At 60.2% G+C, this 115,343-nt stretch carries 97 protein-coding genes, 2 tRNA genes and 2 pseudogenes (1 of these 101 cut by a window edge); 45 read left to right on the top strand and 56 right to left on the bottom strand.

From position 1 onward, the window contains the following. Positions 1–166 precede the first annotated feature (166 nt). The 3 genes from AC3IQ7_RS07130 to AC3IQ7_RS07120 form a co-directional block, all read right to left on the bottom strand. Positions 167–436 carry a hypothetical protein gene (locus AC3IQ7_RS07130; protein ID WP_489208720.1) on the bottom strand — a complete coding sequence of 90 codons (270 nt, stop codon included), beginning with the start codon at positions 434–436 and terminating at the stop codon, positions 167–169. Between the two features lie 189 nt (positions 437–625). Next, positions 626–886, bottom strand: a complete 261-nt coding sequence (locus AC3IQ7_RS07125) for a hypothetical protein (RefSeq protein ID WP_035825355.1) — start codon at positions 884–886, stop codon at positions 626–628. 83 nt (positions 887–969) lie between these two features. After that, a complete protein-coding gene (locus tag AC3IQ7_RS07120) occupies positions 970–1,887 on the bottom strand; it encodes an SDR family oxidoreductase (RefSeq protein ID WP_489208719.1) in 918 nt (305 codons plus the stop codon). A 12-nt stretch (positions 1,888–1,899) separates the two neighbouring features. On the opposite strand from AC3IQ7_RS07120, the gene AC3IQ7_RS07115 reads away from it, so the two are divergent. From AC3IQ7_RS07115 to AC3IQ7_RS07095, 5 genes are all read left to right on the top strand, one after another. After that, complete coding sequence (locus AC3IQ7_RS07115; RefSeq protein WP_489208718.1) at positions 1,900–2,925, top strand: CDP-6-deoxy-delta-3,4-glucoseen reductase; 1,026 nt, start codon at positions 1,900–1,902, stop codon at positions 2,923–2,925. Positions 2,926–3,005: 80 nt separating this feature from the next. Continuing rightward, a complete protein-coding gene (locus tag AC3IQ7_RS07110) occupies positions 3,006–4,277 on the top strand; it encodes an MFS transporter (RefSeq protein ID WP_489208717.1) in 1,272 nt (423 codons plus the stop codon). Between the two features lie 38 nt (positions 4,278–4,315). After that, entirely contained in the window at positions 4,316–4,981 is a 666-nt protein-coding gene (locus AC3IQ7_RS07105; protein ID WP_099379478.1) for a DUF1345 domain-containing protein, read from the top strand. Between the two features lie 187 nt (positions 4,982–5,168). After that, a complete protein-coding gene (locus AC3IQ7_RS07100; RefSeq protein WP_034781728.1) occupies positions 5,169–5,546 on the top strand; it encodes an HPF/RaiA family ribosome-associated protein in 378 nt (125 codons plus the stop codon). A gap of 259 nt (positions 5,547–5,805) precedes the next feature. After that, the gene (locus AC3IQ7_RS07095; RefSeq protein WP_099379550.1) at positions 5,806–6,771 is read left to right on the top strand and encodes a GGDEF domain-containing protein; all 966 of its coding nucleotides are present in this window, start codon (positions 5,806–5,808) and stop codon (positions 6,769–6,771) included. Between the two features lies 1 nt (position 6,772). Here AC3IQ7_RS07095 and AC3IQ7_RS07090 read toward each other — a convergent pair whose 3' ends face one another. Further along, positions 6,773–7,402: a DUF5610 domain-containing protein gene (locus AC3IQ7_RS07090; RefSeq protein WP_489208716.1), complete on the bottom strand. Its 630-nt coding sequence runs from the start codon at positions 7,400–7,402 to the stop codon at positions 6,773–6,775. 147 nt (positions 7,403–7,549) lie between these two features. On the opposite strand from AC3IQ7_RS07090, the gene sbcB reads away from it, so the two are divergent. Then, on the top strand, positions 7,550–8,998 hold the full coding sequence (gene sbcB, locus AC3IQ7_RS07085; RefSeq protein ID WP_322427457.1) for an exodeoxyribonuclease I: 1,449 nt from the start codon (positions 7,550–7,552) through the stop codon (positions 8,996–8,998). A 144-nt stretch (positions 8,999–9,142) separates the two neighbouring features. Here the strand turns inward: sbcB and pyrF are convergent, their stop codons facing one another. After that, positions 9,143–9,967 (bottom strand): orotidine-5'-phosphate decarboxylase, encoded by an 825-nt coding sequence (gene pyrF / locus AC3IQ7_RS07080; RefSeq protein ID WP_099379480.1) that lies wholly within the window; start codon positions 9,965–9,967, stop codon positions 9,143–9,145. A 156-nt stretch (positions 9,968–10,123) separates the two neighbouring features. Here pyrF and AC3IQ7_RS07075 point away from each other — a divergent pair, with 156 nt between their 5' ends. The 5 genes from AC3IQ7_RS07075 to AC3IQ7_RS07055 all read left to right on the top strand — a co-directional run bounded on the left by AC3IQ7_RS07075 (position 10,124) and on the right by AC3IQ7_RS07055 (position 13,919). Further along, positions 10,124–10,738 carry a LemA family protein gene (locus AC3IQ7_RS07075; protein ID WP_099379481.1) on the top strand — a complete coding sequence of 205 codons (615 nt, stop codon included), beginning with the start codon at positions 10,124–10,126 and terminating at the stop codon, positions 10,736–10,738. 1 nt (position 10,739) lies between these two features. Beyond that, positions 10,740–11,573 (top strand): TPM domain-containing protein, encoded by an 834-nt coding sequence (locus AC3IQ7_RS07070; protein WP_489208715.1) that lies wholly within the window; start codon positions 10,740–10,742, stop codon positions 11,571–11,573. Next, positions 11,573–12,094, top strand: a complete 522-nt coding sequence (locus tag AC3IQ7_RS07065; RefSeq protein ID WP_099379483.1) for a TPM domain-containing protein — start codon at positions 11,573–11,575, stop codon at positions 12,092–12,094. The genes AC3IQ7_RS07070 and AC3IQ7_RS07065 overlap by 1 nt, the downstream gene beginning before the upstream one ends. Positions 12,095–12,180: 86 nt before the next feature. Continuing rightward, on the top strand, positions 12,181–12,945 hold the full coding sequence (locus tag AC3IQ7_RS07060; RefSeq protein WP_099379484.1) for an SDR family NAD(P)-dependent oxidoreductase: 765 nt from the start codon (positions 12,181–12,183) through the stop codon (positions 12,943–12,945). A gap of 548 nt (positions 12,946–13,493) precedes the next feature. Continuing rightward, positions 13,494–13,919, top strand: a complete 426-nt coding sequence (locus AC3IQ7_RS07055; protein ID WP_233516266.1) for a VanZ family protein — start codon at positions 13,494–13,496, stop codon at positions 13,917–13,919. A 19-nt stretch (positions 13,920–13,938) separates the two neighbouring features. Here the strand turns inward: AC3IQ7_RS07055 and AC3IQ7_RS07050 are convergent, their stop codons facing one another. After that, on the bottom strand, positions 13,939–14,217 hold the full coding sequence (locus AC3IQ7_RS07050; protein ID WP_158301289.1) for a hypothetical protein: 279 nt from the start codon (positions 14,215–14,217) through the stop codon (positions 13,939–13,941). Between the two features lie 221 nt (positions 14,218–14,438). Between AC3IQ7_RS07050 and AC3IQ7_RS07045 the strand changes: the two genes are divergently transcribed. Next, positions 14,439–14,921: a hypothetical protein gene (locus AC3IQ7_RS07045; protein WP_489208714.1), complete on the top strand. Its 483-nt coding sequence runs from the start codon at positions 14,439–14,441 to the stop codon at positions 14,919–14,921. A gap of 41 nt (positions 14,922–14,962) precedes the next feature. Here the strand turns inward: AC3IQ7_RS07045 and AC3IQ7_RS07040 are convergent, their stop codons facing one another. Beyond that, the gene (locus tag AC3IQ7_RS07040; RefSeq protein ID WP_489208713.1) at positions 14,963–16,090 is read right to left on the bottom strand and encodes a M24 family metallopeptidase; all 1,128 of its coding nucleotides are present in this window, start codon (positions 16,088–16,090) and stop codon (positions 14,963–14,965) included. 194 nt (positions 16,091–16,284) lie between these two features. Then, complete coding sequence (locus AC3IQ7_RS07035) at positions 16,285–17,790, bottom strand: dipeptidase (RefSeq protein ID WP_489208712.1); 1,506 nt, start codon at positions 17,788–17,790, stop codon at positions 16,285–16,287. Positions 17,791–18,004: 214 nt separating this feature from the next. On the opposite strand from AC3IQ7_RS07035, the gene AC3IQ7_RS07030 reads away from it, so the two are divergent. Next, a complete protein-coding gene (locus AC3IQ7_RS07030) occupies positions 18,005–19,015 on the top strand; it encodes an LLM class flavin-dependent oxidoreductase (RefSeq protein ID WP_322427451.1) in 1,011 nt (336 codons plus the stop codon). Positions 19,016–19,331: 316 nt separating this feature from the next. Next, the gene (locus AC3IQ7_RS07025; RefSeq protein WP_489208711.1) at positions 19,332–20,552 is read left to right on the top strand and encodes an MFS transporter; all 1,221 of its coding nucleotides are present in this window, start codon (positions 19,332–19,334) and stop codon (positions 20,550–20,552) included. 46 nt (positions 20,553–20,598) lie between these two features. Here AC3IQ7_RS07025 and AC3IQ7_RS07020 read toward each other — a convergent pair whose 3' ends face one another. The 6 genes from AC3IQ7_RS07020 to AC3IQ7_RS06995 all read right to left on the bottom strand — a co-directional run bounded on the left by AC3IQ7_RS07020 (position 20,599) and on the right by AC3IQ7_RS06995 (position 27,935). Next, entirely contained in the window at positions 20,599–22,227 is a 1,629-nt protein-coding gene (locus AC3IQ7_RS07020) for a M28 family peptidase (protein WP_489208710.1), read from the bottom strand. A 137-nt stretch (positions 22,228–22,364) separates the two neighbouring features. Next, a complete protein-coding gene (locus tag AC3IQ7_RS07015) occupies positions 22,365–23,201 on the bottom strand; it encodes an HDOD domain-containing protein (RefSeq protein ID WP_489208709.1) in 837 nt (278 codons plus the stop codon). A 121-nt stretch (positions 23,202–23,322) separates the two neighbouring features. Next, positions 23,323–24,408, bottom strand: coding sequence for a BMP family ABC transporter substrate-binding protein (locus AC3IQ7_RS07010; protein ID WP_489208708.1), 1,086 nt, complete (start codon positions 24,406–24,408; stop codon positions 23,323–23,325). A gap of 21 nt (positions 24,409–24,429) precedes the next feature. Beyond that, positions 24,430–25,359: an ABC transporter permease gene (locus tag AC3IQ7_RS07005; RefSeq protein WP_099379495.1), complete on the bottom strand. Its 930-nt coding sequence runs from the start codon at positions 25,357–25,359 to the stop codon at positions 24,430–24,432. Then, on the bottom strand, positions 25,352–26,428 hold the full coding sequence (locus tag AC3IQ7_RS07000; protein WP_099379496.1) for an ABC transporter permease: 1,077 nt from the start codon (positions 26,426–26,428) through the stop codon (positions 25,352–25,354). Before AC3IQ7_RS07000 ends, AC3IQ7_RS07005 begins: the two co-directional genes overlap by 8 nt. Continuing rightward, positions 26,421–27,935, bottom strand: coding sequence for an ABC transporter ATP-binding protein (locus AC3IQ7_RS06995; RefSeq protein ID WP_489208707.1), 1,515 nt, complete (start codon positions 27,933–27,935; stop codon positions 26,421–26,423). Before AC3IQ7_RS06995 ends, AC3IQ7_RS07000 begins: the two co-directional genes overlap by 8 nt. 440 nt (positions 27,936–28,375) lie before the next feature. Between AC3IQ7_RS06995 and AC3IQ7_RS06990 the strand changes: the two genes are divergently transcribed. The 15 genes and pseudogenes from AC3IQ7_RS06990 (at position 28,376) to gluQRS (ending at position 44,649) form a co-directional block, all read left to right on the top strand. Beyond that, positions 28,376–29,188, top strand: a complete 813-nt coding sequence (locus tag AC3IQ7_RS06990; RefSeq protein WP_489210405.1) for an outer envelope protein — start codon at positions 28,376–28,378, stop codon at positions 29,186–29,188. Between the two features lie 78 nt (positions 29,189–29,266). After that, entirely contained in the window at positions 29,267–31,120 is a 1,854-nt protein-coding gene (gene tssF / locus AC3IQ7_RS06985) for a type VI secretion system baseplate subunit TssF (RefSeq protein WP_489208706.1), read from the top strand. Further along, a complete protein-coding gene (gene tssG / locus AC3IQ7_RS06980) occupies positions 31,084–32,130 on the top strand; it encodes a type VI secretion system baseplate subunit TssG (protein WP_489208705.1) in 1,047 nt (348 codons plus the stop codon). The genes tssF and tssG overlap by 37 nt, the downstream gene beginning before the upstream one ends. Positions 32,131–32,207: 77 nt before the next feature. Then, a complete protein-coding gene (locus tag AC3IQ7_RS06975; protein ID WP_489208704.1) occupies positions 32,208–33,686 on the top strand; it encodes a type VI secretion system Vgr family protein in 1,479 nt (492 codons plus the stop codon). Then, positions 33,680–34,351 carry a bacteriophage T4 gp5 trimerization domain-containing protein gene (locus AC3IQ7_RS06970; RefSeq protein WP_489208703.1) on the top strand — a complete coding sequence of 224 codons (672 nt, stop codon included), beginning with the start codon at positions 33,680–33,682 and terminating at the stop codon, positions 34,349–34,351. The genes AC3IQ7_RS06975 and AC3IQ7_RS06970 overlap by 7 nt, the downstream gene beginning before the upstream one ends. Positions 34,352–34,353: 2 nt before the next feature. Further along, entirely contained in the window at positions 34,354–35,652 is a 1,299-nt protein-coding gene (locus tag AC3IQ7_RS06965; protein WP_489208702.1) for a DUF2169 family type VI secretion system accessory protein, read from the top strand. Then, positions 35,649–36,836 carry a PAAR-like domain-containing protein gene (locus AC3IQ7_RS06960; protein WP_489208701.1) on the top strand — a complete coding sequence of 396 codons (1,188 nt, stop codon included), beginning with the start codon at positions 35,649–35,651 and terminating at the stop codon, positions 36,834–36,836. Before AC3IQ7_RS06965 ends, AC3IQ7_RS06960 begins: the two co-directional genes overlap by 4 nt. A 150-nt stretch (positions 36,837–36,986) precedes the next feature. Further along, entirely contained in the window at positions 36,987–37,895 is a 909-nt protein-coding gene (locus tag AC3IQ7_RS06955; RefSeq protein WP_489208700.1) for an RHS repeat domain-containing protein, read from the top strand. Positions 37,896–37,926: 31 nt separating this feature from the next. Further along, positions 37,927–38,139 (top strand): annotated as a pseudogene (locus AC3IQ7_RS06950) (hypothetical protein); the annotation flags it as partial. Between the two features lie 156 nt (positions 38,140–38,295). Then, entirely contained in the window at positions 38,296–40,656 is a 2,361-nt protein-coding gene (locus AC3IQ7_RS06945) for an RHS repeat-associated core domain-containing protein (protein WP_489210403.1), read from the top strand. Then, a complete protein-coding gene (locus tag AC3IQ7_RS06940) occupies positions 40,653–41,132 on the top strand; it encodes a hypothetical protein (RefSeq protein ID WP_489208699.1) in 480 nt (159 codons plus the stop codon). Before AC3IQ7_RS06945 ends, AC3IQ7_RS06940 begins: the two co-directional genes overlap by 4 nt. A 403-nt stretch (positions 41,133–41,535) precedes the next feature. Next, positions 41,536–41,961, top strand: coding sequence for a hypothetical protein (locus tag AC3IQ7_RS06935; protein ID WP_489208698.1), 426 nt, complete (start codon positions 41,536–41,538; stop codon positions 41,959–41,961). Between the two features lie 337 nt (positions 41,962–42,298). Beyond that, positions 42,299–42,688, top strand: coding sequence for a VOC family protein (locus tag AC3IQ7_RS06930; protein WP_489208697.1), 390 nt, complete (start codon positions 42,299–42,301; stop codon positions 42,686–42,688). Positions 42,689–42,740: 52 nt separating this feature from the next. Next, entirely contained in the window at positions 42,741–43,592 is an 852-nt protein-coding gene (locus AC3IQ7_RS06925; RefSeq protein ID WP_489208696.1) for a hypothetical protein, read from the top strand. A gap of 127 nt (positions 43,593–43,719) precedes the next feature. Further along, positions 43,720–44,649 (top strand): tRNA glutamyl-Q(34) synthetase GluQRS, encoded by a 930-nt coding sequence (gluQRS, locus tag AC3IQ7_RS06920; protein ID WP_489208695.1) that lies wholly within the window; start codon positions 43,720–43,722, stop codon positions 44,647–44,649. Positions 44,650–44,855: 206 nt separating this feature from the next. On the opposite strand, the gene AC3IQ7_RS06915 is transcribed toward gluQRS, so the two are convergent. Further along, complete coding sequence (locus tag AC3IQ7_RS06915) at positions 44,856–47,081, bottom strand: TonB-dependent receptor (RefSeq protein ID WP_099379506.1); 2,226 nt, start codon at positions 47,079–47,081, stop codon at positions 44,856–44,858. 517 nt (positions 47,082–47,598) lie between these two features. Between AC3IQ7_RS06915 and AC3IQ7_RS06910 the strand changes: the two genes are divergently transcribed. Both AC3IQ7_RS06910 and bla read left to right on the top strand, forming a co-directional pair. Continuing rightward, positions 47,599–50,274, top strand: a complete 2,676-nt coding sequence (locus AC3IQ7_RS06910; protein ID WP_489208694.1) for a hybrid sensor histidine kinase/response regulator — start codon at positions 47,599–47,601, stop codon at positions 50,272–50,274. Continuing rightward, entirely contained in the window at positions 50,267–51,160 is an 894-nt protein-coding gene (bla, locus tag AC3IQ7_RS06905; protein WP_489208693.1) for a class A beta-lactamase, read from the top strand. The genes AC3IQ7_RS06910 and bla overlap by 8 nt, the downstream gene beginning before the upstream one ends. Here bla and AC3IQ7_RS06900 read toward each other — a convergent pair whose 3' ends face one another. The 13 genes and pseudogenes from AC3IQ7_RS06900 to AC3IQ7_RS06840 form a co-directional block, all read right to left on the bottom strand. Beyond that, positions 51,161–51,595, bottom strand: coding sequence for a DUF695 domain-containing protein (locus AC3IQ7_RS06900; RefSeq protein WP_099379509.1), 435 nt, complete (start codon positions 51,593–51,595; stop codon positions 51,161–51,163). Between the two features lie 44 nt (positions 51,596–51,639). Beyond that, positions 51,640–52,299, bottom strand: coding sequence for a hypothetical protein (locus AC3IQ7_RS06895; RefSeq protein WP_489208692.1), 660 nt, complete (start codon positions 52,297–52,299; stop codon positions 51,640–51,642). Positions 52,300–52,383: 84 nt separating this feature from the next. Continuing rightward, a complete protein-coding gene (locus AC3IQ7_RS06890) occupies positions 52,384–52,650 on the bottom strand; it encodes a PAAR domain-containing protein (protein WP_489208691.1) in 267 nt (88 codons plus the stop codon). Positions 52,651–52,663: 13 nt separating this feature from the next. Continuing rightward, positions 52,664–54,256 (bottom strand): annotated as a pseudogene (locus tag AC3IQ7_RS06885) (type VI lipase adapter Tla3 domain-containing protein). An 81-nt stretch (positions 54,257–54,337) separates the two neighbouring features. Next, entirely contained in the window at positions 54,338–56,638 is a 2,301-nt protein-coding gene (locus AC3IQ7_RS06880) for a T6SS effector phospholipase Tle3 domain-containing protein (protein WP_489208690.1), read from the bottom strand. Positions 56,639–56,656: 18 nt separating this feature from the next. Continuing rightward, positions 56,657–59,452 (bottom strand): type VI secretion system Vgr family protein, encoded by a 2,796-nt coding sequence (locus AC3IQ7_RS06875; RefSeq protein ID WP_489208689.1) that lies wholly within the window; start codon positions 59,450–59,452, stop codon positions 56,657–56,659. 199 nt (positions 59,453–59,651) lie between these two features. Next, the gene (locus AC3IQ7_RS06870; protein ID WP_489208688.1) at positions 59,652–60,647 is read right to left on the bottom strand and encodes an extracellular catalytic domain type 1 short-chain-length polyhydroxyalkanoate depolymerase; all 996 of its coding nucleotides are present in this window, start codon (positions 60,645–60,647) and stop codon (positions 59,652–59,654) included. A gap of 84 nt (positions 60,648–60,731) precedes the next feature. Beyond that, positions 60,732–62,942 carry a TonB-dependent receptor gene (locus AC3IQ7_RS06865; RefSeq protein WP_199534460.1) on the bottom strand — a complete coding sequence of 737 codons (2,211 nt, stop codon included), beginning with the start codon at positions 62,940–62,942 and terminating at the stop codon, positions 60,732–60,734. Between the two features lie 148 nt (positions 62,943–63,090). Beyond that, the gene (locus AC3IQ7_RS06860; RefSeq protein WP_489208687.1) at positions 63,091–63,897 is read right to left on the bottom strand and encodes an alpha/beta fold hydrolase; all 807 of its coding nucleotides are present in this window, start codon (positions 63,895–63,897) and stop codon (positions 63,091–63,093) included. A gap of 116 nt (positions 63,898–64,013) precedes the next feature. Further along, the gene (locus tag AC3IQ7_RS06855) at positions 64,014–64,652 is read right to left on the bottom strand and encodes a TetR/AcrR family transcriptional regulator (RefSeq protein WP_199534461.1); all 639 of its coding nucleotides are present in this window, start codon (positions 64,650–64,652) and stop codon (positions 64,014–64,016) included. A 107-nt stretch (positions 64,653–64,759) separates the two neighbouring features. Beyond that, complete coding sequence (locus AC3IQ7_RS06850; RefSeq protein WP_489208686.1) at positions 64,760–65,716, bottom strand: bifunctional helix-turn-helix transcriptional regulator/GNAT family N-acetyltransferase; 957 nt, start codon at positions 65,714–65,716, stop codon at positions 64,760–64,762. Positions 65,717–65,814: 98 nt separating this feature from the next. Next, positions 65,815–66,240, bottom strand: coding sequence for a hypothetical protein (locus tag AC3IQ7_RS06845; RefSeq protein WP_489208685.1), 426 nt, complete (start codon positions 66,238–66,240; stop codon positions 65,815–65,817). A 27-nt stretch (positions 66,241–66,267) separates the two neighbouring features. Next, on the bottom strand, positions 66,268–66,693 hold the full coding sequence (locus tag AC3IQ7_RS06840) for a hypothetical protein (RefSeq protein WP_489208684.1): 426 nt from the start codon (positions 66,691–66,693) through the stop codon (positions 66,268–66,270). 134 nt (positions 66,694–66,827) lie between these two features. On the opposite strand from AC3IQ7_RS06840, the gene AC3IQ7_RS06835 reads away from it, so the two are divergent. After that, complete coding sequence (locus AC3IQ7_RS06835) at positions 66,828–67,349, top strand: DUF1993 domain-containing protein (RefSeq protein WP_489208683.1); 522 nt, start codon at positions 66,828–66,830, stop codon at positions 67,347–67,349. Continuing rightward, complete coding sequence (locus tag AC3IQ7_RS06830) at positions 67,333–68,064, top strand: Lcl C-terminal domain-containing protein (protein ID WP_489208682.1); 732 nt, start codon at positions 67,333–67,335, stop codon at positions 68,062–68,064. The genes AC3IQ7_RS06835 and AC3IQ7_RS06830 overlap by 17 nt, the downstream gene beginning before the upstream one ends. A gap of 36 nt (positions 68,065–68,100) precedes the next feature. Here AC3IQ7_RS06830 and AC3IQ7_RS06825 read toward each other — a convergent pair whose 3' ends face one another. Continuing rightward, complete coding sequence (locus AC3IQ7_RS06825; protein WP_489208681.1) at positions 68,101–68,817, bottom strand: SDR family oxidoreductase; 717 nt, start codon at positions 68,815–68,817, stop codon at positions 68,101–68,103. 151 nt (positions 68,818–68,968) lie between these two features. On the opposite strand from AC3IQ7_RS06825, the gene AC3IQ7_RS06820 reads away from it, so the two are divergent. Both AC3IQ7_RS06820 and AC3IQ7_RS06815 read left to right on the top strand, forming a co-directional pair. Continuing rightward, positions 68,969–70,273, top strand: coding sequence for an MFS transporter (locus AC3IQ7_RS06820; protein WP_489208680.1), 1,305 nt, complete (start codon positions 68,969–68,971; stop codon positions 70,271–70,273). A 336-nt stretch (positions 70,274–70,609) separates the two neighbouring features. After that, the gene (locus tag AC3IQ7_RS06815; protein ID WP_489208679.1) at positions 70,610–72,190 is read left to right on the top strand and encodes an isocitrate lyase; all 1,581 of its coding nucleotides are present in this window, start codon (positions 70,610–70,612) and stop codon (positions 72,188–72,190) included. A gap of 236 nt (positions 72,191–72,426) precedes the next feature. Here AC3IQ7_RS06815 and AC3IQ7_RS06810 read toward each other — a convergent pair whose 3' ends face one another. From AC3IQ7_RS06810 to acs, 8 genes are all read right to left on the bottom strand, one after another. Then, entirely contained in the window at positions 72,427–74,334 is a 1,908-nt protein-coding gene (locus tag AC3IQ7_RS06810; protein ID WP_489208678.1) for a UvrD-helicase domain-containing protein, read from the bottom strand. Further along, the gene (locus AC3IQ7_RS06805; protein WP_489208677.1) at positions 74,331–76,775 is read right to left on the bottom strand and encodes an AAA family ATPase; all 2,445 of its coding nucleotides are present in this window, start codon (positions 76,773–76,775) and stop codon (positions 74,331–74,333) included. Before AC3IQ7_RS06805 ends, AC3IQ7_RS06810 begins: the two co-directional genes overlap by 4 nt. Positions 76,776–77,608: 833 nt before the next feature. Beyond that, a complete protein-coding gene (locus AC3IQ7_RS06800) occupies positions 77,609–77,809 on the bottom strand; it encodes a helix-turn-helix transcriptional regulator (RefSeq protein ID WP_034760447.1) in 201 nt (66 codons plus the stop codon). A gap of 137 nt (positions 77,810–77,946) precedes the next feature. Then, positions 77,947–78,813 (bottom strand): phage integrase N-terminal domain-containing protein, encoded by an 867-nt coding sequence (locus tag AC3IQ7_RS06795; protein WP_489208676.1) that lies wholly within the window; start codon positions 78,811–78,813, stop codon positions 77,947–77,949. A 998-nt stretch (positions 78,814–79,811) separates the two neighbouring features. After that, positions 79,812–80,450: a DUF4102 domain-containing protein gene (locus AC3IQ7_RS06790; RefSeq protein WP_489208675.1), complete on the bottom strand. Its 639-nt coding sequence runs from the start codon at positions 80,448–80,450 to the stop codon at positions 79,812–79,814. After that, positions 80,443–81,753 (bottom strand): tyrosine-type recombinase/integrase, encoded by a 1,311-nt coding sequence (locus AC3IQ7_RS06785; RefSeq protein ID WP_489208674.1) that lies wholly within the window; start codon positions 81,751–81,753, stop codon positions 80,443–80,445. Before AC3IQ7_RS06785 ends, AC3IQ7_RS06790 begins: the two co-directional genes overlap by 8 nt. A 231-nt stretch (positions 81,754–81,984) precedes the next feature. Beyond that, positions 81,985–82,075 (bottom strand) — tRNA-Ser (locus AC3IQ7_RS06780). Positions 82,076–82,263: 188 nt separating this feature from the next. After that, positions 82,264–84,270, bottom strand: coding sequence for an acetate--CoA ligase (gene acs, locus AC3IQ7_RS06775; protein ID WP_489208673.1), 2,007 nt, complete (start codon positions 84,268–84,270; stop codon positions 82,264–82,266). A gap of 308 nt (positions 84,271–84,578) precedes the next feature. On the opposite strand from acs, the gene AC3IQ7_RS06770 reads away from it, so the two are divergent. From AC3IQ7_RS06770 to AC3IQ7_RS06745, 6 genes are all read left to right on the top strand, one after another. Then, positions 84,579–85,196 (top strand): YqhA family protein, encoded by a 618-nt coding sequence (locus AC3IQ7_RS06770; protein WP_035825234.1) that lies wholly within the window; start codon positions 84,579–84,581, stop codon positions 85,194–85,196. 77 nt (positions 85,197–85,273) lie between these two features. Further along, positions 85,274–86,815, top strand: coding sequence for a fumarate hydratase (locus AC3IQ7_RS06765; protein ID WP_086144995.1), 1,542 nt, complete (start codon positions 85,274–85,276; stop codon positions 86,813–86,815). A gap of 67 nt (positions 86,816–86,882) precedes the next feature. Then, on the top strand, positions 86,883–87,728 hold the full coding sequence (gene murI, locus AC3IQ7_RS06760) for a glutamate racemase (RefSeq protein WP_489208672.1): 846 nt from the start codon (positions 86,883–86,885) through the stop codon (positions 87,726–87,728). A gap of 142 nt (positions 87,729–87,870) precedes the next feature. Next, a tRNA-His gene (locus AC3IQ7_RS06755) sits at positions 87,871–87,946 on the top strand. A 205-nt stretch (positions 87,947–88,151) separates the two neighbouring features. Further along, the gene (locus AC3IQ7_RS06750) at positions 88,152–88,454 is read left to right on the top strand and encodes a type II toxin-antitoxin system RelE/ParE family toxin (RefSeq protein WP_489208671.1); all 303 of its coding nucleotides are present in this window, start codon (positions 88,152–88,154) and stop codon (positions 88,452–88,454) included. Then, positions 88,451–88,747, top strand: coding sequence for an addiction module antidote protein (locus AC3IQ7_RS06745; protein ID WP_489208670.1), 297 nt, complete (start codon positions 88,451–88,453; stop codon positions 88,745–88,747). The genes AC3IQ7_RS06750 and AC3IQ7_RS06745 overlap by 4 nt, the downstream gene beginning before the upstream one ends. A 28-nt stretch (positions 88,748–88,775) precedes the next feature. On the opposite strand, the gene AC3IQ7_RS06740 is transcribed toward AC3IQ7_RS06745, so the two are convergent. Beyond that, positions 88,776–89,222, bottom strand: a complete 447-nt coding sequence (locus tag AC3IQ7_RS06740) for a response regulator (protein ID WP_099379542.1) — start codon at positions 89,220–89,222, stop codon at positions 88,776–88,778. A gap of 288 nt (positions 89,223–89,510) precedes the next feature. On the opposite strand from AC3IQ7_RS06740, the gene AC3IQ7_RS06735 reads away from it, so the two are divergent. The 4 genes from AC3IQ7_RS06735 (at position 89,511) to AC3IQ7_RS06720 (ending at position 93,544) form a co-directional block, all read left to right on the top strand. Beyond that, positions 89,511–91,622, top strand: coding sequence for a TonB-dependent receptor family protein (locus AC3IQ7_RS06735; RefSeq protein ID WP_489208669.1), 2,112 nt, complete (start codon positions 89,511–89,513; stop codon positions 91,620–91,622). A 300-nt stretch (positions 91,623–91,922) separates the two neighbouring features. Then, the gene (locus AC3IQ7_RS06730) at positions 91,923–92,582 is read left to right on the top strand and encodes an FxDxF family PEP-CTERM protein (protein WP_099379544.1); all 660 of its coding nucleotides are present in this window, start codon (positions 91,923–91,925) and stop codon (positions 92,580–92,582) included. Between the two features lie 259 nt (positions 92,583–92,841). Then, positions 92,842–93,291: a hypothetical protein gene (locus tag AC3IQ7_RS06725; RefSeq protein WP_322427417.1), complete on the top strand. Its 450-nt coding sequence runs from the start codon at positions 92,842–92,844 to the stop codon at positions 93,289–93,291. Positions 93,292–93,328: 37 nt separating this feature from the next. Then, on the top strand, positions 93,329–93,544 hold the full coding sequence (locus AC3IQ7_RS06720) for a hypothetical protein (RefSeq protein WP_035825217.1): 216 nt from the start codon (positions 93,329–93,331) through the stop codon (positions 93,542–93,544). A gap of 63 nt (positions 93,545–93,607) precedes the next feature. On the opposite strand, the gene AC3IQ7_RS06715 is transcribed toward AC3IQ7_RS06720, so the two are convergent. The 18 genes from AC3IQ7_RS06715 to AC3IQ7_RS06630 form a co-directional block, all read right to left on the bottom strand. Next, complete coding sequence (locus tag AC3IQ7_RS06715) at positions 93,608–93,970, bottom strand: hypothetical protein (protein WP_099379408.1); 363 nt, start codon at positions 93,968–93,970, stop codon at positions 93,608–93,610. 150 nt (positions 93,971–94,120) lie between these two features. After that, entirely contained in the window at positions 94,121–94,693 is a 573-nt protein-coding gene (locus tag AC3IQ7_RS06710) for a hypothetical protein (protein ID WP_099379407.1), read from the bottom strand. Positions 94,694–94,861: 168 nt separating this feature from the next. After that, the gene (locus tag AC3IQ7_RS06705; RefSeq protein ID WP_233516259.1) at positions 94,862–95,209 is read right to left on the bottom strand and encodes an energy transducer TonB; all 348 of its coding nucleotides are present in this window, start codon (positions 95,207–95,209) and stop codon (positions 94,862–94,864) included. A gap of 60 nt (positions 95,210–95,269) precedes the next feature. Further along, entirely contained in the window at positions 95,270–97,009 is a 1,740-nt protein-coding gene (locus AC3IQ7_RS06700) for a methyl-accepting chemotaxis protein (RefSeq protein ID WP_416208748.1), read from the bottom strand. A 534-nt stretch (positions 97,010–97,543) separates the two neighbouring features. Continuing rightward, positions 97,544–98,008, bottom strand: a complete 465-nt coding sequence (locus AC3IQ7_RS06695; RefSeq protein WP_489208668.1) for a hypothetical protein — start codon at positions 98,006–98,008, stop codon at positions 97,544–97,546. Beyond that, positions 98,008–98,958, bottom strand: coding sequence for a tRNA dihydrouridine(20/20a) synthase DusA (gene dusA, locus AC3IQ7_RS06690; protein ID WP_489210401.1), 951 nt, complete (start codon positions 98,956–98,958; stop codon positions 98,008–98,010). The genes AC3IQ7_RS06695 and dusA overlap by 1 nt, the downstream gene beginning before the upstream one ends. Before the next feature lie 164 nt (positions 98,959–99,122). Further along, entirely contained in the window at positions 99,123–100,955 is a 1,833-nt protein-coding gene (gene typA, locus AC3IQ7_RS06685; protein ID WP_035825203.1) for a translational GTPase TypA, read from the bottom strand. 207 nt (positions 100,956–101,162) lie between these two features. Next, a complete protein-coding gene (gene truB, locus AC3IQ7_RS06680) occupies positions 101,163–102,098 on the bottom strand; it encodes a tRNA pseudouridine(55) synthase TruB (protein ID WP_322427411.1) in 936 nt (311 codons plus the stop codon). 2 nt (positions 102,099–102,100) lie between these two features. Continuing rightward, positions 102,101–102,517 carry a 30S ribosome-binding factor RbfA gene (gene rbfA / locus AC3IQ7_RS06675; protein ID WP_035825200.1) on the bottom strand — a complete coding sequence of 139 codons (417 nt, stop codon included), beginning with the start codon at positions 102,515–102,517 and terminating at the stop codon, positions 102,101–102,103. Between the two features lie 114 nt (positions 102,518–102,631). Further along, positions 102,632–105,490: a translation initiation factor IF-2 gene (infB, locus tag AC3IQ7_RS06670; protein ID WP_034760145.1), complete on the bottom strand. Its 2,859-nt coding sequence runs from the start codon at positions 105,488–105,490 to the stop codon at positions 102,632–102,634. A 46-nt stretch (positions 105,491–105,536) separates the two neighbouring features. Next, positions 105,537–107,102, bottom strand: a complete 1,566-nt coding sequence (gene nusA / locus AC3IQ7_RS06665; protein ID WP_035825194.1) for a transcription termination factor NusA — start codon at positions 107,100–107,102, stop codon at positions 105,537–105,539. Beyond that, the gene (rimP, locus tag AC3IQ7_RS06660; RefSeq protein WP_034782527.1) at positions 107,099–107,587 is read right to left on the bottom strand and encodes a ribosome maturation factor RimP; all 489 of its coding nucleotides are present in this window, start codon (positions 107,585–107,587) and stop codon (positions 107,099–107,101) included. Before rimP ends, nusA begins: the two co-directional genes overlap by 4 nt. Before the next feature lie 343 nt (positions 107,588–107,930). Further along, complete coding sequence (rluB, locus tag AC3IQ7_RS06655; RefSeq protein ID WP_489208667.1) at positions 107,931–110,033, bottom strand: 23S rRNA pseudouridine(2605) synthase RluB; 2,103 nt, start codon at positions 110,031–110,033, stop codon at positions 107,931–107,933. After that, positions 110,026–110,820: an SMC-Scp complex subunit ScpB gene (gene scpB / locus AC3IQ7_RS06650; protein ID WP_099379401.1), complete on the bottom strand. Its 795-nt coding sequence runs from the start codon at positions 110,818–110,820 to the stop codon at positions 110,026–110,028. Before scpB ends, rluB begins: the two co-directional genes overlap by 8 nt. Positions 110,821–111,218: 398 nt before the next feature. Then, a complete protein-coding gene (locus tag AC3IQ7_RS06645) occupies positions 111,219–112,238 on the bottom strand; it encodes a glucokinase (RefSeq protein ID WP_035825187.1) in 1,020 nt (339 codons plus the stop codon). Between the two features lie 384 nt (positions 112,239–112,622). Further along, positions 112,623–113,585: a VTT domain-containing protein gene (locus AC3IQ7_RS06640; protein ID WP_035825185.1), complete on the bottom strand. Its 963-nt coding sequence runs from the start codon at positions 113,583–113,585 to the stop codon at positions 112,623–112,625. 27 nt (positions 113,586–113,612) lie between these two features. Continuing rightward, positions 113,613–115,304: an ABC transporter ATP-binding protein gene (locus tag AC3IQ7_RS06635; RefSeq protein ID WP_489208666.1), complete on the bottom strand. Its 1,692-nt coding sequence runs from the start codon at positions 115,302–115,304 to the stop codon at positions 113,613–113,615. Positions 115,305–115,313: 9 nt separating this feature from the next. Next, positions 115,314–115,343: the end of an ABC transporter permease gene (locus AC3IQ7_RS06630; RefSeq protein ID WP_035825181.1), read on the bottom strand. It continues 1,080 nt past the right edge of the window; 30 of the gene's 1,110 nt are visible here — the last part of the coding sequence; the start codon falls outside the window, past its right edge; it ends in the stop codon at positions 115,314–115,316.

Raw genomic sequence — 115,343 nt, 5'->3', positions numbered from 1 at the left:
ACTAAAAAGCGCCATCACTTATGCGGCTTTTACGCCGCAAACAATATAATACACGCTATTGTTGATTTTTGCGTAACTTAAAGCAAAATTGTGATAATTGAAGAGAATTGACGCACTTGGAATGTGCTAGAGGATAACTCAAATCGGAAAAATTTGCTGCAAGTCATCAATTTTTACGATGAGCAACACCGCTATGCATGAGCCAGACTATGGCCATGAGGGTGCTGAGGCGGGCCATTTCCGCAGATAAATGCCAGCCTTGCGCGGCCACGCCGGCCGGGGTGGCAAGCGGGCAAGTGCCCGGGAGGGCATCTACGCGGCACCAGGCCAGTTGCCGGCGGATTTCATCGGGCGGCGGCGGCTGCAGCAGCGCGCGTTCGCGCCGGCGCATGTAGGCGCGTACCTGTTCCTTGCTGGGGTGATTCGTAGCTCGCATGGCTTGCTCCTGCTGACGGGAAACAGCGTCACGCTGTTCAGAGCCCGCCACAAGAGCCCAGACGCGTGACGACATTGCTCACCATATCGCCAGCGCGCCATGACGCGTTTGCGCTGCGTCAAAGGCACGGCCCCGGCGTTGCGCCGAAGCCCGTACTGCGCCATGACTCCAGCGGCCTGGCTTTCGTCCTTATTTCTTTTGCTGGCGCACGCGCTGCTGCTGTTTTTCCTGCGTTTGCTGGCGATTCTGTTTGCGCTCGAACAGGGTGACCGCATCTTTCTTGGCTTGCTCGGCGGTACGCATTTCCTCATGCGCATCGTGCGGGACAAAAAATTCGGCGTCCTGCGCCGCCACGACCAGCTTGATGGCGGCCTCGTCGTCGAGGTCGTACAGTTCCGTCAGGACGGTGGTGACCTCGTCCAGGTATTCTTCGTAAGTGAGGGTGCTCATGCTGTAGTCCTTAAGTGAGTGGCGCAACGCGGGAACGGCGCGCTGCGCGCCGGCCCAGCAAAGTGCGCAGATAACCGGCCATTTTACCCGATGCCGGCGCCATCGGCAGACAGCACCTGCAAGGCATCGGCCACGCGCGCGTAGCGCAGACGCACGCCCAGCTCGCGCTTGAGGCGCGTATTGTGCAGGCGGCGCGATTCGGACATGAACGACAACAGCATCGGCGTGACCACTTGCTGCAACTCGGCACGCGGCAGGCGCGGCGGGCGTGGCAAGCCGAACGTGTCGGCCACGGCGTCGAAATACTCGGCCATCTTGAGTTCGCTGTCATCGCTGGCGTGATACACGCGTCCCGGCTTGCCCCGCCACAGGGCCCGCTCGATGATGCGCGCCAGGTCATCGGCATGGATATGGTTGGTGTACACATCGTCGCCCGCGGCCAGGGCTGGCGTGCCCTCGCGCAAGCGTTTCAACGGTAAACGGTCCTCCGCATAAATGCCGGGCACGCGCAGGATGGCCACCTTGGCGCCGCGGCGCGCGCCCCAGCCGCGCAAGACCTGTTCGGCGTCGACGCGCCGCTTCGCGCGCGCATTGCCCGGTGCCGTCGGCCGCGTTTCATCGACCCAGGCGCCGGCGCAATCGCCATACACGCCGCTGGTGCTCACATACACCATGCGTGCATGCTCGGGTAAAATGGCGGCCAGATTGCGCGTGCGCCGGTCCAGCAAGCCCGACGACAAGGGCGGCGCCAGGTGCACGATCATCGACGCCAGTCCCGCCAGCCGTTTCAGGCTGGCGCGGTCGTCGAGGTTGGCCACGATGGGCACGGCGCCGGCCGCCCGCAACTGCGCGCAGCGCGCCGGCTGGCTGGTGACGGCAAAGACGCGGAAGCGCGCCGCTAGCTGCGGCAACAGACGCAGGCCGACGTCGCCGCAGCCCAGGATCAGCAAGCGCGGCAAGCCCACCGGCTTGCGCAAAGAGTGCATTAACATATTTTTCATCTCAAGGATTGTATGACTTTTCAAATTACTGTTCAGCCCAGCGGCCACCAATTCAGCTGCGAAGCGGACGAAACCGTCCTGTCGGCGGCGATACGCGCCGGCGTCGGCTTGCCGTACAGCTGCAAGAGCGGCGCCTGCAGTTCCTGCAAGGGCAAGATCGTCTCCGGCAACGTACAGCATAAGCCATACCAGGCCCGCTCCCTGACGGAAGATGAAGCGGCCGCCGGCTACTCGCTGCTGTGCTGCGCCGTCCCCCAGGGCGACCTCGTGGTGCAGGCACGCGAAGTGGCGGGCAGCAGCGACTACCCGATCAAGAAAATGCCGTCGCGCGTGACCACTATCGAAAAAGTCGCTCCCGACGTCGTCGTGCTGACCCTGCAGTTGCCGGCCAGCGAGCGCCTGCACTACCGCGCCGGACAGTATATCGAAATCATGCTGCGCGACAACAAACGCCGCAGCTACAGCATGGCCAGCGCGCCCGTCGAAGGCGGCCCCGTGAGCCTGCACATCCGCCACATGCCGGGCGGCCTGTTCACCGACCAGGTGTTCGGCAGCATGAAGGAGCGCGACATCCTGCGCTTCGAAGGCCCGATGGGCACCTTCTTCCTGCGCGAAGATTCCGACAAGCCCGTCGTGCTGCTGGCCTCGGGCACGGGCTTTGCCCCCTTGAAAGCCATCGTCGAGCACATGATCAACGAGCAATCGCCGCGCCCGATCACCCTGTACTGGGGCGGCCGCCGTCCGCACGACCTGTACATGGACGCGCTGTGCCGCCAGTGGGCCGCCGACTTGCCGCAGTTCACCTATGTGCCCGTCGTGTCGGACGCCTTGCCGGAAGACGCGTGGGAAGGCCGCACGGGCTTCGTGCACCAGGCCGTCATCGCCGACTTGCCGGACATGTCCGCGTATCAGGTGTATGCCTGCGGCGCACCCATCGTCGTCGAATCGGCCAACCGCGATTTCGTGCAACTGTGTCAACTTCCAGCCGACGAGTTCTACGCGGACGCCTTCACCACGGAAGCCGACCTGGCCAAGTAAGCATCCAGACAGCGGGGTGCTGCTGGCGCGGCATCCGCTGCCGCCACCCGCCTCACCCCGTCGTGCCCTGGAAAGTATTCATGTCTCTCGCCTCTGCCGGCAACGGCTTCAGTATCCTGCGTCACCGCAATTTCGCCTTTTACCTGTCCGCCCGCGTGCTGGGCACCGTGGCCGTGCAGATGCAAAGCGTGGCCATCGGCTGGCAGGTGTACCAGATCACGGGCAGCCTGTTCGACCTGGGCCTGATCGGCCTGGCGCAATTCGCGCCTTTCCTCGTCTTGATTTTGCCGGCCGGCCACGTGGCCGACCGCTATAACCGCCGCAATATCATCGCCTGGTGTCTGGCGGCACAACTGGCTTGCGCGCTGGCCCTGCTGGCGTTTACGTTAAGCAATATTTCCATCGTCTGGCCCGTGTTTGCCGTGCTGGTGCTGTTCGGCAGCGCGCGCGCCTTCATGATGCCGGCCACGCAAGCCGTGCTGGTCAACATGGTGCCCACGCAACACTTCAGCCGGGCCGTCGCACTCAGTTCATCGAGTTCGCACGTCGCCATCATCCTCGGCCCCACCCTGGGCGGCTTGCTGTATTACTTCGGCCCCAAGGTCGTGTACCTGATCTCGTCCGCGCTGCTGGTCGTGTCCGTCCTGCTGATGCGCGCCACCACGCCCGCGCCGCAAGTGGTGAAGCGCGAACCCGTCAGCTGGCATACCCTGCTCGAAGGCTTGCGCTTCGTCTGGTCGAAACCCATCGTGCTGGGCGCCATTTCGCTCGACCTGTTTGCCGTGCTGTTCGGCGGCGCCACGGCCCTGCTGCCGGCGCTCGCGCACGACGTGCTGCATATCGGCCCCAGCGGCCTGGGCTTGCTGCGCACGGCGCCGGGCGCGGGCGCCGCCCTGTGCTCGATCGCGCTGGCCATCTTTCCCATCACGCGCCGCGTGGGCGCGTGGATGTTCGGCGGCGTGGCCGTCTTCGGCCTGGGTACTCTGGTGCTGGGCAGCACCAGTTATTTCCCGCTGGCCCTGGCGGCCCTGTTCCTGATGGGCGCCGGCGACATGGTCAGCGTCTACATCCGCCACTTGCTGGTGCAGTTCGAGACACCGGACGAGATCCGCGGACGGGTCAGCGCCGTCAACGCCGTCTTCATCGGCGCCTCGAACGAGCTGGGCGAGTTCGAATCGGGCTTGACGGCCGGCTGGTTCGGCCTCGTACGCGCCGTGCTCTTCGGCGGCGCCGCCACCCTGGCCGTGACGGGCATCTGGGCCGTGCTGTTCCCCGTGCTGTCGCGCATGGACCGCTTCCCCCACCACGAGAAGGAAGCGGCTGCCAGGACGTCCACCGCGACCGCAAACTAAGGGCTAAGATGCGCTATCGCCACTGACCAAGCCGCACCATGAAAATCACGCTTCCATTCCACAGCTTCATCCGCAGCCGCCCCCACCTGAGCATGGCCACGGCCATCGGCGTGGCAGCCGGCCTGTTGCTGCCCTCGTCCTGGCAACAGATGACGCGCTTGCTGACGGCGTGGAATGTCGCCGTCTGGTTCTACCTGGCGACGATGGCCTGGATGATGATGCGCGCCAACCACCACAAGGTCAAAGCCATGGCGGCGCGCCAGGACGAGCGGGCGGCCACCGTCCTGTCGGCCCTGTCCGTCGCATCCGTAATGAGCCTGGTGGCCATCGTCTCGCAGCTGTCCTCGATGAAAGACATGGCGCCGGACGAGCGCGCGCTGCACTACGGCCTGACGATACTCACCCTGGTCGGTTCCTGGTTCCTCGTCGGCACCCTGTTCTGCTTCCACTATGCCCACCTGTATTACCAGGCCGACCCCGCACTGCGCCCCCTGAAGTTTCCCGACGACGAGCAAGAGCCCGATTACTGGGATTTCCTGTATTTCGCCTTCACCATCGCCGTCGCCGTGCAAACGTCGGACGTTTCCGTGCAGACGCGCATGATGCGGCAGATCGTGCTGGGGCAATCCGTGCTGAGCTTTTTCTTCAACCTGGTCGTGCTGGGGCTGTCGATCAATATCGCGGCTGGACTCATCAATGGCTGAAAAATAATTTCGTAGCGGAAACTTGACCTGGCTGAAGGGTTAAGCGCATCTTAATCGTGCGCACCCTCTTGAAATACTGGAAAGAGGAGTAAGATAAGTTCCATGCACAGAGGTCGTGTGCATGAGGCAGCAACCAGGCCGCAGCACGCCTGAGATGGGTTTTTTTTGAATTGACAGGAGTAAGCATATGCAAATCAATATTCATACCGACAGCACCATCGCCAACACCGCTGGACTGAACGAACATGTGCAATCCGTACTTGAAAGCGCACTGAACCGCTTCCGCGACAACCTGACCCGCATCGAAGTCCACATCAGCGACACGAATGGCCCGAAAGGCGGCGCCGACGATATCCGCTGCGTCATGGAAGCACGCGTTGCTGGCTATCAACCGATCGCCGTGACCGAACAGAACGCCACCGTGCATCAATCCGTTGCCGGCGCCACTGATAAACTGAAACGCGCCATCGATAGCGCCCTGGGCCGCCTGCAAGACAGCAAGCGCCATGCCACCGGCAAGAATGCCGTGATCGATACGGCCGAAGCGGAAGAAACCGCCGAGTAACTCCCCACCCGCAGGATTTCCAGAGACTGAGGCAGCCGTTCAAGGCTGCCTTTGCACATCTGCCCCGCCTTTCGCGCGCGCCAACATCCATAACAAAACCGCAAGCATTCCAGCGTATTAACGCGGCAATGAAATAATTGTCGTATTTCTCACAGTAAGTGACCTCAAGCAAGCCTTTGCCGTTACAGCCAAGGCTGCTTTACGCTATCATGAAGCTACCGGCCCCCTGCTCGCGCGCCGGCTTTTTGAAAGTGTGATTGTGGAACAGATCGGCAACTTCGGCGCTTCAGGCTGCAACATCGGCGATTTACAGCTATTTCGCGATGGGGCGGATAGCCAGACGGCCGCCATGCTGGCGCCCTGCCCCGTCATGCGCCTCGAAGCGGGCGAAGCTATTTCCGACACGCAAGGCGCCAGCCTGTACATCGTCCTGCGCGGTTCGCTGGCCGTGGCCGCCGACACCCACACGGGCATGGATGACGGCACCGTCAGCAAGGTCTTGCCCGGCGAAAGCGTGGGCGAACAGTCGGTGCTCGATGAAGCGAGCAACCTGGCCGCCATTTCCGCCCTGGAAGAAACCGATTTGCTGGTGATCGACGCGGCCATCGTCTGGGAATTGATCGAACAGTCGAACGGCCTGGCGCGCAACCTGCTGCGGCTGCTGTCCTTCCGCATCCGCGCCGCCAATGCCCTGCTGCGCCGCCGGCAAAAGCTAGGCGAATTCTACCGCCAGCTGTCGATGGTCGACAGCCTGACGGGCTTGTACAACCGCGCCTGGCTGACGGATCTGCTGCCAAACATGATCGTCACGGCCCACGCCAGCGGCTCGCCGCTGTCGCTGGTGATGATCGACCTCGACCATTTCAAGCGCTTCAACGACACGCACGGCCACCAGGCGGGCGACCAGGCACTGCGCATCGCCGCACAAGTGCTGGGCGCGGCCCTGCGGCCCACGGATTTTGCCGTGCGTTATGGTGGCGAGGAAATGATGGTGATCTTGCCCGATACCAACGAACACGTGGCCCTGCGGGTGGCCGAGCGCCTGTGCGAGCGCATGCAGCTCGCCGTCATCTTTGCAGACATGCGCAGCGCGCTGCCACACATCACGGGTTCCTTCGGCGTGGCCAGCCTGGCGGCAGAACAGGACGACCATGCGCTGATCGCGGCCGCCGACGCGGCGCTCTACCGCGCCAAAGCATCGGGCCGCAACAGGGTCATGCTATAGATCAGGCGGCCTTGCTGTCGGCCGGCTTGGTCGCATCCGGCTTGGCAGCATCATCCTTCTTGCTGCTGTGCGCGGCGATGAAGTCGGCGTAGCCCTTCTGCACCAGTTCATACGTCTTGTCGATATTGCCGGCGATATCGCCATTCAGTACTTTCAAGCCGCCCAGGATGTCGCGCGCTTCCTTGAAGCCTTTTTCCATGCCGCCGCTGATGGTGTCCATGAACTTGGTCAGGGCCGTATCGTCGTCCATGCCGGGATTCTGTTTCTTGAACGCATCAAAAAATCCCGTCGACAGCGATACAATGCGGCTCGCCGTCGCTTCGGCGCTGTTATCCTGCGAAGCCGCGTTCTGGATTGCGTCCTCGCCGTACTGGCTCTTCAGCGCTTCATTGATGTTGGTGATGGCCGTCTTGTACAGCAGCGCCAGCGGCTCGTTCTCGGAACCGATCGACACGTTCAGCGAGGCCTGCATGATGGAAGCGTTCAACTGCAGCTTGGTGCGGTCATTCACGCTCATTTCAGCGTTGATACCGTCCTTTTGCTGGACTTTATCGTCCTTGCCGGCAACACCCGTACTGACGGAAGTCACGGAAGGGTTGGAATTGCCGCTTGCGGCGATGGGAATTGACACGATAGACCTCCTTGAACGGGCAATGTATGCCACCATGCGGAAAACGCGATGATGACCATCCTCTCGTGTAGTATCGGCAGGTTTTCAGAAAACTGTAGCAGTGGCTGCTTTTAGCGGCCCGGATAACCAATCAAGCAACGACCATCAATGACTAACCAGACCTTTCTTTGGCACGACTACGAAACCTTTGGCGCCCAGCCGCGCCGCGACCGCCCGGCCCAGTTCGCCGCCATCCGCACGGATGCGGACCTCAACGAGATCGGCGAGCCGATCATGCTGTATTGCCAGCCTGCCAATGATTTCCTGCCCGACCCGCAATCGTGCCTGATCACGGGCATCACGCCGCAGCAGTGTCTGCAGCTGGGCGTGCCCGAGCACCAGTTCGCCGCCACCATCGAAGCGGCCTTTTCGGAGCCGGGCACCATCGGCGTGGGCTACAACACCATCCGTTTCGACGATGAAGTCACGCGTTTCCTGTTCTGGCGCAACCTGATCGACCCGTATGCGCGCGAATGGAAGAACCATTGCGGCCGCTGGGACATCCTCGACGTGGTGCGCATGACGCACGCGCTGCGCCCGGAAGGCATGCAATGGCCGAAACGCGACGATGGCCAGACCAGTTTTAAACTGGAACACTTGAGCAAGGCCAATGGCCTGGCCCACGAAGCGGCGCATGATGCGCTGTCCGACGTGCGCGCCACCATCGCCCTGGCGCGCCTGATCAAGGAAAAGCAGCCGAAACTGTTCGAATTCTGCCTGGCGCTGCACAAGAAGGACAGGGTCGCCAGCGAAATGGGCATGCACCTGGCAGCCGCCGAGCGCCAGCCTTTCCTGCACGTGTCGGGCATGTTCCCCGCCGAGCGGGGCTGCCTGGGCGTCGTCTGGCCGCTGGCCACGCATCCGAGCAATAAAAACGAGATCCTCGTCTGGGATTGCGCCTACGACCCGCGCGAACTGTTCGCGCTGGACGCCGACACCATCCGCACGCGTTTATTTACACGCAAGGATGCCATGCCGGAAGGCATGACGCGCCTGCCCGTGAAAAGCGTACACCTGAACAAATCGCCCATGCTGGTCGGCAATCTGAAAACTTTGTCGCCGGCCATGGCCGCGCAATGGGGCATCGATCTGGACGCGGCGAAGGTCAACGCGCAACTGGCCGCGACGGCGCCGAACATGGATGCCATCTGGGCCGAAGTCTTCCAGCGCCCGGGCGCAAATGTCGCGCTGGACGTGGATGAGGATTTGTACAATGGTTTCGTCAGCAACGACGACCGCCGCCTGCTCGAATCCTTGCGCCGCGACACACCGGCCAAGCTGGCCACGGCCCGCCCCTCGTTTGCCGACGAGCGCCTGCAGGAATTGCTGTTCCGCTACCGCGCCCGCAATTTCCCGCAAACCCTGAGCGAAGCGGAAAGCCTGCGCTGGGAACAGCACCGCGCCGCCCGCCTGTTCGACGGCGACGCCGGCGCCCGCACCATCGAAATGCTGTTTACGGAGATCGATGTGCTGTCGGAATCGGTCGATGAGCGGGGAGAGGAAATTCTGGGAGAACTGTACGATTACGCGGAGATTGTCGCCCCCCAGCGCGATTAGTAGCACCTAAGCAAACCTACTGCGCGTCGGTATAGGTGGCCTGCGATGCTCACCGTACGCTAGTACGGTTGCGCTTCTCGACCACCTCTCCCTTCCGCTCGCTACGGTTTGGTTAGGCGCTGTGCGGCTAACTGTAGATAGTTTTTATACAGAACGATGCGCATTGATCGCATCGCGCGTTTCAATGGCCACGCGGCGCGCCGCGGCGGCGAAGTCTTCGCCAGCCTGCGGCGTGGCGTAGATGATGGCGCGCGACGAGCTGATCATCATGCCCATGCCGTTCGCCGTCTGGCCCGCGCCGACGGTGGCGGCAATATCTCCGCCCTGGGCGCCGATGCCGGGCACCAGCAGCGGCATGTCGCCGACGATGGCGCGCACTTGCGCCAGCTCTTCAGGGAAGGTGGCGCCGACGACGAGCGCGCACTGGCCATTCTTGTTCCATTTCTCGGCCACCAGGCGCGCCACGCGCTGGTACAGCGGTTCGCCGTCCGTATTCAGGAATTGCAGATCGGAGCCGCCCGGGTTCGAGGTGCGGCACAGGATGATTACGCCGCGGTCTTGCCACGCCAGGTAGGGGTCGAGCGAATCCTCGCCCATGTACGGGTTCACGGTGACGGCGTCGGCGCCGTAGCGCTCGAACGCTTCGCGCGCATATTGCGTGGCCGTCGCGCCGATGTCGCCCCGTTTCGCGTCGAGGATCAGCGGGATGTGCGGATAGTTTTCGCGCACGTAGCGGCAGATGTCTTCCAGCTGCTTTTCCGCACCCAGCGCGCCAAAATACGCGATCTGCGGCTTGAAGGCGCAAGCCAAGTCGGCCGTGGCGTCGATGATGCGCGTGCAAAAGGTGGTGATTCCATCAGGCAAATCGCGCAGTTCGGCCGGCAGTTTCGCCAGGTCGGGGTCCAGGCCCACGCACAGCAGGGAATTATTGGCCGTCCATGCGGCGGATAATTTATTGATGAAATTCACGGCACACCTTCTCTATATTCAGTTGCAAACCCCGTATTGTAACGCGGCGCGGCCCTATCAAGTCAGCCGGTGGTGGCGGCCAACGCTTATTAAACCGACATGGCGGGCCGTTTCAGGTATATTTGCCTCACCTCCCTTACTCGCACGGAACCCATCATGCAAATCACCAATCAATTCACCAAATGGCTGCGCCTGGCCTTGAGCGTCACCGTCCTGGCCGGCATCCTGACGGGCTGCGGCTACAACGACTTCCAGAGCAAGGACGAAGCCACCAAGGCCGCCTGGGGCGAAGTGGTCAACCAGTACCAGCGCCGCGCCGACCTGATCCCCAACCTGGTGAACACCGTGAAGGGCTATGCCACGCACGAGCGCGAAACCCTGGAAGCGGTGACCAAGGCGCGCGCCGCCGCCACCAGTTTCCAGATCACGCCCGAAGTGCTGAACGACCCGGCCGCGTTCGAAAAATTCCAGCAAGTGCAGGGCCAGCTGTCGTCGGCCCTGTCGCGCCTGATGGTGGTGTCCGAGAAATACCCGGACCTGAAAGCCGACACCAGCTTCCGCGACCTGCAGTCGCAACTGGAAGGCACGGAAAACCGCATCACCGTGGCGCGCCAGCGTTACATCGTGGCCGTGCAGGATTACAACGTGCATGCGCGCAGCTTCCCGAACAACCTGACGGCCATGGTCTTCGGTTACAAGGTCAAGCCATCGTTCACGGTGGAAAATGAAAAAGCCATCTCGACCGCGCCGAGCGTCAACTTTGGCAAATAAGATGAAAGCCTGGTCCTACCTCGCGGCGCTGGCGACGGCGCTGCTGCTGTGGACGATGGCGCCAGCCGGCGCACAGGGCTTGCAGCCCGTGCCGCCGCTGGCCGCGCGTGTGACGGATGACGCCGGCATGCTGGACGCCAAGCAGAAAGCGGCGCTGGAAGGCGTGCTGGCCGATTACGAAGCCAAGACGGGCAGCCAGATCGCCGTGCTGCTGGTCAAGAGCACGGAACCGGAAGCCATCGAGCAATACAGCATCCGCGTGACGGATGCCTGGAAGCTGGGCCGCAAGGGCGTCGATGACGGCGTGCTGCTGATGGTGGCGAAGGACAATCCCTCATCCCTGCGCCGCCTGCGCATCGAAGCGGGCCGTGGCGTGCAGGGCGTGCTGACAGATGCGCAATCGAAACGCATCCTGCAAGACGTGATCGCCCCCCATTTCAAGCAGAATGACTATTACGGCGGCCTGGTGGCCGGCGTGGGGTCGATTGCCACTTTGCTGAACCAGGAGCAATTCCCCGCTCCGGCACAGCAGAAGGCGCCAGCCACCGTGGAAGCGGGCGGCATGACCTTCTGGCTGCCGCTGCTGTTCTTCGGCTTCCTCGTCGTGCTGACCCTGTTCCGCTCGCGCGGCGGCCCCACGCGGCTGCAGCGCGGCAGCAACTGGTCCAGCGGCGCCACCGGCGTCGTGCTGGGCAGCATCCTCAGCCAGGCGCTGAACAATCGCGGTGGCGGAGGAGGCTTCGGTGGCGGCGGTGGTTTTGGCGGTGGTGGCGGTGGTGGTTTCGGTGGCGGCGGCGGCGGTTTTGACGGCGGCGGCGCCTCGGGAGATTGGTAATGACGAAACAACTGACATTCGGACAACGCTGCGGACGGGCCTTGAAACATTTACGGGGCACGCCGGCGACGGCGCGCCAGGCCTTTCCGGAACGGACACTGAAAGCCATCGAGACGGCGATTGCCGACGGTGAAGCGATGCACCAGGCGGAAGTGCGCCTGATCGTCGAAGCGGCCCTGACGCCGGGCATGGCTTACCAGGGCGTGAGCAACCGCGAGCGGGCGCGCGAACTGTTCGCCCAGTATGGCGTGTGGGATACGGAAGACAACGTAGGCGTGCTGATCTACATCAACCTGGCCGAACATCAGGTCGATATCGTCGCCGACCGCAACGTGGGCCGGCGCGTCACGCCGGAACAGTGGCAAGCCGTGTGCCGCACCATGACGAAAGGGTTCAAGGATGGCAATTACCACGACAGTACGCTTGATGCCTTGCAGCAGCTGAATACCTTGCTGCAGAGCCACTTCCCCGCCAACGGCACGCGCGGCAACCAGTTGCCGAACGAACCGATCCTCCTCTGATTCCTGCCCAGGGATTAAAATCTGCCCATTGCCGCGCGGGCCGGTGACCTGGGCAGCGCGGCCCCTATTACCGCCGAGGAGTACACATGAAACTGATCAATAAAACCGCCATCGTGACGGGCGCCACGCAGGGCATCGGCCTGGCTTGCGCCACCCGCCTGATCGCCGAAGGGGCGCAAGTGATGCTGGTCGACATCAAGGAAGAAGGCGCGCAGGCGGCCGCCGCCCTCGGCCCGCAGGCGCGCTTCTTTTGCGCCGACGTCAGCCAGAAGGCGGACGTGGACGCCATGCTGAAGGAAACCCTGGCGCAGTTCGGCCACATCGATATTCTCGTCAACAATGCGGGCGTGACACACGCGGCCGATTTCCTCGACGTCTGCGAAGACGATTTCGACCGGGTCATGCGCATCAACCTGAAATCGATGTTCCTGTGCGGCCAGGCCGTGGCGCGCGAGATGGTCAAGCGCAACAGCGGCTGCATCATCAATATGTCCAGCGTGAATGCGGAACTGGCGATCCCTAACCAGGTGCCGTACGTGGTGTCGAAGGGCGCCATCAATCAGCTGACCAAGGTCATGGCCTTGAACCTGGCACCGCATGGCGTGCGCGTGAACGGCATCGGTCCCGGCACCATCCTGACGGAACTGGCCAAGCAGGCGGTGCTGTCGAGCCCGGAAGCGCGCCACACGATATTGTCGCGCACGCCGCTGGGCCGCTGCGGCGAGCCGGAGGAAGTGGCCGGCATCGCCGCCTTCCTGGCCAGCGACGACGCCACCTACATGACGGGCCAGACCATCTATGTCGACGGCGGGCGCATGGCGCTCAACTACACGGTGGCCGTGAAGGAATGAAGACAGATGCAGATAGTTATATCAAAAAATAATAATGGTTATCTAAAAAGACCATTAGACACATATCGTGCGACGCAGCATAATGCACCTGTCTCCACTATTCTCCTCCAAGAAAATAGTTTTAAGCCCGCTTTCACCAGCGGGCTTTTTTTTCGCTGTCACTGCTGAAACATGGCTATTCTTGCCATGATGCACAATCTTCCCGCTCCTTCTGCCTGCCGCAAAAAAATGTTGCGGCGTGTCATCAGCACGTCATCTTCGCCCCCTATACTTGCTTCATCTGCTGTACAGGCAACCGATATGCCTGACTACAGACAGGTGTGCCGCGATGGCACACCACTCCCCTTTCATGACCGTGGCGGGCGCCCGCAAGGCGCGCGACACGGTGAGTACCGAGCAACTCTCAACTCTTGACCCATTTCATTTGGGTTTTTGGCCCGCGTCCCCGCGGGCCTTTTTTTGCCTGCACGGCAAGCTCTTGCGCAAAAACACGGTGGCCCGCCCTGCCCATGATATTGTGACGGCCTTTCCACCTGTCCTGACGCCTCATGCCTGCACCCTTGCCCGAACTGTGTTTTGCCGACCGCTACGAACGCCTGCGCTACCGCACGGCGCTGGTGCTCTATGCTCTGGTGATCCTGATCGGCGACATTCCCGGTGTGCGCGCGGACGTGGGTCAATATGCGTCGGGCGGCGTGCTGCATTCCGTCGGCTATGGCGTGCTGGCCCTGATCCTGTTCAGCGGCACGAAAGGCAGCATGGCGCGCCGCGCGCTGCTGTCGGTGCTGATGGTGGCGGCCATGGGTGCGCTGGACGAATTCATCCAGAGTTTCCTGCCTTACCGCCGTGGCGCCGTCAGCGATTGGGTCGTCGATATCACGGCCGCCGCGGCGGTCTGCCTGCCACTGTATTTCCTCTGGCCGAAAATGGTCGCCGCCGCCCTGGTCAAGGACGCGCCGCTGCCCGAAGCCTGAACGGGGGATGGCGCGCGCGTCAGGCGCGATCCGCTTCGCCATCCTGCAATGCCAGCCGCAACTGCCCCTGGCTGCGCTTGCCCAGGCGCCGCATCAGAGCGCGCGTTTCGCGCCGGCTGCCGGCCCCCATGGCGCGTGCCGCGTCGCGCTGCATGTCCAGCAACTGTTCCGAGCGCGCCAGCCGCACCAGGCCGTGCAAGGCCTGGGCCAGCACATGGCGCGCACGGGCATCGCGCGCAGTGCCGCCGATGGCCAGCACCAACTCATCGATCAGTTTTGCTGTAGGGCCAGATGACATTTTTTCTCCCGATTCAACAGTGAGGAAACGTGCAGCCGCACGAAGTGGTAATTGCCAGCATCTTTTATACCAAGCACGGCAATTGGACACTTGATCTAGCTCAATCGGCAACGATGGCCGCCGAACATCCCTGTTCCGCCATGCTCTTACATGCAGCAATCGCCGCTATCCGCAATCACCGCGGGTGCCGATCCTGAGTGTGCGACCATGAGGAGACCAAGATGAGATCGAAAACAACCCTACTGCTGACCGGCCTGACATGCGCCTTGCTGGCAGCTTGCCATTCCACAGACCAAACCAGCCTGGCGCGCAGCAATAGCGGCGAAACCTATGCCGCGCCGGCCGGCACGACGCCGCAAAGCAGCGTGCCGGCCAGCAGCACGGCCAGTACAGCCGCCGATACCAGCAACGACATGAGCAGCGACGTGAGCAGCGAACTGAGCCAGTCCACCATGAACATCCGTTCAGCCACGGTGCAATCGATCGTAACCGTGCCGCGCAGCATGGACCAAGGTAGTGGCGACATGCAGGCGGGCACGTCGGGCACCGCCGGCAGCACCTCGGGGGCGGCGGGCAACCTGCTGTACCGCGTCACCTTGCGCCTGGACGACGGCACGACGCGCACCTTTGTACAAAACACCCAGCCCGCCTTCCAGATCGGCGACCGGGTCAGCGTACAAAAAGGCGTGCTGCAGCGCTATTGATATTTACCGACACTGGCCGAGGCTGGTCGCAACTGACCGCATCAGGCCAGCGCCAGGGTCAGCGGCCGGCGGCGCCCCTGCACCACGGCCGAAGGCCAGGCCGGGTCGTGCGTCAGGTTGTGCAATTGGCTGCCGTCGAGCAGAAACGTGTCTTCCACCGTACTACCGGGCAGGCTGGGGTGGAAGGCCAGCGCCATGCCCCGCTTAAGGATGATTTCCGTGTGCGCGCCGGCCGCCACTTCGGGTGCCAGGTAGCCATGGATGCCACCCTGCCGGCTGGTGCGCACCGTATCGGGCTGGCCTGCATACGCGTAGGCGCTGTCGAGCGCGTGATATACCATGCTCAGCGCATGGCCCGTTTCGCAAGCGTCGAGCGCCACCGCTTCCAGCGCCAGCATGGCCGCATCGGCATCGTCCATGACCAACGCCGCGCCATCGGCACGATGCTGCGCCGGGCCGAAGCGCCGTTGACGGCTGAGGCTGGCGCACAGGCCGAAACGCCGTCCGCACAGGGCCAGTACGGCTTGCGTGCCCAGCACCGCCTGCGCTGGCGGTGCGCGCCGATAGCGCTGTTGGCGCTCCGCCCCGCTGACCAGCACGTACACGGCCTGCAAGCCCCGCAACCAGAGCGCGCGCGCGCACGCGGCAGCCAGTTCCAGCTCGCTCCAGTCGGGGCGGGCCTGGCGCAGCGCATCCGCAGCCGCGCTGGCTGCCAGCTGCCCCACCTGCCGGTAGCGCAACTGCTCCGATTCCAGCAGCACCAGACGCTCTTCGCGCAGGGCCACGGGCAGGCTGCGTTCGTGCAAGCCGGGCCGGTCCGACAGGACAGGCGCGCCGCCGGCCACATGCCGCACGAAATGCTCGCGCAATTCATACAGTTGCGGCTGCATCCAGGGCGACACTTGCCACGTCCATGGCCCGCGCACTTCTTCCTCGCGCATGCGCATGGCTTCGGCTTCGTCCGTCAAGATGTAGGCGGCGTCGCGCGTCACCAGCACTTCCGCGCAGCCGCACTCGGTCGTATGGTAGTGGCTGTTCGACGCGCCCGCCGTGGCCCACGCAAACCAGTCCACGCCGCGCAGACGCACGGCGCCCGCCCGCTCCTGTTCCAGCCAGCCCCGCATCTGCGCCAGCTTGTGCGCCACTTCCAGTTCCAGCGGCCAGTTCATGTCTTCCCCTCGTGCGGAATCCGGCGCGGCGCTACCCCGCCTGCCCTGCCTGGCGCCAGCCGGGCCTCGTGCTGTTCATGCATAGCTGCTCCCTTCCTACATGGAAACATAAGACTGGCGCGCGCATAAAAAGTTCAGTGCCCGGCTTCGTCTCAGGCTTGCAGTCTATGACTTCCGTCCATTTTTACAAGCCGCTATTTCGCCAGCTCGATCAGCACGGCCGTGTACATCTGCAAGTTCAACAGCAGCTGCTTTTCCGTGATGAACTCGTGTTCGGAATGCCCCGTGTACACGGTGTGCGGCATGGCCGGACCGAAACTGACGGCATTCGGGAACAGGCGCGAATTGGTGCCGCCGCCGATGGAGACCGGCTGCGGATTGATGACGCCCGTGTAGTGTTCAAAGACGGACAGCAAGGTGGGAATCTGCGGCGCCGCCGTCTGCAGCCACGGCTCGCCGATCTGCACCTGCAGGGTAGCCGGCACGTGGCGCCGCGCCTTCCAGCCGTCGAAGGCAGCCGTCATCTGCTGCTGCAACACGGCCGCCGTCTTGCCTTGCGGACGGCGCACATTGATATTCAGTTCCAGCGCGCCGCCGTTCTGTTTCAGTACCGTCGGCGCTACCGTCATCGGCCCCATGAAGCCGTCGCGGTAAGCGATCTGGCCAAAGCGTTCGCCGTAGATTCCAGTACCCACCAGTTCATTCAGGAATGACAACATGTCAGCTGCCTGCGTGCCCTGCCACGGCCGCACGGCCAGCGCGTCGGCCAGCATGCTGATGGCGTTGAAGCCGTCTTCCGGTTTCGACGAGTGGGCCGACACGCCCAGCGCCGTCACCGTCAAGGTGCCGCCATCGCGCGCATACGTGTAGCGCATGCCCTGTTGCTGCTGCGCGCGGGCGCGGATGACCGCTTCCAGCGCGGCCGGCGCGCGCTCAATGACGGCTTGGGCGTCTTCCGGAATCTGACTGCCGAAAAAGCCGCCCGTCAGCCTCGTCAGCACGGGGCCGCCATCGGCCGGCAAGGCTGTGCGCGGCGGCAAGGTCAGCTTGATGGAACCATAGCCCTTCTCGGCCGTCACCACCGGGTATTCCGCATCGATGGTGATGTTCACTTGCGGCGGCGTATGGTTTTTCAGGAACTGTTTCAGCGGTTCCCAGTCCGATTCCTCGGCCATGTAGACGTACAACTCGATGCGCTTGCTCAGCGGCACCTTTTGATCCTGGATGGCTTTCATCGCGTACAGGGCCGTGGCAATCGGTCCCTTGTCGTCTTCCGTGCCCCGTCCCAGCAGTTTTCCAGGTTCGCTGGTGCGGTCCAGCTCGAATGGCGAACGGGCCCATTTGACGGGGTTCACAGGCTGCACGTCGCCATGCGTGATCACGCCCACCCGTTCGCTGCCACTGCCCATGCCGATGATCAGCACGTGGCCATGATCCTGGAAGTCGAAGCCCAGGCGCTGCGCCTCGGCCGCCAGGTAGCGCTTGAAACCCGTGTGCTGGGGATTGTCGGCAAACGGCACGGCCGGGTCGGCCACCGTGTTGTAGCTGACCATCTTTGCCAGGCTGGCGATCAGCGGTTCGGGATAGGTGGCCAGCGCGTAGCGGGCCGTCTCCTGCGCCTGCAGGTTGACGGGCGCAGCGTGAACGGAGGGCTGCAGCAGCAGGCCAATCAGGGTCAGCAGGACGGGTTTCTTGAACATGGCGGGACGCATAAAGTAGGGAAGCCAACTCTAGCATCGCCCGCATCGATTTCCAATCGATACGAGTTTTTTACCGATCAGTACGCAAATTCCCGATTCGCATTATCATGTGCACAGCCTGTCATCCCTGCCGCTTCCAAGGCCGACCCTGTTGTCGTCAGGGGATAGACAAATCGTCCATTGTGATTTTCCACCACGTCCCGATATCGCTACCATGATTCCATTTTCCATACTCGACCTGGCCCCCATCGCCGAAGGCAGCGATGCCAGCCAGTCGTTCAAGAACACGCTCGACCTGGCGCAGCACGGCGAACGCTGGGGCTTTAACCGCTACTGGCTGGCCGAACACCACGGCATGCCGGGCATCGCCAGCGCCGCCACGGCCGTCGTCATCGCCCATGTGGCGGCCGGTACGAAAACCATCCGTGTGGGGGCCGGCGGCGTGATGCTGCCGAACCACTCGCCGCTCGTCATCGCGGAACAGTTCGGCACCCTGGAAGCGCTGCATCCGGGCCGCATCGACCTGGGCCTGGGCCGCGCGCCCGGCTCCGACCAGACGACGGCGCGCGCCCTGCGCCGTGACCTGCAGTCCGATGCGGAACAGTTCCCGCAAGACGTGCTGGAATTGATCGACTATATGTCCGACGAGCCGCGCCAGCGCGTGCTGGCCGTGCCCGGCAAGGGCGCGAAAGTGCCCGTGTGGATACTCGGATCCAGCCTGTTCGGCGCCCAGCTGGCCGCCCACCTGGGTTTGCCGTATGCGTTTGCCTCGCACTTCGCGCCGCAAATGATGATGCAAGCCGTGGCCTATTACCGCGAACACTTCAAGCCTTCGAAACAATTGGAGAAACCGTATGTGATGCTGGGCTTTAACGTCTTTGCCGCCGACACGGATGGGGAAGCGCACTTGCGCGCCACGTCGATGCAGCAGGCCTTCGTCAACCTGCGCACGGGTCGCCCGTCGCGTTTGCAGCCGCCCGTGCCCGGTTACCTGGAGCAACTGGGTCCGCAGGAACGCGCCATGCTCGATTCCGTCCTGTCCTGCACGGCCATCGGTGCGCCGGACACCGTCAAGGCAAAAATGGCTGCCTTCATTGCCGAAACGGGCGCCGACGAACTGATGATCACGTCGCAGATCTTCGACCACCAGCACCGGCTGCGCTCGTATGAAATCACGGCGCAGGTGCATGCGGAGCTGGCACGCGGTCATAAAAACGTTTTCTAAACTGTCGCGAGCGGAAGTGAGTTGTGGACGAGACGCGGAACTGTGCGGATGCACGGGGCCACCGAGGCAGTGAGCATCGCAGGCCGAGACTAACGACGCGCAGTAAGTTTAGAACACGTTTTAACTTCCTCCCTCGGTATATCTCCTTATACCCTTTTCCCGGCCGTCGGCAACGATCGCCGGGATTTTTTTGCCTGGCGTTTTTACCTGCAGGGTTTCCTTCCACCCCGCCGCAAAATCGGCCCTGCCCGGCAAGAAAAGCGCAGCCCCGCTATCATGCTCATCCAAAAGCGTCATTCCAAGAAAGTTGCATCGCATGAAATCTGCACCATCCAATATCGACGCCGGCGCCCTGCTGACGTCGACCCGCATCCTGCTGTTTGCCCTGTCCGCCGGCGTGCTCGTCGCCAGCCTTTACTATGTGCAACCGCTCACTTCCATGCTGGCCGCCTCGTTTGGCGTCAGCGTGCCGCAAGCCGGCTACCTGGTCACGGCCACGCAGATCGGCTATGTGCTGGGCATCGTGTTTCTGGTGCCGCTCAGCGATGTGCTGAACCGCCGCCAGTTGCTGACGTGGATGCTGATCGCCAAGATCGGCGCCCTGCTGCTGGCCGCTACCAGCCAGAATATTATCGTCTTTGCCATCGCCAGCGTCTTGATGGGGATCACATCCAGCGCATTAATGGTTGTCACGGCCATGGTGGCCTCATATGCGCCGGATCACAGCCGGGGCCGCATGGTGGGCACCGTCATGACGGGCTTGTTGTTGGGTATCTTGCTGGCGCGTACCGTGTCCGGCACGGTGTCGCAGATCAGCGGCGGCTGGCGCAGCGTCTACGTGCTGGCCGCCATCGTCGTCGCGGCCCTGCTCGTCATGCTGCGCCGCATCCTGCCAAACGAAGCGCCACGCGGCAAGCTGCAATACGGCAAGCTGTTGGCTTCCTTGGCCGACATCATCCGCCAGGAACCGTTGCTGCGCCAGCGCGCCCTGTTCTCGGGCCTGGGCCTGGGCACCTTCAGCGTGTTCTGGACGGGCCTGACCTTCTTGCTCAGCGGCGCGCCGTATCACTATTCGGAAATGCAGATCGGCCTGTTCGGCCTGGCCGGCGCCACGGGCGCGTTTGCAGCGAATACGGCGGGCCGCATGGCCGACCGCGGCTATGCGCGCCAGGCCACCTGGCTGCTGGCCGTCGCCTCGATCGCGGGCTGGGCCTTGATCGGCTTTGGCGCCCATTCGCTGGTGCTGCTGTTGATCGGCATCGTCCTGCTGGACATGGGCGTGATGGGCTTGCAAGTGACGCACCAGTCGATCATCTATAAACTGGCGCCGCATGCGCGGGCAAGGGTCACCACGGTTTTTATCGCGGGCGGCTTCATCGGCGCCTCCGCTGGCTCGGCCCTGGCCAGCGCCAGCTTTGCCGCCGGCGGCTGGCCCGCCCTGTGCATGGTCGGTGGCGCCATGCCGCTGTTGCTGCTGCTGGTGTGGAGCAAGTACCGGCACACGCAGCGCAGACTGGAACGGGCAAGCTCAACCTGAACCACTGCGAAAAAAAACCGCTCGGCCGAGCGGTTTTTTTTCATCCCTACTTCGCCTGCTCGCGCGCCTTGCCAAACGCATCACCCGCCTTCCAGGCCGGCATCTTCGCCGCGTTGGCCACGGCTTGCCCCAGGTTCAGGGTAAATTGCGCCTGCTGCGTCATGCCGGACAAATCCCAGCTGGCATCGTACTCATCGGTGACTTGATGGTAGCGGGGGCCGTAGGCCGCCGCCTTGGCTTTCGACGCGGCCACGTCCTTGATGTACTCGCGTCCGCCATTGATGGAAAACGCGGGCACGCCCGCCTTGGCAAAGCTGAAATGGTCGCTGCGGAAATAGCCGCCCGCCAGGTCGGGACGCGCCTGCGCGATATGCATGCCCATGGCTTTGGCCACCGTGGCTGCCATGGCGCCCAGCTCCGTGCGCTCGCTGCCCTGCGCGCCGATGTCGTGCGTGGCACCGACAAAGTTCAAGCTATCGAGGTTCAGCGCGGCAGCCGTCTTGTTCAGGGGCCACAGCGGGTCGGCCGCATACGCGGCGCTGCCCAGCAAGCCTTGTTCCTCGGCCGCTAACCACAGGAAGATCTGCGTGCGCTTCGCCGGTTTTTTCACGGCTTCCTGCGCCATGGCCAGCAAGCCAGCCGTGCCGGAAGCATTGTCGACGGCGCCGTTGTAGATTGTATCGCCACTATCCCCTTGCTTGCCCAGGTGGTCCCAGTGGCCGCTGTAGATGACGGCTTCCTCTTTCAGTGTCGGGTCGGTGCCCGGCACCATGCCGGCGATATTGAACTGTTCAACCTTGCGCACGGCCGATTTCATTTCGCCGCTCAGCTTGGCGTTCAATGCAACGGCCTTGAAGTCCTTGCTTTCCGCTTGCGCGCGCAAGGCGTCCAGGTCCTGCCCACCCGCAGCGAACAGGCGGCGCGCCGCGTCTTCCGCGATCCAGCCCTGCAGCGGCGTGCCGGCAGTGCGGTCAGCCAATTGAAAGCGCTCGCTGCCGCTCCAGCTGTTCTGCACCACGCTCCAGTCGTACGATGCGGACGGTTTCGTGTGGATCAGCAACACGCCAGCCGCGCCCTGGCGTTTGGCTTCCTCGAATTTGTAGGTCCAGCGGCCGTAATAAGTCAGCGCCTTGCCAGCGAAACGGTTTGGTTCGGCAGCAGTCGGCTGCGGGTCGTTGACCATCATGACGACGATCTTGTTTTTGACATCGACACCCTTGAAATCGTTCCAGCCTTCTTCCGGGGCCGTGATGCCGTAGCCGACAAATACCAGTGGCGCATCGAAGGTGTGCGCGACAACGGAGTCGCCCGTGGCCCAGACCCAGTCCGGGCCGAACGCCAGCGGTACGGGCTTGCCGCCCGCCACGGCCTGCAGGCTGCTCTCGGCTGGCAAGGATTTCACGCCGGCGATCTGCACGCTCTGGCGGTAGCTGTTGCCGCGCACGGGTTTCAAGCCGGCCATCTGCGCCTGGGTTTCCAGGTAGGCCACCGTCAGGTCAGCCCCCCGTTGGCCCGTGCCGCGGCCTTCCAGCAAATCGTTGGACAGGAAGGCCAGGTGGGCGCGCAAGGGCGCTTCCTGCACCACGGGCATGCCGGTCGTGGCGTGGGCGGAAAACGCCAGCGTCAGGCTGGAAGCGAGCGCCGTGACGGCCAGGGAAGAAAACAGCTTCTGCATAAGATCCTTTGGGTAAGAGGAGGAAAGCGGTCCGGCGGATGGCCGAGCCGGCGATTGTATGCCATGGGGAAAGATGGATCAAAATGCGGACGAAAAAAATCCCCGCGGCAAGGGCGGGGATTTGGCAGGGAGAACGTTCAGACCAGCAGTGCGGCCGCCAGGGATTCGATCTCTTCGGCCGATTCCTCGAGGATGGTGTGCAAGGTGCTGCCGCCGATGCCGAAGTCGATCTTCGCCGCCGCCTGGCGCCGCGCGGCGCTTTCCGGCGGGTGCAGGGGCGAACCGACGGGCGACAGATCGTTGGCCAGCACCAGGGTCGCGCCCAGGGTGCGGGGCGGGAACGGGCTGCCGCCATGCCACATGCCTTCCACGGCTTGCAAGACCATGTCCGGCACTTGCAGCTGGCGCAGCACGCCGCGGCCGATCAGCTTTTCGCCGTATTCGATCCAGTCTTCGGTATTGTCGTCCAGCAAACCCGGATACTCCTCGGCGCGCGACAGCAGATAAAAGCCGCCCACTTCGTGCACGATGGCGGCAAACATGGCCGTTTCCACATCCACGTGCGTGACTTTCCGCGCGATCACCTGGCTCAGCGCGGCCACGTGGGCCGTGTGTTCCCACAGCCTGGCCGCCTTGGCGCGCAATTGCGGATCCGTAATCTGGCTGCCCAGCTGGCGCACGATGACGGACGCCACCATCGACTTTAATGTGGCAAAACCCAGGCGCGAGACAGCCGCGCGCACATTGGCGATTTCATTGCCGGAACGGTTGTAGGCGGCCGAGTTGGCCAAGGCCACCACCCGGGCCGACAGCAGCGGCTCGGCCATGACCATGCGGGCGGCCGCTTCGATATGGCAATCGGGGTCGTCCAGCGCTTCCTGCAGCTTCAAGGTGGCCTTGACGTTGGCGGGGAACGTCAGCTCGCCCTTGCTCGCTTGCAGCGCGATAATCTTGAATACTTCCAGTCTATCCATGGGTCAATCTCCGGTACGGGCCTGTTCAGGCTCTGCTGTGTGGATGGGCCGGGAATGCGCATGTATCCCCGGCCTGGCTCCCGTTTCCGGCAATATTACAGCAAGTTCAAACTCAAACCTATTACTTTCCGGAAACTTTCCCTGCCACGCCTTCGACAAAATAATCCATCTTCGTCAGCGCCGCATCGTCCAGCACGCCTTTGTCCAGGCGCACCTTGCCGTCGTTATCCTTGATCGGCGCGCTGAAAGGATTGAGCTTGCCAGCAACCAAGTCTTTCTCGCGCGCCAATACAAACTGTTTCACGTCGGCCGGCACGGCGGCGTTGATGCCTTCCAGCTTGACCATGCCATCCTTGATGCCGCCCCAGGTGCTGCTGGTTTTCCACGTGCCGTCCAGCACGGCCTGCGCCTGCTTCGTATAGTAGTCGCCCCAATGGTGGGTGACGGCGGCCAGCTGCGCCTTCGGACCGTACTTTTTCATGTCCGAGTGGTAGGCGATCGCATACTTGCCCTTCTCTTCGGCCGCCTGCACCACTGCGGTCGAGTCCGTGTGGTGGGTGACCACGTCGGCGCCCTGGCCGATCAGGGTAATGGCCGCGTCGCGCTCCTTGCCCGGATCGAACCAGCTATTCACCCACACCACTTTCACTTCCGCCTTGGGGTCGACGCTGCGCATGCCGCGCGTGAAGGCGTTAACGCCCTGCAACACTTCCGGGATGGGAAACGCCGCCACATAACCGGCCACATGCGTCTTGCTCATCTTGCCTGCCAACACGCCGGCCAGGTAGCGGCCCTCGTAGAAACGCGCGTTGGTATTGGCCACGTTGACGGCCGTCTTGTATCCCGTCAAATGAATGAACTTCACATTAGGAAATTGTTTCGCCACTTTCAAGGTGGGATTCATGTAGCCGAACGAGGTCGTGATGACCAGCTTGCTGCCCGTTTGCGCCAGGTCACGGATCACCCTTTCCGCATCGGCGCTTTCCGGCACGTTTTCCACATACTTGGTGGTGATCTTGTTGCCCAGCGCCTTTTCCATTTCCTTGCGGGCCAGATCATGCTGCGTGGTCCAGCCCGCGTCGCCGATAGGGCTGATGTAAACAAAGCCGACATTCAGCGGCGCAGTGGCGGGAGCGGCGGCCATGACGGGCATGGCGGGCATCAGCGCCGCACTGCAAACGGCGGCGCACAACAGTTTCTTGGACATGGTTTTCCTTGTGGTGAGTGATTAATTTCCGGGATTGAAATTTTTCCCCAACGAAGCGGGCATGTTGAGCTTGATGTAATTGGCATTGCTGGAGATCAGCACCAGCACGACGATGGCCGCCACATACGGCAGCATCGACAGCAGTTGCGACGCGATGGGTACGCCCAGCGCCTGCGCGTGAAACGTCAAAATGGTGATGCCGCCAAACAGGTAGGCGCCACCCACCACGCGCGCGGGGCGCCAGGTGGCAAACGTCGTCAACGCCAGCGCGATCCATCCACGTCCCGCCACCATGCCCTCGACCCACAGGGGCGTGTACACGAGCGATAAAAACGCACCGGCCAGGCCGCAGCAGGCGCCGCCGAACAGCACGGCCGCCAGGCGGATGGGGCGCACGGGATAGCCGAGCGCATGCGCGGATGCGGGCGATTCGCCCACGGCGCGTAGCACGAGTCCCGCCCGCGTGCGGTACAGAAACCAGGCGATGGCCAGGCACAGCAGCAAGGACAAGTACACCATCGGATGCTGGCGGAACAGGGCCGGCCCCAGCACGGGAATATCTTCCAGCAAAGGGATGCCGAAGCGGCCATTCTGCAAGCTGTTGCCCACATACTTCAAGCCGATATACGTCGAGGCACCGGCGCCGAACAGAGATAAAGCCAGGCCCGTCGCGTACTGGTTCGTGCCCAGCCACACGGTCAGCCAGGCAAAGAAACCGGACAGCACCATGCTGGCGCCCGCCCCCGCCAGAAAGCCCAGGGTAGCACTGCCCGTGTTGACGGCCACGGCAAAGCCCGTGATGGCCGACACCAGCATCATGCCTTCCGCGCCCAGGTTGACCACGCCCGCCTTTTCATTCACCAATAAACCGAGGGCGGCCAGCATCAGCGGCGTGCCCGCATTGATGCTGGCGGCGATCAAGGGCGCGATGGTGAGCAGCAGGTTATCCATGTTTCCTCCAGCGCAGTTTGTATTGGATCAGCACGTCGCAAGCGAGCAAGGCAAACAGCAAGATGCCCTGGAATACGCCCGTGATGGCGCTGGGCAGGCCAAGGCGCGACTGCGCCAGTTCACCTCCGATATAAAACAGGGCCATGACGAAGCTGGAAAAAATCACGCCCACGGGATGCAAGCGCCCGACGAAGGCGACGATGATGGCGGCAAAGCCGTAGCCGGGCGAGACCGTGGGCGTCAGCTGCCCCATCGGCCCCAGCACTTCGCATGCGCCCGCCAGGCCGGACAGGGCGCCGCAAATCAGCAGCGACGACCATAGAGTCTTGCGCGAGGAAAAGCCCGCATAGCGGGCGGCGGCGGGCGCCATACCGCCCACGCGCAGGCGGAAACCGGCAATGCTTCTGGATAAGTACAGCCAGCCGCCCAGCGAGGCCAGCAAAGCAAACACGATGCCCACGTGCAAGCGCGTATCGCTGATCACCATCGGCAACAGCAAGCCGTCCGACAGCAGTTTCGACTGGGGAAAGTTAAACCCTTCCGGATCGCGCAGCACGCCATACACGAGATAGCTGAGCAGCAATTGGGCGATGTAGACGAGCATCAGCGAGACGAGGATTTCGCTGGCGTTGTAGCGGTCGCGCAGCCACGCCACCAGTCCCGCCCACGCCATGCCGCCCGCCATGCCGGCCAGCAGGGACACGCCGATGATGGCCGCGCCACCGACGCCATCATCGAGGTACAGGGCGGCCGCGCCGCCGCAGATGGCGCCCAGGGTCAGCTGCCCTTCCGCGCCGATGTTATAGATGTTGGCGCGAAAGCAGATGGCCAGGCCCACGGCGATCAACAGCAGCGGTGCCACCTTGAGGCCCAGCTCGGACCAGCCGTGCGCGTCGCGCAAGGGTTCGACAAAGAAGACGGCCAGTCCCGCCAGCGGATCGTGTCCCAGCGCAATAAACAGCAAAGCGCCGCACAGCACGGTCAGCAGCACGGCCAGCACGGGCGACAGCCACGACATCAGCCGCGACGGAGTCGGCCGGGCTTCCAGGCGCAAGGCAAACTTAGCCATAGGCAGCCTCCTGCGGCCACAGGCCGCTCATCCATTGCCCAACGAGATCTACGCTGGCCTCGCCCACGTCCAGGGACGGCGAGATTTTTCCCTTCGCCATCACCAGCAAGCGGTCGCTGATGTCGAACAATTCATCGAGCTCTTCCGACACGACCAGCAGCGCGCAACCGGCGTCGCGCAGCGCCAGCAATTCCGCGCGGATTTGCGCGGCCGCGCCCACGTCCACGCCCCAGGTCGGCTGCGCCACCACCAGCACGCTGGGCTCGCGCATGACTTCGCGTCCGACTATGTATTTCTGCAAGTTGCCGCCCGAGAGGCTGCGCGCCAGCGCCTGCGGCCCGCCCGCCTTCACCTGGAAGCGGGCGATGATGGCGGCCGCCCGCTGCGCGATGACGTTATGCCGCACGAAGCCGTGGCGGATGGTGGCCGGTGTCTGCAAACTGAGCAGCACGTTGTCGGCCAGCCCCATGTCGGGCACGGCGCCGCGTCCCAGCCTTTCTTCCGGCACGAAGCCGAAGCCCAGGGCGCGGCGGCGGCCTGGCGGCAAGCGTCCCGCCGGCGTGCCATTGAGCACGATGCTGGCGGGGGTCGCGCGCATGTCCTCGCCCGACAGGGCGGCCAGCAATTCCTGCTGGCCATTGCCGGACACGCCCGCGATGCCGACGATCTCGCCAGCGCGCACGTCGAAATTGATATCGATCAATTGCGTGGCGAACGGGTGGCTCTTCGGCAAGTTCAAATTCTTGACGCTCAGCATGGCCGCACCGGGCGTGCGCGCCACGCGCGTGACGGCAGGCGGCTCGGCGCCGATCATCATGCGCGACAGGCTGGCCGCCGACTCTTGCGAGGGGTCGCACACGCCCGCATTCTTGCCGGCGCGCACCACCGTGCACGTATGGCACAGGGCGCGGATTTCGTCGAGCTTGTGGCTGATGTACAGGATACTGCAGCCTTCGGCCGCCAGCTGGCGCAAGGTGGTAAACAGTTTCTCCACGGCACCCGGCGTCAGCACGGACGTCGGTTCATCGAGAATCAGCAGTTGCGGCTTGGCCAGCAAGGCGCGCACGATTTCCACGCGCTGGCATTCACCGACGGAAAGCGTGTGCACGTGGCGCTGCGGTTCCAGGTCCAGGCCGTACTGGCGCGCCGTCGCTTCGATGCGCTGCGCCAGCTCCGCCATGTTGGTGCCGGCGGGCAAACCGAGGGCGATGTTTTCCGTCACGGTCAAGGTGTCGAACAGGGAAAAGTGCTGGAACACCATGGCAATGCCCAGCGCCCGCGCGGCCGACGGGTTGGCGATCTCGACTTCGCGGCCATTCCACCGGATGCGGCCGCCGTCGGGTTGCACGGCGCCGTAGATGATTTTCATCAAGGTCGATTTGCCGGCGCCGTTTTCACCGAGCACGGCGTGGATTTGTCCGGGCGCGACGGTGAGACAGATGCCGTCATTGGCCACCACGGCCGGATAGCGCTTGCTGATATCGAGTAATTCCAGGCGTGCCGTCATTGTTTCTTTCGTGCCTCGCTGCAGGGTCGCCGGCGTTGGCGCCGGTGGAGAAATTCAAGCTCTTGTCTCTATCGTATCGGCATCCGCAGCGCTTGGGGGATGGCGTGGCGGCGCGCATTTCTATTTCCGCAAAAAAACAACACCTGTATACAATTTTGAAAAAAATTATCAGCTTTACAGCGGCCGCCTTGCCCCGCAAGGGCGAGAAGGTGCGATGATTATATGCAAGAACTGATAGTAAGTATGCAGATAAAACATATCGCCCAACGCGGCGCTTCTCGCATCATGGATTGAACGGCGCGCAAGTTGCCTCATCGCAGCGCATCGTGCGGGTTACGCCCCCTGCTATTTCATTTCACGTTTCCCAACACCGCCATCAGGAGCCGAAAGTGCCAAAAACCATACCGTGTCTGTTGCTCTGCCTCACTACCACCCTCGGCGTGGGCGCAACCGCCCAGGCTGCCGAATGGAGCGATACCGCGCTGAGCTGGCGCGCCGGCAATGACTACCGCGAGCCGTTCAATCCCGACGACATCAAGAAAAACATCTTCGCCATCACGCACGCCAGCGGCTACAAATACGGCAGCAACTTCGTCAACCTGGATTTCCTGATCTCCGACAGCAAGGACCCTGGCGCGCTGGGCAAGACGTCCGGCGCGCAGGAAGCGTACCTGGTGTACCGCAACACCATCGACATCGGCAAGGTGCGCGGCAGCGACATCAAGTTCGGCCCCGTGCGCGGCGTCGGCGTCACCCTGGGTTTCGACGTCAACACGAAAAATGACGTCGGCTACAACTCGCGCAAGCGCATGCTGGTGGCCGGCCCGACACTGATGTGGGACGTGCCCGGCTTCTTCAACACCAGCCTGCTGTTGCTGCGCGAAAGCAACGCTCCCAGCGGCGCCTTCCCGCCCATCTCGCAAGTGACGGGCCGCTACACGTATAAGACGCACGCCATGCTGACGGGCGCCTGGGGCATCCCCCTGTCGCCGCTATTCTCGTTCGAAGGTTTCTTTAACCTCATCGATTCAAAAGGCAATGATGAAGTGGGCCGCAAGACGGCCGTGGAAACGAATATCGACATGCAAGTGATGTTCGACGTGGGGGCGGCCCTGGGCAGCCCAAAAAACACTTTCCGCGTGGGCCTGGAATACCAGTACTGGAAGAACAAGTTCGGCAACTCGCCTGCCACCACGGGCAACGTGGGGCAAACGGCGAAGACGCCGATGATACGCGCGGAGTACCATTTCTAAAATTCATTGTTACGCATCAACACCCACCTTCGCGCCTGATGCCAGCATGAAGCTTTCCTGCTGGCGGAGAGCGCGACCGTGGAACAACTACTGCCGTATTACGAGCGTGAGCTGGGCCTGTTCCGCCAGTACACGCGCGAATTTTCCAGCCGCTATCCGAAGGCGGCCGGGCGCCTGCTAATCGCCGGCGAGACGTGCGAAGACCCGCACGTCGAGCGCCTGATCCAGTCTGTTGCCCTGCTCACGGCGCGCGTGTCAAAACGCCTCGACGACGCCTATCCGCAATTTACCAACTCCTTGCTGGAAACCCTGTACCCGCACTACCTGCGGCCCTTTCCCTCGTGCTCCATCGTGCGCATCGCCGCCGATGAAGCGCCGAGCGGCGGCCAGCTGGCCCAGCCTGTGCACATTGCGCGCGGCACGGTGCTGCGCTCGCATCCGGTGCAGGGCGTGGCCTGCAAGTTCACCAGCGCGTACGACGTGACCCTGGCGCCGCTGGCCATTACGCGTCTGCATTTCTCGCCGCTCATCGACGCGCCGCCCGGCCTGCGCCTGCCCGCCGGCGCCAGCGCCTTGCTCAGCATGCAGTTCACCAGCAGCAGCGAGCAGTACCACCTGGACCAGTCCGGCTTTGCCAGCCTGCGCATGTTTGCCGATGGCGAACCGTCGGTGCGCGCGGCCCTGCTTGACGCCCTGTTCCTGCACGGCGCGGGAGCGTACGTGGCGCTGGACGAACACGGCCCGTGGCTGGCCGTCGACGGCACCGTGCTGGCGCCGGCCGGCTATGTGGAGGACGAGGCGCTGATCCCCATTTCCGCCCGCTCGCACCCGGCCCTGCGCCTGCTGACCGAGTACTTTGCGTTTCCGGAAAAATTCCATTTCATCGATATCGCGTGGTCCCTGCTGGCCGCCCTGCTGCCAAAACAGTGCCGCCAGTTCACCTTGCACCTGCCGCTCATGGGCGTGCGCAGCGACAGCCACGAGGCGCGGCTCTTGTCCGGCGTCAGCCCCGATAATCTCTTGCTCGGCTGCACGCCCGTCGTCAACCTGTTCGCCAAGTCCGGCGTGCCGATCCGTCTCACGCATACCGAGCCCGACTACGCGCTGGTGGCCGATGCCACGCATGCGTTTGCCTACGACATCCACAACATCGAGAGCGTCACCGTGGTGCGCAAGGACCAGGCCGGCGAGCGCCTCAGCACTTTCTTGCCGCTGTATGCCTCGCTGCAGGGTTCTCAGGTAGAACAGGGCCAGGAGCATGGTCAATACTGGCTGGCGCGCCGCGACGAAGCCGTGGCGGCCATCAGCCCCGGCCATGAAATGCGGCTGAGCCTGATCGACCCGCAGTTTTCACCAGGCAGCGCGGCCTGCGCCACCGTCTCGACGCAGCTGCTGTGCAGCAACCGCGACTTGCCCACGCAGTTGCATTACGGCTTGCCCCGTGGCGACCTGCTGGCCGAAGACGTGCCCGACGGCATCCCCGCGCGCTTCCTGCGCAAGCCCACGCCCAGCCTGAGTTTCCTGGCGGACACGCACTGGCGCCTGATTGCGCACCTGTCGCTCAATTACTCCAGCCTGACGCAAGCGGGCCTGGCCGAATTCCAGAAAATGCTCAGCCTGTACGACCTGCCCCGCTCGCCCACCACGCAGCGCCTGATCCACGGCATCGTCACGCTCGAACACGGCAGCACGCGCGCGTGGATGCCCACCGTGCCGTTTCCCACCCTGATGCCCGGCATCGCCATCCGACTGGGCATTGACGAACAAGCCTTCGTCGGCTGCAGCATCCATATTTTCGCCCAGGTGCTGCAGCGCTATTTCGCCCTGAACAGCCAACTCAACTGTTTTAGCCAACTGACGCTGCTGTCGCACCGCAGCGGCGAGGAACTCCTGCGATGCCCGGAACGCAGCGCCGACGCCACCCCAGCGTGATCCAGCAATTGCTCGACGCGCCGCAGCGCTTCGAGTGCTTCCAGGCGCTGCGCCTGCTGCTGGCGTGGCTGGCCGAACACGGCATCGACGAGCACACGGCGTTGGCAAAGCACATACGCTTCGACAATAGCGTCTCGCTGCGCTTTCCCGCCAGCCAGGTCGAAGCACTCGCGACCGGCGGCATCGAGGATGCCGATGCCCTGCGGCTGGCGCTGCTGTCCGGCCACGGCCAGCACATCCACCTCACGCCCACCTTCATGGGTCTGCTGGGTTGCCAGGGCAGCTTGCCCAGCCACTATTCGGAGCGCATCGCCGCGCACCAGCACAGCGCACGCGACACCGGCCCGCGCGCCTTTCTCGACCTGTTTTCCAGCCGCGCCGTGGCCCTGTTTTATCAGGCCTGGCAAAAATACCGCGTCGAGCAAGCCGGCCACAGCGGGGACTTCCTGTCGCGCCTGCTGGCTCTGGCCGCATGCCAGCCGGGCCAGGGCCAGGACGAGGCCGCCGCCGGCCTGTACAGCGGCTTGCTGCAGCAGCGCAACCTCTCGTCCATCGTCATGGCGCGCATCCTTGCCGACCACTTCGGCGTGCCCTGCCATATCGACGAGGCGACGGGAGCCATGGACGTGCTGGCGCCGCGCGAACAGACGGCGCTGGGCATGGCCAATGCCGTGCTGGGCCAGCGCGCCACCGTCGGCGAGCGCTGCCGCCGCCCCGACCTGGCCGTGCGCCTGCGCCTCGGTCCGCTCACTGCCAAGCAGCACGCCAGCTTCCTGCCGCGCGCCGCTGGCAGCCAGGCGCTGCGGCACATGCTGATGCTGTTCGGCCAGCCGCTCGTGCGCTACGACATCGTGCTGGTGCTGCGCGCCAGCGATGTGCAAGGGACGACGTTGACGGCAGCGCCACAAGGCGGCCTCGGCTGCAACAGTTTCCTTGGCGATGCTGCAACGCCGCGCCACCGCGATGACAAACATTACGAAATGCACTTGATGCCCTCATTCAACGATTGATCCTTGCGGCTGCGCAAAACGCTTGTGTTCGCTATTGCTACAGTCGGCCAACGATCCCTACCGTGAAGCGATGCGCGATGAGCGAGTTCCCCGATACGACGACGGCATGGGCGGCATTGACGGGCGACATGCAGGGTCAGCGCCTGCTGCGCCTGCGCTTTCCGCATGGCGACGGCCCCGCCGGCATCCGCTTCCTCGCCAACAGCCTGTCCGCCAGCGAAAGCCTGTCGCGCGACTTTTCCTATGTGGTGGAAATGCTGTCCGACGATGCCAGCATCGCCCTCGACAACGTGATGGGCAAGATGGTGAGCATCGAACTGGTGCGCGAAGACGGCACCTTGCGCTACTTCAATGGCTATGTCTTCGAGTTCCGCTTCCTGCGCACGGATGGCGGTTTCGCGTTCTATGAAATGGTGCTGGAACCGTGGCTGTCGCACCTGCACTTGCGGCAAAACAATGTCGCCTTCCACGGCTTGACGGTGGCGGCGCTGACGGACAAGGTCTTCGATGATTACCTGATGCGCGACTACAAGCTGGCCGCCAGCGGAGCCGATCCCGCCATCACCTACACGTGCCAGCACAACGAGAGTGACCACAACCTGCTGCACCGCCACTGGGAGCAACTGGGCTGGCACTACCGCTACGAACACCGCCTTGACGGCCACACCTTGTGGCTGTCCGACGACAGCACCACCGGCAAGCCCATCGATGGCGATCTGAGCGAAATCCCCTTCCAGCACCAGGCCGGCTCCCGGGAAGACGATGGCGTGCACCAGTGGAGCATGGTGCGGCGCATGGCGCCAAGCCAGATGACGGTGGCCAGCTTCAACTTTAAAAATCCACGCAGCGCCCGCGCCAGCCGCGATTCCTTGAACAAACAGGGAGCCGTACCCTCGCTGGAAATTTATGAAAACACGGGCAGCTACGGTTTCAAGAACATCGACGATGGCGAAGCGCTGGCCCAGCGCCGCATGGAAGAACGCGACGCTCAGGGGCAGCTGTTCGAAGCGCAAGGCAATGACCGCACGGCGCAACCAGGGCGCTGGTTCACCCTGGGCGGACATTTCGACAACGCCGCCGGCGAATACCTGATCCTGTCCGTGCACCACTACGCCAGCAACAACTACCAGCAAGGACACGGCGCCACCTCGCACTACAGCAACACGTTTACCTGCATCTCCCGCGCCATCCCCTGGCGTCCGGGACGCAATTTTCATAGCCGCGAACCGAAGATCTATGGCGTGCAGACGGCCACCGTCGTCGGGCCGCCCGGCGAGGAAATTCACACGGACGGTTATGGACGAGTGAAAGTGCAATTCCACTGGGACCGCCTGGGCACCTTCGACGACAGGAGTTCGCCGTGGATACGTGTGATATCGAATTGGGCCGGCCCGAATTTCGGCCACATCAGCCTGCCCCGGGTGGGCATGGAAGTGGCCGTCCAATTTCTCGACGGCAACGTCGCCTTGCCCCTCATCATCGGCTGCGTCTACAAAACGCGCGCAATATGCCGCCGTGGGATTTACCGGCCAACAAGACGCAGAGCGGGATGCTGAGCCGCTCCTCAAAAAAAGGTTCCGCCGCACACGCCAACGCCTTGCGCTTCGAAGACCGAAAGGACGCGGAAGAGCTGTGGCTGCATGCAGAAAAAGACCAGCGCATCGAAGTCGAGCATGACGAATCGCACTGGGTCGGCAACGACCGGCGCAAAACCATCGACCGCGATGAAATCGTGCACGTCAAGCGAGACCGCACGGAAACGGTGGATCACGATGAAGACATCACCGTGCACAACAACCGCTGCGAGCGCGTCGACCATGACGAACACATCGACATCGGCGACAACCGCCGCGAACACGTGGGCGGCAACGAGCAGGTGCAGATCGACGGCCACCGTTCGGAACGGGTGACACTGGCCAAGGACGAAACGATCGGCCTGGCCAAGGTGCTGACCATCGGCGCCGCCTATCAGACCACCGTCATCGGCGCCATGAACACCACCGTGGTGCTGGCGCAGGCCGAGCAAGTCGGACTGACGAAAAGCGTCATCGTCGGCGCCGACAGCACGCTCACGGCCACCGATTCGCACACGATGACGGTAGGCACGTCCAGCATCACCATCACGCCGGGACGCATCGAACTGGTTGCCGATGAAATCATCATCCGCGGCAGGTCGAAGGTGCAGATCCATGGCGACGACATCGACAACAATCCGGGCTGACGATGAACGACGCCGGCTCAGCCCATTTCAACATCCCCAACCTGCTGTTCGACAACCGCACGCCGCACGCGGCCAGCCAGTTCGACATGGTCGACCAGTTTGGCCAGGCCTTTCATGTGGTGGTGGCGCGCATGGGCTACACGCTCGGCCCCTGCGGCGCGGACGGCCTGGCCAGCCTGCTGCCCATGGCACGGCAATCTCCGCTGGCCACGGAAGACCGGTACCTGGACGGCGACACGCAGGCGGGCACGCTACAGGAGAGTGACTTCGCGCCCTACAAACCGCGCTGCGACGTGATCGTCAATGGCGTGGCGCACGCGCCGCGCGGGCAGGTGATGCCGCAATTTCTCGTCAACCTGAAGGTGCGATCGGAAAAGAAGACCCTGATCGACAAGACCCTGCAAGTGAGTGGCGAGCGCGCCTTCCGCAAGAAAGCCGTCCTCACGCACCTGGCGCAAGGCTGTGCCCGCATCGCCACCGTGGGCCTGCTGCGGCCCAACCCCTGGCAGTTGTCGGCGCCGGAAGCGTTCCTGCAATTGCCGCTGCACTATGCCCACGCATATGGCGGGCAATGCCGCATCGAGGCCGATGACTGCAACGCGGCGGCGCACGACTCTTGCCAGGCCAATCCCTTGGGACGCGGTTTTGCGCGCCACTGGTACCTGGATGCGCAACACATCAATGAGGTGCCCGCGCCCCGCATTGCGCAGCCGTCGCAGCCATGCACGGCCGACCAGTTCTGGCAAGGCGCGGGCGGCAAGGAACTTCCCGCGCCGGCGGGGCTGGCCGCTGTCGGCCGTGGCTGGCTGCCGCGCCGCGCGCTGGCCGGCAGCATCGTCGTCAAGGATAAATGGGATGCCGACGAGATCCCGGCCCTGCCGGAAGACTTCGATTTCGCGTACTGGAACAGCACGCCACCCGACCAGCAATGCCCGTACCTGGCGGGACTGGAACAATTCACCTTGACCAATCTGTGTCGCCACGACCACCCGTCGGCCCGCATCGACCCGCGCGGCAACACCGTGCTGCGCTTCGCCCTGCCGCGACAAGTGCTGTGCCTGCTGCTGGCGGACAAGAACGACCAGTTGCTCGTCTGGCGCCTGGCCATCGATACGGTGCTGCTCGATCCCGAGACGGCCACTGTGGAACTGGTGTGGCGCGCCATCGTGCCGGCCGACGCGGGCCAGGTCGCGTCGCGCCTGCTGCACCTGATGGAACCGGCGCAAATCGCCCGCATCGAACTGCTGGAACAGGCGCAGGAAGCGCTCAGCGAAGCCGCCGGGCAAGGCAAGAAACCATGACGAATGAAACCGTCACCAAATCGGCGCGTTTCTATTGCGTCAGCCTCAGCCCCGACATTTGCAAGACGCCCGTCGGCTCCAGCACGCCCCCTATTCCCTACAGCATCACCGGCGAATTTGCGGAAGCGCAGAATGCCTCGCCCAACGTCAAATCACACAGCGAGCCCGTCATCCTGCACCAGCGCAGCATCATTCCCACCGTCAAAGGCGACGCGGCCGGCAAGGCGGGCGGCGTCAAGAGCGGCACCGTCGGCAAGCAGGTCGACACCAAGGTCGCCAGCAGCATCCACCGCGCCAACGGCGCCAGCCTGGTGCAGATGGGGCGCGAAGTATGGATGAATTCACGCAATACCGTGGGCAAGATTTATGAACGGGGCGGAGAAGCGGCCAAGCCCTTGCTCAAGGAACTGAAGGCGGCGATACGGGAAGCGGCACAGGATTACAAGGATCATGGGTCGAAGAAAATGCATGGCGCCGCCGAAGATCTGGTGGACGCGGGCGGCACCGTCTTGACAGGCAGCGCTGTGCTGGGAGTCGCCGGGGTGGGCGTTGCGGCAACGGGAGTCGGCGCCCCCGTTGCCGCCGCGATGGAAGCGGGGGCGGCAACGGGCGCTGTGGCCGGCACGGCGACCGTTGCAACAGGCACGGCAATGGAAGCATCGGCCACGGTGCTCGACCAGGCGGCCGACTACATCTTGACAGGCAAGACACCTGATTTGCTCAACACTGCCGCCGACATCGGCATGAATATCGTAGGCAACTTATTGCAAGCGGCGGCCTTCAGCAAGGTTCCTGGCGGGAAAATACTGAGCAAGTTCCTCGGCAAGAAAACGGCGCCAACCATCAACAAGGTCAAGGAAAAGCTGGTCGGCAAAAAACCGGACCAGCTGCCCCCAAAACTCGACAAACCACCCCCGAAAAACGGCGGCGACGACGGCAAGAGCCGCGGCAAGAAAGAGCCGAAATCGGAAGCACCGTCCGACTGCTGCCCCAAGGATAGCGGCCCCGCGAAAAAACCCGTCAAGGGCCGCAAGCCCGTGCATTTCGGCACGGGCCAGGAAATCCTGTACCAGACGGATTTCGCGCTCGAACGCAGCATCCCCATCGCCTGGACGCGCTGCTACCGCTCCGGCGCCGAATGCGAAGACTGGGGCTTGCTGGGCGCCCGCTGGTCCACGCCCTAAACCACCAGCCTGTCGCTATGCGATGCCGGCATCGTCTACCACGACGACAGCGGCCGCGCCCTGCGCCTGCCTGGCCTGGAACCGGGCCAGCAGCACGACAACCGCAAGGAAGGTTTTACGCTCACGCGCGACGGCGCCGACACCTTCACTTTGCTGTGGCGCGACGGCAGCAGCGACCGCTACGCGCGCGCTGAGGGCGGCTGGCTGCCGCACGGCTACGACGGCGTCAACGCCATGTTGGCCCCGTCCGCGCCCGTCGCCATGCGGCGCTTTGCACTCGTGCGTAGCGAAGCGCGCGATGGACGCGGCGTCAGCATCGAGCGCTTGATCGATGCCAGGCCGGGCGAAGTGCTGTTGCGCCTGCGCAGCGACGATGGCAGCGTGCTCGAAGCCATGCGCGCGGAGGCAGAACAGTCCTTCAGCATCGGCCGGGTTGACGAAGTGCTGGCGGACGGCAGCCGACTCTGCCACGTCCGCTACCAATACGCGGCCGAAACAAACGAAACGCAGCCGCCGTTCGCGCCCCGCTACAACCTGGTCAGCCAGTCGAATGCGCTGGGCAACACGCGCCACTACACCTATCGTCACCAGCTCCTCACCTCATGCAGCAGCTACACGGGTTTTAGCTACGAACTGGAATGGATCAGCCTGGACGCCCTGCGCGCCCGCTGGAGCGGATCACCGTTGAGCCAGCAGGAACTGGCGCAGCACTATCCAATCACCGTGGCCAACAGCTACCAGGCGCGTGGCACCGCTACCCGGGCGTGCGATGGCAGCGAGCACACGCGCATCGATTACGTGGACAACGACACCAGCCGCGTCATGGAAAACGGCGGCGTCCTCGAATACACATTTGACGCCAACTGGCTGGTCACCGAAGTGCGCCGCGTGATCAACGGCAAGGCCGCCTCGCTGGGCCGGCGCGTATGGGACCGCGATGGCATGCTGCTGGCCGATATCGATGCCAACGGCGCCGCCACGCGCTATGCCTACGATGCGGCCGGCAACCTGACGCAGCACCGATGCCAAGGGACACAGCAGCAGCGTCGCATACGATAGCCAGAACCAGCCCGTCGCCTTCACGGATGCGCTGGGCAACACCACCTTGCGCGACTACGATGCGGCTGACCGCCCCGTCAGCATCACGGATGCCTTGGGCCATGTCACGCGCTACCGCTACGACCAGCGCGGCCAGCTCGTGGAACTGATCGACGCCAGGGGCGGCAGCAAACATTTCCAGTACAACCGCCAGGGCTGGCTGACCAGCTACACGGATTGCTCCGGCCACACCAGCGAATACCAATACGATGCACTGGGGCGGCTGGAGGCAACCCGCGATGCGCTGGGCCATGCCACCCGCTACGAGTATGACGCGCTGGGCCGGCTGATCCGCCTCACGGCGCCCGATCAAACACGGGAGCAATACGCCTACGATGGGGATGGCAATCTGGTCTTGCACGTGGATGGCGCCGGCCAGCAGACGCGCTATCGCTACAACGGCCAGGGCTTGCCCGTGGAGCGCACGGACGCCATCGGCCAGACCTTGCAGTATCGCTACGATGGCGCGCTGCAACTGACGGAATTGATCAACGCCAAGGGCGAAAGCTACCGGCTCGCGTATCATGCGGAAGGCTGGCTGGCGTCGGAAACGGGATTCGACGGCAAACGCACGCAATACAGTTATGACCAGACCGGCAACCTGAGCGCCACCGAGTGCGGCAGCCAGCGCACGCAGTTGCTGCGCGACGCGCTCGGCTTGCTGAGCGCCAAGACCACGGCGGATGGCGTGGTGCGCTACGCCTACGATGCGCTGGGCCGGCTGACAGCCGTATCCGCGCCGCAAGCCGAACAGCGTTTCTTCCACGATGCCGTGGGCCAGCTGATCGAGGAACGCAGCGCCTGCTTTTTGCAAGCGCTGCCCGAAGCGGCCAGACTGCCAAACGCCCCGCGCGCGCCGGACGCCAGCTTCGTCATGACGCACTCTTATGACGAACTGGGCAACCGCATCCAGACCATCTTGCCGAACGGGCGCCGCATCGACACCTTGCGCTACGGCTCCGGCCACTGGCATGGCGTGCTGTGGCAAGGCAAGGCCGTGGTCGATGTCGAGCGCGACAAGCTGCACCGCGAAAAACAGCGGCAGCTGGGCAACAGCGGCTTGCTGGCCACGCGCCAATACGACCCGCAATCGCGCCTCATCCAACTGACCCTGGCACGCGGCGCCGATGCGCCCGCCACCGTGCGCGAGCGATGCTTCGACTACGATGCGCAGGGCAACTTGTGCACCATCGTGCAAACGGGAGCTTCCGCTGCCGGCCCGCTCGGCAAACTGAGTTACGCCTATGACCCGGTCGGCCAGCTGCTGTCCGCCGTGCAACCGGGCCTGGCCGAACACTTCGCCTTCGATCCGGCGGGCAATCTGGTCGACAAGGCTCCCGCCTCCGGCAACGTACTGAAACGCTACGGCAATACCGAATACGACTACGACGAACAAGGCAATGCCACCGCCAAGCGCTTCCATCCGCCGGGCAGGGAGTCGAGCTGGAGCGACCTGGCGCTTGAATACGACGCCGAAAACCGCCTCAGCCATGCCACCCGAACGGAGCGCCAATCGCGCCACCGCACCCGCTATTTTTATGACGCCTTCAGCCGCCGCATCGCCAAACGCGTCGAGGAAGCACGCTGGAGCAAGCAGCAGGACATCACCAAAGACCAGCCCGCCCACTGCGGTAGCAGCAGCACGTTCTTCGTCTGGGATGGCGACACGCTGGCGCAGGAACTTGGGCGCGACGAGACGGTCACATACCTGTACGAGCCGGACAGCTTCGTGCCGCTAGCCAGGATCGGTTCGCCAGCCTGTCGCCAGGCAAGCGCCGTCCACCTGCCGCGCGTCGCGCAATGGGATTTACCTGCCACCCGGCACGATACCGAACTCCAGGCAGCCATTACGCAAGAACAGGCGGACACCGAAGCGCTGCAGGTATCGGTATGGCAAGGTACCCAAGCGGCAGCCGATGACGCGGCTGCAGACGACCGCATCACCCACTGCCACTGCGACCACCTGGGCACGCCGCGCGAACTGACGGATGCGCAAGGGAACGTGGTCTGGAGCGGGCGCTACAAGGCCTGGGGGCGTTTGCTGCACGTCGAGGGAGAAATTGAGCAGCCGCTGCGGTTTCAGGGGCAGTATGAGAATCAAGAGACTGGACTGTTTTACAACCGGTATCGCTACTATGATCCGGATGTAGCTAGGTACGTGACGCAAGATCCGGTTGGCTTGCTTGGTGGACTGAACAGCTATCAATACGCGCCAAGCCCGATTTTGTGGATTGATCCATTAGGACTGGCGAAAAATGCCAAAAATTGTCCTAAAAATCTGATTTGTAACGCATGTACAGGTCGTGATCCGGCTAGTGAAGCAAAAAACTGGCAAGGTCCTCTTAATTTTCCATATTTAGGTCAAGATATATATAGTAATGTTGTCGTAAAAAAGGGAACTGTGTTATTTACTTTGTATCCACATGGACCTGCACCGGGAAATTACTTCTCCAAGGCGGATGCAGTTTTAGCAAATGCTGAGGCGAGAAAATTCAACGATGCGGTACAGGTAGCACATGCTGATAATTCCAAGCATAAAGGGGTTCGTCCCATGCGTACAAAACTTCATGTCTACATATTAAAAGAAGATACTTGCATGGCAGAGGGAATATCAAGAAATAACCCAAATTTTGGAGCGGGAGGTGCGCAACAATTATTTTTAGAAAATAGAGACAAAAAAAAATTAATTGACACTGGGAAAATAATTTCTCTAAAAAAATGAAAAAAATATCCTTTGACAAAAAAAACGGTTACCTCCTATTAAGCGGCGTCATAATTGCACCACTTAACGAATATGAATTCACCAAAACTGCGGAAGAAAATACCATTGAAATAGAAAAAAATCAAACAAACACCTATGTACATAGCTTATCAACGTGCGGAAAATTAAATGAATTTGAATTTGGAATAAATTTTATTTTTGAAAATTATTGCATGACGAGTGTTTGGCTATCGTGGGATGGAGGAAACACAAAAAAATATGGATATGACACAACAGAAAACCAATTAATAGCCGACAAAAAAAGTCTGACCAAATTACTTGCTGAAGTCTTGGGAAAAGATCCTGATGAGATAAAAAAGACGTTCTCCGCATTTAATTTCCCATGGGGAAATATCTCGGCTTCAGCATCAATTCAATCAGCTACGACGTCAATTGGAATATCCTGGAATTGTGGCATTCAGACCAACAAAGATTAATTGAGTTAAAATTCTCCATTATAGAAAATTCAAAATTCGTAAATATTTCCATTGTGCAATATGCATTATTTTCATCCTCCAAGAAATCAGACGAATAAAATGAAAATTCTTATTTATCCACATAAGAAATTTTTGTCAAGTATGAATTTTGAAATTAAAAATGGAAATGATATTAAAATTAAGCTATCGGAGGTTTGGAATACCAAACTAATAACGCCAGAAATAATAAATCTACTGATCAATGAAAATTCAGAGGAAAAGAGTTGGAAATATGTTTTTTGCATTTTTATAAATCCAAGTTTCTTCTCCGCTTACTTTTATGCCCAATCAGAAAACTATAAGATAAACCTGATTGATGAAAATAAGAAACTGATAAAATTTCACAAAATTAAAATTATTGACAATGGATATAATTCGTGATATTAAATTTAAAGATGGATATTTTTCTGCAAACGAATCGATCATTCTATTTAGAGGAATGAAAAGAAAAAATCTACACTCGATGGATCAAGGCTGGGAAGTATGGATAAAGTATGAGGCGGAGGTAATCGCCTACAAAACAAGTTTCAAACGAAAAAAATTGAAAATAATCGTTATTTGTTTTTTTGAGAAAGATGATGGACCCATAAAATACTGGGATTTTGGTCCGGAAAATTGCATGGATGGTTTTCAGTCTAAACCCGAAGGAAAATATACAAGAAGATTGAGACGATGGTTTTTAGATGAGTTTGGTATCACGCTGCCGCAATCAGGGCCTTTGGGGGGGGAAATAGATGCATGTCATGACCCGCACAATCACACCACATCAGTTTTTTGTGCCTATCAATAACACCACTGTTAAATTCGGCTAACTTTCAGCTAACTATGTGCATGAATATTTCAGATACGGCACAAGAGATGTTAACTTCAAAAATTCCATCAAATGCATTCTCGATTGGCGATCCGGCTCAGGATGAGAGTCTGTGCATCAGAGAAAAAAATGGACATTGGGAAGTTTTTTACTATGAAAGAGGAATAAAGACAAGGCTTCGCGTTTTCAAAGAGGAACATGAAGCGTGTGAAAATTTTTTACTCATAATAAAATCCTGGTTTATGTAATTTGAAAATAATTTTTTCGTATTTATCCTCTCTTCCAAGAAACAACCATGAAGTCCAGAAAAAATCACATGTTAAACACAATCAATATAGGAATACTTTGCCTTAATTTTGACGAAGCAAAAGAATTTTACATTGACAATCTCGGATTCTTTATTACGATGGATAGCATCATTCAGTGTGATTCAGGCACCAGTCGCCGCCTGACAATGGCGCACGAGTCCAACATAAAATTCTCAATAGAATTCATGCCTCCTTCAAACATTGAGCAAGCACATCGCGTAGGTAGCAAAGGTGGCACGCTCAATCTATTCACTTTACCAACGAAAAATATTGACACGCTCAAGGAGCGACTGGACAAAACTGCTTTTTTCATCAGTTACGTAGAGACTCCCTACGCAAGTTTTCTGAACGTCGAAGATCCGATGGGGAACAATATTTGCCTCTACGAACCGTGCTGAATCATTGCAATAATTCGTACGAGATACCTCATTCAAAATTTCGCATAACAGAATGAAAAAAATTGAAATCCCAAGCTATATTTTTGATTTCATTGATGGAGTACTGCTCGTCAATGGAGAAATTGCATTATCGAAAAAAACTCCAGCAAACGATTTCATAAATAGCATTATCAATACATTCCAGACAAAACCCACAACAACAGGGACTGGACTTTATATTTTTGATATCAATGGATGGGTAGACGATTACGTTGTCGAGTTGATTATTGCAAAAGAAAATTTCCCAGAAATAGATTACATAATAATGCACTACTTTGAAAATAATTCTGTAGGCAACGGCGTGAGTGAATCATCGCTAGTCAAACAAATTCAAAGAAAGTCTGACATTCCTGGCCAAATGAAAGGACTATCAAAAATAGCATTTCAATTTTCGTGGGGAAGCGTTATCGTACAGCATGACATAAAAATATCCTCCTCATGCATAATATTGCAGTATAAAATAGCCAGAAAATCACCCATCAGATTGAAAATGAATGATCATTGTGTATCGTATATCAATATAGATAAATCTGTAGAAGTGCAGCAAAGAATAATAGAATTCATAAAAAATAGTGATATTTTTTTCCCAAAAGCAAGTGAGATACGATGGCTGAATTTATTGAAGAAGCTACCTCGAAAATTAAAAATCTGTCTTCTCGATGAAATTGCTTTTGAAAATGCATTGATAGCATTGCATTCTTCAGGCTGGCCAGATGAGGGAAGCGTTGTAGCACTGCTCAGTAACAAGTTCAGAACGAAGGAATTCGACAAGGATTTACATTTCAGAGCGCTGAATGACGCACATTACTGCAGAGAAGAAATTTCATATGTTGAAGATAACATTGCGCATTTGATGATCAATTAGGCAATTCCGGGAGCAGCCCAGGATTTGACTTGCCCATCACCCTGCACGATACTTGCCGCTGTCGCCAAAGCTCCCCACCCGGAGCAATAAACCATCAGCGCCTGTCACCACTGCCTACACTCACAGCATGTCGTCTCCGAACTCTCCCACCGCCCCCTACATCGGCCGCTTCGCCCCCTCCCCCTCCGGTCCCCTGCACATGGGCTCGCTCGTTGCCGCCATGGCCAGTTATCTTGACGCGAAGGTGCATCAGGGCACGTGGCTGCTGCGTATCGAGGATCTGGACTATGACCGCAATGTCGAGGGCGCCGATCTCGGCATCCTGGCCAGCCTGCAGCGCTGCGGCATGCACTGGGATGGCGAGGCGACGTGGCAGAGCCGGAGGCTGCCGCTGTACCAGGCGGCGCTCAAGCAATTGCAGGACGATGGCCTCGTGTATGCGTGCGGCTGTTCGCGCAAGGAGATCCAGGATTCGAACTTGCAGGCAGGCGCGCCGAAGAATGGGGCTGCCGTGTATCCGGGCACCTGCCGTCACGGCTTGGCGCCGGGCAAGGCGGCGCGGGCCTTGCGGCTGCGGGTGCCGCAGGGGGCCGATGCGGTGTACGCTTTTGCCGACCGCTGGGCCGGTCCGCAGCGGCAGGATCTGGCCAGCGACGTAGGCGACTTCATCGTGCTGCGCGGCGATGGTTACTGGGCGTATCAGCTGGCCGTCGTGGTCGACGATGGCGCGCAGGGGATCACGCAAGTGGTGCGCGGCGCGGACTTGCTCGATTCCACGCCGCGCCAGCTGTATCTGCAGGATGTGCTGGGCTTGCCGCATCCCGGCTTCCTGCACGTGCCTGTCGTCATGAACGACAGCGGCGAAAAGCTGTCCAAGCAGACGGGCGCCCTCGCCTTCGATACAGGAACACAAACCACCGAACTGCTGGCGTCGGCGCTGTTGCCGGCGGCCCGCTTCCTCGGCCTCGACGTGCGCGCCGAGAACGTCGAAGACTTCTGGCGGCAAGCGATTCCCGCTTGGGCGCAGCGCTTGTGGCAACTTCCGATACACGCATAAAAAAACCCGCCGCGGCGAACCGTTGGCGGGTTGGAATGCAAGCGCCAGCCGCTAGGGCCGGCCCTGGAACCGAACACTTAAGAAAACCGTAGCGAGCGGCAGTGAGTTGCGGCTGAGAAGCGCAGCTGTGCTTGGCACGGGGCCGCCGAGGCAGTGAGCATCGCAGGCCGCAAATCACGACGCGCAGTAGGTTTGCTTATGTGTTCTTAGAAGTTGCCTTTGAACTGCACCCCAAACTGACGTGGCTCATTGATGAAGCCCGTGCGGTTGTTGAAGTCGATGGCGCCCGTGATACGCTGGGTGTCGGTGATGTTGCGGCCAAAAACGGCCATTTCATACTTGCCAGCATCCCAGGTGTAGCCCACGCGCAAGCCACCTTCGACCATCGGCTTGCCGGTGAACTCGGTGGACTCGTACAGGAAGAAGTTGATCTTGCTGCGGTAAGCCCAGTCCGTGAAGACGAAGAATTCACCGTTTTCCATCGGGATCGAATAGCGGCCCGTGGCGGTGACCGTCCACTTCGGCGCTTGCGGCAGCGCATTGCCATTGATGATGGCGAAGCCAGCGGCGTTTTTCGGATCGGTCACGGTGCAGCTGCGGCATGTGGCCACCGACAGGGATGGATCCTTGATTTCCGTGAAGTTGTAGCTGCCACCCAACGACATCTTCAGGCTAGGCGTGACAAAACCTTCCAGTTCCAGTTCCGCGCCGCGGCCATTCGTCTTGGCTGCATTGATCAAACGCGTCACGTTCGAGGTGCCGCCAACGACCGTCAATTGCTGGTTTTTCACCTGGTAGTTGTACAGGCTGAAAGCGACGCGGGCACGGCGCTCGAACAGGTCGGCCTTGATGCCCGCTTCGAACGAGGTGATCGTTTCCGCATCGGCCACAGTCACGGACACATCCTTGCTGGCTGGCGCGATACTTGGCGCGCGGAAACCGGTGGCGATACGGCCGTAGAAGTTCACGTCCTTGTTGTACTTGTAGGTACCGCTCAGATCCCAGTTGACCTTGGCTTTGCTGACATCGGCGCTGGTCGGGTTGATTTGCGGGACGTTGTTCGCTACTACCGTGTTGAAATCCTTCTTGTCCTTGGTGTAGCGCAAGCCGGCACGCAGCATGAAGTCATCGTTGACGGCATAGTTGACCGAACCAAAGGTGGCCCAGGCCGTGTTTTTCTGGCGGCTGGCCAGGTGCGAAACGAGCGCATGGTCGCTACCGCCGAAGTTATCCGTATAACCGTTGGCATCTTCATTGAAGTAGTACACGCCAGCCTGCCAATTCAGCGGACCGGCACTTTTCGATTCAGCGCGGAATTCTTGCGAGTACTGTTTCACGCTGCTGATGCCGCCAGCAGTTTCCACCGGGAATGGAATCGCTGGCACCATGCCTGGTGCGCCACCGTCGATGTCGCCATGCGACACATACTTGCCCACGCGTTCGAAACCGGTGATCGAGTACAGCTTGACGCCGTCGAGTTCCCAGCTCAGGCGAGCGCTGGCGCCATTGGTGCGCAGCTCCTGGAAGTTCAAGGCATCGGTGTAGGATTTGGTCGGATTGAAACCGTCGACCAGGTCATTCGTGCCAAGCTTGATGGCGTTGGCGAAGAACACGCGCGCGCTGCCCGTGGTGCTGCGCTGATGCACATTGAACAGGGCGTTGAACGTGCCGTTCGGCGCATACATCAGCTGCACGCGTTCGGCGTGTTCGTTGTAGCCGTCCAGCGCGTTTTTCTTGCCCGTAAACGTGTTGTCGACGTAGTCGTCGCGGTGCTGGCGCAAGGTCGAGACACGCATGGCCCATTCTTTGCTCAGCGGTACGTTGACGGCGCCATCGAAATTGGTCGTGTTGTGCGTGGCGGCGGAGACGTTGTAATAGCCTTCAACCTTGTCCAGGTTCGGCTTGACGGATTCAAACTTGACCACGCCAGCAGGCGTGTTGCGGCCGAACAAGGTGCCTTGCGGGCCGCGCAGCACTTCCACGCCAGCCACGTCGAAAATCGGATAGCCCTTGAGGATCGGATTTTCTTGCACGACATCGTCGTAAATCAGGGAAACAGGTTGCGATGCAAAGATATTGAAATCGGTATTGCCATAGCCGCGGATGTAGAAGCGGGGGAAGGTGCGGCCGTTCGACGACTCCACGTTCAGGCTCGGCACTTTGCCGGCCAGCACGCGAATGTCTTGTCCGCCGGATACCAGCACGTCGAGCTTTTCGTCGCGCAGCAGCGACACGGAGACGGGCACGTCGCGGATATTTTCCTTGCGGCGCTGCGCCGTCACGGTCACGGTTTCCAGCTGGCTGGCGGCAGGGGTCGTATCAGCAGCGACTTCATCAGCATAAGCCGAGCCGATAGGCAAGGCAGCGGAAAGTGCCAGCATAGCAGCGCTTTTGGCGCACAAACGCTTGTGCATCTTGGACATCTTGATCATGTTGTTTCCCAGAAGTTTAAAAAAGAATTGCGAAACCTGTCTCCGGGTTATGTACGGCGCTGGATGATCGTCTGCACCATCTCGGTGCAGCAGCGCGAGCGGATGTCTCTCCGCTCCTGGCGTCACTGGCTCTGCCCTGGCTGTCGTCCAAGCTGACAGCGGTCTGGCCGCATCTCTGGGATGTCTGATGAACACCAACTTTCAAGTAAGGCGCCAATTTAATTCAAGCGCCTTATGCGCTGCAAGAATATTGTTCTGTAAAATATTCATTCATCAACATAAAGGGCCGACTAGTGGTTATTCAGCCACAATAGCGCCCCAGTCTTGCTATTTCCTTGCTATTTCATCCGATCACCTGCCGTAGGGCGCGACTTTTTCGCCAGACCCGGGAAAGCGGAATGGGCATCCTGCAAGACAGCCCAGAGGGCAAAAATAGTTGTAATATCGCCAGAATTAAGTTGCCAGGCCGCCCCATTCCAGTGCGGCGAGGCCCCCTGCACCATCGTCGATCGCCTCCATGCCAGAACCCAGCCAGCCCAGCAACGCCGTCCCGTCCTCCACCGTCGCCGCCCAGGCGGCGCATCTGTTGCTGAGCGCCCATTGCGACATCGTCTGGAGCACGAAAACCTTCGGCCAGTTCGATGCCGACCAGCCATCCTGGCGCGCCTTCACGGGCCAGACGGAGGCCGAACTGCTGGGCCGCGGCTGGGTCAATGCCCTGCATCCGGACGACCGCAACTTGCCTTACGTCATGCCATCGCACCTGACCAGCGTGTTCGAAGCGGAATACCGGCTGCGCCACGTCAGCGGCGCCTACCGCAACATGCTCGTGCGCATGCTGCCCGTGCTGGCGCCCGACGGCAGCATCGTTGAATGGCTGGGCTCGCATTGCGACGTGACGCAGCAACGGCAGACGGAACAGCGGCTGCGCCTGGCCATGCAGGGCGGCCGCATGGGCACGTGGGAAATCGACCTGGGCAGCGGCAGCATGGCCGGCTCCGATGCCTTCAAGGCCAATCTGGGCCTGCCGCCTGACAGCCACATCGATTACGCGCGGTTGACGGGCGCCATGCTCGACGGCGACCTGCAGCACTGGCAGACGGTGGTGCACGCGGCCATCGCCAGCGCCAGCGATTTCGAAGTCGATATCCGCGTGCGCTGGCCCGATGGGTCACTGCACTGGGCGCACATGCGCGGTACTTGCGCCAGCGACGGCGCAAGCAATGTGATCGGCCTGTCCGGCATCTCGCTCGACCTGACGACCAGCAAGCAGAACGAGGAAACCCTGCGCCTGACCCTGGCGGCCGGCGAAGTGGCCACCTGGAACTGGGATATCGTGGCCGACCGGGTCACGGCCGACAGCAATATGGCGCGCTTGTTCCCCGTCAATGCCGATGCGGCCACGGCGGCGCCGCTGGCGCGCTACCTGGAGATCATCCATCCCGATGACCGCGAGCAAGTCAGCGCGCAGATTGCCCAGGCGCTGCAGGCGCACGCGCCGTTCGAGGCCAGCTACCGCGTCGGTGCCGGCGATGGCCAGTACCGCTCGGTCATCGCGCGGGGCCGCGCGGAATACGCGCCCGACGGCACGCCCTTGCAATTGCCCGGCGTCCTGCTCGACATCACGCGCCAGAAACAAGTGGAAGATGCGCTGCGCCGCAGCGAGGAACGCTACCGCACCCTGATCGAGCTGATGGACCAGGCCTTTTGCGTCATCGAAATGCTGTACGACGAGCAAGGCCGCCCCATCGATTTCCGCTACCTGGAAGGCAATCCCGCCTTCGTCAAGCAGTCAGGCCTCGACAATGCCATCGGCAAGACCATCCGCAGCTTCGTGCCCGACCACGACCAGCACTGGTTCGATATGTACGACCAGGTCGTCAAGACCGGCGAGCCTGTGCGCTACGAAAACGAAGCCGTGGCCATGGAGCGCTGGTTCGAAGTCTTCGCCGCGCGCCTGGGCGGCCCCGGCAGCCGCCTGCTGACGGTATTGTTCAGCGACATCAGCGAGCGCAAGCGCTCCGAGCAGCAATTGCGCCAGCTGGCCGACAACCTGTCAGAAATGGACCGGCGCAAGACGGAATTCCTCGCCACCCTGGCGCACGAACTGCGCAACCCGCTGGCGCCCATCCGCAACGGCTTGCAGATCATGCGCCTGGCCGCCGACAAGCCCGCCACCGTGGCACGGGTGCGCGACGTGATGGAACGGCAAGTCAATCAGATGGTGCACCTGGTCAATGATTTGCTGGACGTGGCCCGCATCACGCGGGGCCAGATCGAACTCAAGCTTGAACGCGCGGACCTGAAAACCATCATTGCCAGCGCCGTGGAAACGAGCATGCCGCTGATCGAGTCCAGCCGCCATCAATTGCAGGTGCAACTCGATGAGCAAGCGCTGCCGCTCGAAGCCGATCCCACGCGCCTGGCGCAAGTGCTGGGAAATTTGCTCAACAATGCCGCCAAGTACACGCCGGCCGGCGGGCGGATCAGCTTGCGCGCATTACGCGATGGCAACGAGGCATTGATCGAAGTCAAGGACAGCGGCGTGGGCATACCCGCCGAGTCGATCAGCACCGTGTTTGACATGTTCACGCAGGTGGGGCAAAACATGGGCAGGGCGCAAGGCGGCCTGGGCATTGGCCTGTCACTGGTGCGGCGCCTGGCCGAGTTGCATGGCGGCAGCGCCACGGCGGCCAGTCCCGGCGCCGGCCTGGGCAGCACCTTCAGCGTGCGCCTGCCGCTGCTGGAGGAGGAAATGACAGCGTCCGCCGCACCGGCCGCGCCTGCCAGCGCCAACGGCGGCCCGCATTTCCGCGTGCTGGTGGTCGACGACAATATCGATGCGGCCGACACCCTCGCCGCCGTGCTCGACATGATGGGCCATGCCACGCAAGTGGCCCACGACGGCGCGCAAGCCCTGGCCGTGGCGCCGCAATTCTTGCCGGACGTCATCTTTCTCGACATCGGCTTGCCCGGCATGAACGGCTACGAAGTGGCGCGCGCGCTGCGCCGGATACCGGCCGGCGCCAACGTCGTGCTCGTTGCCTTGACGGGTTGGGGCGCCGAAAACGACCGCAGCCAGTCGAGCGCGGCCGGCTTCGACCACCATCTGACCAAACCGGCCAACCTGCTCGCCATCGGCGAACTGCTGGCTACCCTTTCCACCCCAAAAACACTGACAGACCATGACTGAATCCCTGAACCACGTCCGCCGCAACCTCGTGCTGGTCGGCAGCGCCGCCCTGCTGTGCCCGACACCGCTGCTGTTTGCCGCACCCACCACCAGCATCGCCGCCGCCCAGACGCAACTGGCCGCGCTGGAACAAGCCGCAGGCGGACGCCTCGGCGTTGCCGCCTGGCGCCAGGGCAGCGAGCTGCGCGTTGCCTATCGCGCCGACGAACGCTTCCCTCTGGCCAGCACCTTCAAGGCCATGCTGGCGGCCGCCGTGCTGGCACGCAGCGTCAGCCAGCCGGGCTTGCTGGATCAGCACGTGCGTTACGAGAAAAAGGAATTGGTCACCTATTCGCCCATCACGGAAAAGCATCTGGCCGACGGCATGAACGTGGCCGACCTGTGCGCCGCCACCTTGCAGTACAGCGACAATAGCGCGGCCAATTTCTTGATGACATTATTAGGCGGGCCGCAAGCCGTGACGGCGTTTGCGCGCAGCATCGGCAATACGTCATTCCAGCTGGAACGCTGGGAAACGGAATTGAATAGCGCCATCCCGGGCGAAGTGCGCGACACGGCCAGCCCCGCGTCGATGGCGCACAGCTTGCAGCAATTGTTACTGGGAAATAGCTTGCCGGCATCGCAGCGCCAGCAACTGGACACCTGGATGCGCGGCAACACGACGGGCGACAAGCGTATCCGCGCCAGCGTGCCTGCCGGCTGGCAAGTGGCCGATAAAACGGGCTCGGGCGCGTATGGCAGCGTCAACGACATCGGCGTGGCCTACCCTGCCAGCGGCGCGCCGCTGGTCATCGCCGTGTACTACACGCGCGAACAGAAAAAAGCGGACACGAATCAGGACATCATCACGGCCGCCACGCGCATCGTGACGGCTGCATTGGTGTAATTATTTCGGCAGTGCGGCCATGAAGCCGGCGTATGTCGACCAAGCGGGGTCGGCCGCGCTGCGGATTTCAATCGGGAATTTGGGACGCGGCGCCAGCGCCGTGTTGAGGCGATTGAAAAATTCTTCGCCCGACTGCGTGTAATAAATCCATTCGCGCAAGTTCTCACCGGTGGACACCAGCGCCAGCGTGGCGAAGCCATCCGCTTCCACCACGGGTTCCAGCGCCGCTTCCAGCTCTTCCATGTGCTCGCGCTCGTTCGGCGCGGGCATGCCCGTCTCGTCCTCATAACGCCAGGCGATGATGATGCGGTCCGGCTGCGACGACAGGTCCCAGTCGTCATGGAAAGTGTCGACATAGCGGTAGATGATGGCCATCTCGTCGCTATGCGTGACGATGGTGCCCCAGCTGCGGGCGGAAGTGGAATTTTCGTTCATGGTTGCAACAGTCAAAAAGTAAAATCGGGCAAAGGGCGAGCAGTCTACAGCACTGGCGGGCAAGTCACATTCCACGCGTCATACTGGGCGCCGCTCTTGCGCAGCCAGACGCGGGCGTAGCTGTCGCGGTCACTCTTGAACACCAGCGCATAGCGCTCTTCGGCACGCGGTGCGGCCGTGCCCACGTCGACGGCCGCCAGCGAAAATTTCAGCGCCCGCAAGGGGGCGCAGGCAGTATTGCCCGCCATCAATAAACGCGCCCGCTCCAGCAACGGCTTCTGGTACAACAACACGCCTTCCAGTTCCGCATCGGGAATGCGCTGCAGCATGCGCACGGGTTCGGCCACCGCGCGGCAGGTGCCACGGTCGAGCCAGGCGTAATACTCCATGCCCGCCTCTTGCCAGCGCGCCTGCTTGCCCTCGCCGTGCAGCACGAACTTGGTGCGCTGCGTCCGGCACAGCGCGCCATGGCCGCGATACGGCGACGTTTCCACGCTGCCCACCACTTCGCTGCCGCGTCCACCCACCACGGGCACGCTCTCGAACACGGTGCGCGCAGCCGGCTCGCCCGGATATTGCTGTGCATAAAACTCCAGCAAGGACGCGCGCTGCTGCGCATCCACCACCGCCTCGGCGGCACTGGCAGACAGGCACACAGCAGACACGACACACAGCGCCAAGGGGCGCACGAAATAAGCTGGCATGGCATTCCTTCAATCGGAGTCAAGGGCGGATATCGCCCAAGCGCAGATTATATAGTTACCAGGAAATGGCAGGCGGACGCGGCGTCAGGAGGTGCGGAAGTTGACGCCGCCAGCGAGCAACTTGGCGCCACAGGTGGTAGTATCGCCTTCAAAGGCGATGGAGATGCCGTTGATGGTGTGCCGCGACGAGCCGCTGGCGATCTTGCAGCCTTGATGCCCCTTGACGGGGCAGCTGCACAAGTCCCCGACGCAGGCCACGGCAATGCCATTGACCGTAAAATGCGTGGCGGCACAACTGAGCACCTTGCCGCCATGCGACGTGGCGTCGCCCAAACGGATGACTTTACGCATGCTGCCTCCCGTTCTACTTGCCCACCGAGCTTTCCAGGATGGCTTCCACCGATGGGGCCGCATAGTTGGCCGGATCGACGGCGGGCGTGACGCGGCTGCGGAAGATATCGCCATTGGCATCCTGCTGCTGGCGTTTGGCGTCCGATGGCGGCGTGATGAAGATGATGCTGGCCTCATTGCCGTCGCGCAAATTAATCGCGGCAGTGGCGCCGCCATCGCGATAGCTGCCCATCACGCCAATGGCCATCTGCATGAACCAGGTGGCCGCACCGGTATTGCCCAGCCGATGATCGGTATTGATGAACTGTGCGCTCTTGCTGCTGTCGATTTTCGGCCCGCCTTGTGAGGCATAGTCATGCAACATGCCTTCGAGCATCAGCAACTGTTCCGGCTGATTTCCCGTGCCGGCCACGATGCGCGCCGGCCCCTTGCCGCGCTCGGCTACCGGCAAGGTCTGCAACGCCTATTGCCAGCCCGCATTGAACATCTTCTGGCGCTGGTCACGCCGCGTGACGGGCTTGCCCTCCTCATCCGCAAATTTGACGAATACGGGCCGGTGCACGAAACCGAACGAAGGCAAGCGGTCGAAGGTTTCCATCTGGTCCCGGTTCCAGGGAATGGGAAACCACGGCGTCGGCTTCCAGTCACGCGGAGGGCGATTTTCCCAAGGATTGAGTTTATCGAACGTATGCAAGCCCACGCCGCGGATATCGGGCCGCTGGGCGAAGGCGGCGGCGGCGGCGAGCCATTCGGCGACGGTGGGTTGACGTTCGCTGAAGGCTTCAGGTCGCTGCTGTTTCGCGCGCGAAGGAAGCGATTGCATGACCTCGTAATACATCCCCCGCAGTTTTTCCTGGACAAAGTTATTCTCCGGGTCGTCCCAGACAAAAGGGCGCAACGGTTCTACTCGTTCGCGGCGCGCCAGGATGAATACTGCCGTGGCATCAGGCATATCCGGAATGAAATATCCGTTTACCAATTTCCTTGCAGTGCCTGGCTTCCGGTTGCCATCCCGTGTACCAACGCTGTCCTCGGAGTGCAAGGCGACGTAGGGTACGTCAGGATGCTTATCGAAAAAATCAAAAACATCAATAAGCAATTGGTCAGGATGTTCATCCAGTTTCCATGAAGCCAAGGAAAATAGATGCAAGGGCATGCCCCCCGTACCAGCGCCAGCCACGAGTCCTGCCATCGGCTCAATCAAGCTCGGTTGTGCCGCCGGGTCAAGAATGGGTGTACCCGCATAAAATGACGGCAGGTTCCAATACATCGGAGTAAAATTAATGCCATTTTCCAGCGCATCGTAGGCCCTGCTGCCGCCTTCCCCATCCTTATCATCACCCGTCCACGGATATTTCCTGGGGTTTTGTTCGCGTATGCTGGTGTAAGGACTGCCTTTTTGTAAGACATCCCACAGCTTTCCTTGCCGATACTTATCCAGGGTAACGCCAAGTCCAATCACCTCCAGCACGTACTCTTGCCGTGGCCCCACAGGCACCTTTGGCTGTTTCGCCTGCAACTGTAACGCTATTTCACGCGCCTGACTCTTCGATAAGGCATTGAGCCACAACAAACCAAAAAATATAATTAAAACAACTATCGACATTCCCAACCAACGAAGCGTCATCTTGGCCATCACCTTTTGGTCTGCAATCCCGGAGAAACGATAATCAATCAAAGCAAGTTGCTACCGACGAGGCTTCGACAATTCATTTATTTTGCTTTTTCGCTCACTACTCACTACCTTTATATTTTTGGTTTGTGACACTACAATTTTCCACAACGGCCCTGATAGCAAGGGCAATCCTACAGGCAAGATTCCTGTGTTGTAATAGTCAATGCTGCCATTGATTGCAGTACTTCTCCATCCGGGTTCTACGGATAAATATGGCGCGAACTCCAATATGAACTTTTCTTTTATCCGTATTCCCTTACGCCCTTTATCGCCGTTCTTCAGGTCCTTCACCCGCCAATCTGCCACCGCACATAGATACGCATAGAACAGTGGATCGGATGACGCCTTGCCGCTGCCAATCGCCACGTCATACGCGGTCACCTGGCTATGATTTTTCGCGCTACCGATAATCGAACTGTGGAAAGATCTGGCACTGACTTCCCGCTGCCAGCGCAAGCGCGCCTCGTTCGGGCTTTCCTGAATTTTCGCCACGACATTGCTGTCAGGGTAGCGTTGCGCCGAGACAATTTCGCGTTGATCGAGCTTGTCTTTCACGTCCAGTCCTTTTTCCTTGTTGTAGCTTGCCGTCATCAATGCCAACTCTCGTAGACTCAGGTATTCCACCCGTTCGGGAAACTTTTGATAACCGCCCGGATCAGGGCGATACTCGCTGCGTAGCTGCATGCCGCTCCCGCTGGTCGGTGCCACCGACGCATCGCAGGGATCGACTTCCTCTGCGGGTCCCTGATCTGCCACGGTACGGTTTCTCATCATGGACGTTGCTGGAATATTGGCGGGATCAATTTGCGAGGTGCCCCGCAAGTCGGCCGGTACCGGTTGTTTCAACGCTTCGCCAGTGATGGTGCGTACGCCATTACGCTGTTCCACTTTGCTCAACTTGGTATTGACAGGCCAGGCCACCGCTTGATGTTGTGCGCGGTGTTTTCGCAGAGCAACCTCCACATGCGACTGCTCGGTTTCCGTCGGCAGGCGCAACGGGAAGTCAAAAGGTGGCGGCTTGCCTACCAACGACACCGTAGTCTTTCCCGTGGCCGGATCCAGCCGGGTCTTGTTGCTGAATACCCGCTGATAAAATCTGCCACCCAGTTCTGCCAGCGCTCCGCGAACCTGCTTGTGTTCCACCATCTTGGTATGTCCGGAGGAAATACTGTACCCATCCAGACTGGATGTCTCCTCTTCTTCCACCAATTCACTTCCCAATGCATGATCGGGCACGCCATCCCATCCTATTCCCTGGATGTTATCGAGCGCCACCGTCATGTCTTCAGGGCAAAAATACAGATAAACCTTGCGGCGGTTGTCGCGGTCTTCGGCGCCCTGCCAACGGCTGCCAACCATGCCGCGATGCTCATCCTTTTTCAAGTCGGCAAACGGCGGCTGGCAAGCCTGGCCGTTGCCTTTCGCCACACCGGCCACGATATTCACCAAGGTCTTCAGGCGCGCACCCAGCGTCTGCGCGCCACTGAGCAAATGGTAATAGGGCTTCATCGCTGCATCTTCGCCGCCATCGAACCAGGCGGCTCCTCGCATCAACAGAGGCAGGCTGTCCACCAGGCTGTATGGCGGATGCGTGAGTATCAAATTGTCGGCCGGTGCCAGCCCTTTTTCCATCAACATGGCCTGCGCCAGCAACGACAACAGACAGCCCTGACTGTGCGCAACGATGCTGACGGTGTCCTGGGCATCATAATCGCGGATCATGGAAATGAGCGCGGCCAGCCGCTGCGCCGCCAGTACCATATACATGCGCCCGGGCGCCGTCTTCAGCGGACGCAAGGCATCGCCCATGGGGTCCGCAGGCGCATACATGCCCGGACGCCACATGTCGGGCAAGCTGCTGGTGGCGTTGCCAAACGGCCCGCCTTCCTTGGATAAATCCTTGTCCAAGCGATTACCGTAGCGATCGACAAACTGACCATTGATGGTGCTACTCTTACCTCCCACTTCACGGTAGCCCCAGTAAAACGGAATCACGGGGCTATCGGTGTCCTTGGCTATCGTGCGCTTGAAAAAGACAGCGTCGGGATCGTCTTCCAGCCTGTCCTTGTCCGCCGCCACGGGCATGCGGTAAGTGGCCGGTGTAAATGGCCGCCCCAGCCTGGCGGCCAGGCCGGCGCACAAGCCATCTTCCACCGCCTTGTAGCTGACGCCCACATCGTTGACGCCATGGATGACGATGATATTGCCCGGCAGATTGCGGCGTACCTTCACCTTTTTGCACACGCTGCGTTCGCAATGCAGGATCGCAACATCCTCGCCCACGACGTACGGTACTTTCGGATAGCTGCCCATCGCACTCTCCTGGCGTCATCAATCCTTGTTATTGAATACTTCGATGGCGGCCAGGTGCATCGCGGCGCGCTCGAGCACGTCCGTCTTGCCGCTCCCATCACTGCGCCCATCGGCCGCTGAACCATCGCCCAGTTTCACGGCAAAGTGCGCTTGCGGCGCCAGCTGTGGTGTTGGCGACACGCCATCAACGAGACTGTCATCGCCTTCGTACTGAAAGATGAATTGCTGGTCGGCCTTGCCCTCGGCAAAGCTTGGCAATTGCACCTCCATGCTCTGCGGGTCGTTGAATACAAAGTTGGGCGCATTGAAGTTCAGCGGCGACTTGCTGCCAAAGGTGATGCCATCGGCGATGCGGATGAAAGCGCCATGTTTGGAAATCAACACGATTTCATCGGCCATGCCCGTCAGCTTGCCGTCGCTGGCCGTGAGCTTCAGGTTTTTTGCCGCGCTGAGGTCCATGTCGTCATGCTGGCTTTGCAGCAAAAACTTGCCATGGTGGGCGATGGCGCGGATGCCATCCGCATGGGCAAACAGCGAAATGCCCTTACCCGCGTTCACGCTGTAGCGCTGGCCTGCCACGGCTTGCAAGTGCTGCTGCGCCACCGTATCGATATTGCTGACGGCATAACTGACGATGGCTTTCGAACTGGCAAAGCTGATGCCGGCGGGCGCCGTGACGGCAATCGCCGCCGCACCACCCAGCTCGGCACGGGGCTGCGTATTGCTGCCGCCCTCCCAGCCTTTCAAGCTGTGCTGCAATTCCTGCTGCGCCTGGTCTTCCTGCTCCAGCGCCTGATGCGTCGCCGCATAGCTGCCCAGCGAGCGAAACAAGTCCAGGCAGTTTTCCATCAGACCCAGATATTCGCTGCGCGCCATATGGCCGCTATCGCCATTCAGGCGCTTCCAGGCCGAAATCAGCATGCCCTTGCCCGCCCGCATGGCCAACTGCTCGTCGGTGCGCAGCTCGGCGCCCTCGCCGCGCGCCGTACCCTGGCCGTTACGCCGGTCCTGCGTCAGCCAGCCCAGGTTAAGCTGGGCGGAACCATGATCGCTGGCAAGCTGGGCGTTGATTTGCCCATGGACATCGTCAAAACGCAACTGGTTGCCACGCGTACCGTTGATTTCGCGGCTCTTGATGCCGGACAAATAACGGTTGCCGGGCAAGTCGCCTGCCTTGCTCAGGGCGACCGGCTGCGCGTTGTCGTTATACAACTGGCCCACGATGATGGGCCGGTCCGGGTCACCTCCAAGAAAGGCCAGCAGAACTTCGCTGCCCACGCGGGGCAAGCCCAGATAGCCGCATTGCTGCATGCTGCCGTGACCGTTTCCCGCCCAGCTCGACGCGACCCGCACCCAGGCCGAATCGGCATCCGTGTCGGAGGCGCCCGTGCCGCCTGCATGCTCGTGGTCCAGCTTGCGCGTGGCGGGAAAGCGGACCTTGACCCGACCCATCGCGTCGCAATGGACTTCCTCATTCGCCGGCCCCACCACCACGGCGCTTTGCATGGTGACTGGCGGCAGGTCGATGCGCGTGTCATAGGCTGGAACGATGGGCACGCCGCGCCGCACGGCAGTCAGTGCAATATGCATGCGCAAGGGGCCGTCGTCCACCGTCGCCGCCAGCTCGCGCTGCGGCAGCGATGCGTCATCGGCCAGCCAGCGGTTACGCGCAAACAGGCGGGCCACCCTGGCGGCAAGCTCCCTGGGTAAATTATTCTGCGCCGCCACCTGCAGCGATGTGACGACAAAGTCGCGCTCGGCCACTGGCAGGGCGCCGATGTCCGGGTGCTCGGCCAGGCTGAAGTACTCGCCCGGGCACAGGTCGCGCACGCTGCCTTCGGCGTGAAAGCAATGGCTCTCGTAATCATGCTGCTGCATGGCCAGCATGCCCAGCTGGCACAAGGCCTCATGATCGTTGCCCGCGCGCGGCGGCAGCACGCGGTAATCATCAAGCGTGGAGGCAATCGCATTGCCATGCATGCCCTGCTGCCCCCGTCCCAAGGCATCGGCGGTCATGAACGGCCGCGCGCGCGGGTGTTCTTCATTCCAGCTATGGCGCGTCACCTTGCCCGCCTGCAGTTTGCGCACTTCGCTCCACGACGTCAAGGTGTCGCGCTGTTCCGTCGCGCGGTCCGCGTGATAACGCACGGTATCAGCCATGTTTTTCCGCAAGCCATCGGCATGGTTGAATAGCACCAGGGTATGCGCCGGCTCGGCATGTGCATCCGTATTGCCCTCGGCACGAAAAAACCAGGCGACGCCGCTACGCTTGAGCAGGCGCCGTACGAAGGCTGCATCGGACTCATTGTGCTGCATGACAAATTCACGCTGCGGATACGTTTGCGCCTCGAAGAAATCGGCAAACGCATACTGGAAAGCATGTGCCAGCACGGTATTGCTGCGTATCCATTCATCAAGCAAGGTCTTGACGATCTCGATATCGGACAAACGCCGGAAGATACGCGTATTGCAGCGCTTTTCCATGATGGCGAAAGCGTCCGTCAGCACCAGCTGATAGCTGGCCAGCGCGCCATCGCTGTCGCCGGCACTTGCTTGCGTGACCAGGCCGCAGATACTGCGCAGCTGGCCCTGGTCGGTGACAATATCGATAGCGGCAGGCAAGGCAATCAAACTACTGAGCGGCAAGTCGGCATGCGTCGAGACACACAAGATGCGGTATTCGATGCCGCCACAGATGGCCTCGCTGCCGGCGATACGCTGCGGTATCAGCACGCCGGCAGGCACCTTGGGCGAAACACCCAGGCGCAGGCGCAGCGGTCGCTCGGCACCCGATATCGACTCGTCACCTTCCATGGCGTTCTCCTCATTCGCACTTGCATCGAATCAAGCTGGAGAACCGACAATGCCATGGGATGGCAGGGAAATACTTGATATTTAGTAAGAACCCGCCAAGGTTCCCACTACTTGCATCAACCTTTGCCGCCTGGCCAGCAGGGCGGGGGCTTGAGCAGCACAATGGGTGCATTGTCCAAGCTGCAAATTCCTCACGCCATCAGCGCTGGTAATTCTTGAAGAAATTCCAGCTGATCACGGTGGCGTCCGGGCCCAGCTCATCGCTGAATGGCCAGCCGGGAGGGCCGCCGCTCCATGCGTGGTTCATGCCCTCGACCGTGTACTTTTGCGCGATGACGGCGCCGTTGTACAGGTAGGTGTCGATGGAGTAACTGCGGCCGTACGGCACCGTCTGGCGCACGATGCTGTCGGCACGGTAACGCACGCTGTCATTGTCGAGGCCATCATCGCCATAGTCGCTGGTCTGCAGGAATTGCTCGATGGTTTGCTCGCCGTTGACGGGGTTGACGACGATGTCGGAAGTGCCGTGGAACACCATCGTCGGCATCAGCCGGCGCGGCGAACCGGAGCAGCGCCAGGCATCCTTGCCCCGTACTTTCGGGTCGAACGAGCTGCCGTTGAACAGCGAATCGGCGGCCGTGAGCATGCCGATGGCGCCCTTGTACATGCCGCCCGAATGCACCATCACGGCGGCAAACACGTCGGAATAACAGGCGGCCATGATGGAGGCCATGGCGCCGCCGGCCGAGATGCCCGTCACGTACACGCGGCTGTCCTGCACCGCATACTTGCTCTTGACCTTGTTCAAGATGCCCATCAGCACGGCAGGTTCGCCCGTGCCCCGTTCCTGGTTCAGCGGCAACATGAAATTCCAGCAGCGCATGGGGTTGGCCGTGGCGTTCTGGCGCGGATAGACGACGATGAAGTTTTCGCTGTCGGCCAGCTGGTTGTAGCGGCTGACGGCGGCCATGCTGTTGGGCTCGGAACCGCAGCCGTGCAGCATCAGCACGACGGGCAGCGGTGTATTCGGACTGTAATTACTCGGTAGCCAGACCTGGTATTCGCGCGTGCCCCACAGGCTCGCGTACAGGCCGAAGTCCCATTGGCCGGCGGCGGCCGGCAGCGCGGCCAGCAAGCCGCAGGCGGCGATGATTGCAGATAACAAGTGACGCAGTTGCTGATTCAGATGTGCCATGCCAGTCTCCTGATTATTATTAACGACGAAAACAGCGACAACGAACCGGCTTGACGCCCGTCAAGCCGGCACTTCTACAACCCCTTAAAATTTGTAGCCTGCCTTGGCGATGATCTGGCGCGGCGGGCCATAGAAACCGTCGAGGATGAACACGGCCGGAATGTTGTAGCCATCCGTGCGATAGCGCTTATTACCCAGATTGCTGCCATGCAGGCTGAAGGTCCAGTTCTTCGGCGCTTCCCACACGACGCCTGCCGTCCAGATGCTGTAGCCGCCCTGCGCCAGCGTTTCGCTCAAGTCCGTGGTCGGGTAAACCTTGCTGCGGTAGCCATAGCCGACCATGCTGCGCAAGGCGCCGCCGAACACGTCGCGGTCCGTGCGCGTCAGGTTCAAGCCCACTTGCCGGGCTGGCGTATTGCTGAACTTTTGCGTATCCGCAATGTTCTTGCCGCCGCTCATGAACTCGTCATAATGGGCATTGAGCAGCGCGAGGAAGCCGTTGACTTCCCACTGGCGATTCGGCCGCCACGAAAATTCGAACTCGGCGCCTTTCACGGTCGCCTTGCCCGCGTTCGTGAAGTCGCCATAGAAGCCCGGCACGCCGCCCGGCTGCACATAGCTGGTGAATACCGACAACTGGATATCCTTGTAGCGGTTGTAGAACAGGGCCACGTTGGCGTCAAACGTGTCGTCTGGCGCCGCGTACTTCATGCCCACTTCCAGCGCGTCGAGTTTTTCATCCTTGTATGGCCGAGCCGAGTCCGGCACCACCAGGTTGTTGGCACGTACGTTGTAGCCGCCCGACTTGAAGCCGCGCGACAGGTTGCTGTAGAAATTCGTCGTCTTCGACGCTTCGTAGCGCACGGACAATTTCGGCGAGGTATTGCTGACCGACAAGGACTTGTCGAAGTCGGCCGCCGTCTGGATGGGCCGCGTAAAGCCCACGTCGGCAAAGGCGCGGTTCAGCACGATGGCGCGTTTCTCCTCGCGCGTATGGCGCAAGCCCGCATTAATGCTCCACACCTTGCCCAGCGGCCAGGTCCAGTCCGTGTACAGCGCCGTGCTGTCCGTTTCCACCGTGCTGACGGCGGCCGTGAACTGGCGCCCCAGGAAGTTGTTGTAGATGCCGCCGCCCGCCGTGCCTTCGAAGCGGTACAGGCCGATCACGCCGGCGCCATAGTCGCCGCTGTATGACGCCTGCAATTCCAGGCTTTTCTGCTCGTCGCGCGAGTCGCCGAACACGTCGGCGATGGGCTGCGGCAAGCCGTCAAAGTCGATGGTTTGCTCGGACGTGCTGCGCCGCTTGGCGCCGATCACTTTGACAGACCAGTCATTCGACAAGGTGTAATTGGCCACCAGCGAGCCGCCCCGGTTGTGCGTGAAATTGTTGCCCGGCATGCCGCTCTGGATATCATACGCATCCTTGCTGGCCGGCCGCTTGAGCGGATCGAAGGCGCTCACGCCCATGCGCTGGAAACCGCGCACGCCCGACTTGTCGTCCGTGGCGTCCAGGCTCAGCACGACGGTCAAAGGGATATCCTGCGGAAAGTAACCGACGGACAGGCGCGCGGCCGTGCTGTCCTGGTCGCTGACCTGTTCGCCATTAAACGTGTTGCGGCCGAAACCGTCGCGGTCCAGCTTGGCGGCGGCCAGGCGCGCGCGCCAGGTGCCGCTTTCGTTGGCCAGGTTGAAGGCGGCCTTGAAGTTGCGCTGGTTATAGTTACCGATGCCCACTTCCGCCGACGCGCCGTTTTCCTTCGCCAGCGGACGCGAAATGTATTTGATGGCGCCGCCGATGGTGTTCTTGCCGTACAGGGTGCCTTGCGGACCGCGCAGCACTTCGATGCGCTGCACGTCGAACACGTCGAGCAGCGCGCCTTGCGGCCTGGCCATGTAGACGTCGTCAAAATAAATGCCCACACCCGGGTCCACGCCCCAGACAGGGTCGGCCTGGCCCACGCCGCGAATGAAGGCCGTCAATGTCGTATTCGTGCCGCGCGAGGCGTACACGGTCAGGTTCGGCACGCGCTCCTGCAAGTCGGCCAGGTTCTGGATATTCGCCCGTTCCAGGGCCTTGGCGGAAAACGCCGTGACGGCCAGCGGCACGTCCTGCAAGCGCTCTTCGCGGCGGCGGGCAGAGACCGTTACGGTTTCCATGCGTTCTTTCGCATCGCTGGCTTCCTGGGCGCTGACAGCATTGGCAGCAGCGGGGCTGGTTTCCTGCGCCTGGGCCTGGGTGGCAAACGCGCCGGCAACGGCGAGGGCGGCGGGCATCAATTTCAAAGCAAGTTTCATAGCGTCTCCAATGTCAGGCTTGCTTACCGCCAGGGAAGACGGCCGGATTCCAGAATCGCAAGACGTAACGGTACCCGCGCGCGCAATGCGAGCACCTGCCCTGCGATGACTGTTTCCCGGCCCCCGGCCCGTGCGGCGAGTGGCCTGTTTATTTTGAATTTATGGTAAGGAAGGACTGCAACAAGGTATTCACACGCTGCGCCTGGTCCAGGGGCGTGGCGTGGCGCGAGTTCGCGATGATCTCGATCTCGCACTGCTGAAACTGTGCGGCAAAGGCCCGCTTGCTGGCGACGGGCGTGTAATCCTGGTCGGCCGCCATGATGAGGACGGGCATGGCCAGGGCCTGGAAGTGAATATCGATATCCCAGTGGAAAATGGCGTCCAGCGCGGCCAGGTAGGCGCGCTTGTCCATGCCCGCCATCTGCGTGGCGAAGCGCTCGACGAGCGCTTGCTGTGCAGGATCGGGAAACAGTTTCTTGCCGATGATCTTGCCCATGGCTTTCAGACCAAAGGTGGCGATCACCGTGCGGCGCAGCCAGTAGGCAAACAGCAGCGCGGCCGGTTTGCTGCCCTGGAACGGCTGGGAATTGATCAGGCACAAACTGGCCACCCTGCCCGGCGCGCGGTTGGCCATTTCCAGGCCCACCATGCCGCCCAGGGAAAAGCCGACGATGTGCGCGCGCGGCACGTCGAGCTGGTCCATCAAATTGAAAAGGTCATTGGCGAAGTCGCCGATCTGCCAGTCGCCGTTGGGCGCCGGACTGGCGCCATGGCCGCGCAGGTCGGGCACGATCAGGCGATAGCAGCTGCCGAGAGCGTCGATCTGCGGACGCCAGTCTTCGGCGCAGGAGCCGAGGCCGTGCAACAGAAACACGGGCTCGCCCTGCCCCGTCTCTGTGCCGGAACCCAGGTCGAGGTAATGCAATGGAACATCGGATGTCGTGTGACGCCGCATTCTGTCTCCTTGCTGTTGAACATGCTTTGTGTTCAGGTGCAGGAATATATTTTCCTGCTGTTGGAAAACATAATACGGAATCCGAATTCCGATTTCAAGTTAAATCGCTAAATAGTTCAAGTCAGGTAATTTAATGCAACACGCACCAGCTCATCCTCGAGTGCGGCCGCCGACAGGAAGGACAGCGAGCCCGACAACACGTGCTGGTTCAGGATGCCCAGCAGCACGGGCGGCACCACCATCATCGCCTGCGTGGGGTTCGGGTGGCGGATGCTGGACGACTTGCTGGCCAGCACGGCAACCGTGCGTTGCGAGATCAGATGATTGATCTGGTGTACCTTGTCGCGGAATTGCGCATCCTGCGAGCAACGCGTGATCAGGGCGCGCAGCACGCCGCGCCGGCCAGTGTTGACGGCCACGAACATGGCCACCATGGCGCGGATGAACTCTTCCAGGCTACGCCCTTCCCACTGACGCAGCTCCGTCAGAGTCTCGACCTTCTCCACCATGTCGGAAAAAAAGCGCTGCAGCAGCAAGCGGCTCAACGTATCCTTGTCGCCCAACAAACGGTAAAACGTGCCCACCGAGGTTTCCGCCAGCCTGGCCAGGTCGGCCACGCCGATTTCATCGAAACGGTTTTCCGCCAGCAACTGCTCACCCACCAGCAGCAAGCGCTCGAAGGCCAGCTTGCTGCGCGCCTGGGTGGGCTCCGGTGGAACGATCAACTGCGGGAAGGGCATCGGGAAGGAAGGCATGCGGCGTCGGCGTCTCGAAATAGTGGAACCTGGGTTCCGTTATGGGTGCGCGTATTGTAACGCGGGAGACGGCCGATGGGGAGCACCGCGTGGCGCCCTGGCGTGCGCTACCTGCCCTGCCACTCCATGTAGACGTCGGCGCGCTGGTAATGCGCATCGCCGGCCGGCCGCGCCACGTGCTTGAAACCGCTGCTTTCATACAGGCGGATGGCGGGCGCCAGCTTGCTGTTCGACTCCAGGAACAGCAGTTGCGCACCGCTGGCCTTGAAAGCATCGAAAGCGCGTTCGATCAGCCGGCGCGCAATGCCCAGGCCCTGGCACTCAGGCGTGACGGCCATCTTCGACAACTCGATGCTGGCGTCGCCGGCGCGGATCAGGGCGCAGGTACCAACGATCTTGCCATCGAGGCGCGCGAGGAAAATCTGCCCGCCGTCATCGAGAATCGAGCGTTGCGGATCGGACAGCACCTTGTCGTCCAGCGCCTCGACATAGAAATAGCGTTCCAGCCATTCGATATTCAGGCGCTTGAAATCGGCCGCGTAGTGCGCGGCGTAATCGATGATCTCCACGGCGGCCTGCTCGCGCTGGCGCCGGCAGGCGGCGATCGTTTCGCCAAAGCCTTGCAATTGCAAACGCGCTTCGGCCCAGTCCAGGCTGGCCATCAGTTGCGGCGTGCCGTGCTCGAACACGCTATCGACGGCCGCGCGCACGTCGTCCCACAGGGGCGCCATGTCGCGCAGCAACGCTTGCCCCGCGTCGGACAGCGCCAGCAGGCGGCGACGCTCATCCTTGGCGTCCGGCATCTCCACCACCACGCCAGCATCCAGCAGCTTGCGCCCCAGCTGCACCACCACCGGATGCGTCTGCCCGATCTGCGCGGCCAGGGCCGTGATCGCCGTCGGGCCGTTGTCGCGCAGCAGCAATAACAAGGGGAAGCAGCGCGACGTCAGTTCGACACCGGCGGCCAGATAGCTGGTATCGACGCCGGCATACAGTTGATCGGAAAGACGGCGCAGGCGGCTGGCCAGCATCAGGGAGCCGTAGGTTTGCAGGGTGGAGGACATGTTTGGAAGGATATATGTAAGTAGTTACGTATACCCTAACGCAAAACCGCATTCCAGGTCAAGAGCCAGCGACCGCCCTGCAACAGGCCACGCCGATATCAGAACACGCCAGCCTTGCCCGCATCAAACGCTTCCTTCCACAGATGGTAGCCCTCCAGCTCGCTTTCATGAACGGATTCATGGCCAATCAATGACTGCCCCTCCGCCGCGCCCGGACTGCGATTTGGAGCGTGGCCTATCCTGACCGTCCAGTTGCCAACCAGCGCAGCGGCCTGCGCCTCCTCGGCCGTGTCGAACTCGTATTCGCCGTATGCACAGCCGATGATCAGCAGGTAATCGTCCTCCGTTGCTACGATATCCTTGCCGCCCAAGTAAATCGCCTCGCCGCGTCCAACTTCCATCGCATCGATCATCAATACCTTGGAAACAGAAAATTTGCCGCCCTCGTCTTGGGAAAGCAACAGATCTCCTTGCTTGAAAGGAAAAGTTTTATAGTCGGGCGGGAAGAAATTTCCTGCAATCATGAGTACACCTTTCAGTTTATATTTACATCAATCTTCATCGGCAAGCGCCGCTTGCAAGCTGGCCTGAAACACGGCCCCGGCCATCTCCCCCAGTCCCGGCCACACCTGCGTCAGCCAGCGCTTGCCCTCTGCGCTTACCTCCACATACGGCGCGTCGCGCGTGGCGCAGGCCAGGCCAATCGCGATGACTTGTCCCGCATCCTCCAGCCCGCCCGCGATCATGGCGGCTATGGGCATGGCGATCAGCTCGGCGGTCAAATGCGGACGCAGCAGACAGGCGGGCGCGATGATGGCGAACGATGCTTCCGCATAACTCCAGCAATTGGTGGGCCAGTGGGCGTTTTTCACATTTTCCAGGAAGACAGCATCACTGAGCGTTTCCGGATGGGCTTGCGCTTGCGCATAGAAGGCGGCCAGGGCGACGAGCTGGGGCGGGGAAGTCCAGGTGGGCATCAATCTTGATCCAGGGAGCGCCGCAATGGGCTTGCGGCAATGGCGGACTGTAGCATGTTCAAGCGGCACGCTGAAACACGGCTGGCATAGGCATAATGCCGGTATTGCTCTCGCCTTTTTACTTGAGGAAATCCATGTCGGTCTACGCCATCACCATCCCCTGCTTTGCGCAGATGCTGCGCTCCCTGACGACGCTGTTAATTAAAGGCGAAGAACGCGCCCAGGCGCTGGGTTTCGATCCGCAAAACCTGCTCGATGCGCGCCTGGCGCCCGACATGCACACCCTGGCGCGGCAGGTGGAATTCACGTGCACCCAGGCGCAGGAAGCACTGTGCCGGCTGACGCAGCAGGCGCTGCCCCGGCTCGCCACGCCCGCCAGCATGCGAGAAGCCAAGGTGCTGATCGAGAACACCCTGGAACTGCTCGCTGCGGCGGACCGCGCAGCCATCGACGCGGGTGCAGAGCAGCCAGTGTCGATCACCCTGGCCGGCGGCTTGACCTTCGACATGACGGGCCAGGAATACGCGGTCAACTGGGCCACGCCGCAATTCTATTTTCACTTGGTGACGGCCTATAACATCCTGCGTCATAACGGCGTGCCGCTCGGCAAGGCCGAGTATGTACAACATATGTTTGCCTATGCACGCCAGGCATAAGGACCAGGACGCCGTTGCCGGCGAACTCTACGCGGGCACCATGCCTGGCCACGATGGCGGCGCCAGCTACCAGCTGTTCCTGCTGCCCGGCGAGGCCGGCGCCCTGCCCTGGCAAGACGCACTAGCCTGGGCCGCGGTGCGCGACGCCTGCCTGCCGACGCGCAGCGAACTGGCATTGCTGCACACCAACTTGCGCCACGCCTTCCCGGATGCCTGGTACTGGTCGTCAGAGGCGGACGCCATCCTGCCCCGCATGGCCTGGAGCCACGATTTCGACAACGGCACCCAGTACAACTTTCGCAAGACTTACCCAGGCCGTGCCTGCGCCGTGCGCCGGGTCAACTTGGCGCCAGCGGCCGCGGCGCCCGTCCCCCTGCAGCCGGGCGAACGCTACGCCGGCCTGATCCTCGGCACGGATGGCGCGCCCGATTACCACCTGCTGCTGCAACCGGACGAGTGCGAGCTGGAGAACCATTCCTGGCAAGCCGCATCAAACTGGGCTGCAAGCCTCGGCCACAGCCTGCCGGATCGGCGCGAGCAGACCTTGCTGTATGCGACATTGAAAGACGCATTCCGACCCAACTGGCACTGGTCGAGCGAGCCGGGCGACATCGAGGGCGAAACCTGGTGCAAGGATTTTGACACGGGCGTTGCCTATCAGAATGCGCGCGAATTTGACGGTTATGCGCGCTGCGTGCGCAGAGTGTTTGCCTGAAGCCTACGGCAAAGATGCGTAAAGCTTGGAAATAAGCTAGAAACGCTCGTCGCGCAGCGCCGGCATCACCAGTTCGCGCACGAACGAGGCATTCGACAGGCTCAGCAGCATGCGCACGACGGCAACGACGTCATGCACGGGAATCAGCTCGCCCTCGCCCCGCGCGGCGGCGTCCGCCAGCGGCACGGACAAGCCATCGTAGGTATTCAGGTAGCCCAGCTGCAGCGCCGTCACGGCCAGCCCCTGTACACGGAAACCTTCGCGCAAGGCGTCGGCGATGCCGTTCAAGGCGAATTTCGAGGCGCTGAACGTCACTTCCGGACGGCCGCTCTGGCGCAGACCGGACGTCGAACCCGTGAGTATCAGCTGCGGCTTGCTGCTGGCCAGCAAGCGGGGCACCAGGCGCTTGAGCAGCAATATCGTCGCCGTGATGTTGGTATTGACCATGTCGATGATGGCCTCGTCCGCATCGCAGAGGAAAGCGTAGTCGTCGCTGAAGGCCTTTTCTTCCCACACGCCCAGGTTGTAGATCACGACGTCCAGCGCGGCGGGTGCTTCGCGCGCGATGCGTTCGACGGCCTCGGCCGGTGCAGCCAGGTCCGCCGCGATCCATTGCAGCTGGGTACCCTGGCCGGCAGGCAAGTCGGCAGGTTGCTGGCGCGATACGCCGATGACGGCATGACCGTCAGCGAGCAAACCGTCCACCAGCGCGCGTCCCAGGCCCCGGCTGGCGCCCACGATCATGATGTGCATACTGTGTCCTTTCCAATGAAGTCAACGCTGATGATAGCGGCGTTGTATTAAGCACAGCTGAGGCGACTGCCCATCCCCCCGCATTTACTCACGCGGCGGAAATGCGTATGCTAGGTCTGGCAATCTCCGATAACACACAAGAACGAGACACATGCCTACTTCCGACACCGCCGCAAGCAACGCTGCAACACGCCCCCTCACCCAACAAGACTATAAAACCCTGTCGCTGGCCGCCCTCGGCGGCGCGCTGGAATTCTACGATTTCATCATCTTCGTCTTCTTTGCCAACGCCATCGGCCAGTTGTTCTTCCCGCCGGAAATGCCGGAATGGCTGCGCTTGCTGCAAACCTTCGGCATCTTTGCCGCCGGTTACGTGGTGCGTCCGTTGGGCGGCATCGTCATGGCCCACTTCGGCGATTTGCTCGGCCGCAAGCGCATGTTCACGCTGTCCATCCTGATGATGGCCGTGCCGACCTTGCTGATCGGCCTGCTGCCGACGTATGCCACCATCGGCCTGGCCGCCCCGCTGCTGCTGTTGTTGATGCGCATCTTCCAGGGCGCGGCCGTGGGCGGCGAAGTGCCGGGCGCGTGGGTGTTTGTGTCCGAACACGTACCGAGCCGTTTCACGGGCTTTGCCTGCGGCGTGCTGACGGCCGGCCTGACCGTGGGTATTTTGCTCGGTTCCCTCGTCGCGACGGGCTTGAACACCGTCTACACGCCAGCAGAAATCACCGATGGCGCCTGGCGCTACCCGTTCCTGCTGGGCGGTATCTTCGGCTTTGGCGCCATGTATCTGCGCCGCTGGCTGCATGAAACCCCGGTGTTTGCGGAAATGCAGCAGCGCAAGGCGCTGGCGACGGAAATGCCTTTGAAATCCGTGCTGCGCAGCCACCGCGGCGCCGTCGTCGTATCGATGCTGCTGACGTGGATGCTGTCGGCAGGCATCGTCGTCGTCATCCTGATGACGCCGGCCCTGCTGCAAAAGATCCACCACATCGCGCCGCGCACGACCCTGGTCGCCAATACCGTGGCCACGCTTTGCCTGGCCTTCGGCTGCATCATCGCCGGCATGCTGGCCGACCGCCTGGGCGGCAAGCGTGTGATCTTCGTCGGTTCCGTGCTGCTGGCCATCAGTACGTATATTTTCTACACCACCGTCGGCACCCGCCCCGACCTGCTGCTGCCCCTGTACGCGATGACGGGCCTGTTCGTCGGCGTCGTCGGCGCCGTGCCCTACGTGCTGGTGCAAGCGTTCCCGGCGCAGGTGCGCTTCTCGGGACTGTCGTTTTCCTACAACTTGTCGTACGCGATTTTCGGCGGCCTGACACCCGTGGTCGTGACCCTGATGCTGAAAAACAACGTGCTGGGCCCCGCCTATTACGTGATCGGCGTGTGCGTGGTGGGCATGCTGACGGCGCTGTTTATCAAGGATCAGCGGCAAACCGTAGGCCGTTAAATCAACCACCTGCCTACTAAGCCACCTTCGGGTGGCTTTTTTTTTCGCCCCGATTTGTCGCGCTGCACCAAATTCTGAAAAGACGTTTCACATCGCGGAATTTCAAGCGACGGACTCAGCAATTACTTCTCTCACTTTTTGAAAATTCATTTCATATCATGAAAAATATAAATTAATACCTTGCAAAACAAAGACTTAATTTAAGTTATATGTCTTATATAAGACTTGAACATCAGCGCCAATCGGCCTACTATTTAGTCATGCAGTTTGCTTCGACAAGACGTGGCGGCGCACTCGACGATTTTCTCAAACTTAGTTTTTCTTTAGGAGATACACATGTCCCAATATCAAGACGACATCAAGGCTGTTGCCGGTTTGAAAGACCAACAAGGTAGCGCCTGGAACGCCATCAATCCCGAGTCCGCCGCCCGCATGCGCGCCCAGAACAAGTTCAAGACGGGCCTGGACATCGCCCGCTACACGGCGAAGATCATGCGCAACGACATGGCCGCCTACGATGCGGACCCATCCAAGTACACCCAGTCGCTGGGCTGCTGGCACGGTTTCATCGGTCAACAGAAGATGATCTCGATCAAGAAACACTTCAACAGCACCGACCGCCGCTACCTCTACCTTTCCGGCTGGATGGTCGCCGCCCTGCGCTCCGAGTTCGGCCCGCTGCCAGACCAGTCGATGCACGAAAAAACCGCCGTCACCAGCCTGATCCGCGAGCTGTACACCTTCCTGCGCCAGGCCGATGCACGCGAACTGGGCGGCCTGTTCCGCCAGCTGGACGCGGCCCAAGGTGATGCCAAGCAAGCCATCCAGGCCAAGATCGACGGCCACGTCACCCACGTCGTGCCCATCATCGCCGACATCGACGCCGGTTTCGGCAATGCAGAAGCCACCTATTTGCTGGCGAAACAGTTCATCGAAGCGGGCGCCTGCTGCATCCAGATCGAAAACCAGGTATCCGACGAGAAACAATGCGGCCACCAGGACGGTAAAGTCACGGTGCCGCACGAAGACTTCCTCGCCAAGATCCGCGCCATCCGCTACGCCTTCCTGGAGCTGGGCGTGGACGACGGCATCATCGTCGCCCGCACGGACTCCTTGGGCGCCGGCCTGACCAAGCAGATCGCCGTCACCAATGAACCAGGCGACCTGGGCGACCAATACAACTCCTTCCTCGACTGCGAAGAAGTGTCGGCCGATGCGCTGGGCAATGGCGACGTCATCCTCAAGCGCGAAGGCAAGCTGCTGCGTCCAAAACGCCTGCCGAGCAACCTGTTCCAGTTCCGCGCCGGTTCCGGCGAAGAGCGTTGCGTGCTCGACTGCATCACCTCGCTGCAAAACGGCGCCGACCTGCTGTGGATCGAAACGGAAAAACCGCATATCGCGCAAATCGGCGGCATGGTCAGCGAAATCCGCAAGGTCATCCCGAACGCCAAGCTGGTGTACAACAACAGCCCATCGTTCAACTGGACCCTGAACTTCCGCCAGCAAATTTTCGATGGCATGAAAGCGGCAGGCAAGGACGTGTCCGCCTACGACCGCGCCCAGCTGATGAGCATGGAATACGACCAGACGGAACTGGCGATCGCCGCCGACGAGAAGATCCGCACCTTCCAGGCCGACTCGGCCCGTGAAGCCGGCATCTTCCACCACCTGATCACCCTGCCGACTTACCACACGGCAGCCTTGTCGACCGACAACCTGGCCAAGGAATACTTCGGCGACCAGGGCATGCTGGGCTACGTGGCTGGCGTACAGCGCAAGGAAATCCGCCAGGGCATCGCCTGCGTGAAACATCAAAACATGTCCGGCTCGGACATCGGCGACGATCACAAGGATTACTTCAGCGGCGAAGCGGCGCTGAAGGCAGCGGGCAAAGACAACACCATGAACCAGTTCTGAGATTTTGGCTTGGCTGTAGAGTGAGAAAGCCCGCTTCGGCGGGCTTTTTTGCGAGAGGGGGATTCCATCAATGAGACTGCCCGCATAAATCCACAGGTGTCTAATTTATCACGGCGTGAATGCCCCCAAAACTGCCCCAGCATTTTTAAACCTGTAATATATTTTTTATCCCAAGCAAGAAGATGTACGTGATTGACGAAGTGAGTTAAGAAGTCGTCACAGAAATTGCTTCAGCGTCAGTCCTCCTGCAATTCCTTCTCTGTGAGCACTGAAAGCTCGGGGAAAATGCCGCTGGCAATAACGTTTGCCTTCACTGTTTCAGGAGCGTTGACAAAGAAAACCAGCACAAGTCCCCGCTTTGCGCGGGTGCAGCAGACATAAAGAAGGCGTAGGGTTCTACTCCAAGTATTTTCGCCTTCGGCTTCGAATGAAACACGGTCAGCCGTTCGTGATGGCTCGTCTGCAAAAACCCGTTCGTAGTCGTAGCTGTTATACGTGTTCTCTTCCTCGTCGAGTACTACAAGGACGCGGTCAAACTGAGCACCTTTCACCCCATGCTGGGTAGAGTATGGTGAACCTTCAGAGATATATCGCTGATAGGGCCAGAGTTCTAGCACAGGACAGGCAAGCATCTTCATCACTGCGAGATCAGCAGGTTTAAAAGCAGTGACTTCCGCAGCGTTCTCCGATGAGCTAGTGTAAAACTGAAGCGCTATCTCGAATCTTTCGTCGAATGTCCACAGGCCTGTATCCCGAAGATGGACTGCCACGGCGCCAATTGTCATCTCGCCGTCACTCAACATTTCGCCAAGCGTCAACACTGAGGCTCGCACCTCTTGCAACACTTTTACAGCGTCACAACCAGTTAGAGCGTTCGGTACTAAGCGAGGACAGTGCTGCCGCAAAAGTGTCATCGCTGCGAACTCGTTACCAGCGCGCATGTTGATAACCAGTGGCAGGGCGAAGGTGATAAATGGTCGGACAGGCCATCCGGTACCATCTTGCATCCCCTCCTTTATCGCATCGGGAGCTCTATCATTCAATGCTGCGTAGATACCTTCAAACCCGAGTCTTTTAGCTGCAATCCTGTGGACGATAACTAACACCTTAGTTGCAAGTTCGGGCGTAGTCCACCCATCGTCTCCGTCCGCAGTGGCGCTCCAGGTTCGCACTTTCGCCAACGCCTCGGCACGATTCATAGTCTTCGGCAACACGAACATTCTTGCAGATCCTTGCACCAACTGAGTCTCGCCATCAACATCTTCATGAAGTCCACGAATCTGTTGCATGCCATCAGCTTGGGCACGGATGGCATTTGCGACTTCTAACACTTTCTTGGCACTACGAAAGTTTTCTGGCTTCGTGATTTCCCGCCAATGCTCTTCTAAAGGAATGTCGCCAATCCCTCTCATGAAGATCTTTTGCATCGGATCGCCAAAGAACCCCAAACAAAACTGTCCTCGCATCTGCGTTTCGACATGCCGAAAAGACTTTACAACCCCCTCAAACGTATCCTGGCTCTCATCAATGAAAACAAAAGGAAATTTAAGTGCCACCAACTTACGAAACAGCGGACGCTCTTCGAACAGAAACTCGGCAAGCTGTAAGATATCCTCATGACCTAAGACGCCCTTCGAGTAGTCGCTACCGACACTGTAAGTAAACGTTGTCACCTTGCTTAACGCATTAAGATGGCTTGAATATCTATCACGTTCTTTTTGGTTGTTTTCCCGAGTAGCCGCTCGGACCCTTGAGCCAAAGTTATCCGCCGTCTCGATTAGCTTATCAAGCTTCAGTTGTATAGATCCCTGTAACCAAATTTTAATGTCGGACTGAAAGGTCCTGACGATTTTCCAGTAAAAACTATGGATAGTTGACACATGAACAAGTGGATTTTCTTCGACGTCAGTCAGAATTTCGTTAGCGGCTAGCTCCGTATAAGTAATACAAGCGACCTTCTGCTTGCGCATCCGCATGCTTGCACCATGCGCCGAAATCACCCACTCAATAGCTTTAAGAAGTGAGGTGGTCTTCCCAGAACCAGCGCCCGCACGAACCACAAACGATTGAGGTGGCGATGCAGTGATACAGGTTTTAATTTCGACGTCTGCCTTAGTGTCCGGACTGTTGAGCCTCCTGCTCATGCAACGCCTCCTTCCACATCGTTTACTACAATAGCACCACCGTCAGTTGGCGCAATACCAGCAGCACCAACAATGACAGCGTCTTCGGCTTCTATCTCGTGAGCAACAAGCGCCTCCAACCAGACAAGGCCCTCGCTGATGTATGAAGGAACTTTCCATCCGGAAACAGGGCCGCTGGCCAGTATTTCAAGCGCAAATTTAGTTTTGTCGAAATTTTTTCCGGTCACACGTTTATGAAGCGCCTCCGCAAGTTCCTGGGGTGTATTTGCAGCCGTCTTTAACCGAAGTCCAACTGACGCATTTATCTCATCTTGACACCAGATCGCATTTTCGAGCCCAAATGCTTCTTCAAGTGTACGTCCGCAACGGCTCAAAGTTTGCCCTTTGATGGTCACTGGAACAGGCGTCTGATAAGCAACGCGAACGTAAGCGCCTGATCCCCCGGCGAGTGCCAAAATCTTTTCCTCCTCCTTGACATTCCATAGATCTGCAACGGTGTGCTTCTTTGGAATCCAACTGATGAGCGTCTGGTTGGATGTAACGGCGGCATCGATATGTGCATGGCATGTACTTCCACGTTTCTTCAACTTCTTTTTGTCTTCCTTACCTTCCTCGACCAATCCATCGTCATCAACCTCAAATAATTTCAAATCTTCGTCGTCTAACTCGGCAGCATCAGATGGTCCTGCGACAGGGTCGCCTTCATTAGCTTCAGTTTGATTCTTATGTGCTGGGGCTGTTTCTGCCTTCACTAAAACACTGTCAAGATCAGTAACGACAAGCGTTGTCAGTCCCAAAAACTCGATTAGTTCTTGAAAGCGATGCGCGAATGCCCCGCCAACTTCTAAAATTGTAAGTGCTGACGAACGCAATCGCTTGGCTGACGACTCAATCATTGCCGGTATGAGCAGACGCTCAACGTTTCCCTCCACCAGAATTGCAGCATCTGAGAAAAAAAGGTCACAATGGGTTAGCTTCAGGTAGCGCTGAAGAAATTCTCGTGCGTCCTTTTCCTCCGCCTTAGCCTTAAAACGAGACAGGTTGCGGACGTCTGTGTGATGTTCCAATTTAGCTGCAACACGCCGAAAATATCGAATTGGTGAGAAACCTCGCTCATACAGGATATGCGGAGAGTGCGTGGTGATGACCATCTGAGTGTGAAAGAAATTCGCCGATTCGTTCTTTTCCTCTAACAGACGCATGACATTCCTGATAAAAACCTGCTGGATCTGCGCATGCAAGTGGGCTTCCGGTTCCTCGATAAAAACGAGGTGCAGCGGTGCACGGTCTTCTTCATCCGCTTTCCATTGCTCATGCAAATCCAAGAGTTCAACAACCATGTAGACCAGGTTTTTAAATCCCAGTCCGTTGTAGCTATCCGGAAGGTGTGCGGTGACTTCGCCAGGAACGACATAATGGACTTTAGCGTCTTGGCCTAGTACAGTCATAGGGTCTAACGCTGCACGAATAACAATCTCAGGATTATTGACGCCAGGATAACCCAGCTTAGAAAGTCGCTTAAGCGTATCGCTAAAGACCTCCTCTAAATGGAAATTCAATCCTCTCTCAGAGGAGTCTAAAGCCTTCAAAACTGCGTAGTCGTCGCCTCGCTTCTCAAGGTTACGCTGATAGAACCTGCTCAGTCGACGTGAAAGATTTTCAGCTCGATCAGAACTACCACTGCCTGGATCATCGAGATGTCGCTGGGCTCTCAGAAAATCCACTTTCAAGAGTGATTTTAGAATAGCTGCACCACCCGGCTCGCTTATGATAGGAAGCGGCTGGTAATCTTCTGATTTCTCCCTATAGTTTTCAAACTGCTGCTCATCTAGTACATAGTAGCTAAAGGCATATTCCTTCGGCAACTCCTTGGCGAGATACTTTGTCAAGCTGCTGGGCCAGGGCTTGTAATCGCTCGCATCTTCTGCTGCGTCAACTGGGCCAGCCGTAGCTGCGGAGTCGCTGGCGGGATTTACAAGATCGACTTTTCCCGTTGCAGCAGACGCTGCTGCTGTAGCCTTGTCACGAAGCTCACGGAATCGCTGTATTAGTGCCTGCGGATTTTTGGGCTCGAAGGCCACGCGGATTCCAACACATTTTCCGGCCCAGTCGCTACTTGGAAGCAGCGTCATTGCAATCGCTACGTCACTCGCATCAACTCTAAACCATAGGTCCAAAAGTATGTGAGGCAAATCCGACGACGCGCTCGCGTGACCGGAAGTGCTAACCCCAATTTCGTCGATCTTTGACCAGAGCGCTGCACTGAAGTCAAAAAGTTCAAACTTCTTTGCTTCAGCTTTAATCATCGAGTACAAGCCTTGAACTGCCGATGTCTTGCCGCTATTGTTTGCCCCGACAAAAATTGATATTTCATCATCCAGTTCAATAGCAACGTCCCTCAGCCGCCGATAGTTCTGCAACCTGTAAGCCTGTAACCTCATTACGCTCCCCCTTCTATCATGACCATACTTTGAATGCAAAAATATAATTCATTTTCCATATCAAAGATTAGCTTCAGATCGCACTAGGAAATCATGACCAGCCAAATCTTCTTTAATTTAAAAATGTACTCGATTCTCGCAGGGCAGAATATAAATTATTTTTCTTAATATCAGCTATTATTTCTTACCAATCAAAACTATATTATTGAAATTTAAACACAATCAGACGAAAAAATATCCACGCAGATAAAATATCAGACTAATTTTTCGCGATTTCCGCTCGATTTCACATACTGGCGACGACTTTATGCTTCATATATCCATGCTAGCCTCCAACAATCCGAGAATACGTCTTTTATGCATATGTTGTCTACAAATAATTACAAAGCCAGTTTCGAAAGTGATAATTTCGTTCCCGATGAAGCAAATATACACTCGATCAGAGACGATATTGATAGAGATCATTTATTAAAAATAGTATTCCCAGTACGAACTGCATTGGGATCACATCAGCAATTTCTACATAAGCTCCGCCAAATAGGCGGCTAGGCCTGAGCTACCCAATCTTCGCCGGTAGCTCGTGTGCTTGAAAAAACTACCCATTCTAAAAATCCCACACGTTGCGCAGCCGCCAAGGTCAGGTCTGCCATTTGGACACAGACTGATGCACTGGCCGCCGTAAAAGCATGCTCAGTCAATACCTAATTAGAACCACGGACGTGCGCAGCAGGCGCGCGGGGCTGCCGCGCAGCGGCAGCAGTTGGACAATTTGGAGAGGGCCGGTAGGCCCGCCCCGTGACGTCTTATGGGGTGGGGCCACTGTTAACTCCCACTCAAGCGACTCCACGCCTAGCGTCAATACAGCGCTGCTGCCATTGAGCGATCTCCTCTGCGTCCCAGGCGATGGACTTGGGACCAATGGGAATAGGCGCTGGCAACACGCCTGCCTTCACCTTGCGCCAGATTGTGGCGCGGGACCAGCCGGTGGCCTCGATTACCGCAGGCAAGCGGAGGAATTTTTTAGTCGTGGTCATAAGATTCTCCTTCGATTGATGAACAGCTAACAATAGAGAGTCATGCCGACTCTCCGCGATCATTCCGGCAGCGCCAAGGCTGCACCTCTTTGCATCTCTTCTGTTCCATGCGCTGCGCCCCTGATACAAGTGGGCGGTCATCTGCCCAGATAGATGGAAGTGACCTGTTCACGGCCATGCCCCATCTCCACCGAAATCTTCATCCGCGCAGCTTGATCTGCGAGTTTTTGTGAAGCATCCAACTGTCTGGACGTCGGGCCGCCACAGGCTGGACAAAGTCGGCCAGTCAACTCGGTGTAGCGCCGCTGCGCGTATTCATGCCGCAACCCGTGCACACCATGAAGCCCGGCTTTGTCGCACTGCGCACGAAAGCGGTTCAACTGGTCCCGATAGCGCAACTGCGCCGGAATCAAGCTGCCTTTTCCCGCCAGCGCCTTGGCGGCGTCCAGCGCGGCGCGCTGCTGCATGGTGGCAATCGGCACCTCCCGGTATTTGCCACCCTTGGTCCAGCTATCCTGCAGCCGCAGGATGTTCCCGCCATCGGCCCATCCCGGCTTGATCTTGATGCTTTCCTCGCGCCGCAAACCAAACGCTGCCTGCAGCTGCAGGGACATGCGCGTATACGGATCATTCACGCGGGCCAGCGTGTCGGGGTCCAGCACCTTGGCCTTCGAAACGTTGGTGACAAACACCCGCTCCGCGATGCCGTATTCGCCGTTGGTGCGCGCAATGATGTTTTCCTTGCCGATCTTCTCGGCCCACCAGCGCAAGGCGCTCATGCGATTCTTGATCGTTCCGCTACTGATGCCATCCTGCTTCCACTTGTCGAGCAGCGCCGCCACATGCTTCGGTTTCAGACTATCCACGCTCATATGCTGGAAGCCTCGTTCCGCCAGGTCGTTGGCGCACAGGTTTAATAGGCGCTCGCGGTCGGCCTGCGTCGCAAAACTGCCATCCCGGTTGCGGTGACACAGTTGCTTGAGCTGGTAGTTCAAGTCGCGCATGGCAAAGTCATCCTTTCGATCTTGGATTTTCACATCGATGCCGCGTGGTGTAATCCTGTCAGGTAAGTGTTTCTGGCCACCCTCACTGCCTCAGCAGAAAAGGTTGAATCAAGGGCCTCGGGACACCACTCCCGTGTATGCGGTTGCTGTTACTGCCTGCCCGCGCCGCATGCGCGTGTGGCACCGCTGCGCGCTCCCGGAGGAAGCTGCCGCAGCGGGGACCAATCACCCAGGGTCCATGGAGTGCACATCGTGCACGGATCAACTTCTACTAATCAGCCCGTAGCGGGCAAAGGACATCGCAGGGCTTGCCTGCGATGCGGGGCGCCTGGCCCCGTCACTGAACACCATCACGCGGTGGAATTCCGCTTGCCGCCTGGGCCTATGCCGTCGGCGGCGCGTCGTCACTGGCAGCACGCCGCCAGTAACGACGCGCGCACGCAGCCATGGAATGTGACGGCATATAAGCCAGCATCGCACTCGCGGTGACGATACTGGCGACTCTGAAGCACATGCGCTGGCGGCAGCCGCGATGGCATCGCATCGCTGGCATTTATGCTGACGGTGCGGCTTGCGGCAAAGCCATGCTGTGCTTCATACAGTGCGCTACCTCGCGGGGCATGCGAACCAATCGGGGCAGGAGTCTTGCTCCTGTTTGAGGAAGCGCCCAACGGGCGCAATCATCCAGGCAATCCGTCTTGCGGATTGTGGGATATGTAGGCGCTGAAGGCAGCGCTTTATCGTGCCGAGATGTGCATGCTTCTGCATGGCCCGGCGATATATCTAGCAGAAACTGCTATGTATCATGGTGGCGGGTAACGACCGCAACGCCTATGCCGCTAAGCATAGGGACATGCTCGAAGCATGCCCTCGTGGGAGCGATTCCCACATAAGAGAGCTTCATTCTATGCCGGTTAACGACGTTTGCAAGCGGTTCGTTTCGTCAAGTGCGCTTTTCGTAGTACACAGAATTGCAGCCCGGACAAAGACTCCGATAGCTACTGCACGCTGTCGGACTCACGACGTACCCGCCTCCTTGACTCCTTCATCGCACTAACCAATTGGTCCATGCTCATACCGTTACGTAAATAGCTGGCAGCGAGCGCCGTCGCAACACCCTCCAGGTGTCGGGAAACGACCTGCAAACCGTCCTGTTCAATTTGCCGAATGGCTGCTTGCTGGATACTGTGCTGTGCTTCACTGACGGAAATGCGCTCCAATGCAGGAAATAAGGCGGTTTCGAGGTGACGGATAGCGAACAGGGTCGCCCGCAGAACACTGGTCTGCACATGGCCCCACTCCGGCTCATCGAATATTTCGTCGATTGGAATAGGCTTTGGCAGTGGATGCAATTTTTCTCGATTGAATTCTGTGCTCGGGTCCTGCTTCCGCTCAAGCATCTGATGCGCAGCAAGCCTGTGTTCGCGGGCTTTGGCGATGGAGACTTCGGGATACCGGCCAAAAGTCAGAACGCTTTCCCCACCGCCTTGCTGGCGATACTTCATGCGCCAGATCTTGCTGCCGCTGGGCTGCACTTCGATGTACAGACCAGCCCCATCGGAAAGTTTATATAATTTGTCCTTCGGAGCAGCCTGCTTGATAAGCGCATCCGTGAGGCGCAGTACATACTTAGACATGGTGCCCTCCTGTTCCGCCATCCCGGCTGGATTCCCCGCTGACCAGCGTTAATCTGGGCGCCTGCGGCGGCGCTCCCTTGCCACTGACGGCATCGATGTAGTCGGCCCAATCCTGCATCATCCGGCGCCGTTCTGCCAGGAACTGCGCCCGGTCATAGGCGCTGGCCACCTTATCCTTCGGTGCATGTGCCAGTTGTCGGTCCACGACTTCATGCCGGTAGCCCAGGCGCTCCTTGATGGTGCTCATGGCCAGCGCCCGGAAGCCATGGCCGGTCATCTTGCCCTTGTATCCCATGCGTCCAAGCGCCACCAGTATCGTGTTATTGCTGATCGGCTTTTCGTGGTCGCGCTGGTTCGGGAACAGGAACCTGCTGCGGCCCGTGATCGCATGCAGTTCACGCAGCAGCTCCAGCGCCTGGCGCGACAGGCAAACGTGATGGTTGGTCATATCCGGATTGACGGTCAGCTTGCCGCGCTTCATGCGCTGCCACGGAATGATCCATTCGCCGCGCTCCAGGTCGATTTCACGCCAGGGTGTCTCGATCAACTCGCTGGTGCGCACAAAGCACAGCAGCATCAGCCGCAGCGCAATGCGCGTCGGCGCGAACATGCGCGCTTCGTTGCGGTCCAGAATGGCCAGAAACTGCGGTAGCTCGTCGGCGTTGATGGCGGCGAAGTGTCCGGCGCGGACGGTCTTCAACACATCCTTCATATCGGTGACCAGATTGCGCTCTGTGAATCCGCACTGAATCGCGTAGCTGAAAATTGACGCACATACCGCTTTCAAGCGATGGGCGACTTCGCTTGCGCCACGCTCCTCGATCTTGCGCAGCGCGGCAATCAGATCGCGGTGCTTTATCTCATCGATCGGCATGCGGCCGATGGCTGGAAAGATGTCCGCTTGCAGGCGCTGGATGGTGTTCTTGGCTGTGCGTTCGCTCCAGGTCGGCACTTTGTTGCCATGCCACTCGCGCGCGATTTTTTCGAACGTGTTGGACGCCTTATCCTTTGCCAAGCGTTTGGCGTCGTCGCGATGCTTGGCGGGGTCGATTCCTTGCAGCAGCAGGCGGCGTGTCGCCAGGCGCTTTTCTCGTGCATCCTGCAAGGTGATTTCAGGGTAAGGGCCGAACGTCAGCGTATTCTCTTTGCCGTTGGCCTGCCGGAACTTGAACCGCCAGATGCGGGAGCCGGTAGGCGCGACGACGAGGTACATACCGTCACCATCGAACATTTTGTATGGCCGCTCGCGTGGCTTGGCGTTGCGGATGAGTAAATCTGTCAGCGGAGTAATGATCTTTGGCATGGCAAACCTCCTGTGCGGCATGCTGTAAAGATCAATATAGTCGTTTTTTTGAATTTTTGGGGCAAGCGGCAATGGCTGAGTGCGAGGTGCCCCCAAACTTGCGCCTACTTGAGGTTGATATCCTGGGACGCTGTGCAACGTCCAGAAACGAAAAAACCGCTTAGAATCAAGGCTCTAAGCGGTTTTTGAGGGACTTCCTGAGACGTCCTGATCTTACTTAATTACTATCCGTGGCGGAGAGAGGGGGATTCGAACCCCCGATAGAGTATTACCCTATACACGCTTTCCAGGCGTGCGCCTTCAGCCGCTCAGCCATCTCTCCTGAAGGCAATGCGCGCGTCTTGCTTGCTCACATTGTGTACTGCATATCGCTTGTCGCGAAGCCGCAGATTATAGCAAAGATTCTACGGACTGCCAAAGTTATTTACCCAGGGGTAAAAGTTTGGCCAGGCCCGGCGGAAGGATGCGCCCCGGTGGCGCACTCCCCTTCCGCAGGGGCTGGCCGCTCTATTACGACGCTTCCTTCAACTGATCCAGGATGGCCGGGTTTTCCAGGGTCGACACGTCTTGCGTGATCGTCTCGCCCTTGGCCAGCACGCGCAGCAGGCGGCGCATGATTTTGCCGGAGCGGGTTTTTGGCAGGTTGTCGCCGAAACGGATTTCCTTTGGTTTCGCGATCGGGCCGATTTCCTTGCCGACCCAGTTGCGCAGTTCCAGGGCCAGCTTCTTGGCTTCCTCACCGGTCGGACGGGCTTGCTTCAGCACCACGAAGGCGCAGATCGATTCGCCGGTCGTGTCGTCCGGACGACCCACCACGGCCGCCTCGGCCACCAGCGGGTTGGCCACCAGGGCCGATTCGATTTCCATCGTGCCCATACGGTGGCCCGACACGTTCAGCACGTCATCGATGCGGCCCGTGATGGTGAAGTAGCCCGTATCCTTGTTGCGGATGGCGCCGTCGCCTGCCAGGTACATCTTGCCGCCCAGTTCTTCCGGGAAATAGCTGGACTTGAAACGCTCGGGGTTGTTCCAGATCGTGCGGATCATCGATGGCCATGGACGCTTCACCACCAGGATGCCACCCTGGCCGTTCGGCACGTCTTGGCCCGCTTCGTCGACGATGGCGGCCATGATGCCTGGCAATGGCAGGGTACAGGAACCTGGCACCATCGGCGTGGCGCCCGGCAATGGCGTGATCATGTGGCCGCCCGTTTCCGTTTGCCAGAAGGTATCGACGATCGGGCATTTCTCGCCGCCGATGTTTTTGTAGTACCACATCCACGCTTCTGGATTGATCGGTTCGCCAACCGTGCCCAACAGGCGCAAGCTGGTCAGGTCGTAGTTGCTTGGATGGACTTTCGGGTCCACGTCGGCCGCCTTGATCAGCGAACGGATGGCCGTTGGCGCCGTGTAGAAGATGCTGACGTTGTGCTTCTTGATGGTTTCCCAGAAACGGCCCGCGTTCGGGTAGGTCGGGATGCCTTCGAACACCACTTGCGTGGCGCCCACGGCCATCGGGCCGTACGCGATGTAGCTGTGGCCCGTCACCCAGCCGATGTCGGCCGTGCACCAGAACACGTCGTCGGGCTTGATGTCGAAACTCCACTTCATCGTCAGCGCGGCCCACAGCAGGTAGCCGCCGCTCGAGTGCTGCACGCCCTTCGGCGTGCCCGTCGAACCGGAGGTGTACAAGATGAACAGTGGATGCTCGGCATCGACCCATTCCGGTTCGCATTGCGCCGGCTGGCCTTCGACCAGGTCGTGCAGCCACGTGTCGCGGCCGGCTACCATCGGCAAGTCGCTGCCCGTGCGTTTGTAGACGATGACGTTTTTCACGCAGTCGCAGCCGCCCAGCGCCAGCGCTTCGTCGACGATGGATTTCAATGGCAGCTTCTTGCCACCGCGCAATTGTTCGTCGCCCGTGATGACGGCCACGGCGCCCGCGTCGATGATGCGTTCCTGCAGCGATTTCGCCGAGAAGCCGCCGAACACGACGGAGTGCGTGGCGCCGATGCGCGCGCAGGCTTGCATGGCGGCAACGCCTTCGACGGACATCGACATATAGATGATCACGCGGTCGCCCTTGGCGATGCCCTTGGCTTTCAGGCCATTGGCGAACTTGCAGACTTTTTCGTGCAGCTCTTTATATGTTGCCTTGGTAACGGTGCCGTCGTCCGCTTCGAAGATGATGGCCGTCTTGTCGCCCAGGCCATTTTCGATATTGCGATCCAGGCAGTTGTAGGACACGTTCAGCTGGCCGTCTTCGAACCATTTGTAGAATGGCGCGTTGTCTTCGTTCAAGGTGCGGGTGAACGGCTTTTTCCAGCTCAGGTTTTCGCGCGCCAGCTTGGCCCAGAAGCCTTCGTAGTCGCGTTCGGCGTCAGCCACCATGGCGCGGTAGGCGTCCATCCCGGAAATCGTTGCCTGTGCGGCAAACGCTGCCGATGGGTCAAATACGCGCGACTCTCCTGGTCCCTGCTGTTCCGTGCCCTGCCCTTGGTTTTCTGTAGCGCTCATGCTTGTCTCCAGTGTAGTAATTGTTTGCTAACACGATAGGCCCCATGTCTTACGGACGCCTTACATGTCGCGTTTATGCAGCGATTTACCCCTATCAAGGCTAACCATAAGCGCCTTCGGCAACAGGAGTCAAGGGGACGCCGTACAGTATTTTCACTGGGAAAATGCACGCTGCACCGAAGGTTCAATACCACTTCGTGTTTCATCAAACCTAATAATCAGAAGCAAGGCCATGCGCAGTAATCAGCAGCAAGTGTAAAATGTCGGGCATACCAAAAATTGGTATTTACTCCCCCAGGAAACCCCACATGATCGACCACCTACCACCGTCATCCAAACATACCAAGCTGCACCCGCTGTCCTCCTTCATCTTCATGTCGCGCTGGCTGCAGTTGCCGCTGTACCTGGGCCTGATCCTCGCACAATGCGTGTATGTATTTCATTTCTGGGTGGAATTATCCGACCTGATCGGCGCCGTGTTCGGCAATGATGCAGCCCTGCAGCACGTGCTGACGGCCGTTGCCGTGCCGGGCAGCGCCCTGCCGACCAAGCTGAACGAAGCGACCATCATGCTGGTGGTATTAGGCCTGATCGACGTGGTGATGATTTCGAACCTGCTGATCATGGTCATTATTGGCGGCTACGAAACCTTCGTTTCGCGCATGCACCTCGATGACCACCCAGACCAGCCGGAATGGTTGTCGCACGTAAATGCTTCCGTGCTGAAGACGAAATTGGCAATGGCCATCATCGGCATCTCGTCCATCCACCTGTTGAAGACATTTATCAATGCCAATTCCTACAAGATGGAAGTGATCATTGCGCAAACGGTAATCCACATGGTCTTCATCATTTCGGCCATGGCCATTGCGTACACCGACCGCATCATGACGGTGACCCAGAACCAAGCCAGGGCGCCTCACTAAGTTCTGGCGCTCCTATACTGATTAGTAACAGCAAACAGCATCAAAGTCCTACCCTTCTTATCCACCGCGAGAACACCATGACTGTCATAAAGCAAGAAGACCTGATCGAATCCGTCGCCGCAGCGTTGCAGTACATTAGCTACTACCACCCTGCTGATTACATCGAGCACCTGGCGCGCGCCTACGCGGCCGAGCAAAGCCCGGCGGCAAAAGATGCGATCGCGCAAATCCTGACCAACTCGCGCATGTGCGCGGAAGGCAAGCGTCCTATCTGCCAGGACACGGGTATCGTCAACGTCTTCCTGAAAATCGGCATGGGCGTGCGCTTCGAGGGCTTCAGCGGCACCGTCACCGACGCCGTCAACGAAGGCGTGCGCCGCGCATACAACTTCGACGACAACAAGCTGCGCGCCTCCATCGTGGCCGACCCGCATTTCGACCGCAAGAACACCAAGGACAACACGCCAGCCGTCGTGCACATGGAATTGGTCGAAGGCAATACCGTCGACGTGAAAGTGGCAGCCAAGGGCGGCGGCTCGGAAAACAAATCCAAGATGATCATGATGAATCCGTCCGATTCGCTGGTGGACTGGGTCATGAAAACCGTGCCAACCATGGGCGCCGGCTGGTGCCCGCCTGGCATGCTGGGCATCGGCATCGGCGGCACGGCCGAGAAAGCCATGCTGATGGCCAAGGAAGTGTTGATGGAAGACATCGACATGTTTGAGCTGAAACAACGCGGCCCGCAGAACAAGCTGGAAGAATTGCGTATCGAGCTGTGCGACAAGATCAACTCGCTGGGCATCGGCGCGCAAGGCCTGGGTGGCCTGACGACCGTGCTCGACGTGAAAATCATGATGCACCCGACGCACGCCGCGTCGAAGCCTGTCGCCATGATCCCGAACTGCGCCGCCACGCGCCACGGCCACTTCGTGCTCGACGGCTCGGGCCCTGCCTACATGACGCCGCCATCGCTGTCGTCGTGGCCGGAAGTGCACTGGACGCCGGACACGGAAAAATCCAAGCGCGTCGACCTGAATACCCTAACGAAAGAAGAAGTCGCTTCGTGGACGCCGGGGCAGACCTTGCTGTTGAACGGCAAGATGCTGACGGGCCGCGACGCAGCGCACAAGCGCATCCAGGACATGCTGGCCAAGGGCGAAGAATTGCCGGTCGATTTCAAGAACCGCGTGATCTACTACGTCGGCCCGGTCGACCCGGTGCGCGACGAAGCCGTCGGCCCGGCTGGTCCGACGACCGCCACCCGCATGGATAAATTCACCGACATGATGCTGGAAAAAACGGGCCTGATCGCCATGATCGGCAAGGCCGAACGGGGACCGGTCGCCATCGAATCGATCCAGAAGCACCAGTCGGCCTATTTGATGGCTGTCGGCGGCGCCGCCTACCTGGTGTCAAAAGCCATCAAGCACGCCAAGGTGCTGGGCTTTGCCGACATGGGCATGGAAGCGATCTACGAATTCGACGTGGTCGACATGCCGGTGACGGTGGCCGTGGATGCGAAAGGCACTTCGGTGCACAACACGGGTCCGAAAGAGTGGCAGGCGAAGATCGAGCAACTCAATAGCGTCAGCAAGATTCCAGTGACGGTTGCTTAAACAAGCTCTACCATAGACGCCGCGCGGCAACATCAGCGCGGCGTTTTTTTATCTTCAACGGTTCCCTATGACTTTTACTGCAAGCACTGCCCGCCCAGACGCGCCCATCGGCATTTTTGACTCCGGCGTGGGTGGCCTGTCGGTGCTGCGCCATATCCGCGCGCAGCTGCCGCAGGAAGACCTGATTTACTTTGCCGATTCCGCCCATGCGCCGTATGGCGACAAGACGGAACAGCAAGTGGTCGACCGTTCGCTGGCGATCACCGCCTTTTTATTGCAGCAAGGCGCGAAGGCACTGGTGGTGGCGTGCAACACGGCCACCATCGCCGCCATCAAGGCGCTGCGCGCGCGCTATCCCGACTTGCCCATCGTCGGCGTCGAACCGGGCCTGAAACCGGCGGCAAGCATCAGCCGCAATGGAAAGATCGCAGTGCTGGCCACGGAACGCGCCTTGCGCGGCGACAAGCTGCTGGCCCTGCGCGAACAGGTGAGCGCCGCCACGGGCGCCACGTTCATCTTGCAGCCCTGCATCGGCCTGGCCGACCGCATCGAACAGTGCGAACTGGGCAACGACCCGCTGGACGCCACCAGCGCCATGCTGGAACGCTACATCGCCCCCATGCTGGCGCAAGACGTCGACACCCTGGTGCTCGGCTGCACCCACTACCCCTTCGTGCAGGACGCCATCGAACGCACGGTACGCGCGCATACGCAAGAACCCATCACCCTGGTTGACACCGGCGAAGCCGTGGCACGCCAGTTGGCCCGCCTGCTCGACGCAGCCGGCTTGCGCCGCATCAACAATGACGTGCCACGACTGCAGGGCTACACGACGGCCAAAGTCGACTCCCTGGCGCAAGCCTTCGCCGGCTTGCTGGACTTGCAGCCGCCTGTCGAACACCTGTCCGTGTAAGCGGCGTGAGCAAAAGCGACCGTTTTCATGCAATCTTTCGATTCTTTAAAAAAGACTGCATTTAGATTTGCCACTTTGCCGAGTTCTTTGTATAATTCGGCACCTGTTCAGCAAAACAGCTAAACAGGCAAGTAAGACAGTGGTGGCTGTAGCTCAGTTGGTAGAGTCCAGGATTGTGATTCCTGTTGTCGTGGGTTCGAGCCCCATCAGCCACCCCACAGAATTAGCGGTAAATAAATAGGGTTACATGCTTCGGCTTGTAACCCTTTTTTCATTCCCGCGCAGATGCATAAGGCAACATCAGCCCTCCCCTTCCGCCACATGACAGGCGAATGCATCAGCGAACGAAACTGGTCGGTGCACAACAATGAAACTTGATGCATACGCTTGATTTATCGTATCCCAAAGAATACACTTGTATGCGTGAAAAGCATCCATACCACAGCCACGTTCGATGACTGGTTCAGCCAGCTGAAGGATCGGAAAGCTTTTTTCCGCATCCTGGCCCGCATTGATCGCGCCGAAGATGGCAACTTTGGCGATTGCAAACCTGTCGGTGGCGGCGTTTCGGAAATGCGAATTGATTGTGGTCCCGGTTACCGCGTTTATTTCACCCAGCGTGGTATGGAAATAATCATCCTGCTCGCTGGCGGCGACAAATCAACGCAAGCGAAAGATATCAAAACGGCGCAGCGGCTCGCGCAGACACTCCAGGAGGTCCGATGATACAAAAACTCAGCAAGTGGGATAGCGCGCAGCACCTCAAAACCGAAGAGGATATCGTCGCCTACTTTGAAGCTTGCCTGGAAGAAGCCGGCGACGACGCATCCTTCATCGCCAAAGCGCTCGGCAACATTGCCAAGGTGCGCGGCATGACGCAGCTAGCCAAAGATACCGGGCTGGGACGGGAAAGCTTGTACAAGGCCTTGTCCGGCGAAGGCAATCCAAGCTTCGACACCATTTTGAAGGTGACGCATGCACTCGGCTTGCAGTTCCGCGCCGCAGCACTGAACATCTGACCACCCATCAGCCAGGGCAGCGGAAAATCTACCCCGCCAGCACCGACTGCACTGTCGTTGCCAGGTCTTCCAGGCGCACAGGTTTGACGAGGAAGTGGCGGAAGCCTACGGCCAGCGCGTCGTCCATATACATGGGCAGGCTGTGGCCGGTGACGGCGATCAGCACGGCGTTGGCCGTTTCGGGATGGTGGTGCAGGCGGCGGCCGATTTCGATGCCGCTGATGCCGGGCATTTCGATGTCGAGGTAGACGGCGTCGGGCACGCACAGCTTGACTTGCTCGACGGCCATCTGCCAGTTGCGCACCACCACGGCGTGGTGGCCCAGCGCTTCGAGCAGCATGGCCAGCGATTCGCCCACTTCCTGGTTGTCGTCGACCACCAGCAAGTTGAGCTTGCGCGCCGCGGTGACTGGCTTGTCGCCCTGGCGGCGTTCAACGGGGGGATTGCCTGGTGTCGTTTCAGTTGTCTGGCTCATTGTACGTTCACGTCTGACGGCTGCAAAAACGCGAGTATACAAGAAGCGCGCGCAATGCCGCCGCACCCGAGCAATGGTGCCTAGCAGCAATCGAAGCCGCCCGCTGTACCGCGCCAGCAACACTTCCCCGCTCTCTCTCGGCGAAAGCCGGCCCTACGCAGTTTGCGCAATTGACGGATAAAATGAGAATCATTATCATTATCATCCCCTTGCGCCGGATGTCCACGCCACGATGTTGTCGCGCCGCCCGATTGCCCGCGCAAACATTGTCATTACGGAGATCCATGCATGGCTGCCACACCTTTTACCCTGCCCTTTTCGCTGCGCCCGTGCGCGCTGGCCATCGCCCTCGCCTGCCTGAACGCGCCCATCGCCGCGCAGGCACAGCAAGCCAATACTGCCGATAACGCCGGCCCCATCCTGGAATCGATTCAGGTCAGCAGCAACCTGCTGGGCACCAGCATGGCCGCCAGCACGAAAAATTTTGCCGGCGCGCGCACGGTAGTGCAAAAGGACGACATCGAGAACTCGGGCGCGACCAGCCTCAGCGACGTGATGCGGCGCATTCCCGGCGTGCAGATCAGCGACAACTCGGGCAGCGCCGGCAGCGCCATCTCCCTGAATATCGGCGTGCGCGGCCTGGCCGGACGCTATTCGCCGCGCAGCACGGTGTTGCTGGACGGCATCCCGATGTCGGTGGCGCCATATGGCCAGCCGCAACTGTCGTTCGCGCCCGTCAGCCTGGCCAATGTCGAGACGGTCGACGTGGTGCGCGGCGGCGGCGCCGTGCGCTTCGGCCCGCAAAACGTGGGCGGCATCATCAACTTCAAGACGCGCCGCGTGCCCACCACGCCAGGCATCACGGGCGACGCCACCGTGCGCTACAACTCGTACAGCGAAGTGGGCCACAACACGCAGGCCAGCGTCTTTGCCGGCACCCAGCTCGATAGCGGCCTGGGCCTGGCGGTGCTGTATTCGGGCATCCGCGGCAGCGACTGGCGCGTGGGCAGCGATGAAAAGGTCAACGACTTCGCCCTCAAATTCCGTTACGACCTGAGCCCGACGGCCGAGGTGTACGGCAAGCTGTCCTACTACGACGTGACGTCGCGCACGCCGGGCGGCCTGACCGCCGCGCAATACAAGCAGGACCCGTTCCAGAACACGCGCCCGACCGACTTCTGGAGCGGCGAGCGCAAGGCCTTCGACATCGGCTACCTGAATGCGATTTCCAGCACGCAGGAATTCGAAGTGCGCGCCTATTACAACAAGAGCTCGCGCGAAAGCACGCTGATCAACGCCGGTCGCACGGGCCTGGGCCGCCAGCCGCGCAACTATGAAACGACGGCCATCGAGCCGCGCTACACGCAGCGCTTCATCACGGGCAAGGTATCGCAGGACGTCACCGTCGGCTACCGCTACTTGGTCGAACGGGCCGATGAAAGCATCTACAACGTCGTCATCGCCAGCGGCGTGCAGCAGGCGCCGACGCGCTTCGCCGACAATTCGACCGATGCGCAAGCCGTGTATATCGATGACAAGATCGCCATCGACGCGTGGCGCATCACGCCGGGCGTGCGCTACGAACACATCAAGACGGTGCGCTTCAACCACTTGCCGACCGACCAAAAGATCGAGTTGCTCAACAACAAGGCCCTGCCCTCGCTGAACGTGGCCTACTTGCTCAACAATAATGTAACCCTGTTCGGCAACTACAACAGCTCGTTTGGCGCCGTGCAAAATACGCAGCTCAATGCGCAATCGAGCAAGAACCCGCTGCAGCCGGAACTGGCCAAGACGGCCGAGCTGGGCGCGCGCTGGAAGAGCGGCCAGCTGTCGGCCGAAGCGACCTTGTTCAACATCAAGTTCGACAACCAGATCCAGTCCGTCGGCAGCGGCGAAAACGTCGTCTTCTACAACGTGGGCGCCACGCACCACCGGGGCCTGGAATCGGCCATCGATTACCACTTCGACCAATCCGGCCCGCTGGCCGGCTTGAATGCCTACGCCACCTACACCTACACCAAGGCGACCTTGCAGGATGGTGTGAACGCGGGCAATGACGTGCCCTTCTATTCGCGCACCACGGACACCGTCGGCGCCCACTACCAGCTGGGCGCCTGGGGTTTTGATTTGTCGAGCAGCCACCAGAGCCGCCAGTTCGCCGATGAAGCCAACACCGTGGCGGAAAACGCGGCAGGCAGCCTGGGCGTGATTCCCGGCTTCCGTACCTGGAACACGCAAGTGAAATGGAAAGTACCGGGCCAGAACGGCCTGGAACTGGTCGCCGGCGTCAACAACCTCGCCGACAAGCGCTACTTCACGCGCACCTCGGACGGCAATCTGGGCAAGCTGGTGGGCGCGCCGCGCATGGTCTACCTGCAGGGCCGCCTGGCATTCTGATCCGGCAGCGCGCCTGGCGCGCGCCCCCTGTCAAAACCTGCACCGTTGTGTTTTCGATGCAGGTTTTTTTTCGCCCCCTGATGTCACAAAGATGCTGTGATGCAAGCAGAAGCATGGCCGCGTCCCCGTGGAACGCCGCGCAACTAGTTCATAGCGGAAATTATTTTCATTTTAAACACAAATGATTTCACAATTACAAAATTTTTAGCGAAAAACTTCTACTTCCGGTGAGTTTTAGTGATATTCTTTAATATCATTTAGGAAATTAAATTAATCATTAGATAAGAAAACGGACCTTACATGAACATGCCTGCCACCTTCTTCAAAATCGCCGCACTCACCTCCCTGATCACTGCCGGCGCCGCCAATGCCGCGACCGAACTGGTCATCAACGGCAGCTTCGAAAGCAACGCCATCAGCACGCCGTTCGCGCAATTGAGCGCCGTAACGGGCTGGACCTCGTCCGTCAGCGGCAACACGGCCTTTGAAATCCAGAAGGGCGCCACGCAAGGCGGCCAGAGCGGTTTCAACCCCGTCGCCGCTGCTGGCACGCAATACCTTGAACTCAATGCCGAGCGCCTGACCTCCGTCTCGCAATCGATCGCCACCACGGCCGGCGGCACGTATGCGCTGTCGTTCGCCTACTCGGGCCGCCCGAATACGCCAGGCGGCGCGAGCAGCCTGATGAACGTCTACTGGGGTTCGACCCTGCTGACGCCAACGGCCCTGGTCGGCACCACCACCGGCGTGTGGCAAACCTACAGCCAGAACGTGACGGCGCTCGGCTCGTCGAGCCTGCTGCGCTTCGAATCTATCGGCCCCGTCTCCGCGCCGACCTATGGTTCCTACCTGGATAATGTCTCGGTGATGGCTGCCGTGCCGGAACCGGAAACCTACGCCATGATGCTGCTGGGCCTGGGTTTGCTGGGTTTCGTGGCGCGCCGCAAGAACGCCGCCTGAGCCTGACCTAGCATCGCGCATCAGCCGCCCCGCCGCCATGGCCGGGCGGCTTTTTTCACGGCCAAAACGGGAGCATAATTTTCAGGAAATGTTGCCAAGAAGAATTAAATTGACGCTACAATAGCGGGGTATCAAGCAATGCCAAGCATCGCTCCGCCAGGGCCCCTACCCCGCCCTGATCATCAGCACGCATTTTTTGAACAGGATGACTGGCGCTGCCGGGCCCGATTGCGCTCCCGGCACGGCCACCACATGCACCATGTCCGCAGAAAAAACCATTACCGAAACGAGTTCCTACGGCAAGGAAACGCCCGTGGGACGTCCCGACGTCGACGGCCGCGCCGGCATTTTCGTGCCCACGGCGGAATTTGACATCAACAACACCACCACCATCCGCAAGGGCGCGGGCATTGTCGGCTTCGGCAACCTCGATGGCACCCTGACCGTGTATTTCGAAGCGAACCGCTTCGACGAAAGCAATCTGTACAAATGGGAACACAAGGCGCGCAAGGCGTATGACCGCATGGTCATGGGCGCGCCCACGGTGTCGAAGGCGAAAATCGATGCGCGCATGCTGGAACAAATCGGCATCATCGATGGCATGGGCATCAACCTCAAGCATCCGGAACGCCTGACGCACTGGCTGGCGATCTCGAACGTGCCGGATACGGCGCCGGAAGAGCCTGTCGTGCGCTGGAAAAACCGCTAAGCGGCGCAGAGCGAGGCGGGGCGCCAGGCACGAGGTGTTGTCCTACACGGTGGCGGACATTCATCCGATGCCCAAAGGCATCAACTCATCCTATGATGAAAGCCTGACCACATTTCACACCACTCAGGAGTACGACATGTCCCGTCTCATCCCGATCAGCTTTGGTGCCTTGCAAATAGGTCTGGCAGCGGCGGCGATGTATATCCTGTGCTCGGCGGACGTACTGCACCAGGGTTCGGTCTATTTCCACTAGTAAAATGACAAAGCCGGGCAAGCAACGCTTGTCCGGCTTTGTCCTGCACGCAAGCACAATACACTAGCGGCGGCCGTGGTAACGGCCATGCCCGCCCCAACCGCCGCGGTGTCCACCGTAGCGCCCAAAGCCGAACATGAAGTCAAGCCCGATCGATACGGGCGGATTGTAATAATACGGTTGCGGCGCATAGACGGGCGCCGGCACATACACGGGCTGCTGCACGTAGACGGGTTCATTCGTGTATTCCACGCGCGGTGCGCTCATCACGCGGCCCGACTGCACCGGTTCGGACGAGACCGTATGCCAGTCGTATGGATTGTAGGCTCCCTGCGGCGCACGCGAACCGTAATACGCAGGACCAGGGGGCGCCACGACGCAGCCACCCAGGGCGGCCAGCGAGATTACTGCCAACAGGGTTTTCATCGCAATTCTCCTAATGTGTACTACCTTAATTAAGTACTATAAGAAATTACGCGGTGCTTTGCTGTGCTTTTACCGATTGTTACACGCCGACGCACGCTGCAACATGAAATGTCGCAAGTCAGCCACAAACGGCCCGCATGGCATGTTTCTTCAAATAAACGGAACCGCGCAGGTATCGATGGCTTTGCCGGCCGCATCGTAGCGCTGCACGCACACCTGGTAGCGCACGCCGTAATCGAGCTCGACCTGCTCGACCTTTCCATACTTCAATTTCCAGCTGGGTTGCACTTGTTGCCGGCCAGCCAGCGCGGCCACATCCTGCGGAATCGCCATCGCCGTTTGCGTTTCTCCCTGGCGTGCATCCTGGCGCCGCGCCACGTCAATGGCCACGCTCACGGCCAGATCGACGCCGCCGTCCGCATAGCTCAGCGTGGGCGCGCCGCGCTGTGCCCGCATCACGCCCCAGGCGCAAGGCTTGCCGCCCGCTTCGCATTGCTTCAGCTGCGCCAGCGGAAAATATTCAGGAGCAATCTTGCCATCCTTGATGGGCCAACTGGTGCGCACGCCATCGCGCTTACCCGTCAGGGGATTGTCCCAGCTCAGGCTATTCACGACGGCCACTGTCTGCCCCGCCTGCAAGCCCACGGGCGTGCCCAGCGAGGCGCAGGCGGAAAGCAGCAAGCCGCTGGCGGCCAGGAAGGAAAGTGTCAGGATGCGCTGCATGGTAGGCCTCTTGTAATGGGAGATCCCGAAGGTATGTTTCGAGGGTAACAGAATCGGCGGCGACAGTGCCGTTGGCTGGCGCACATAACAGTACGGGCGGCACCCTTGCAAGCGCCGCCCGTAGCGGAGTCGGCCATGCCGGGAGCCTGGCCCCCGGCAATATGTGGATCAGTCCAGCTTCCAGGCGTAATCGACTTTGGTCCAGGTTTGCGCCGCGGCGCCATCCTTGGTACCGGGCTTGAACTTGCATGCGGACAGGGCCTTGATGGCGGCCTTGTCCAGGTTCTTGAAGCCGCTGCTCTTGTCGACTTTCGAATCGGCAACGCTACCATCGGCATTGACCAGGAAGGACATCGACACGGTGCCCTGCTCTTCGTTCATCAGCGAGGCTTTCGGATAGTCGGCCTTGCAGTTCTTGGCATCGAACGATGCCGGTACCTCGGCCGCGAAGGCGGCGGAAGAAACGGACACCAGCAAGGCTGCTGCAACACTCATCAAACGCTTATTCTCAAACATGTGCTTCCCCATGATTATCAGATACGGTAATTACAACTTCCTGTGCGCTGTTGGCCGCGCTTAAAACTCTTCCCACTCGTCATTGCTGCCGGCGCCTGCCGCCTTGCGTGGCGCTGCAGCCGCCACTGGAGCGGCCGCTTCGGTCTTGCGTGTCAGCGACTTGACCGGACGCAATGCCGGTGCCGGCTTGCGCACGGCAACGGGTGCGGCGGCAACAGGGGCCGGCACATACGCCGCCGGCTTCTCTTCGCCTTCGACCAGTTTAAAGATGCTGACCACGTGGGCCAGTTCGGCCGCCTGGTCCTGCAAGCTTTGCGCCGCGGCGGCTGCCTGTTCGACCAGGGCCGCATTTTGCTGCGTCATGCCATCCATCTCGATAATCGACAGGTTGACCTGTTCGATGCCGGCACTTTGTTCCTGGCTGGCACTGGCAATCTCGCTCATGATGTCGGTGACGCGGCGCACGCTGTCGACCACTTCGCCCATCGTCACGCCAGCCTGGCCGACCAGACGCGTACCGCGTTCCGTCTTCTCGGCCGAATCGTCGATGAGGATCTTGATTTCTTTCGCCGCGCCAGCGGAGCGCTGGGCCAGATTGCGCACTTCCGACGCCACCACGGCAAAGCCGCGGCCTTGTTCGCCGGCACGTGCCGCTTCCACGGCTGCGTTCAGCGCCAGGATGTTGGTCTGGAAGGCGATGCCATCGATCACGCCGATGATGTCGACAATCTTCTTCGCCGATTCATTGATCGAGCTCATGGTGTCAACCACTTGCGACACCACGGAGCCGCCCTTCAGGGCCACGTCCGAAGCGGTGGCGGCCAGCTTGTTGGCTTCACGCGCATTGTCCGCATTCTGTTTCACGGTCGAGGTCAGTTCTTCCATGGCCGACGCCGTTTTTTCCAGCGCGCTAGCCTGCATTTCAGTGCGCGACGACAGGTCGATATTGCCGTCGGCGATCTCGCGCGAGGCCGTGCCGATGGTTTCCGTACCGACACGCACCTGGCCGACGATGCCCACCAGACTGTTGCGCATTTCCTTCATTTCCGCCAGCAGGCTGGAGGTATCGGAAGGCTGCGTGTGGATGCCGATCGACAGGTCGCCATTGGCGATGCTGCCGGCGATCGATGCCGTGTAGTCAGGCTCGCCGCCCAGCTGCTTCAGCAAGCCGCGGGTAATCACCAGTGCCGCCGCCACGCCCATCGCCACGGCCAGTACGCCGAGGATGATCATGAACAGGCGCGCGCTGTCGAAGGCCTTGCGGGCGTCCGATTGCATCTGCTCGTTAAGCTTGTCTTCCAGCACGGCCAGTTGCTCCAGCGCTTCCATCCATTTTTTCTGTACCGGGCGGATTTCCTTGATCATCACGCGCGTGGCGCCTTCCGCATCGTTGGCCATCCACAGCGCGGACGCCTTGGCGATGGCCGGCATGGCGGCCGCTTCGTATTCCTTGATCGAGGTCAGCAGGGCTTTTTCTTCAGGAGTCGACTCGACGGCGAATTTCTCTTCGAGCTTCTTCTGCGTTTCCTGATAGGTACTGGTCTGCGTCTTGATACGCGCCATTTCAGGTTCCATATCGCCCGCGTCAGTCATCAGGGTCAGAATGCGCAGCGAGGTGATGCGGTCGCTGACGTTGCCACGCATGTCGATCACCAGGCGGGTGACGACGTTGTTGACATTGATCACGTGATCGAGACGTTCCTGGATTTGCGCCATGCGCGCGATGCCGAGGACGGTCACGGCCACCAGCAGAACCAGTACCAGGGCGAAACCCAGGCCCAGGCGGGTACCAACCTTCATTTTTGCTAAATTCATTTCGGCTCTTCGTAAATGAAACTATTGATAAGGATTTTTGCCCGGCACGACAAGACGAAGGCTGCGCAACACCGGCATCCGCCCTTACCCATTGGTATGCTGGCGGTCTCCGGCCGCACGCAGCCTGGGGTACTTCCTGATCTACAACAGCCCTGAAAACGCCAGTGACTGCGAATGCAAATTTGTTCCACATACTGAATTTTTGACACCGATGATGCGAGATCAACATCAAACATTCATATGAGAAATATTTGTCTATAATCAATTATAGGTGTAAATTTTGCCTCAAAGCAAGCAATAAGTACTTGAATAAATGGCTGATTAACTTTCTTCGGGGAAATGGCAACAACGCCGTTTCTTGCCCCATAGAAATGCCCCACGACAGTGCGGGCGTGCGCCGAAACAGCGCATTTACAACACATGGCGTAGCCATATTGCATCGTTTTTGGAGAGGTACTCGGAGGAGGGGGTAGTGCGGACAATACCAATGCGCAAGGGCACCGGTATAGACAAGTTGGATTAGCGGTCCCAGCTGCAACGCATCACATAGGCGTGGCCGTCTGTGCCGAAGACAAAGATGCTCCAGATGGCACCCAATCGATCAGCCAGGCTGCCCTGGCTGGACGATACCAGTTGATACCAGTGCGGCTCGCTGCCGAACAGTTCGGCCAGTTCGGCCTCGAAACCATCATATAAACGGGCGTCGAGCGGCTCGCGGTCCGTCTCGCTCATCGGCAGCAAGCGCTCGAGCAGCCACTGGCGCGGCGTGCACAAGGCGCCGCTGCAGTCCATGCTCTCGATCGGCTGCAGGCGCATGCCATCCGGCTGCAGCTTCAGCGTGCGGCACAGCGCGTCGAGCGATGCCTGCGGCGCGACGGGCCCCAGATACTCGCACAGAAACAGGCTGCCATCATCCTTCAATGCTGTGACGGCCTGCAGGTAGCCATGCAACTGCTGTGCATGGACGTGGACGTCGCCGCGCATCAGGCAGGCAGCGACAAGCGCGCCGCCGCTTCCAGCAGCAGGCGCGGATCACCCGACGCCAGCTTCTTGGAATCGGACAAGGTCTGGCGGAAGCCGCGCGCGCCGGGCAGGTTTTGCATCAGGCCCAGCATGTGGCGCGTGACGCTGTTCAGTTTTAATCTCCCCGCTTCCTTCTCCAGCTGCGCGCTGATGTACGGAATCATCGCTTCGAGCACCTGATCGCGCGTTTTGACAGGCGTGTCGTCGCCGTAATAGCGCTGGTCGAACTGCGCCATCACATACGGGTTGTGGTAGGCCTCGCGGCCCAGCATGACGCCATCGAGGTGCTGCAGGTGCAGGTCGATTTCATCCAGCGTCTTGATGCCGCCGTTGATAATGAACTCGAATTGCGGAAAATCACGCTTCAGGCGGTAGGCATAGTCATACTTGAGGGGCGGCACTTCGCGGTTTTCCTTCGGGCTCAGGCCTTTCAGGATGGCATTGCGCGCATGCACGATAAACGTCTTGCAGCCGGCGTCGGCCACGGTGCCGACGAAATCGCGCACGAAGTCATACGATTCGCTGTCATCGATGCCGATGCGGTGTTTCACTGTGACGTCGATGTCGACCACGTCGCGCATGGCTTTCACGCAGTCGGCCACCAGTTGCGGCTCGGCCATCAGGCAGGCGCCGAATGCGCCCTTTTGCACGCGCTCGGACGGGCAACCGCAGTTCAGGTTGACCTCGTCGTAGCCCCACTGCTGGCCCAGCTTCGCGCTGGTGGCCAGGTCCTTCGGATCGCTGCCGCCCAGCTGCAGCGCCACCGGATGCTCTTCCTCGTTGAAGCGCAAATGGCGCTCCACGTCGCCGTAGACCAGCGCGCCCGTCGTCACCATCTCGGTGTAGAGCCAGGTGTGGCGCGTGATTTCGCGGTGGAACTTGCGGCAATGGCGGTCGGTCCAGTCCATCATCGGGGCGACGGACAGGCGGCGGGAAGGCAAAGAAGAGGAAGTCATGGTGTCTACAAAAAACAGGGGCTGCAAATGACAAACCCGCTGCGCGCCTCACCGGTGAAGGAAAGGCGGAGCAACGGGCTTGAGCGTGGCATGGCCCGCAGGCCATGCGCTACAACAGATTACGCATCACGCGACGCTTTTTTACGCTCGTGCTCTTTCAGGAAGCGCTTGCGCAGACGGATCGATTTAGGCGTGATTTCCACCAGTTCGTCGTCCTCGATGAATTCGACTGCGTATTCCAGCGACATCTGAATTGGTGGTACCAGGCGCACCGCTTCGTCGGTACCCGACGAACGCACGTTGGTCAGCTGCTTGCCCTTGATCGGGTTGACGACCAGATCGTTGTCACGCGAGTGGATACCGATGACCATGCCTTCGTAGACTGGGTCATTGTGCGACACGAACATGCGGCCGCGGTCTTGCAGTTTCCAGATGGCGTAGGCAACAGCGGCGCCGTCATCTTGCGAGATCAGCACGCCGTTGCGACGGCCAGCCATTTCGCCACGGGTGTTGTCGACTGGCGCGTATTCATGGAATACGTGGCTCATCAAGCCGGTGCCGCGGGTCAGGGTCATGAATTCGCCCTGGAAGCCGATCAGGCCACGCGCCGGGATCAGGTACTCGAGACGCACGCGGCCCTTGCCATCCGATTCCATGTTTTGCAGGTCGCCACGACGACGGCCCAGTTCTTCCATGACGCCGCCCTGGTTGACTTCTTCCACGTCAACCGACAGGTTTTCAAACGGCTCGTGGCGCACGCCATCGACCATTTTGAAGACCACGCGTGGACGCGATACGGCCAGCTCGAAGCCTTCGCGACGCATGTTTTCGATCAGAATCGTCAGGTGCAGCTCGCCGCGGCCCGACACTTCAAAGATCGTGTCGTCGTCGGTTGGCGAAACGCGCAGAGCAACGTTAGCTTTCAGTTCGCGGTCCAGACGGTCACGCAGTTGGCGCGAGGTAACGAACTTGCCTTCGCGGCCAGCCAGTGGCGAGTTGTTGACCATGAAGTTCATGGTCAGGGTCGGCTCGTCGACGGTCAGCATCGGCAGCGGATCCGGGGTATCGACTGCGCACAGGGTCGAACCGATGCCGATTTCGTCGATACCGTTGATCAGGCAGATGTCGCCGGCAACAGCTTCGTCAACCAGCACGCGCTCCAGGCCCTTGAAGTTCAGCACCTGGTTGATGCGGCCTTTGATAGGCGTGGCGCCTGGACCATTGATGACCAGCACGTCCTGACCAACTTTGACGGTACCGCGGTTGACGCGGCCAATGCCGATCTTGCCGACGTACGACGAGTAATCCAGCGAGGTGATCTGCATTTGCAGCGGGCCTTCAGGATTGTCGTCGCGTACTGGAACGTGTTCCAGGATGGCGTCAAACATTGGCTTCATGTCGCCGCTGCGCACGTCTTCGGTCAGGCCGGCATAGCCGTTCAGGCCCGAAGCGTAAATGATAGGGAAATCCAGTTGCTCGTCGGTAGCGCCCAGCTTGTCGAACAGTTCGAACGTCTGGTTGATGGCCCAGTCCGGGCGCGCGCCTGGACGGTCGACCTTGTTGACGATAACGATAGGCTTCAGACCCAGTGCCAGCGCTTTGCGCGTGACGAAACGGGTTTGCGGCATCGGGCCTTCTTGTGCATCGACCAGCAGCAGAACCGAGTCCACCATCGACAGAACACGCTCCACTTCGCCGCCGAAGTCGGCGTGGCCTGGGGTGTCGACGATATTGATGTGGGTGCCTTCGTACTCAACAGCGCAGTTCTTCGACAGAATCGTAATGCCGCGCTCCTTTTCCAGGTCGTTCGAGTCCATGACTCGGGTGTCGACCGCTTGGTTTTCACGGAAGGTGCCGGACTGGCGCAGCAGCTGATCCACCAGCGTGGTTTTGCCGTGGTCAACGTGGGCGATAATGGCGATATTACGAATTGCGCGTTTTGTATTTGACATGGTCGTAGTAGTTACTGAAAAACTGCGGAGTGCGTACAAGGTGTACGAGATACCCGAATGCTAATCTATTTCCGGAACCGCGTAGTATAGCATGTTGCGTTGCAACGCTATCTAAAAATGCTGGCGGCTCCCGCAGTCGGGGACGGTTTGTTTAAAAAAGCGACACTGTTTAACGAGTGTCGCTGGGTAATATGACGTTGCTGTGACTTATTGATGCGCTGTGGCAATCAAGCGTTCCGGCGCCAGGATGCTGTATTCCTGCAACTGGCCCGTGCCCAGCAGCTTGCTGTCGTGATACACGCGCACCCTGCCCGGCTCGGCTGGCACGGCAACGTCTTCCTTGCCCAGCGCGATGCGCTGGCCATGCAGGAAACGCTTGGCCAATTCTTCCGTCAGCTGGACGGCGGGGAAACTCGACAATAATGCATCGACGGGCGCCAGCAGGCTCAGCGGCGCGGCATGCGCCGTCAACTCATCGAGCGTGACGACGCCGTCCAGCGTCAGGTTGCCCACCTGCGTGCGGCGCAAGGCGTTCAGATGGCCGCCGCAACCAAGGGCATGGCCGATGTCTTCGCCCAGCACGCGGATATACGTGCCCTTGCTGCACATCACGGACAATTTCAGGAACGGGGCGTCATAGCCGAGGAACTCGAGCTTGTGGATGGTCACCGGGCGCGCTTCGCGCTCCAGCGTGATGCCTGCCCTTGCATACTCATATAAGGGCTTGCCGTCCCGCTTCAAGGCCGAGTACATGGGCGGCGTCTGCAAAATCGGCCCGCGGAACTGCGCCAACACGGCTTCGATCTGCTCTTGCGTGACGTTGACATCGCGCGTTTCCAGCACTTCGCCCTCGGTATCGCCCGTATCCGTCGTCTGCCCCAGGTGTACCAGGGTTTCGTAGGTTTTATCGGCTTCCAGCAAGTCCTGCGAGAACTTGGTCGCTTCGCCAAAGCACAGCGGCAACAAGCCCGTGGCGAACGGATCCAGCGTGCCCGTATGGCCCGCTTTTTTCGCGTTCAGGACGCGCTTGGCCTTGATCAGGGCGTCATTGCTGGACCAGCCCACGGGCTTATCCAACAGCAAGACGCCGTCGACCAGGTCGCGCACCCGCTTGATGCCGGGCGGTTTCTTCGGACCCGCCACTGTTATTGCTCGTCCGCTTCTGGTTTGACATCCGGCTCGGCGTCAGCCGCGCGCGTGGCGTTGGCTTTGTCGATCAGCAAGGACATTTCCATGCCGCGCGAAGTCGAGCTGTCATGCACGAAATGCAGCATCGGCAGGGTGTGGATGTGCAGGCGCTTGCCCAGCAAGCCACGGATGAAGCCAGATGCGGCCATCAGGCCTTCGGTGGTGTTCTTGATGGCTTCCTTGCTGTCTTTCAACATCGTGAAAAACACCTTGGCATGCGCGTAATCGGGGGTGATCTGCACTTCGGTGATGGTGATCATCGTGCCGACGCGTGGATCCTTCAATTCGTAGGCGACGATTTCAGCCAGATCGCGTTGGATCTGGTCGGCCACGCGCAAGCCGCGCGCTGGCATGGTTTTGCTATGTTTAGCCATGATTTTATGCTGTCCTAAGTGCCGCAGGGCGCATGAGTCAAACGGTTGCCCGTTGACCAATGCGCCCCACGTGTTTGCGCGGACAACGATATGTCCGCGCCATTACTGCTGTGATTACAGGGTACGAGCGATTTCCTGGACTTCGAACACTTCCAGGGTGTCGCCAACCTGAATGTCGTTGTAGTTCTTCAGCGACAGGCCGCACTCCAGACCGGCGCGAACTTCTTTCGCATCGTCCTTGAAGCGTTTCAGGGAGTCGATCTCGCCACTCCACACCACGATGTTGTTGCGCAACAGGCGGACGGAAGAAGCACGCTTGACCACGCCATCGGTGACCAGGCAACCGGCAATCGCGCCCACTTTCGAGACCAGGATAACCTGGCGGATCTCGACCTGGCCGATGACGGTTTCGCGTTTCTCTGGTGCCAACATGCCCGACAACGCCGATTTGATCTCGTCGATCGCATCGTAAATGATGTTGTAGTAGCGAATGTCCACGCCATTCGACTCGGCCAGCTTGCGCGCCTGGGCATCAGCACGGGCGTTGAAGCCGATGATGACCGCTTTCGAGGCGACTGCCAGGTTGACGTCCGATTCCGTGATGCCGCCGACGGCTGCGTGAACAACTTGCACGCGCACTTCGGAGGTCGACAGTTTCTGCAACGAACCGACCAGCGCTTCTTGCGAACCTTGCACGTCGGTTTTGATGATCAGCGGCAAGTTTTTCACTTCGCCTTCGGCCATCTGGTCGAACATGTTTTCCAGTTTCGCAGCTTGCTGTTTCGCCAGTTTCACGTCGCGGAACTTACCTTGACGGAACAGACCGATTTCACGCGCCTTGCGCTCGTCAGCCATGACGACGACTTCTTCACCGGCAACCGGCACTTCCGTCAAGCCCTGGATTTCGACCGGAATCGAAGGACCGGCTTCAGCGATGGATTTGCCGTTCTCATCCAGCATGGCGCGAACACGGCCATACGAAGAGCCCGCCAGAATCACGTCGCCGCGCTTCAGGGTACCGGACTGCACCAGGATCGTCGCGACAGGACCACGGCCCTTGTCCAGACGTGCCTCGACGACCAGGCCGCGCGCAGGCGCATCGACCGGTGCCGTCAGTTCCAGCACTTCGGCTTGCAACAGCACTTGTTCCAGCAGGTCGTCGATACCTTGACCCGTTTTGGCCGAGACCGGCACGAATGGCGATTCGCCACCGTATTCTTCCGGCACGACTTGTTCGGCGACCAGTTCCTGCGTCACACGGTCAACGTTGCCGCCTGGTTTGTCGACCTTGTTGATCGCCACCACCAGCGGTACGCCGGCTGCTTTCGCATGGGCAATCGCTTCTTTCGTTTGCGGCATCACGCCATCGTCGGCAGCAACCACCAGAATGACGATGTCGGTTGCCTTGGCGCCACGGGCACGCATCGCGGTAAACGCTTCGTGACCCGGGGTGTCGAGGAAGGTGATCATGCCGCGTGGCGTATCGACGTGGTAAGCACCGATATGCTGCGTAATGCCGCCCGCTTCGCCGGATGCAACCTTGGCGCGACGAATATAGTCCAGCAGCGAGGTCTTGCCGTGGTCGACGTGACCCATGACGGTGACCACCGGTGCGCGTGGCTTGGTTTCGAAGTGCGCGTGTTCGCCCACATCGGCCAGCAACGCTTCCGGATCGTCCAGTTCGGCGGCGAACGCCTTGTGGCCCATTTCTTCCACCAGAATCATGGCGGTTTCCTGGTCCAGCACCTGGTTGATCGTGCACATCTGGCCCAATTTCATCAAATGCTTGATGACTTCGGATGCCTTGACGGACATTTTGTGCGCCAATTCGGCCACGGTGATCGTTTCCGGTACGTGCACGTCTTTGACGACGGCTTCCGTAGGAGCCTGGAAGTTCGATTCACGGTCGTCATGGTGCGTCGGGCGACGGCCCTTCGCGCCACCGCGCCAGCTGTCACGGCCGCCTGGGCCGCTGTTGCCGCGTGGCTTAGGACCACCGGTGGTGCCGCGTTTTTTCGCGTCATCGGACCAGGTGGACGACACATTCGCCGACTTGATGGATTTCTTGTCTGCAACAGCAGGCTTCTTGTCGCCCGGCTTGTCGCCCGGTTTCTTGTCAGCTGGCTTGTGCAGGGTGCCTTCCGGCGCCTTCGGCTTGACGGGAACCGGTACGGGTTCCGGTGCCTTGATGGCGCGGCGTGGCGCATTCATCATGGCCTTGATCTGGGCGACTTCGTCGGCAACGGCCTTGCGTGCACGCTCGGTGGCTTCCGCTTTGTCAGCGGCTTCCTTGGCCGCAACAGCAGCGGCAGCGGCTTTCTTCTTCGCTTCTTCAGCGGCAGCAGCTTTTTTCGCTTCGGCGGCGGCGTCGTCAACGACAGGCGCAGCGGCGCTGGCGGCAGGTGCGGCAGCAGCCTTGGCAGCGGCTTTCTTCGCTTCCGCTTCAGCTTCCTTCTTCGCAGCCAGTTCAGCCTGTTGCGTGGCTTTCGCCTGGGCTTCTTTTTCCGCGTCGAGCTTGGCCAGACGTTCTTGCTTTTCGCGCAGATCGGCTTCCTGGCGGGCGATCAGTTCAGCCTGTTTACGGGCTTCTTCTTCACGGCGCGCCACGTCGGCAGGATCGATCACCGGTGCGGCAGGCGCGACCGGTTCTGCTGCGACCGGCGCAGCTTCGTCACGCTGGACGAAAGTGCGTTTCTTGCGCACTTCCACCTGGATGGTGCGCGATTTGCCGGTTGCGTCAGCTTGCTTGATTTCAGTCGTTTCCTTGCGGGTCACGGTAATTTTTTTCTTTTCTGTGTCAGCCGCTGCGCCGTGTGTGCGGCGCAGATGATCCAAAAGCTTGTCCTTATCATCTTTCGACAATGGATCTGACGTCGAACTTTTCTCGACGCCGGCAGAACGCAGCTGCGTCAGCAGCAAATCTGCAGGCATCTTCAGTTCGGTGGCAAATTGGGCTACGTTGTTACTCGCCATTCAGTCCTCTTTTCTATGTGTCGCGGAGATGATAAAGATACTCAAATTAAGCCTTTGCGGATTCGGCCAGACTCCATGCCTTGGCTTGCAACGCCTTGGCACGATCGTCGTATTTCGAGTCAACCAACTTCATCTCATCGTCGGTCACATCTTTAAATTCACTTGTAATCAGTTCACGCGCACGGTCCGCAGACAAGGCCAGGATTGCGCCAAATTCGTCGTATGCCAGTGCTGCAAATGCTTCAACGGTCTTGATACCAGCCAGACCCAGCTTACCGGCGGTAATGCGGTCCATGCCTTCCAGACCCACCAACGCCTCGTCCATGCCTTCCAGACCCTCTTCCGAAGCAATCGCTTCGGTAACCAGCGCATCACGCGCACGGGTACGGAGTTCATTGACAGTATCTTCGTCAAACGATTCGATTTCCAGCATTTCGGAAATTGGCACGTAAGCGATTTCTTCCAGACTGGCGAAACCTTCTTCCACCAGAATATCGGCCACTTCCTGGTCGACATCGAGCTTTTCCATGAACAGGATGCGCACGGCAGCCGTTTCCTGGGCAGCTTTGTCAGCCGATTCTTCGGCCGTCATGATGTTGATCTTCCAGCCGGTCAGGTCAGAGGCCAGGCGCACGTTCTGGCCGGAACGGCCGATCGCGATTGCCAGGTTTTCTTCGTCCACGACGACATCCATCGCGTGTTTTTCTTCATCGACCATGATCGACGACACGTTCGCCGGTGCCAGGGCGCCGATGACGAACTGCGCCGGATCTTCCGACCACAGCACGATGTCGACACGTTCACCACCGAGTTCACCGGTGACAGCCTGCACGCGCGAACCGCGCATGCCAACGCAAGTACCGATCGGGTCGATGCGCTTGTCGGCCGTGTAGACGGCGATCTTGGCGCGTACGCCGGCATCGCGGGCTGCGGATTTGATTTCCAGCATGCCTTGCTCGATTTCCGGCACTTCCAGCTCAAACAGCTTCATGATGAAGTCTGGCGCGGTGCGCGACAGAATCACTTGCGGGCCGCGCATATTGCGGTCGATGCGCAAGATGAAAGCACGCACACGGTCGCCGATACGCAGATTCTCTTTCGGGATCATCTGATCGCGTGGCAGACGTGCTTCGATCTTGCCCGATTCGACGATGGCGTCGCCGCGTTCCATGCGCTTGATGGTGCCGGTGACGAGCGAGTCGCCACGTTCCAGGAAGTCGACCAGGATCTGTTCGCGTTCGGCATCACGCACGCGCTGCAGGACAACCTGTTTGGTATCCTGGGCGAAACGGCGGCCGAATTCAACGGATTCGATCGGTTCTTCGATGTGATCATCGACTTCGATATCGGAAATCTGTTCTTTTGCCTCGAAATGCAGGATCTCCTGATCCGGCAATTGCAGGCCCGCTTCATCGGGCACGACGTGCCAGCGGCGGAACGATTCGAATTCGCCCGTTTCGCGGTCGATCGAAACGCGGATGTCTACCTCACCCTCATACCGTTTCTTCGTGGCTTGCGCCAACGCGAATTCGAGGGCGCCGAAGACGACATCTTTATCGACGTTTTTTTCGCGCGCCAGCGCGTCAACCAATAATAAAACTTCGCGGCTCATGCTTTGCGTCCCTTAAAAACCACCTGCGGCACCAAGCGTGCCTTATCCACATCCGCGAGCGTAAACTCCAACATCGCCGGACCATCCTTACCTTCAAATTCCAACGACAATTTATCGCCCACGGGTTCTTGCAAGATCCCCTGGAACGATTTCCGGTTGTTCGTACCCGGCATCGCCACCATCAGCTTGACGATGATTTCCTGACCTGCGAAACGGACAAAGTCTTCCAGCTTGCGCACCGGACGATCAAGACCCGGGGAAGAAATCTCGAGACGCTCGTAAGGAACGTTCTCTACCGTCAACACATGCGATAACTGGTGACTCACCGTGGCACAGTCTTCGACCGTGATCGGACCTTTTTCAGCGGCATCGGCGGCGCTGAAATCAATAAAGACGCGCAGCAGTCCGCGCTCGGCACGTTCGACATCAACGAGCTCATAGCCCAGACCAATAACTGTCTTTTCAATTAATCCCAACTGCTGCAAGAAATTCTCCAGAAATAAGGCCCGTTTTCGGCATGACAGCGCCATTTGAGCGCCGACAACATGCAAAAACACGCATTCAAGTCATATATGGCCCCTTGCGGAGCCATTACAAACGATTCAACAAAAAAAAAATGGGCATCTGCCCATCTTCTTGTATTTTCCCAACCAGATGAAAGCACTCCCCACCAAACAACCCTGCGGAGAACTTTTATTAGGCTGCAGATTATAACCTCTTATTAACTTCGCCGCAATGCCGCACACAAGGAGCGGCCCGGCTTACAACAGTTACAAGAGCGCGCACCCGCGGCAGATCGGCGGGCGCGCAAGAAGAAACTCTTCTCGATTAACCTTTGCTGCGGCGGCGCGGCATGCCATCCATGCCGCCACGATCCATGCCGCCACGCGGCTGGCCACCGGAACGCGCTTGCCCACCGGCACCACCGCCCGTATTGCGGCGCGGACCCGTGTTGGCGAAGCCGAAGGCCGTTTGCAGCGGATCAGGCTGGCGCGGACCGCGCTGCGGCGCGCGGCCTTCGCCGCCACCGGCCGGACGACCCTGGCCCTGACCTGCCGCACGCGGCGGACGGGCCTGGCCTTGCGGCGCGCCTTCGAACGATGCCGACGAGCGCGGCTGACCACCCTGGAACGGACCTTGCGGCTGACCACGGCCAGGACCACGCGCTTCGCCTGGACGACCGGCGCCACCTGGACGACCCTGACCTTGCGGACGGGCAAACTGGCCTTGCGGCTGGCCGCGGCGCGGCGCGACCGGGAACGGATCGGCGTTGCGGTTGCTCACATCGATGCGGTTGCCATTCGGCTCGTCATCGCGGTCCTTGCGTTCGACCTTGCGCGCTTCGCGGCCCTTGGCGGCGCCAGCGGCACGGGGGTCGCCCGATGCCGGCATTTTCTTTTCGATGCCGTAGGCGGTCAGCAGATCGCGCACGGTGTTTTCATCCATCTCTTCCCAGCGGCCGCGTTTCAGGCCACTCGGCAGGGTCATGGCGCCGTAGCGGGTACGGATCAGGCGCGAGACGGTCAGGCCGATGGCTTCGAACATGCGGCGCACTTCGCGGTTACGGCCTTCGCCGATCACCACGCGGTACCATTTGTTGATGCCTTCGCCGCCGCCATCGGCGATCTTCGAGAACTGCGCCAGGCCGTCTTCCAGCTCGACGCCGGCCAGCAGTTTCTGGCGCATGCCCTCTTCCAGCTCGCCCAGGGTACGCACGGCGTACTCGCGGTCGATGCCGTAGCGCGGGTGCATCAGGCGGTTGGCCAGGTCACCGGAGGTGGTAAACAGCAACAAGCCTTCCGTGTTGAAGTCAAGGCGGCCAACGGCCAGCCACTTGCCCGCCTTCATGGTCGGCAGGCGGTCGAACACGGATGGACGGCCGTCCGGGTCATTATGGCTGACGATTTCACCGGCCGGCTTGTGGTAGACCAATACGCGTGGCGGCTTCTTGCTGACGCGGCGCTGGATCAACTTGCCGTTGATGCGCACGTGGTCGCTCGGCAAGATACGCTGGCCGATGTGGGCCGGCTCGCCATTCACGGACACGCGGCCCGAAATGATCAGGTCTTCCATGTCGCGGCGCGAACCGAGACCGGCTTCGGCCAGCACCTTGTGCAGCTTCGGCGCGTCGTCGTCGGACGTCAGGTCGCGGCGCACAGCCACTTTCTGTACACGGCCCGTGCCGCCCTCTTCGCTGTCGAAAGCGTCGGAAGTGACAAACGAGAAGACCGCATCAGCGTCGCTGAGCTTGCCTGGCGCAGCCTGGCGGCCCTTGCCCTTTTTACGGCTCTTGCCGGCATTCTTGCCAGCGCCCGGCACGTCGTTGCGCGGACCGCGCGGCAGGCGCGGGCCGGACACGAGGTTGCCTTCGGCATCAAACACGTCGGCGACAGGCGCGGCGGCTTGCTCTGCGGCAGGCGCGGCTGCAACGGCGTCGGCCGCCTGCGGCGCTTCCGCGCGCGGCGGCTGGCGCAGCGCGCGTTCCGCCTGCACGCCACGCATCTGGCGCGGACCGCGGGTCGGGCGTGCTTCGGCCGGCTTGTCAGCGACGGCTTCCGGCGCCGTTTCAGCGACGGCGGCAGCGGCCTTGGCGGCGGCGCGGGCGCGCGGCGGACGCGGCGCAGGTGCGGCAACCACCTCGGCAGCCGCTTCGGCGGCGTCGGCCACGGCCTTCAAGACTGGCTTGGCGCGGGTTTTCTTGGCGGCTGGCGCGGCTTCAGCTTCAGCGACGGGCGCAGCGGCGGCCACGTCGGCTTTCGTGCGGCGCTTCGGCTTGGCAGCGTCGCTGTCGCCAGCGGCAGCAGCAGCAGCAGCAGCAGCGGTTGCAGCAACCGCGTCGGCTTCGATCTGGGCCTTGGTACGGCGCTTGGGCTTGGCAACGATGGCTTCGTCGCTGGCGGTTACTGTCTCGGGTGTGTTCGGATTATTCATTCTTCGTTTCTTGGCTGTGCTGACCTGGCGCAGCGTCAACCGTTAGTTCTGGCGCAGGGTCGTGAGTGTAGGCTTCGTCCGTGGGCGAAGCATCGGGGCCGGCATCAAGGCTTGCTGTCACATCTACATCTGTCACAGCCGTATTGCTACCTGCACCAAGCTGGGGGACAAGCTCATTGCTTGCCTTGTCAAAATTTTCTTGCAGGGCCGCTTCCAGGGCTTCGAGCCCATTGCCCTGCATTTCACTGATTTGCTGCAAAGGCGGCAGCTGGGACAGCGAATGCAAACCCAGGTCATCCAAAAACTGCTTGGTGGTGGCCAGCAAGGCCGGCCGTCCCACCACGTCGCGGTAACCGATGGCATCGACCCAGCCACGGTCTTCCAGCATCTTGATCGTCTGCGAATTGACGGCAACACCGCGAATCTCCTCGATATCGCCGCGCGTCACCGGCTGGCGGTAGGCGATGATGGCGAGGGTTTCCAGGGTCGCCCGCGAATACTTGGGCGGCCGCTCGGGCGTCATGCGATCGAGATACATCTTCATTTCCGGGCGGCTTTGAAAGCGCCAGCCCGAAGCCAGACTGACGATCTCGATGCCGCGCCCTTCCCACTCATCGCGCAACTCTTCCAGCAATTGCTTGATCGTGTCGGCGCCAACGCCGACGCCGCGCACGCGGCCATTCTCGTCCGCATCGACGAACAGCTTCTTCAAGCTGTGGATCGTCAGCGATTCACGAGCGCACAGCAACGCGGTTTCGAGGACTTTTTTAGCCTCAATTGTATTCATAGCAATTCTGTGCGGATGTGTGTTGCAATTCGTATGCAGAGAAAGAAATCAAAAACGTTCATTTCAACGTAACAGAGGGCAGACATCGATGATGACGCCGTGCTGGGTTACTAGTTGAGGCTGTTTTTCCGACGCCTTGGCCGATGCGCGCAAAGCGGGACTAAAGCGGATGCAGTGAAAGTCCTGCCATCCATGGTGCTGGCCTTAAATAACCAGCAATGAAACGAACTCCGGAGCAGCTGCTTTTCCCGTGGCGACGAAGCAGCCAGACAGGAGAGCGACAGTCGTCGTTTCATCCAACGATGCCAATTGTACCTGATAAAAAGCGGAAAAGCGCAAAACCGGGCAAAACACGCGTTTTACCCGGTTCTGGCGCGACATATCGCCCGCTGCCTGCATCACAGGGAGGCGAGTTTCTCCGAGAGAATGGCCGATGCGCCCAGGAAAGCTGGGTACTGCGCCGTGATGACGAAGGTCGGCACTTGTGAGACATAATTGGCGAAGCGGCCCTTGCGCTCGAAGCGGGCGCGGAAGCCGGAGCGGTCGAAACGCGCGCCCAGGCGTGGCACGATGCCGCCGCCGATATAAATGCCGCCCAGCGCGCCTAGGGTGACGGCAACGTTGCCCGCCACGGTGCCGAGCATGCAGCAGAACGCTTCGATGACGTCGTCGCACAGCTGGGATTCGCCTGCCAGCGCGCGGCGCGTGATTTCCGCCGCCGGCAAGTCTTCCGCCGGCACGCCCGCGCGGTCGGCCAGGGCGCGGTAGATCAATTCCAGGCCATCGCCGGAAATCAGGCGCTCGGCCGAGACATGCTCGTATTCACGCCAGGCGAATTGCAGAATGCTCACTTCCACTTCATTGAATGGCGCAAAGCTGACGTGGCCGCCCTCGCTTTGCAGGGCGATCCAGCCGCCATGCGAAGGAATCAGGCCCGATACGCCCAGGCCCGTGCCGGCGCCGATCAGGCCGATGGCCGTGTTCGGACGGGCCGTACCCGCGCCCACCTGGTGCTTTTGCTCGTTCGACAACTGCGGCAAGGCGCGCGCCAGGGCCGTGAAATCGTTGACCACGTCCAGGGTCGTGAAACCGCACTCTTCGCGCATGGCGCGGATTGAGAACGACCAGTGGTGATTCGTCATGCTGAGGAAATCGCCGTCGACCGGGTTGGCGATGGCGATCACGGCATGGCGCACGGCTTGCCCGCCGGCGGCCGCAATGTGCGGCAGGGCCAGGTAGGCTTGCAGGGCGGCGGACAGGCTCGGGTAATCGGCACAGGGCAACACTTCCACCAGGGTGATGTGGCCGGCGGCCACTTCCAGGGCGAAACGGGCATTGGTGCCGCCCACGTCGGCCAGCAGGCGCGGTCCATCGGCGAAGGCGGAAGTCGGCAGTACGGGAGAAGACGAAGCGCTCATGATTTTAAATGATGAAGTGGGACGCATGGGACGCCAAGCTTAAAGGATGAATGCGCCCGGAGGCAAGCAAAGTTTGTAGTTTAAGTACATCAAAACAAGCCTTTATTGGTAGTTCCACTCCAAATGCAACAAGCAGCGCCAAAATTGCTTAAAAACAATGATTTATAGTAAGTACTCGCACTCGGCAGGCGCACGAAAAGCATGCTGCACAGCAGCAGGAGTCGCCTTGAAAGCACAGTATGCCGGAGTTTGCGCAAAGCCGCTTTGTATGGAACGGCGCAGGTATGACACTGCCGTCCTGGCGGCGCTGCAACAGTGTTTTCGTATTATTACTACCGACTTGCGTGCTACCAAGCAACTGCTATCGGCCAGCAATCAGGAGAATCAGGACGGCAAGCCTTCGCCCAGCAGGCTGGCGGGCGCCGGCTCGTCCGAGCGGTAGGCGGCATTCCAGGCGTCCAGGCCGCCATGCAGGGGCTTGGCCCGGTGGAAGCCGTGCTGGTGCAGCAGCTTGGCCACTTGCGCGGCCGTCACGTCGTTGGGACAGCTGCAATACACGATGATGTGGCGGTCCTTGTCCATGGCGATCATGGCCGGCACGGGTTCCTTGCCGTTGAAGAACAAGGCGCCCGGCACGGCCGGCTCCAGCGCCTGCGCCGTGGCGCTGCGCGCGTCGACCATCAGCGGCTCCTCGCCCTGCTCTATGAGTTCGAGCAATTCATCGATGCCGATGCGCTCGATCTGCAAGGCCTGGCGGAAACGCCGGCGTTCAAGGAATTTGTACAGAAGGAACAAGCCCAGCAAGGTGGCCAGCATCAGCAAGGCCGTGCTGCCCATGGTGCTGAGCAAGTCGAGCACCTGCTGCACGCTGGCATGGAAAATCACGCCGACGACGATGCCCGTGCCGCTCCACAGCAAGGCGCCCAGGCCCGCGTACAGGAAGAACAGTCCCGGCGGCGTGCCCAGCGCGCCCGACATGGGCGCGGCCACGGTATTGAAACCCGGCACGAATTTGGAAACGATCAAGGCTTTCGGGCCCCAGCGCTTGAATTTATCTTCCGTCTGGCTGACGCAGTAATCGGGCGACAGCGAGATGCGGCACAGCAGCCGCAGGATGCGCTTGCCGAAATGGCGGCCCGCGCGGAACCACGTGAAGTCGCTGATCAGGCAGGCGCTTAGCGCGGCAGCCAGCACCAGTCCCCCATTCATGTCGCCATCGACGGCCAGCGCCCCCGCCACCACGAGGATGGGAAAGGCGGGAATCGGCAGGCCAAGCTGCTCCACCAGCACGATGCCAAAGACAATCAGGACACCGTAATGTTCGAGCAGATAAATGAGGTTGGGCATGGCCGCTATCTTACCGTAAAAGCGTATTTATATTTGCACGCCCTTGGGTATGGCGCTTAACAGCGTGCGCGTGTACGGATGCACGGGATTGCGGTACAGCTCGTCCGAATCGGCCAGCTCCACCACTTGCCCCTTGTGCATCACCATCACCTGGTCGGCGATGTATTTGACGACGGACAAATCGTGCGAGATGAAGATGTACGACAATCCAAATTCATCCTGCAAATCCTGCAACAGGTTAAGCACCTGCGCCTGCACCGACACGTCGAGCGCCGACACGGATTCGTCGCAGACTAAAATTTCCGGCTGCATGGTCAGGCAGCGGGCAATCGCGATGCGCTGGCGTTGTCCACCGGAAAACTCGTGCGGATAGCGGTGGAAAGCCTGTTCCGGCAAGCCGACTTTGTCGAGCAGCCAGTAGGCCTTGGCGATGCGTTCCTGGTCGGTCGCGCCGATCTTGTGGATGCGCATCGGTTCCAGCAAAATCTGCCCCACCGTGAAGCGGGGGTTCAGCGATGCGTATGGATTCTGGAAGATGATCTGGATGCGGCGTTTATACGGCAAATACTCCCTGTTCGGCATGGCAATCAAATCCTTGCCGTGGAACATGGCCGTGCCACTAGTTGCCTGGTGCAGGCGCAGCAAGGTCAAGCCCACCGTCGTCTTGCCGGAACCGGACTCGCCCACCACGCCCAGCGTTTTTCCGCGTGGCAAGGTGAACGACACATCCTTGACGGCCTGGAATTCGCGCTTGCCGAACAAGCCTACACGCGTATAAAAACTTTTGCTCAAGTTATTCACCACCAGCACCGGCTCGTCGCCCGGCGTATAGCCGCGCGTGCGCTGTTTGACTTCCACGCCGGGGCCGGCCTTGCCCTCCATATAGTCGGCAATCACTGGCAGGCGCCACGGGCGCTCGTCCAGCGAAGGGCGGCAATGCAGCAGGGCCTTGGTATAACTGTCTTGCGGCGCTTCAAATACCTGGCGCACCTCGCCCGTCTCGCGCACTTCGCCGTGGCGCATGACGATCACCTGGTCGGCGATTTCCCCCACCAGACCCAGGTCGTGGGTAATGAAGAGCACGGACATCTGGTGCTTCTTTTGCAGCGCCGCGATCAAGTCCATGATCTGCTTCTGGATCGTCACGTCCAGCGCCGTCGTCGGCTCGTCCGCGATCAGCAGTTTCGGTTCGCAGGCGATCGCCATGGCGATCATCACGCGCTGCTGCTGGCCGCCCGACATCTGGCTCGGGTAGGCGTCGATCTTGGTGGCCGGATCGGGGATGCCCACTTCCTCCAGCAACTCCAAGGTGCGCACCCGCGCCTGCTTGCGGTTCATGCCCATGTGCTGGCGCAACACTTCGGCGATCTGGAATCCGACTGTAAACACGGGGTTCAGCGACGACATCGGCTCCTGGAAGATCATCGAAATATCCTTGCCGCACATGGTGCGCCGCTCGGCGATCGACAATTTGAGCAGGTCGCGCCCGCCAAAGTGGATGCTCGACGCGGGATCGATGATGGTGTTATCTGGCGGCAACAAGCCCATCACGGCCAGCGAGCTGACGGACTTGCCGCTGCCCGATTCGCCCACCAGCGCGACGGTGCTGTTGCGCGGCACGTTGAACGAGATGCCCTTGACGGCTTCGAACGTGGTCTTCTTGTCCAGGCGGAAGGTGACGCGCAGGTCGCGCACTTCCAACAGGTTATTCTGGTCCATGAGCAACTCCTATTTCACTTTGGGGTCGAGCGCATCGCG

The sequence above is a fragment of the Janthinobacterium sp. GL_088 genome (genome assembly GCF_057837845.1).
The sequence above is the reverse complement of the archived record's forward strand: the minus strand, read 5'-3'. Positions and strand labels throughout refer to the sequence as shown.

Coding starts and splice junctions, on each gene's coding strand:
- AC3IQ7_RS07130 (WP_489208720.1), bottom strand. CDS start 436: ATGCGAGCTACGAATCACCCCAGCAAGGAACAGGTACGCGCCTACATG.
- AC3IQ7_RS07125 (WP_035825355.1), bottom strand. CDS start 886: ATGAGCACCCTCACTTACGAAGAATACCTGGACGAGGTCACCACCGTC.
- AC3IQ7_RS07120 (WP_489208719.1), bottom strand. CDS start 1,887: ATGAAAAATATGTTAATGCACTCTTTGCGCAAGCCGGTGGGCTTGCCG.
- AC3IQ7_RS07115 (WP_489208718.1), top strand. CDS start 1,900: ATGACTTTTCAAATTACTGTTCAGCCCAGCGGCCACCAATTCAGCTGC.
- AC3IQ7_RS07110 (WP_489208717.1), top strand. CDS start 3,006: ATGTCTCTCGCCTCTGCCGGCAACGGCTTCAGTATCCTGCGTCACCGC.
- AC3IQ7_RS07105 (WP_099379478.1), top strand. CDS start 4,316: ATGAAAATCACGCTTCCATTCCACAGCTTCATCCGCAGCCGCCCCCAC.
- AC3IQ7_RS07100 (WP_034781728.1), top strand. CDS start 5,169: ATGCAAATCAATATTCATACCGACAGCACCATCGCCAACACCGCTGGA.
- sbcB (WP_322427457.1), top strand. CDS start 7,550: ATGACTAACCAGACCTTTCTTTGGCACGACTACGAAACCTTTGGCGCC.
- AC3IQ7_RS07075 (WP_099379481.1), top strand. CDS start 10,124: ATGCAAATCACCAATCAATTCACCAAATGGCTGCGCCTGGCCTTGAGC.
- AC3IQ7_RS07070 (WP_489208715.1), top strand. CDS start 10,740: ATGAAAGCCTGGTCCTACCTCGCGGCGCTGGCGACGGCGCTGCTGCTG.
- AC3IQ7_RS07065 (WP_099379483.1), top strand. CDS start 11,573: ATGACGAAACAACTGACATTCGGACAACGCTGCGGACGGGCCTTGAAA.
- AC3IQ7_RS07060 (WP_099379484.1), top strand. CDS start 12,181: ATGAAACTGATCAATAAAACCGCCATCGTGACGGGCGCCACGCAGGGC.
- AC3IQ7_RS07055 (WP_233516266.1), top strand. CDS start 13,494: ATGCCTGCACCCTTGCCCGAACTGTGTTTTGCCGACCGCTACGAACGC.
- AC3IQ7_RS07050 (WP_158301289.1), bottom strand. CDS start 14,217: ATGTCATCTGGCCCTACAGCAAAACTGATCGATGAGTTGGTGCTGGCC.
- AC3IQ7_RS07045 (WP_489208714.1), top strand. CDS start 14,439: ATGAGATCGAAAACAACCCTACTGCTGACCGGCCTGACATGCGCCTTG.
- AC3IQ7_RS07040 (WP_489208713.1), bottom strand. CDS start 16,090: ATGAACTGGCCGCTGGAACTGGAAGTGGCGCACAAGCTGGCGCAGATG.
- AC3IQ7_RS07035 (WP_489208712.1), bottom strand. CDS start 17,790: ATGTTCAAGAAACCCGTCCTGCTGACCCTGATTGGCCTGCTGCTGCAG.
- AC3IQ7_RS07030 (WP_322427451.1), top strand. CDS start 18,005: ATGATTCCATTTTCCATACTCGACCTGGCCCCCATCGCCGAAGGCAGC.
- AC3IQ7_RS07025 (WP_489208711.1), top strand. CDS start 19,332: ATGAAATCTGCACCATCCAATATCGACGCCGGCGCCCTGCTGACGTCG.
- AC3IQ7_RS07020 (WP_489208710.1), bottom strand. CDS start 22,227: ATGCAGAAGCTGTTTTCTTCCCTGGCCGTCACGGCGCTCGCTTCCAGC.
- AC3IQ7_RS07015 (WP_489208709.1), bottom strand. CDS start 23,201: ATGGATAGACTGGAAGTATTCAAGATTATCGCGCTGCAAGCGAGCAAG.
- AC3IQ7_RS07010 (WP_489208708.1), bottom strand. CDS start 24,408: ATGTCCAAGAAACTGTTGTGCGCCGCCGTTTGCAGTGCGGCGCTGATG.
- AC3IQ7_RS07005 (WP_099379495.1), bottom strand. CDS start 25,359: ATGGATAACCTGCTGCTCACCATCGCGCCCTTGATCGCCGCCAGCATC.
- AC3IQ7_RS07000 (WP_099379496.1), bottom strand. CDS start 26,428: ATGGCTAAGTTTGCCTTGCGCCTGGAAGCCCGGCCGACTCCGTCGCGG.
- AC3IQ7_RS06995 (WP_489208707.1), bottom strand. CDS start 27,935: ATGACGGCACGCCTGGAATTACTCGATATCAGCAAGCGCTATCCGGCC.
- tssG (WP_489208705.1), top strand. CDS start 31,084: ATGCCCGGAACGCAGCGCCGACGCCACCCCAGCGTGATCCAGCAATTG.
- AC3IQ7_RS06975 (WP_489208704.1), top strand. CDS start 32,208: ATGAGCGAGTTCCCCGATACGACGACGGCATGGGCGGCATTGACGGGC.
- AC3IQ7_RS06970 (WP_489208703.1), top strand. CDS start 33,680: ATGCTGAGCCGCTCCTCAAAAAAAGGTTCCGCCGCACACGCCAACGCC.
- AC3IQ7_RS06965 (WP_489208702.1), top strand. CDS start 34,354: ATGAACGACGCCGGCTCAGCCCATTTCAACATCCCCAACCTGCTGTTC.
- AC3IQ7_RS06960 (WP_489208701.1), top strand. CDS start 35,649: ATGACGAATGAAACCGTCACCAAATCGGCGCGTTTCTATTGCGTCAGC.
- AC3IQ7_RS06940 (WP_489208699.1), top strand. CDS start 40,653: ATGAAAAAAATATCCTTTGACAAAAAAAACGGTTACCTCCTATTAAGC.
- AC3IQ7_RS06935 (WP_489208698.1), top strand. CDS start 41,536: ATGGATATAATTCGTGATATTAAATTTAAAGATGGATATTTTTCTGCA.
- AC3IQ7_RS06930 (WP_489208697.1), top strand. CDS start 42,299: ATGTTAAACACAATCAATATAGGAATACTTTGCCTTAATTTTGACGAA.
- AC3IQ7_RS06925 (WP_489208696.1), top strand. CDS start 42,741: ATGAAAAAAATTGAAATCCCAAGCTATATTTTTGATTTCATTGATGGA.
- gluQRS (WP_489208695.1), top strand. CDS start 43,720: ATGTCGTCTCCGAACTCTCCCACCGCCCCCTACATCGGCCGCTTCGCC.
- AC3IQ7_RS06915 (WP_099379506.1), bottom strand. CDS start 47,081: ATGATCAAGATGTCCAAGATGCACAAGCGTTTGTGCGCCAAAAGCGCT.
- AC3IQ7_RS06910 (WP_489208694.1), top strand. CDS start 47,599: ATGCCAGAACCCAGCCAGCCCAGCAACGCCGTCCCGTCCTCCACCGTC.
- bla (WP_489208693.1), top strand. CDS start 50,267: ATGACTGAATCCCTGAACCACGTCCGCCGCAACCTCGTGCTGGTCGGC.
- AC3IQ7_RS06900 (WP_099379509.1), bottom strand. CDS start 51,595: ATGAACGAAAATTCCACTTCCGCCCGCAGCTGGGGCACCATCGTCACG.
- AC3IQ7_RS06895 (WP_489208692.1), bottom strand. CDS start 52,299: ATGCCAGCTTATTTCGTGCGCCCCTTGGCGCTGTGTGTCGTGTCTGCT.
- AC3IQ7_RS06890 (WP_489208691.1), bottom strand. CDS start 52,650: ATGCGTAAAGTCATCCGTTTGGGCGACGCCACGTCGCATGGCGGCAAG.
- AC3IQ7_RS06880 (WP_489208690.1), bottom strand. CDS start 56,638: ATGGGCAGCTATCCGAAAGTACCGTACGTCGTGGGCGAGGATGTTGCG.
- AC3IQ7_RS06875 (WP_489208689.1), bottom strand. CDS start 59,452: ATGGAAGGTGACGAGTCGATATCGGGTGCCGAGCGACCGCTGCGCCTG.
- AC3IQ7_RS06870 (WP_489208688.1), bottom strand. CDS start 60,647: ATGGCACATCTGAATCAGCAACTGCGTCACTTGTTATCTGCAATCATC.
- AC3IQ7_RS06865 (WP_199534460.1), bottom strand. CDS start 62,942: ATGAAACTTGCTTTGAAATTGATGCCCGCCGCCCTCGCCGTTGCCGGC.
- AC3IQ7_RS06860 (WP_489208687.1), bottom strand. CDS start 63,897: ATGCGGCGTCACACGACATCCGATGTTCCATTGCATTACCTCGACCTG.
- AC3IQ7_RS06855 (WP_199534461.1), bottom strand. CDS start 64,652: ATGCCTTCCTTCCCGATGCCCTTCCCGCAGTTGATCGTTCCACCGGAG.
- AC3IQ7_RS06850 (WP_489208686.1), bottom strand. CDS start 65,716: ATGTCCTCCACCCTGCAAACCTACGGCTCCCTGATGCTGGCCAGCCGC.
- AC3IQ7_RS06845 (WP_489208685.1), bottom strand. CDS start 66,240: ATGATTGCAGGAAATTTCTTCCCGCCCGACTATAAAACTTTTCCTTTC.
- AC3IQ7_RS06840 (WP_489208684.1), bottom strand. CDS start 66,693: ATGCCCACCTGGACTTCCCCGCCCCAGCTCGTCGCCCTGGCCGCCTTC.
- AC3IQ7_RS06835 (WP_489208683.1), top strand. CDS start 66,828: ATGTCGGTCTACGCCATCACCATCCCCTGCTTTGCGCAGATGCTGCGC.
- AC3IQ7_RS06830 (WP_489208682.1), top strand. CDS start 67,333: ATGCACGCCAGGCATAAGGACCAGGACGCCGTTGCCGGCGAACTCTAC.
- AC3IQ7_RS06825 (WP_489208681.1), bottom strand. CDS start 68,817: ATGCACATCATGATCGTGGGCGCCAGCCGGGGCCTGGGACGCGCGCTG.
- AC3IQ7_RS06820 (WP_489208680.1), top strand. CDS start 68,969: ATGCCTACTTCCGACACCGCCGCAAGCAACGCTGCAACACGCCCCCTC.
- AC3IQ7_RS06815 (WP_489208679.1), top strand. CDS start 70,610: ATGTCCCAATATCAAGACGACATCAAGGCTGTTGCCGGTTTGAAAGAC.
- AC3IQ7_RS06810 (WP_489208678.1), bottom strand. CDS start 74,334: ATGAGCAGGAGGCTCAACAGTCCGGACACTAAGGCAGACGTCGAAATT.
- AC3IQ7_RS06805 (WP_489208677.1), bottom strand. CDS start 76,775: ATGAGGTTACAGGCTTACAGGTTGCAGAACTATCGGCGGCTGAGGGAC.
- AC3IQ7_RS06800 (WP_034760447.1), bottom strand. CDS start 77,809: ATGACCACGACTAAAAAATTCCTCCGCTTGCCTGCGGTAATCGAGGCC.
- AC3IQ7_RS06795 (WP_489208676.1), bottom strand. CDS start 78,813: ATGCGCGACTTGAACTACCAGCTCAAGCAACTGTGTCACCGCAACCGG.
- AC3IQ7_RS06790 (WP_489208675.1), bottom strand. CDS start 80,450: ATGTCTAAGTATGTACTGCGCCTCACGGATGCGCTTATCAAGCAGGCT.
- AC3IQ7_RS06785 (WP_489208674.1), bottom strand. CDS start 81,753: ATGCCAAAGATCATTACTCCGCTGACAGATTTACTCATCCGCAACGCC.
- acs (WP_489208673.1), bottom strand. CDS start 84,270: ATGAGCGCTACAGAAAACCAAGGGCAGGGCACGGAACAGCAGGGACCA.
- AC3IQ7_RS06770 (WP_035825234.1), top strand. CDS start 84,579: ATGATCGACCACCTACCACCGTCATCCAAACATACCAAGCTGCACCCG.
- AC3IQ7_RS06765 (WP_086144995.1), top strand. CDS start 85,274: ATGACTGTCATAAAGCAAGAAGACCTGATCGAATCCGTCGCCGCAGCG.
- murI (WP_489208672.1), top strand. CDS start 86,883: ATGACTTTTACTGCAAGCACTGCCCGCCCAGACGCGCCCATCGGCATT.
- AC3IQ7_RS06745 (WP_489208670.1), top strand. CDS start 88,451: ATGATACAAAAACTCAGCAAGTGGGATAGCGCGCAGCACCTCAAAACC.
- AC3IQ7_RS06740 (WP_099379542.1), bottom strand. CDS start 89,222: ATGAGCCAGACAACTGAAACGACACCAGGCAATCCCCCCGTTGAACGC.
- AC3IQ7_RS06735 (WP_489208669.1), top strand. CDS start 89,511: ATGGCTGCCACACCTTTTACCCTGCCCTTTTCGCTGCGCCCGTGCGCG.
- AC3IQ7_RS06730 (WP_099379544.1), top strand. CDS start 91,923: ATGAACATGCCTGCCACCTTCTTCAAAATCGCCGCACTCACCTCCCTG.
- AC3IQ7_RS06725 (WP_322427417.1), top strand. CDS start 92,842: ATGTCCGCAGAAAAAACCATTACCGAAACGAGTTCCTACGGCAAGGAA.
- AC3IQ7_RS06715 (WP_099379408.1), bottom strand. CDS start 93,970: ATGAAAACCCTGTTGGCAGTAATCTCGCTGGCCGCCCTGGGTGGCTGC.
- AC3IQ7_RS06710 (WP_099379407.1), bottom strand. CDS start 94,693: ATGCAGCGCATCCTGACACTTTCCTTCCTGGCCGCCAGCGGCTTGCTG.
- AC3IQ7_RS06705 (WP_233516259.1), bottom strand. CDS start 95,209: ATGTTTGAGAATAAGCGTTTGATGAGTGTTGCAGCAGCCTTGCTGGTG.
- AC3IQ7_RS06700 (WP_416208748.1), bottom strand. CDS start 97,009: ATGAAGGTTGGTACCCGCCTGGGCCTGGGTTTCGCCCTGGTACTGGTT.
- AC3IQ7_RS06695 (WP_489208668.1), bottom strand. CDS start 98,008: ATGCGCGGCGACGTCCACGTCCATGCACAGCAGTTGCATGGCTACCTG.
- dusA (WP_489210401.1), bottom strand. CDS start 98,958: ATGATGGACTGGACCGACCGCCATTGCCGCAAGTTCCACCGCGAAATC.
- typA (WP_035825203.1), bottom strand. CDS start 100,955: ATGTCAAATACAAAACGCGCAATTCGTAATATCGCCATTATCGCCCAC.
- rbfA (WP_035825200.1), bottom strand. CDS start 102,517: ATGGCTAAACATAGCAAAACCATGCCAGCGCGCGGCTTGCGCGTGGCC.
- infB (WP_034760145.1), bottom strand. CDS start 105,490: ATGGCGAGTAACAACGTAGCCCAATTTGCCACCGAACTGAAGATGCCT.
- nusA (WP_035825194.1), bottom strand. CDS start 107,102: ATGAGCCGCGAAGTTTTATTATTGGTTGACGCGCTGGCGCGCGAAAAA.
- rluB (WP_489208667.1), bottom strand. CDS start 110,033: ATGAATAATCCGAACACACCCGAGACAGTAACCGCCAGCGACGAAGCC.
- scpB (WP_099379401.1), bottom strand. CDS start 110,820: ATGAATACAATTGAGGCTAAAAAAGTCCTCGAAACCGCGTTGCTGTGC.
- AC3IQ7_RS06645 (WP_035825187.1), bottom strand. CDS start 112,238: ATGAGCGCTTCGTCTTCTCCCGTACTGCCGACTTCCGCCTTCGCCGAT.
- AC3IQ7_RS06640 (WP_035825185.1), bottom strand. CDS start 113,585: ATGCCCAACCTCATTTATCTGCTCGAACATTACGGTGTCCTGATTGTC.
- AC3IQ7_RS06635 (WP_489208666.1), bottom strand. CDS start 115,304: ATGGACCAGAATAACCTGTTGGAAGTGCGCGACCTGCGCGTCACCTTC.